Source organism: Pseudomonas paraveronii (assembly GCF_963681955.1).
In the GTDB taxonomy this organism is placed as follows: domain Bacteria; phylum Pseudomonadota; class Gammaproteobacteria; order Pseudomonadales; family Pseudomonadaceae; genus Aquipseudomonas; species Aquipseudomonas paraveronii.
The window spans coordinates 977,596-1,091,079 of sequence record NZ_OY817130.1 but is presented as its reverse complement, the minus strand read 5'-3'; the positions used below and the strand labels follow the sequence as shown (position 1 = coordinate 1,091,079).

The 113,484-nt window shown below is 60.1% G+C and carries 109 protein-coding genes, 1 other RNA gene and 1 riboswitch (2 of these 111 cut by a window edge); of the genes, 43 read left to right on the top strand and 67 right to left on the bottom strand.

What is annotated here, in order from left to right:
- The 6 genes from U5A08_RS04860 to rsmI form a co-directional block, all read right to left on the bottom strand.
- Window positions 1-1,413: the 5' portion of a peptidoglycan D,D-transpeptidase FtsI family protein gene (locus U5A08_RS04860; RefSeq protein ID WP_253400342.1), read on the bottom strand. 330 nt of this gene lie to the left of the window's left edge; 1,413 of the gene's 1,743 nt are visible here — the first part of the coding sequence; it begins with the start codon at window positions 1,411-1,413; the stop codon falls past the left edge of the window.
- Entirely contained in the window at window positions 1,413-1,706 is a 294-nt protein-coding gene (gene ftsL, locus U5A08_RS04855) for a cell division protein FtsL (protein WP_247403609.1), read from the bottom strand. Before ftsL ends, U5A08_RS04860 begins: the two co-directional genes overlap by 1 nt.
- Window positions 1,703-2,650 carry a 16S rRNA (cytosine(1402)-N(4))-methyltransferase RsmH gene (rsmH, locus tag U5A08_RS04850; RefSeq protein ID WP_373423731.1) on the bottom strand — a complete coding sequence of 316 codons (948 nt, stop codon included), beginning with the start codon at window positions 2,648-2,650 and terminating at the stop codon, window positions 1,703-1,705. The genes ftsL and rsmH overlap by 4 nt, the downstream gene beginning before the upstream one ends.
- Window positions 2,647-3,102: a division/cell wall cluster transcriptional repressor MraZ gene (gene mraZ, locus U5A08_RS04845; RefSeq protein WP_003171868.1), complete on the bottom strand. Its 456-nt coding sequence runs from the start codon at window positions 3,100-3,102 to the stop codon at window positions 2,647-2,649. The genes rsmH and mraZ overlap by 4 nt, the downstream gene beginning before the upstream one ends.
- A gap of 355 nt (window positions 3,103-3,457) precedes the next feature.
- An RNA gene (gene rnpB / locus U5A08_RS04840) (RNase P RNA component class A) lies at window positions 3,458-3,811 on the bottom strand.
- Window positions 3,812-3,907: 96 nt separating this feature from the next.
- Window positions 3,908-4,813, bottom strand: a complete 906-nt coding sequence (gene rsmI / locus U5A08_RS04835; RefSeq protein ID WP_321850564.1) for a 16S rRNA (cytidine(1402)-2'-O)-methyltransferase — start codon at window positions 4,811-4,813, stop codon at window positions 3,908-3,910.
- 187 nt (window positions 4,814-5,000) lie between these two features.
- Between rsmI and U5A08_RS04830 the strand changes: the two genes are divergently transcribed.
- From U5A08_RS04830 to U5A08_RS04815, 4 genes are all read left to right on the top strand, one after another.
- Entirely contained in the window at window positions 5,001-6,812 is a 1,812-nt protein-coding gene (locus U5A08_RS04830) for a penicillin-binding protein activator (protein ID WP_253393448.1), read from the top strand.
- A complete protein-coding gene (locus U5A08_RS04825) occupies window positions 6,812-7,183 on the top strand; it encodes a YraN family protein (RefSeq protein WP_247406349.1) in 372 nt (123 codons plus the stop codon). Before U5A08_RS04830 ends, U5A08_RS04825 begins: the two co-directional genes overlap by 1 nt.
- A 92-nt stretch (window positions 7,184-7,275) precedes the next feature.
- A complete protein-coding gene (locus tag U5A08_RS04820) occupies window positions 7,276-7,869 on the top strand; it encodes a phosphoheptose isomerase (RefSeq protein WP_003171862.1) in 594 nt (197 codons plus the stop codon).
- Entirely contained in the window at window positions 7,866-8,447 is a 582-nt protein-coding gene (locus tag U5A08_RS04815) for a BON domain-containing protein (RefSeq protein WP_247406343.1), read from the top strand. Before U5A08_RS04820 ends, U5A08_RS04815 begins: the two co-directional genes overlap by 4 nt.
- Before the next feature lie 68 nt (window positions 8,448-8,515).
- Here the strand turns inward: U5A08_RS04815 and U5A08_RS04810 are convergent, their stop codons facing one another.
- From U5A08_RS04810 to U5A08_RS04785, 6 genes are all read right to left on the bottom strand, one after another.
- Entirely contained in the window at window positions 8,516-9,289 is a 774-nt protein-coding gene (locus U5A08_RS04810) for a YiaD family glycine zipper/OmpA-like lipoprotein (RefSeq protein ID WP_321850559.1), read from the bottom strand.
- A gap of 211 nt (window positions 9,290-9,500) precedes the next feature.
- Window positions 9,501-10,145, bottom strand: a complete 645-nt coding sequence (locus U5A08_RS04805; protein WP_253393446.1) for an MBL fold metallo-hydrolase — start codon at window positions 10,143-10,145, stop codon at window positions 9,501-9,503.
- 129 nt (window positions 10,146-10,274) lie between these two features.
- The gene (locus U5A08_RS04800) at window positions 10,275-13,004 is read right to left on the bottom strand and encodes a winged helix-turn-helix domain-containing protein (RefSeq protein ID WP_321850555.1); all 2,730 of its coding nucleotides are present in this window, start codon (window positions 13,002-13,004) and stop codon (window positions 10,275-10,277) included.
- Between the two features lie 225 nt (window positions 13,005-13,229).
- Window positions 13,230-14,594, bottom strand: a complete 1,365-nt coding sequence (locus tag U5A08_RS04795; protein ID WP_253393444.1) for a DUF1329 domain-containing protein — start codon at window positions 14,592-14,594, stop codon at window positions 13,230-13,232.
- Window positions 14,595-14,623: 29 nt separating this feature from the next.
- A complete protein-coding gene (locus U5A08_RS04790; protein ID WP_253393443.1) occupies window positions 14,624-16,483 on the bottom strand; it encodes a DUF1302 domain-containing protein in 1,860 nt (619 codons plus the stop codon).
- A gap of 332 nt (window positions 16,484-16,815) precedes the next feature.
- Window positions 16,816-18,498, bottom strand: a complete 1,683-nt coding sequence (locus U5A08_RS04785; protein ID WP_321850552.1) for a fatty acid--CoA ligase — start codon at window positions 18,496-18,498, stop codon at window positions 16,816-16,818.
- 256 nt (window positions 18,499-18,754) lie between these two features.
- Between U5A08_RS04785 and U5A08_RS04780 the strand changes: the two genes are divergently transcribed.
- Both U5A08_RS04780 and U5A08_RS04775 read left to right on the top strand, forming a co-directional pair.
- Window positions 18,755-20,794, top strand: coding sequence for a lipase family protein (locus U5A08_RS04780; RefSeq protein WP_321850550.1), 2,040 nt, complete (start codon window positions 18,755-18,757; stop codon window positions 20,792-20,794).
- The gene (locus tag U5A08_RS04775) at window positions 20,787-21,857 is read left to right on the top strand and encodes a hypothetical protein (RefSeq protein ID WP_321850548.1); all 1,071 of its coding nucleotides are present in this window, start codon (window positions 20,787-20,789) and stop codon (window positions 21,855-21,857) included. The genes U5A08_RS04780 and U5A08_RS04775 overlap by 8 nt, the downstream gene beginning before the upstream one ends.
- 93 nt (window positions 21,858-21,950) lie before the next feature.
- On the opposite strand, the gene U5A08_RS04770 is transcribed toward U5A08_RS04775, so the two are convergent.
- On the bottom strand, window positions 21,951-22,583 hold the full coding sequence (locus U5A08_RS04770; RefSeq protein ID WP_253393439.1) for a LysE family translocator: 633 nt from the start codon (window positions 22,581-22,583) through the stop codon (window positions 21,951-21,953).
- A gap of 84 nt (window positions 22,584-22,667) precedes the next feature.
- Between U5A08_RS04770 and U5A08_RS04765 the strand changes: the two genes are divergently transcribed.
- The 3 genes from U5A08_RS04765 (at window position 22,668) to U5A08_RS04755 (ending at window position 25,507) form a co-directional block, all read left to right on the top strand.
- Window positions 22,668-23,633, top strand: a complete 966-nt coding sequence (locus tag U5A08_RS04765; protein WP_253393438.1) for a 2-hydroxyacid dehydrogenase — start codon at window positions 22,668-22,670, stop codon at window positions 23,631-23,633.
- A gap of 30 nt (window positions 23,634-23,663) precedes the next feature.
- On the top strand, window positions 23,664-24,662 hold the full coding sequence (locus U5A08_RS04760; protein WP_321850545.1) for a methyltransferase: 999 nt from the start codon (window positions 23,664-23,666) through the stop codon (window positions 24,660-24,662).
- 50 nt (window positions 24,663-24,712) lie between these two features.
- A riboswitch (yybP-ykoY riboswitch) is annotated at window positions 24,713-24,834 on the top strand.
- 88 nt (window positions 24,835-24,922) lie between these two features.
- The gene (locus U5A08_RS04755) at window positions 24,923-25,507 is read left to right on the top strand and encodes a TMEM165/GDT1 family protein (RefSeq protein ID WP_247396011.1); all 585 of its coding nucleotides are present in this window, start codon (window positions 24,923-24,925) and stop codon (window positions 25,505-25,507) included.
- Window positions 25,508-25,584: 77 nt separating this feature from the next.
- On the opposite strand, the gene U5A08_RS04750 is transcribed toward U5A08_RS04755, so the two are convergent.
- From U5A08_RS04750 to U5A08_RS04735, 4 genes are all read right to left on the bottom strand, one after another.
- A complete protein-coding gene (locus tag U5A08_RS04750) occupies window positions 25,585-26,403 on the bottom strand; it encodes a M48 family metallopeptidase (protein ID WP_247395959.1) in 819 nt (272 codons plus the stop codon).
- A 155-nt stretch (window positions 26,404-26,558) separates the two neighbouring features.
- Window positions 26,559-27,179, bottom strand: a complete 621-nt coding sequence (locus U5A08_RS04745; protein WP_247395962.1) for an SOS response-associated peptidase — start codon at window positions 27,177-27,179, stop codon at window positions 26,559-26,561.
- A 36-nt stretch (window positions 27,180-27,215) separates the two neighbouring features.
- Window positions 27,216-27,476: a putative signal transducing protein gene (locus U5A08_RS04740; protein WP_253393435.1), complete on the bottom strand. Its 261-nt coding sequence runs from the start codon at window positions 27,474-27,476 to the stop codon at window positions 27,216-27,218.
- Between the two features lie 11 nt (window positions 27,477-27,487).
- Window positions 27,488-27,670 carry a CPXCG motif-containing cysteine-rich protein gene (locus U5A08_RS04735; RefSeq protein WP_247395965.1) on the bottom strand — a complete coding sequence of 61 codons (183 nt, stop codon included), beginning with the start codon at window positions 27,668-27,670 and terminating at the stop codon, window positions 27,488-27,490.
- A gap of 133 nt (window positions 27,671-27,803) precedes the next feature.
- Here U5A08_RS04735 and U5A08_RS04730 point away from each other — a divergent pair, with 133 nt between their 5' ends.
- Window positions 27,804-28,967, top strand: a complete 1,164-nt coding sequence (locus tag U5A08_RS04730) for a 1-acyl-sn-glycerol-3-phosphate acyltransferase (RefSeq protein WP_321850542.1) — start codon at window positions 27,804-27,806, stop codon at window positions 28,965-28,967.
- Between the two features lie 121 nt (window positions 28,968-29,088).
- Here U5A08_RS04730 and U5A08_RS04725 read toward each other — a convergent pair whose 3' ends face one another.
- Window positions 29,089-29,346, bottom strand: a complete 258-nt coding sequence (locus U5A08_RS04725; RefSeq protein ID WP_253393433.1) for a hypothetical protein — start codon at window positions 29,344-29,346, stop codon at window positions 29,089-29,091.
- A 181-nt stretch (window positions 29,347-29,527) separates the two neighbouring features.
- Between U5A08_RS04725 and U5A08_RS04720 the strand changes: the two genes are divergently transcribed.
- Window positions 29,528-29,737, top strand: a complete 210-nt coding sequence (locus U5A08_RS04720; protein WP_253393432.1) for a hypothetical protein — start codon at window positions 29,528-29,530, stop codon at window positions 29,735-29,737.
- A gap of 54 nt (window positions 29,738-29,791) precedes the next feature.
- Here U5A08_RS04720 and U5A08_RS04715 read toward each other — a convergent pair whose 3' ends face one another.
- Window positions 29,792-30,376, bottom strand: coding sequence for a YajG family lipoprotein (locus U5A08_RS04715; RefSeq protein WP_247395969.1), 585 nt, complete (start codon window positions 30,374-30,376; stop codon window positions 29,792-29,794).
- A gap of 193 nt (window positions 30,377-30,569) precedes the next feature.
- On the opposite strand from U5A08_RS04715, the gene U5A08_RS04710 reads away from it, so the two are divergent.
- A complete protein-coding gene (locus U5A08_RS04710) occupies window positions 30,570-30,803 on the top strand; it encodes a hypothetical protein (protein WP_253393431.1) in 234 nt (77 codons plus the stop codon).
- Between the two features lie 727 nt (window positions 30,804-31,530).
- Window positions 31,531-33,039: a malate dehydrogenase (quinone) gene (gene mqo / locus U5A08_RS04705; RefSeq protein ID WP_253393430.1), complete on the top strand. Its 1,509-nt coding sequence runs from the start codon at window positions 31,531-31,533 to the stop codon at window positions 33,037-33,039.
- 62 nt (window positions 33,040-33,101) lie between these two features.
- Here mqo and U5A08_RS04700 read toward each other — a convergent pair whose 3' ends face one another.
- From U5A08_RS04700 to U5A08_RS04690, 3 genes are all read right to left on the bottom strand, one after another.
- On the bottom strand, window positions 33,102-33,389 hold the full coding sequence (locus U5A08_RS04700; RefSeq protein ID WP_321850538.1) for a PA4642 family protein: 288 nt from the start codon (window positions 33,387-33,389) through the stop codon (window positions 33,102-33,104).
- A gap of 192 nt (window positions 33,390-33,581) precedes the next feature.
- Window positions 33,582-34,067, bottom strand: a complete 486-nt coding sequence (locus U5A08_RS04695; protein ID WP_321850536.1) for a hypothetical protein — start codon at window positions 34,065-34,067, stop codon at window positions 33,582-33,584.
- Window positions 34,068-34,128: 61 nt separating this feature from the next.
- Window positions 34,129-34,686 carry a hypoxanthine-guanine phosphoribosyltransferase gene (locus U5A08_RS04690; protein WP_247395973.1) on the bottom strand — a complete coding sequence of 186 codons (558 nt, stop codon included), beginning with the start codon at window positions 34,684-34,686 and terminating at the stop codon, window positions 34,129-34,131.
- A gap of 163 nt (window positions 34,687-34,849) precedes the next feature.
- Between U5A08_RS04690 and upp the strand changes: the two genes are divergently transcribed.
- On the top strand, window positions 34,850-35,488 hold the full coding sequence (gene upp / locus U5A08_RS04685; protein WP_253393428.1) for a uracil phosphoribosyltransferase: 639 nt from the start codon (window positions 34,850-34,852) through the stop codon (window positions 35,486-35,488).
- Between the two features lie 2 nt (window positions 35,489-35,490).
- On the top strand, window positions 35,491-36,765 hold the full coding sequence (locus U5A08_RS04680; RefSeq protein ID WP_247395975.1) for a uracil-xanthine permease family protein: 1,275 nt from the start codon (window positions 35,491-35,493) through the stop codon (window positions 36,763-36,765).
- 70 nt (window positions 36,766-36,835) lie between these two features.
- On the opposite strand, the gene hisC is transcribed toward U5A08_RS04680, so the two are convergent.
- The 10 genes from hisC to U5A08_RS04630 form a co-directional block, all read right to left on the bottom strand.
- Window positions 36,836-37,888, bottom strand: a complete 1,053-nt coding sequence (gene hisC / locus U5A08_RS04675) for a histidinol-phosphate transaminase (protein WP_321850533.1) — start codon at window positions 37,886-37,888, stop codon at window positions 36,836-36,838.
- A 3-nt stretch (window positions 37,889-37,891) separates the two neighbouring features.
- A complete protein-coding gene (hisD, locus tag U5A08_RS04670) occupies window positions 37,892-39,217 on the bottom strand; it encodes a histidinol dehydrogenase (RefSeq protein ID WP_321850532.1) in 1,326 nt (441 codons plus the stop codon).
- Between the two features lie 378 nt (window positions 39,218-39,595).
- Window positions 39,596-40,231, bottom strand: coding sequence for an ATP phosphoribosyltransferase (gene hisG / locus U5A08_RS04665; RefSeq protein ID WP_010567704.1), 636 nt, complete (start codon window positions 40,229-40,231; stop codon window positions 39,596-39,598).
- A gap of 156 nt (window positions 40,232-40,387) precedes the next feature.
- On the bottom strand, window positions 40,388-41,653 hold the full coding sequence (murA, locus tag U5A08_RS04660) for a UDP-N-acetylglucosamine 1-carboxyvinyltransferase (RefSeq protein ID WP_247395978.1): 1,266 nt from the start codon (window positions 41,651-41,653) through the stop codon (window positions 40,388-40,390).
- Window positions 41,654-41,676: 23 nt separating this feature from the next.
- Complete coding sequence (locus U5A08_RS04655) at window positions 41,677-41,916, bottom strand: BolA family protein (RefSeq protein WP_247395979.1); 240 nt, start codon at window positions 41,914-41,916, stop codon at window positions 41,677-41,679.
- Window positions 41,917-42,030: 114 nt separating this feature from the next.
- On the bottom strand, window positions 42,031-42,336 hold the full coding sequence (locus U5A08_RS04650; RefSeq protein ID WP_247395980.1) for an STAS domain-containing protein: 306 nt from the start codon (window positions 42,334-42,336) through the stop codon (window positions 42,031-42,033).
- Window positions 42,333-42,980, bottom strand: coding sequence for an MlaC/ttg2D family ABC transporter substrate-binding protein (locus U5A08_RS04645; RefSeq protein ID WP_253393425.1), 648 nt, complete (start codon window positions 42,978-42,980; stop codon window positions 42,333-42,335). The genes U5A08_RS04650 and U5A08_RS04645 overlap by 4 nt, the downstream gene beginning before the upstream one ends.
- A gap of 11 nt (window positions 42,981-42,991) precedes the next feature.
- On the bottom strand, window positions 42,992-43,459 hold the full coding sequence (mlaD, locus tag U5A08_RS04640) for an outer membrane lipid asymmetry maintenance protein MlaD (protein ID WP_247395982.1): 468 nt from the start codon (window positions 43,457-43,459) through the stop codon (window positions 42,992-42,994).
- Entirely contained in the window at window positions 43,459-44,256 is a 798-nt protein-coding gene (gene mlaE / locus U5A08_RS04635) for a lipid asymmetry maintenance ABC transporter permease subunit MlaE (RefSeq protein WP_253393424.1), read from the bottom strand. Before mlaE ends, mlaD begins: the two co-directional genes overlap by 1 nt.
- Window positions 44,256-45,065, bottom strand: a complete 810-nt coding sequence (locus U5A08_RS04630) for an ATP-binding cassette domain-containing protein (protein WP_247395984.1) — start codon at window positions 45,063-45,065, stop codon at window positions 44,256-44,258. The genes mlaE and U5A08_RS04630 overlap by 1 nt, the downstream gene beginning before the upstream one ends.
- Window positions 45,066-45,378: 313 nt before the next feature.
- On the opposite strand from U5A08_RS04630, the gene U5A08_RS04625 reads away from it, so the two are divergent.
- From U5A08_RS04625 to U5A08_RS04580, 10 genes are all read left to right on the top strand, one after another.
- Window positions 45,379-46,353: a KpsF/GutQ family sugar-phosphate isomerase gene (locus U5A08_RS04625; RefSeq protein ID WP_247395985.1), complete on the top strand. Its 975-nt coding sequence runs from the start codon at window positions 45,379-45,381 to the stop codon at window positions 46,351-46,353.
- Window positions 46,354-46,878 carry a KdsC family phosphatase gene (locus U5A08_RS04620; protein WP_017738753.1) on the top strand — a complete coding sequence of 175 codons (525 nt, stop codon included), beginning with the start codon at window positions 46,354-46,356 and terminating at the stop codon, window positions 46,876-46,878. It begins immediately after the preceding gene.
- 8 nt (window positions 46,879-46,886) lie between these two features.
- The gene (gene lptC / locus U5A08_RS04615; protein ID WP_048723956.1) at window positions 46,887-47,459 is read left to right on the top strand and encodes an LPS export ABC transporter periplasmic protein LptC; all 573 of its coding nucleotides are present in this window, start codon (window positions 46,887-46,889) and stop codon (window positions 47,457-47,459) included.
- The gene (lptA, locus tag U5A08_RS04610; RefSeq protein ID WP_253393423.1) at window positions 47,446-47,979 is read left to right on the top strand and encodes a lipopolysaccharide transport periplasmic protein LptA; all 534 of its coding nucleotides are present in this window, start codon (window positions 47,446-47,448) and stop codon (window positions 47,977-47,979) included. The genes lptC and lptA overlap by 14 nt, the downstream gene beginning before the upstream one ends.
- Complete coding sequence (gene lptB / locus U5A08_RS04605) at window positions 47,979-48,704, top strand: LPS export ABC transporter ATP-binding protein (RefSeq protein WP_253393422.1); 726 nt, start codon at window positions 47,979-47,981, stop codon at window positions 48,702-48,704. The genes lptA and lptB overlap by 1 nt, the downstream gene beginning before the upstream one ends.
- A gap of 197 nt (window positions 48,705-48,901) precedes the next feature.
- On the top strand, window positions 48,902-50,395 hold the full coding sequence (locus U5A08_RS04600; RefSeq protein ID WP_247395989.1) for an RNA polymerase factor sigma-54: 1,494 nt from the start codon (window positions 48,902-48,904) through the stop codon (window positions 50,393-50,395).
- A 75-nt stretch (window positions 50,396-50,470) separates the two neighbouring features.
- Window positions 50,471-50,776, top strand: coding sequence for a ribosome hibernation-promoting factor, HPF/YfiA family (hpf, locus tag U5A08_RS04595; RefSeq protein ID WP_017845983.1), 306 nt, complete (start codon window positions 50,471-50,473; stop codon window positions 50,774-50,776).
- 12 nt (window positions 50,777-50,788) lie between these two features.
- Complete coding sequence (gene ptsN, locus U5A08_RS04590) at window positions 50,789-51,253, top strand: PTS IIA-like nitrogen regulatory protein PtsN (protein ID WP_253393421.1); 465 nt, start codon at window positions 50,789-50,791, stop codon at window positions 51,251-51,253.
- 2 nt (window positions 51,254-51,255) lie between these two features.
- Entirely contained in the window at window positions 51,256-52,113 is an 858-nt protein-coding gene (gene rapZ, locus U5A08_RS04585; RefSeq protein ID WP_253393420.1) for an RNase adapter RapZ, read from the top strand.
- Window positions 52,114-52,129: 16 nt separating this feature from the next.
- Window positions 52,130-52,402 carry an HPr family phosphocarrier protein gene (locus tag U5A08_RS04580; protein WP_247395996.1) on the top strand — a complete coding sequence of 91 codons (273 nt, stop codon included), beginning with the start codon at window positions 52,130-52,132 and terminating at the stop codon, window positions 52,400-52,402.
- 38 nt (window positions 52,403-52,440) lie between these two features.
- On the opposite strand, the gene U5A08_RS04575 is transcribed toward U5A08_RS04580, so the two are convergent.
- The 6 genes from U5A08_RS04575 to pmbA form a co-directional block, all read right to left on the bottom strand.
- A complete protein-coding gene (locus U5A08_RS04575; RefSeq protein WP_321850523.1) occupies window positions 52,441-53,334 on the bottom strand; it encodes a ZIP family metal transporter in 894 nt (297 codons plus the stop codon).
- 33 nt (window positions 53,335-53,367) lie between these two features.
- The gene (locus tag U5A08_RS04570; protein ID WP_321850522.1) at window positions 53,368-53,979 is read right to left on the bottom strand and encodes a superoxide dismutase; all 612 of its coding nucleotides are present in this window, start codon (window positions 53,977-53,979) and stop codon (window positions 53,368-53,370) included.
- Between the two features lies 1 nt (window position 53,980).
- On the bottom strand, window positions 53,981-54,409 hold the full coding sequence (locus U5A08_RS04565) for a DUF2753 family protein (RefSeq protein WP_247395999.1): 429 nt from the start codon (window positions 54,407-54,409) through the stop codon (window positions 53,981-53,983).
- A gap of 27 nt (window positions 54,410-54,436) precedes the next feature.
- Window positions 54,437-55,813, bottom strand: a complete 1,377-nt coding sequence (locus U5A08_RS04560; protein WP_321850521.1) for a class II fumarate hydratase — start codon at window positions 55,811-55,813, stop codon at window positions 54,437-54,439.
- Complete coding sequence (locus tag U5A08_RS04555) at window positions 55,806-56,201, bottom strand: FagA protein (RefSeq protein ID WP_253393416.1); 396 nt, start codon at window positions 56,199-56,201, stop codon at window positions 55,806-55,808. Before U5A08_RS04555 ends, U5A08_RS04560 begins: the two co-directional genes overlap by 8 nt.
- A gap of 147 nt (window positions 56,202-56,348) precedes the next feature.
- The gene (pmbA, locus tag U5A08_RS04550) at window positions 56,349-57,695 is read right to left on the bottom strand and encodes a metalloprotease PmbA (RefSeq protein WP_247396002.1); all 1,347 of its coding nucleotides are present in this window, start codon (window positions 57,693-57,695) and stop codon (window positions 56,349-56,351) included.
- 108 nt (window positions 57,696-57,803) lie between these two features.
- Here pmbA and yjgA point away from each other — a divergent pair, with 108 nt between their 5' ends.
- Complete coding sequence (yjgA, locus tag U5A08_RS04545) at window positions 57,804-58,325, top strand: ribosome biogenesis factor YjgA (protein ID WP_010567685.1); 522 nt, start codon at window positions 57,804-57,806, stop codon at window positions 58,323-58,325.
- A 45-nt stretch (window positions 58,326-58,370) separates the two neighbouring features.
- On the opposite strand, the gene tldD is transcribed toward yjgA, so the two are convergent.
- The 8 genes from tldD to mreB all read right to left on the bottom strand — a co-directional run bounded on the left by tldD (window position 58,371) and on the right by mreB (window position 69,575).
- A complete protein-coding gene (tldD, locus tag U5A08_RS04540; RefSeq protein ID WP_253393415.1) occupies window positions 58,371-59,813 on the bottom strand; it encodes a metalloprotease TldD in 1,443 nt (480 codons plus the stop codon).
- Between the two features lie 16 nt (window positions 59,814-59,829).
- Window positions 59,830-60,678 (bottom strand): carbon-nitrogen hydrolase family protein, encoded by an 849-nt coding sequence (locus tag U5A08_RS04535; RefSeq protein WP_321850518.1) that lies wholly within the window; start codon window positions 60,676-60,678, stop codon window positions 59,830-59,832.
- A gap of 48 nt (window positions 60,679-60,726) precedes the next feature.
- Complete coding sequence (locus U5A08_RS04530) at window positions 60,727-64,542, bottom strand: YhdP family protein (protein WP_321850516.1); 3,816 nt, start codon at window positions 64,540-64,542, stop codon at window positions 60,727-60,729.
- 76 nt (window positions 64,543-64,618) lie between these two features.
- Window positions 64,619-66,076, bottom strand: a complete 1,458-nt coding sequence (gene rng / locus U5A08_RS04525) for a ribonuclease G (RefSeq protein WP_010567681.1) — start codon at window positions 66,074-66,076, stop codon at window positions 64,619-64,621.
- Window positions 66,077-66,145: 69 nt separating this feature from the next.
- A complete protein-coding gene (locus U5A08_RS04520) occupies window positions 66,146-66,742 on the bottom strand; it encodes a Maf family protein (RefSeq protein ID WP_321850514.1) in 597 nt (198 codons plus the stop codon).
- Between the two features lie 51 nt (window positions 66,743-66,793).
- Window positions 66,794-67,282, bottom strand: coding sequence for a rod shape-determining protein MreD (mreD, locus tag U5A08_RS04515; protein WP_253393411.1), 489 nt, complete (start codon window positions 67,280-67,282; stop codon window positions 66,794-66,796).
- Window positions 67,282-68,397, bottom strand: a complete 1,116-nt coding sequence (gene mreC / locus U5A08_RS04510; RefSeq protein ID WP_307513648.1) for a rod shape-determining protein MreC — start codon at window positions 68,395-68,397, stop codon at window positions 67,282-67,284. Before mreC ends, mreD begins: the two co-directional genes overlap by 1 nt.
- Window positions 68,398-68,537: 140 nt before the next feature.
- Window positions 68,538-69,575: a rod shape-determining protein MreB gene (mreB, locus tag U5A08_RS04505; RefSeq protein ID WP_002555108.1), complete on the bottom strand. Its 1,038-nt coding sequence runs from the start codon at window positions 69,573-69,575 to the stop codon at window positions 68,538-68,540.
- Between the two features lie 210 nt (window positions 69,576-69,785).
- On the opposite strand from mreB, the gene gatC reads away from it, so the two are divergent.
- The 6 genes from gatC (at window position 69,786) to U5A08_RS04475 (ending at window position 75,013) form a co-directional block, all read left to right on the top strand.
- Complete coding sequence (gene gatC / locus U5A08_RS04500) at window positions 69,786-70,073, top strand: Asp-tRNA(Asn)/Glu-tRNA(Gln) amidotransferase subunit GatC (protein ID WP_253393409.1); 288 nt, start codon at window positions 69,786-69,788, stop codon at window positions 70,071-70,073.
- A gap of 16 nt (window positions 70,074-70,089) precedes the next feature.
- Window positions 70,090-71,541, top strand: a complete 1,452-nt coding sequence (gene gatA, locus U5A08_RS04495; RefSeq protein WP_321850511.1) for an Asp-tRNA(Asn)/Glu-tRNA(Gln) amidotransferase subunit GatA — start codon at window positions 70,090-70,092, stop codon at window positions 71,539-71,541.
- A gap of 10 nt (window positions 71,542-71,551) precedes the next feature.
- Window positions 71,552-72,997 carry an Asp-tRNA(Asn)/Glu-tRNA(Gln) amidotransferase subunit GatB gene (gene gatB / locus U5A08_RS04490; RefSeq protein WP_253393407.1) on the top strand — a complete coding sequence of 482 codons (1,446 nt, stop codon included), beginning with the start codon at window positions 71,552-71,554 and terminating at the stop codon, window positions 72,995-72,997.
- A gap of 159 nt (window positions 72,998-73,156) precedes the next feature.
- Window positions 73,157-73,528, top strand: coding sequence for a septal ring lytic transglycosylase RlpA family protein (locus U5A08_RS04485; RefSeq protein ID WP_253393406.1), 372 nt, complete (start codon window positions 73,157-73,159; stop codon window positions 73,526-73,528).
- 58 nt (window positions 73,529-73,586) lie between these two features.
- Window positions 73,587-74,633, top strand: coding sequence for a calcium/sodium antiporter (locus tag U5A08_RS04480; RefSeq protein ID WP_321850510.1), 1,047 nt, complete (start codon window positions 73,587-73,589; stop codon window positions 74,631-74,633).
- Window positions 74,630-75,013: a carboxymuconolactone decarboxylase family protein gene (locus tag U5A08_RS04475; protein ID WP_253393404.1), complete on the top strand. Its 384-nt coding sequence runs from the start codon at window positions 74,630-74,632 to the stop codon at window positions 75,011-75,013. The genes U5A08_RS04480 and U5A08_RS04475 overlap by 4 nt, the downstream gene beginning before the upstream one ends.
- 23 nt (window positions 75,014-75,036) lie before the next feature.
- Here the strand turns inward: U5A08_RS04475 and U5A08_RS04470 are convergent, their stop codons facing one another.
- From U5A08_RS04470 to kdgD, 5 genes are all read right to left on the bottom strand, one after another.
- Window positions 75,037-75,978, bottom strand: coding sequence for an AEC family transporter (locus tag U5A08_RS04470; protein WP_253393403.1), 942 nt, complete (start codon window positions 75,976-75,978; stop codon window positions 75,037-75,039).
- A 187-nt stretch (window positions 75,979-76,165) separates the two neighbouring features.
- Window positions 76,166-77,719 (bottom strand): galactarate dehydratase, encoded by a 1,554-nt coding sequence (gene garD, locus U5A08_RS04465; protein WP_321850506.1) that lies wholly within the window; start codon window positions 77,717-77,719, stop codon window positions 76,166-76,168.
- A gap of 12 nt (window positions 77,720-77,731) precedes the next feature.
- Complete coding sequence (locus U5A08_RS04460) at window positions 77,732-79,096, bottom strand: MFS transporter (RefSeq protein WP_253393401.1); 1,365 nt, start codon at window positions 79,094-79,096, stop codon at window positions 77,732-77,734.
- 169 nt (window positions 79,097-79,265) lie between these two features.
- Window positions 79,266-80,711: an aldehyde dehydrogenase family protein gene (locus U5A08_RS04455; RefSeq protein WP_253393400.1), complete on the bottom strand. Its 1,446-nt coding sequence runs from the start codon at window positions 80,709-80,711 to the stop codon at window positions 79,266-79,268.
- 54 nt (window positions 80,712-80,765) lie between these two features.
- Complete coding sequence (gene kdgD, locus U5A08_RS04450; RefSeq protein ID WP_017845414.1) at window positions 80,766-81,677, bottom strand: 5-dehydro-4-deoxyglucarate dehydratase; 912 nt, start codon at window positions 81,675-81,677, stop codon at window positions 80,766-80,768.
- 407 nt (window positions 81,678-82,084) lie between these two features.
- Between kdgD and U5A08_RS04445 the strand changes: the two genes are divergently transcribed.
- Both U5A08_RS04445 and U5A08_RS04440 read left to right on the top strand, forming a co-directional pair.
- Entirely contained in the window at window positions 82,085-82,447 is a 363-nt protein-coding gene (locus U5A08_RS04445) for a hypothetical protein (protein ID WP_253393399.1), read from the top strand.
- Between the two features lie 116 nt (window positions 82,448-82,563).
- Window positions 82,564-82,758: a hypothetical protein gene (locus tag U5A08_RS04440; RefSeq protein ID WP_253393398.1), complete on the top strand. Its 195-nt coding sequence runs from the start codon at window positions 82,564-82,566 to the stop codon at window positions 82,756-82,758.
- Here the strand turns inward: U5A08_RS04440 and U5A08_RS04435 are convergent.
- The 8 genes from U5A08_RS04435 to rplM all read right to left on the bottom strand — a co-directional run bounded on the left by U5A08_RS04435 (window position 82,755) and on the right by rplM (window position 88,549).
- On the bottom strand, window positions 82,755-83,504 hold the full coding sequence (locus U5A08_RS04435; protein ID WP_253393397.1) for a FadR/GntR family transcriptional regulator: 750 nt from the start codon (window positions 83,502-83,504) through the stop codon (window positions 82,755-82,757). The two genes, U5A08_RS04440 and U5A08_RS04435, sit on opposite strands and share 4 nt — an antisense overlap.
- Window positions 83,505-83,662: 158 nt before the next feature.
- Window positions 83,663-84,082 carry a ClpXP protease specificity-enhancing factor gene (locus tag U5A08_RS04430; protein WP_247395489.1) on the bottom strand — a complete coding sequence of 140 codons (420 nt, stop codon included), beginning with the start codon at window positions 84,080-84,082 and terminating at the stop codon, window positions 83,663-83,665.
- A 17-nt stretch (window positions 84,083-84,099) separates the two neighbouring features.
- A complete protein-coding gene (locus U5A08_RS04425) occupies window positions 84,100-84,717 on the bottom strand; it encodes a glutathione S-transferase N-terminal domain-containing protein (RefSeq protein WP_247395490.1) in 618 nt (205 codons plus the stop codon).
- A 146-nt stretch (window positions 84,718-84,863) separates the two neighbouring features.
- A complete protein-coding gene (locus U5A08_RS04420; RefSeq protein ID WP_253393396.1) occupies window positions 84,864-85,643 on the bottom strand; it encodes a cytochrome c1 in 780 nt (259 codons plus the stop codon).
- Complete coding sequence (locus U5A08_RS04415) at window positions 85,643-86,854, bottom strand: cytochrome b (RefSeq protein ID WP_017845421.1); 1,212 nt, start codon at window positions 86,852-86,854, stop codon at window positions 85,643-85,645. The genes U5A08_RS04420 and U5A08_RS04415 overlap by 1 nt, the downstream gene beginning before the upstream one ends.
- Entirely contained in the window at window positions 86,854-87,447 is a 594-nt protein-coding gene (gene petA, locus U5A08_RS04410; RefSeq protein ID WP_247395492.1) for a ubiquinol-cytochrome c reductase iron-sulfur subunit, read from the bottom strand. Before petA ends, U5A08_RS04415 begins: the two co-directional genes overlap by 1 nt.
- Window positions 87,448-87,713: 266 nt before the next feature.
- Entirely contained in the window at window positions 87,714-88,106 is a 393-nt protein-coding gene (gene rpsI / locus U5A08_RS04405; protein ID WP_003216038.1) for a 30S ribosomal protein S9, read from the bottom strand.
- Between the two features lie 14 nt (window positions 88,107-88,120).
- Window positions 88,121-88,549, bottom strand: coding sequence for a 50S ribosomal protein L13 (gene rplM, locus U5A08_RS04400; protein ID WP_010568039.1), 429 nt, complete (start codon window positions 88,547-88,549; stop codon window positions 88,121-88,123).
- Window positions 88,550-88,797: 248 nt separating this feature from the next.
- Between rplM and U5A08_RS04395 the strand changes: the two genes are divergently transcribed.
- Window positions 88,798-89,838, top strand: a complete 1,041-nt coding sequence (locus tag U5A08_RS04395) for an NADP(H)-dependent aldo-keto reductase (protein WP_321850501.1) — start codon at window positions 88,798-88,800, stop codon at window positions 89,836-89,838.
- Between the two features lie 216 nt (window positions 89,839-90,054).
- Here the strand turns inward: U5A08_RS04395 and U5A08_RS04390 are convergent, their stop codons facing one another.
- Window positions 90,055-91,191 carry an acyl-CoA dehydrogenase family protein gene (locus U5A08_RS04390; RefSeq protein ID WP_253393394.1) on the bottom strand — a complete coding sequence of 379 codons (1,137 nt, stop codon included), beginning with the start codon at window positions 91,189-91,191 and terminating at the stop codon, window positions 90,055-90,057.
- 219 nt (window positions 91,192-91,410) lie between these two features.
- Between U5A08_RS04390 and U5A08_RS04385 the strand changes: the two genes are divergently transcribed.
- On the top strand, window positions 91,411-92,331 hold the full coding sequence (locus tag U5A08_RS04385) for a GlxA family transcriptional regulator (protein ID WP_253400340.1): 921 nt from the start codon (window positions 91,411-91,413) through the stop codon (window positions 92,329-92,331).
- Window positions 92,332-92,460: 129 nt separating this feature from the next.
- On the opposite strand, the gene zapE is transcribed toward U5A08_RS04385, so the two are convergent.
- From zapE to U5A08_RS04370, 3 genes are all read right to left on the bottom strand, one after another.
- Entirely contained in the window at window positions 92,461-93,555 is a 1,095-nt protein-coding gene (gene zapE, locus U5A08_RS04380; RefSeq protein ID WP_253393393.1) for a cell division protein ZapE, read from the bottom strand.
- A 79-nt stretch (window positions 93,556-93,634) separates the two neighbouring features.
- Window positions 93,635-94,990, bottom strand: a complete 1,356-nt coding sequence (locus tag U5A08_RS04375; protein ID WP_321850499.1) for a tryptophan--tRNA ligase — start codon at window positions 94,988-94,990, stop codon at window positions 93,635-93,637.
- 24 nt (window positions 94,991-95,014) lie between these two features.
- Window positions 95,015-95,644 (bottom strand): alpha/beta hydrolase, encoded by a 630-nt coding sequence (locus U5A08_RS04370; protein WP_247395537.1) that lies wholly within the window; start codon window positions 95,642-95,644, stop codon window positions 95,015-95,017.
- A 147-nt stretch (window positions 95,645-95,791) separates the two neighbouring features.
- Between U5A08_RS04370 and U5A08_RS04365 the strand changes: the two genes are divergently transcribed.
- Window positions 95,792-96,229, top strand: coding sequence for a Z-ring associated ZapG family protein (locus U5A08_RS04365; protein WP_247395497.1), 438 nt, complete (start codon window positions 95,792-95,794; stop codon window positions 96,227-96,229).
- Between the two features lie 6 nt (window positions 96,230-96,235).
- Here U5A08_RS04365 and U5A08_RS04360 read toward each other — a convergent pair whose 3' ends face one another.
- Window positions 96,236-96,367 carry a hypothetical protein gene (locus tag U5A08_RS04360; RefSeq protein ID WP_276196507.1) on the bottom strand — a complete coding sequence of 44 codons (132 nt, stop codon included), beginning with the start codon at window positions 96,365-96,367 and terminating at the stop codon, window positions 96,236-96,238.
- A 60-nt stretch (window positions 96,368-96,427) separates the two neighbouring features.
- Window positions 96,428-98,152 carry an ABC transporter ATP-binding protein/permease gene (locus U5A08_RS04355; protein WP_321850495.1) on the bottom strand — a complete coding sequence of 575 codons (1,725 nt, stop codon included), beginning with the start codon at window positions 98,150-98,152 and terminating at the stop codon, window positions 96,428-96,430.
- Window positions 98,153-98,432: 280 nt separating this feature from the next.
- Here U5A08_RS04355 and U5A08_RS04350 point away from each other — a divergent pair, with 280 nt between their 5' ends.
- Window positions 98,433-101,120 carry a dermonecrotic toxin domain-containing protein gene (locus U5A08_RS04350; RefSeq protein ID WP_321850493.1) on the top strand — a complete coding sequence of 896 codons (2,688 nt, stop codon included), beginning with the start codon at window positions 98,433-98,435 and terminating at the stop codon, window positions 101,118-101,120.
- A 79-nt stretch (window positions 101,121-101,199) separates the two neighbouring features.
- Here U5A08_RS04350 and U5A08_RS04345 read toward each other — a convergent pair whose 3' ends face one another.
- Window positions 101,200-101,760, bottom strand: a complete 561-nt coding sequence (locus tag U5A08_RS04345; protein ID WP_004372278.1) for a response regulator transcription factor — start codon at window positions 101,758-101,760, stop codon at window positions 101,200-101,202.
- Window positions 101,753-103,015: an ATP-binding protein gene (locus tag U5A08_RS04340; protein WP_253393389.1), complete on the bottom strand. Its 1,263-nt coding sequence runs from the start codon at window positions 103,013-103,015 to the stop codon at window positions 101,753-101,755. Before U5A08_RS04340 ends, U5A08_RS04345 begins: the two co-directional genes overlap by 8 nt.
- Window positions 103,016-103,219: 204 nt before the next feature.
- Here U5A08_RS04340 and U5A08_RS04335 point away from each other — a divergent pair, with 204 nt between their 5' ends.
- The 5 genes from U5A08_RS04335 to U5A08_RS04315 form a co-directional block, all read left to right on the top strand.
- On the top strand, window positions 103,220-103,924 hold the full coding sequence (locus tag U5A08_RS04335; protein WP_321850490.1) for an SIMPL domain-containing protein: 705 nt from the start codon (window positions 103,220-103,222) through the stop codon (window positions 103,922-103,924).
- Window positions 103,925-104,116: 192 nt separating this feature from the next.
- Window positions 104,117-108,016: a dermonecrotic toxin domain-containing protein gene (locus U5A08_RS04330; protein WP_321850488.1), complete on the top strand. Its 3,900-nt coding sequence runs from the start codon at window positions 104,117-104,119 to the stop codon at window positions 108,014-108,016.
- Between the two features lie 105 nt (window positions 108,017-108,121).
- Window positions 108,122-109,723, top strand: coding sequence for an ABC transporter substrate-binding protein (locus U5A08_RS04325; protein ID WP_321850486.1), 1,602 nt, complete (start codon window positions 108,122-108,124; stop codon window positions 109,721-109,723).
- A gap of 258 nt (window positions 109,724-109,981) precedes the next feature.
- Window positions 109,982-111,610, top strand: a complete 1,629-nt coding sequence (locus tag U5A08_RS04320; protein ID WP_253393385.1) for an ABC transporter substrate-binding protein — start codon at window positions 109,982-109,984, stop codon at window positions 111,608-111,610.
- 303 nt (window positions 111,611-111,913) lie between these two features.
- Window positions 111,914-113,484, top strand: partial view of an ABC transporter substrate-binding protein gene (locus tag U5A08_RS04315; protein WP_321850485.1) — the 5' portion only. It continues 34 nt past the right edge of the window; the window shows 1,571 of its 1,605 coding nt (coding positions 1-1,571); it begins with the start codon at window positions 111,914-111,916; its stop codon lies off the right edge, out of view.

Genomic DNA, 113,484 nt, shown 5'->3' with positions numbered 1-113,484 from the left:
ACGGAATACGCCGCGCGGTGCTTCGATCACTTGTTGCAGCATGCCTTGCATGGTCTTGGCGACGTTTTCCGGAATCACCTGGGTCGCTTTCGGCGCTTCGTCGACGTGGATCAGGCTCAAAGGAACCATTCGACCGTTGTTGGCCAATACAGAGAAAGCGTGAGCCAGTTGGATCGCGGTCACCGACAGGCCATAGCCATAGGAGAGCGTGGCGGTCTCGGCCTTTTTCCAGTCGCGGTAGTTAGGCAGGTTGCCCACGCGCTCACCCGGAAAATCCAGGCCGGTGGGTTGGCCCAGGCCGATCTTTTGCGCCAGGTGGTAGATGGTTTCGCCGCCGATATCGAAGGCAACCTTACTCATGCCCACGTTACTGGAGTTGATCAGGATACCTGTCAGATCCAGCACCGGACCTTCGGTACGGGACACGTCACGAATGGTGTATTTGCCCAACTGCAGGGTGCCAGGGTAGACCTCGACCTTGTCGCTGGGCTTCCAGCGCCCGGTTTCCAGGGCGGCACTCATGGAGATGGCTTTCATGGTCGAACCCGGTTCGAACACGTCGATCATCGCGCGGTTACGCATCATCGCCGGTTGCAGGTTGCGACGGTTGTTCGGGTTATAGGTCGGCTGGTTGACCATGGCGAGAATCTCGCCGGTCTTCACGTCCATGATCACCAGGCTGCCAGCCTTGGCGCCGTTCTCGATGATCGCGTTACGCAGCTCGCGGTTGGCCAGGTATTGCAGGCGCAGGTCAATCGACAACGCCAAGGGCTTTCCGGCCTTGGCGTTTTTGGTGACCTGGACGTCTTTGATCAGTCTGCCGCGTCGATCCTTGATGACCTGTCGCTTGCCGGGCACGCCGGCCAGCCATTCATCGTAGGCCAGCTCGACGCCTTCGCGGCCATGGTCATCGATGTCGGTAAAGCCAACCATGTGCGCGGTGGTTTCACCGGCCGGATAGAAGCGGCGGAACTCCTCGATGCCGTAGACACCGGGGACTTTTAGGTCGAGCACTTGCTGGCCTTGTTCGGGGGTGAGGCCGCGAACCAGGTAGATGAATTCTTTATTGGCCTGAGCTTCCAGGCGCTCGGCCAAGGCTTTCGGGTCCTGACCCAACGCGGCAGCCAGTTGTGGCCACTTGTCCTTGGCCACCTGCAATTCCTTGGCGTTGGCCCACAGCGTGGTCACCGGTGTGCTGACGGCCAGGGGCTCACCGTTACGGTCGGTGATCAGGCCGCGGTGTGCAGGAATCGGAATATGTCGCAGGCTACGGGCATCGCCCTGGCCGATCAGGAAGTCGCGGTCGACTACCTGCAGATCGACGATCCGCCAGGCGATTGCGCCGACCATCAAGGCCAGCAAGCCGAGCATCAGGCGGAAGCGCCACGGGTAAAGTGCGCCTTCGAGTTTCATCATGGCGCCACCATTCGAACTTCGGCCGCGCTCGGGATGTGCATCTTCAGCTGTTCGGTGGCCAGTATTTCGATGCGGCTGTGGGCGGTCCAGGTGCTTTGCTCGAGGATCAACCGGCCCCACTCTGCCTGCGCTTTATCGCGCACGCTCAATTCCCCGTACAGGGTATTGAGCAGTTGGCGGTTGTAATGGGCGCTGTAGGACACCGCGATCGCGGACACCAACACGCCGATAAACAGCAGCAACATAAAGAAGCTACCGCCCGGGAGGGGCTTGGCGAAAAGCCTGCTCACCGCAACTTCTCCGCGACGCGCATGACGGCGCTACGGGAACGTGGGTTGGCCTTGAGTTCAGCTTCGGAAGCGAACTGCGGTTTGCCATGGACTTTGATTTTCGGCACGAAGGCTTCGAAACGTACCGGCAGGTTACGCGGCAGGTTGTCGGACTCACCCTTGACCAGGCGACGCATGAACAGCTTGACGATGCGATCTTCCAGGGAGTGGAAGCTGATCACCACCAGGCGCCCCCCCACTTCCAAGGCTTCCAGCGCGGCGTCGAGGCCTGCTTCCAGATCGCCCAATTCGTTGTTGACGTGAATGCGCAGGCCCTGGAACGCACGGGTGGCGGGGTTCTTACCCTTTTCCCAGGCAGGGTTGGCGACTTTCAGCACTTCGGCCAGGTCGGCGGTGCGCTCGAACGGCTGGATTTCCCGGCGCTCGACCACGGCACGCGCCATGCGGCCGGCGAAGCGCTCTTCACCGTATTCCTTGAACACACGGGCGATTTCTTCCACCGGTGCGGTAGCGATGAACTGCGCAGCACTGATACCACGGGTGGGGTCCATGCGCATATCGAGCGGGCCGTCGTTCATGAAACTGAAACCGCGCTCCGGGTCATCGAGCTGTGGCGAAGACACGCCCAGGTCGAGCAAAACCCCGGCCACCTTGCCTGCCATGCCGCGTTCGGCGACTTCGGCACCCAGCTCGGCAAAGCTGCGTTGTACAACGACAAAGCGGCCGTCTTCGGCCGCTAGCGCTTGCCCGGTGGCAATCGCTTGGGGGTCTTTGTCGAACCCGAGGAGTTTACCGTCGGACCCGAGTTGGCTGAGTATCAACCGACTGTGCCCGCCCCTGCCGAAGGTGCCATCCAAATAGCAGCCATCCGCGCGTACGGCGAGAGCCTCAACGGCTTCGTCAAGCAGTACGGTGATGTGGTTAAAGCCGCTATCAATAGTCACAGGATCAAATCACGCAGTTCATCAGGCATGGCGCCCGGTTGTTGAATAGCAGCCAGGTCAGCTGCAGAAACAGCATCCCAGGCATCTTCGTCCCACAATTGGAACTTGTTCAGTTGGCCCACCAGCATTGCGCGCTTGTCGAGTTTGGCGTACTCGCGCAGACGCGGTGGCACCAGGAAACGACCACTGCCATCGAGCTCGAGGTCGACGGCATTACCAATCAGCAAACGCTGCAGACGGCGGTTTTCTTCACGCAATGAAGGCAGGGCGCGCAGCTTGGTTTCAATCAACTCCCACTCATCGAGGGGGTAAACACACAAACAAGGGTCAACGGCATCGATAGTGATGATCAACTGTCCGGAACTTCGCGAAATGAGCTCGTCACGATACCGGCTCGGCATAGCGAGACGGCCTTTTGCATCGAGACTGATAGCGTTGGCTCCGCGAAACACAGATGCGTTTCTCCCAATTTTAGCGTTTTACGTTCAAAAAACCCACTTTGTGCCACTTTCCGCCACTTGCGCACACTATAGGAATGCGCCCACCACACCGTCAAGGCGCGGATTCAAGGAAAAGCCTTACAGAACGGAGATTTAGGAGCGTAAAAGGAGGAGAAACCAGAGTTCGGCGGTATTTTTGGCTCAATAAGCACTAATAGCTCAAAGAGCTATGGCTCAAAGTTAAAGTAATTTATTAAGAGTAAGATTTTTTTGGTATTACGAAGATGCATCTGCCAATCATTTGGCAGGGAGGGATTCTTGCGTTACTACCGGGTTTCTGTCCGAGATTCGGACAGAAGGAAAAAAGGTGGAGAGTCGATCTATAAGCCGGGTTCTGTCTTGAACAGTCATTCGTCTACGATGGCCATCACTGGACATCTTTAGCAACCTACCCGGTCCCAGCGCGGGCCACGCCTTGGGACCCTATTTGGTCTTGCTCCAAGTGGGGTTTACCTAGCCACGAACTGTTGCCAGACGTGCGGTGCGCTCTTACCGCACCTTTTCACCCTTACCGGCACCGAAGTGCTTAGGCGGTTATTTTCTGTGGCACTTTCCGTAGGCTCACGCCTCCCAGGCATTACCTGGCACTTCGCCCTATGGAGCCCGGACTTTCCTCCCCCCCCTAATTTTCATAGAAGGCAGCGACTGTCCAATCGACTCTCCGCCGCGAAGGTTAACGGCACGACGGGCTTAGGACAAGTATTAAAAGTGCAGCAATGCCATCACGTCCAGACGGAATACCGGTTTAACCCCGGAACTATTCGGCTTTCTGTTTATCCAGTGCGGCCTGATACAACACATTCTTGCGCACCCCGGTAATTTCCGCCGCCAGCGCTGCCGCTCGCTTAAGGGGCATCTCCTTGAGCAGCAGATCCAGGACACGCATGGCTTCGCCACCGACGGCGTCTTCATGTTCCGGCGCCGTCCAACCCGCCACCAGCACCACGCACTCGCCACGCTGTTGATTGCTGTCACCTTCGACAAACGCGCGCAGCGCTTCCAGCGGCAACCCCTTGAGTGTCTCGAAGGTCTTGGTCAGCTCGCGGGCCAGCAGCGCCAGGCGTTCGCCACCGAACACCAGCTCCATGTCCTGCAGGCATTCGAGGATACGATGCGGGGCTTCATAGAAGATCAGCGTGCGCGGCTCTTCTTTAAGCGCCTGAAGACGTGCGCGACGCCCCACCGCCTTGGCCGGCAGGAAACCCTCGAAGATAAAACGATCCGATGGCAACCCCGCCGCCGATAACGCCGCAATCAACGCGCATGCGCCCGGAACAGGCACTACATTGATTCCCGCGGCACGCGCCTGGCGCACCAGGTGGTAACCGGGGTCGGAAATCAGCGGGGTGCCAGCATCGGAGATCAGCGCCACATCGTCACCGGCCAGCAGGCGCGTGATAAAACGGCTGCCTTCTTCGCGCTCGTTATGCTCGTGGCAGGCGGCTAATGGCGTGCTGATCCCAAAATGCTGCATCAAACGCTGGGAGTGCCGAGTGTCTTCCGCCGCGATCAATTTAACGTCGCGCAACACTTTAAGCGCCCGGGCACTGATGTCGTCCAGGTTGCCAATGGGCGTCGCCACGACAAAAAGCGAGCCTGCAGTGGAATTCAAAGGACCTGGAGCAGTCAAAACGCACACCTCGATGGTTGGCAAAAGCCGCATTGTAGCGCGTAGGCGCCCTGGAAATATGCCATCGAGATGGATGCCGTTTCAGCCGTCGGTCGGCCGTAGCCACCCAAACGCAACATTTGCACCATCTAAATTGACGGTTTCACGCCAGTAACATCGCGCCTGGGCCAGTGCTTGGGTACAATTCCACGCTAATTTGATCGGTATCAGGAACATTTACATGATCCCTTGTCTGCGGCTGCTCTCCGCCCTCTGCCTCGCTGCCTTGCTGGGCGCCTGCGCCAGCTCGCCCTCGTCCAGCCTTGGCGACCTGCCACGGACCCCGGACGCCAGTATCGAACAACTGCTCGAACAGGCGACCACCGCCAACACCCCCGAAAAAGCTGCACTGCTGCGCTTGAGTGCGGCGGACATGGCCTACCACCAGAACAACGCTGGCCGCTCGTCGCAGATTCTTGCGCAGGTGCCACTGGATGCTCTCAAGCCCGCCGCGCAGATATTCGCCAGCACCCTGGCCGCCGAACTGGCCATGGCGCGCAACCAGCCCAAGGCCGCGCTGACGGCGTTGAACCACCCCAGCCTGCAAAACCTGAAGGAGCTGCCGGCCGAACAGCAGGTTCGCACCGGCACCGTACATGCGCGCGCTTATGAAGCCGACGGCCAGACCCTGGCCGCCGCTCGCGAGCGTGTGGCCATGGCGCCACTGCTGACCGGCGACGCCGCGAAGAGCAACCATGAAGCCATCTGGGCGTTGATTGCCGCGCTGCCGGCCGAACAGCTGCAAGCCAGCGGCAACCCAACGCTCGACGGCTGGATCACCTTGGCCCAGGCGGTCAAGGGCGCCGGCACACTGGAGCAACAGCAAGCCGCCATCGACACGTGGCGTGCGCAGAATCCAGGTCACCCGGCTGCCGTGCAACTGCCGGCGCCGTTGACCAAGCTCAAGGAGCTGGCGAGCCAGCCGCTGAACAAGATCGCCCTGCTGCTGCCGCAGGAAGGCCCACTGGCCGCCGTTGCCAAAGCGCTACGCGAAGGCTTCATGGCCGCGCACTACCAGGCTGAACAAGCCGGGCAGAAGCCGCCGGTCATCGAGTTCTATGACAGCTCGCGCCTGACGTCCCTCGACGATTTTTACGCCAAGGCCAAGGCCGCCGGCGTGCAACTGGTGGTCGGCCCGCTGGAAAAACCGCTGGTCAAACAGCTCAGCGCGCGCCCGCAATTGCCGATTACCACCCTGGCATTGAACTACAGCGAGGCCGATCAAAACCCGGCGCAACTGTTCCAGTTCGGCCTGGCGGCTGAAGACGAAGCTCGCGAAGTCTCGCGCCGCGCCCGTGCCGACGGCCTGCACCGCGCGGCCGCGATGGTGCCCCGTGGCGAATGGGGTGAGCGTGTCTACAAGGCCTTCCGTCAGGACTGGGAAGCCAACGGCGGCACCGTTGTCGGCGTCGAGTACGTCGACCAACCGGTCGCCCTCGCCCAGCAAATTGCCGATCTGTTCCAGCTGCGTAAAAGCGAAGGCCGTGCCAAGAGCCTGCAAAGCGCCGTCGGCACCGACGTCGCCGCACAGCCTTCGCGTCGCCAGGACATCGAGTTCATCTTCCTGGCCGTCACCCCGCAACTGGCCCAGCAGATCAAGCCGACCCTGAACTTCCAGTACGCCGGCGACGTGCCGGTGTATGCAACCTCCCACGTGTTCAGCGCCAGCGGCGACAAGAACCAGTACCTGGACATGACCAACGTCATGTTCTGCGAAACCCCTTGGCTGCTCAACACCACCGACCCGCTACGCAACCAGGTTGCCGCACAATGGCCGCAAGCCAATGGCAGCCTTGGCCGCCTGTACGCGATGGGCGTCGATGCCTACCGCCTGGCGCCACGCGTGGGCCAACTCAAGGCATTGCCGGACACACGCATTGACGGCCTCTCGGGCAGCCTGGGCATCAGCGCCAACCAGCGCGTTGACCGCCAGATGCCGTGGGCGAAGTTCGTCAGCGGCGAGGTCCAGCGTCTGCCCGATACCCCACGCTGATGCCCGAGAGGTCCAGCGCACAAAGCGGCAAGGATGCCGAACTCCAAGCACTTGAGTACCTTCGACAACAGGGTCTGCGCCTTCTGGCGCAGAACTGGTTGTGTAACCGCGGCGAGCTTGATCTGGTCATGCTTGACGGCGATACAGTAGTATTCGTCGAAGTCCGCTACAGAAAACACGCACAATGGGGTGGCGCGCTCGCCAGTATCGACGGGCGCAAGCGTCAGAAGCTGATACTCGCCGCGCAGTTTTTCCTGCTCAAGGAGCATCGCTGGGCCGATTCCCCCTGCCGTTTCGATGTGGTTGCCATTGAAAGCACACCGTCTGGCAAAGCTGATTTGAACTGGCTCAAAGATGCCTTCGACAGCTGATTCGCCGGACATCTTCACCACACACTTTTGCTCTTTGCTTTGCGGGCTGCACATTCCTGTGCCAAATAGCCGCGCTACTTAAGGTCACACAGATGGACATGCAATCCCGAATTCGCCAGCTTTTCCAGGCCAGCATCGACACCAAGCAACAGGCGATGGACGTACTTGCACCGCACATCGAGCAAGCCAGTCAGGTCATGGTCAACGCCTTGCTCAACGAGGGCAAAATGCTTTCGTGCGGCAACGGCGGCTCGGCCGGCGACGCCCAGCATTTCTCGTCCGAGCTGCTCAACCGCTTCGAGCGCGAGCGTCCGAGCCTGCCGGCCATTGCCTTGACCACCGATTCGTCGACGATCACCTCGATCGCCAACGACTACAGCTACAACGAAATCTTCTCCAAGCAGATCCGCGCCCTGGGCCAACCGGGCGACGTGCTGCTGGCGATTTCCACCAGCGGCAACTCGGCGAATATTATTCAGGCGATCCAGGCCGCACATGATCGCGAAATGATTGTCGTAGCATTGACCGGTCGCGACGGCGGCGGCATGGCCTCGCTGCTGCTGCCCGAGGACGTGGAGATTCGCGTCCCGGCCAATGTCACCGCACGTATTCAGGAAGTCCACCTGCTGACGATCCACTGCCTGTGTGATCTGATCGACAGCCAACTGTTCGGGAGTGAAGAATGACCGTTAAACGCCTCAGCCTATTGGCGATCGCGCTGTGCCTCGGCATCAGCGGCTGCAGCACGGCAATCACCGCGACACGTGACACCCCCATCCAGGACGACAAGGGCACCCGCACCTTCGGCAGCAAGATTGACGACTCGTTGATCGAAACCAAGGTCGAGGTCAACGTCGCCAAGGCCGCTACGGACCTGGGCAATGGCGCGTCGCGCATCGTCGTGACCAGCTTCAACGGCGTGGTACTGCTCGCCGGCCAAACGCCGCGTGCCGACCTCAAGGCCCAGGCCGAACAAGCCGCCTCGGCCGTGCAGCGGGTCAAGAAGGTCCACAACGAATTGCAGGTGATGGACCCGATCACCCTGCTGGCCATCAGCAACGACGCGCTGCTGACCACCAAGATCAAGGCGCAGATGCTGACCGATAACGCAATTCCCGGTTCGCGCATCAAAGTCGTCACCGACAACGGCATCGTTTACCTGATGGGCCTGCTGACCCAGGCGGAAGCGACCCGTGCGGCGAACCTGGTACAGGGTGTATCCGGCGTGCAGCGGATCGTGAAGGTGTTCGAGTACATCGATTGATGTAACCGACAGCCATAAAAAAGGGCGCCCTGCATTCACTGCAGGGCGCCCTTTTTATTAGCGGGTGATTACTGGTATTGCGAGTACGGGTTGCCCTGGAACTGGTTGTTCTGCTGCGGCGCCTGTTGCTGGGCACCTGGCTGGCCGTACTGCTGGCCCGGGATTGGGCCCAGGTTCACTTCTACACGCCGGTTCTGAGCGCGCCCGTTGACGTCGGCATTGCTGGCAATCGGATTATCCGGACCGGCACCGCGAGCGCTCAGGTTGGCAGCGCTGACGCCTTGGGATGTCAGGTAATTCGCCACACTCTGCGCACGACGCTGGGACAGGTCCATGTTCAGTTGGCGGCTGCCAGTGCTATCGGTGTAACCCACGATCTGGATGGTGTTCTGGCTGAACTGCTTGAGCGAGTTGGCCAGGTTGTTCAGCGGCATGTAGAAGCTGCTGGAGATCGCGTCCGAGTTGGTGGCGAAGGTGATGTTACCCGGCATGATCAGTTTGATCTGATCGCCCTGGCGCTGAACTTCAACCCCGGTATTGGCCATGCTTGCGCGCAGTTTCTTTTCCTGCTGGTCGGCGTAGTAGCCATAACCCGCTGCGCCTGCCCCCGCGACGACCGCACCGATCAGCGCGCCCTTGCCACGGTTGTTATGGTCGATGGCCGCACCGGCCAACGCACCGGCCAGGGCACCGAGGCCGCCGTACTTGGCGGTCTTGCTCATGCCACCGGATTCATTACCCGCCTGTCCCTGGCTGCTACCGTCATACGGATTAGGTGAAGCACAGCCAGATAACAAGGCTACGGCAGTAGCGACAACTAGCAGACGACGCGGAGTGAACATGGAGAAGCTCCTACTTTTGCACTCTGGGTGCAGAGGACATGGACAATGGATCTTTGCCGAGCTTTGAACGCGACAAACGGTAAAAATTCCGTAGACGTATCCCGACCTGTAACAAAAGATTCAGGACTACCGTCGCTGCACAAACCGTAGCAGACCCACGCTGAACACAAGCTGAGTTTTTTGCTACAGGCCTTGACCGCTTGCGCTGCAGTCACGCGCGCACAAAGGGGTTCTCACGCATTTCATCACCCAGTCGCGTATCCGGCCCGTGACCGGTCACCACCGTCGCGGCCTCATCCAACGTATACAACCGCTGCTTGATCGACCGCACGATCGCCGCCTGGTCCCCGCCCCACAAATCCGTGCGGCCCACGCCCCGGCGAAACAGCGTATCCCCGGCAATCAGCAGCTTGGCGTCGGCAAACCAGAAACTCATCGACCCCGGCGTGTGCCCCGGCGTATGCAATGCTACGCCGCAACCGCAGGCCAGTTCTTCATCGTCGGCCAGCCAACGGTCCGGGGGCGGCACCGGCGTATACGGCACGCCAAACATCTGGCACTGCATCTCCAGGTTGTCCCAGAGAAACTGGTCGGCCTTGTGCAAGTGCAGGGTCGCGCCGGTCTTCTCCTTCAACTGGCCGGAAGCCAGGAAGTGATCCAGGTGGGCATGGGTGTGAATGATGCTTACTACCTTGAGACCCAGCGCATCGAGCCGCGCCAGGATCAGTTCGTGATTGCCGCCGGGATCGACCACGATGGCTTTTTTACTGATGGGATCGCCGATGATGGTGCAGTTGCACTGCAACGGGCCGACGGGGAAGGTTTCGCGGATGAGGGTCGGCTTTGCGGTGTCCATGAACGGGCCTCGGGTGCAAATGAAGGGTAGTTTCGGGCGAATCTCGCCAGAATAATTGCACTATTAAACCAGACTGGAGTGGCTTCGCAGCCCACCGCGAGCAAGCTCGCTCGTCACGGCGTTCACTCTTTAACCAATCAACCGCAGCTCCTGCGCCCGCGCCACCGCCTGGGTGCGCCGCTCCACCCCCAGTTTGCTGTTGATATGGCTGGCGTGGGTCTTGACCGTGTGCAGGGAAATGAAGAGTCGCTTACTGATTTCCTGGTTCGAACAGCCTTGGGCGATCAGTTGCAGTACCGCCAGCTCGCGGACGCTCAGGGTTTGATGGTTGGGCGCCGGCTCGCTGACCGCGACGGCCGGCAGCAACGCCAACAGGCACTGGTTCAATACCCCATGGGGATCTTGGCCAAGTTGATCGCGCATCCAGTCGGGATACCCTTCAAGCAATCGCTGGAAAGGTTGCAGCGCCCCCCCGGCCCCGGCTTCAAGTGCGCGGACCAATACCTCTCGCGCTTTGGCCTCCAGGCCGTTCTCCAGCAGCAACTGCGCCTGCTGGGTCAGCGCCATCAGGGCAATCATCTGGCGCCCGCTGCTGTGGGCGTGTTGCGCCAGGTCTTCGAGCCGCTGGAGTGCCGCCGCCGGTTGATGGCGGATGGCATCCAGCGCGGCCTGCTGCAGCTCGATATGCTGTGGCAGATGCGGATGAAACTCCGGGGCGGCCGCCGCGTGTTCACCGTTGTAGGTTTGCCCCAGGCGGGTCAGCCAGGCGTCGGCCAGGTCGGTACGCCCCTGGGCTAGCCAGAGCTCGCATTTGATCAGGGTGATCATTGCCAGGTAGTAAATCGGCGGCACGTCCCAGATGTGCATCAGACGTTCGGCCTCGGCCAGTTCGGCGAAGGCTTTGGCGAAGTCGCCGCGGCGCCCTTCGAAGTTGGCAATCACGCAATGCCCGATCAGCACGCTGATATCCCGGCAGGCGCGGGCTTCGGCCAGGCCGGCGCGCAGGCGGTCCAGGCCGGCTTCCGGCTGATAACGCGTCAGCAGCAGGTAGCCTTCGTAAAGCGCTAATCGGGCGCGCACGGCGTATAGCCGCTGGGGCGACAGGTCGTGCAAGCGCTGCAGGCCTTGGCGCACTTCATCCAGCGAGCGCAGGATTTCGCCGCGCGCCTGCAAGACCCGCGCTCGGTCGTAATGGGCCAGGGCCTCGAACAGGGGGTTGCCGACGCGCTGCGCCAATTCGAGGGATTCGCGGTTCAAGCCACGGGCGCGCCACAGGTCGGCGTCGACGATCGCCAGGTTGGAGAGGGTCGACAGGCACATCAGGCGCTGACCATAACGGCGCTGCGGCAGGCTTTCCAAGGCTTCGCTGCAATAGCGCTGGGTCAGCTCGCGGTCGCCTCGGCCCCGGGCGATGATCCCGCTCAGCGCCAGCCACTGCGCCAGCATCGACTTCTGCGCGGTGACCGATGGCGCCGGCAGGAAGCGGCTGAGGTAGCCCGAGAGTTCTTCCGCCGCATCCAGCTGACAGGCCAGGCCCAAGGCCCAGCTGTACAGCACGATCAACCGGGGCGTGCTGATCAGCAGGCTGTCGGGCAGGTCCATTTTCCAGCGTAGGAGCATGCCGACGTTCTGCTCGGCCAGCAGTTGCTCCTCGGAGAGGTTCTGCACCAGGTTCGCCGCCACATCCAGATGACCGGCGCGCAACGCCTGCTCGACCGCTTCATCGATCAGCCCCTGGGCGTTGAACCAGCGACAGGCGCGCAGGTGCAGGCTGGCGGGCGGCAGCACGGCGCTGCTCGCGCGCCGGGTGCGCAGCAGGTCGGAAAACAAATGGTGGTAACGGAACCAGTGCCCCTGCTCGTCCAGCGGCACCAGAAATACCTGGTGAGCCTGCAAGTAACGCAGGATTTCCGCGCTGTCATGGGCATCGCGTATGGCGTCGCACAGTTCACTGCAAAAGCGTTCCTGCGAAGCGGTTTCATAGAGGAATGCCTGGACTTCCGCCGGCAGGCAATCGATCACTTCTTCCAGCAAATAGTCGCGTATCAAGCCTTCGCCGCCGTGCAGACTCTGCGGTAAGGCGCCTTCATTCCCCGCTTCGGAGGCCGCCAACAGCCAGAAACGCAAGCCGGCGACCCAGCCTTCACTGCGCCGGATCAAATTATCCAGCGCCTCGCCGCGCAGCGAACTGCTGTGGCGATCCAGCACCGCCAGGGATTCGGCGTGGGTCAGGCGCAGGTCTTGCTCATGCAACTCCAGCAGGTGCCGAGACAGGCGCAAGCGCGCCAGGTGCCAGTCTGGGCGCTGGCGACTGGTAACCAGCACCAGCAGGCCATCGGGCAAATGATTGAGGAAAAATTGCAGGCAGCGATCAAGCACAGGGCCCTGGGCCAAATGGTAGTCATCCAGCACCAGCAACAAAGGCGCACGCGTGGACAAATGCACCGCCAGCTCATCGAGCAAGCCATCGAGCCATTCTTCAAAGGCAAACGGCTGGTGACGCTGACGCATTTTCAGCAGGCCCAAGGATTGGGCACCCAATTGCGGGAAGTATTGTTGCAAGCCGTCGAGCAGCCGCTCGAGGAAACGACCGGGGTCGTTATCCCGTGGGCTCAGGCCCAACCAAAGACTTTGCCAATGGGCCGGCAGACTCTGACAGAACTCGACCGCCAGCGAACTCTTGCCGAACCCCGCGGGGGCGCAGACCAGTAGCAATCGCCCTTCCAGGCCGGCGCTCAGCCGTTCGCACAGGCGCGGTCGCAGCACGTAGCCGTCAGGCAACGGAGGCCTGTAGAAGCGACCTTCCAGGGTCGGGATTACCGCGCTGGCAGGCCCGTGGATTCGGGACAGATCAGTCATCGCCGGGCTCTTGTAGAAGGCTGTTGTCGGCATTGCAGATGTCCGCAGACTAGCGGTAAAAACGGCGGGTTTGTAGATCTTTGCAACATTTGCCTGAAAAAGAACTGCGACAAAAAATGTGGGAGGGAGCTTGCTCCCGATTGCGCTGGGTCAGCCAATAGATTTATTGGCAGTCAGACCGCTATCGGGGGCAAGCCCCCTCCCACATTTGGCTACGCGTGCAGCTTAGCGAACACCGTCCTGGCGCAGGGCCGCCGGGCTGAAGTCGCTGATGCCGGAGATGAAGCCAAAGTCATACGCCTGCTTCTCTTCGTTCTTCATGCCCAGGGCCAGGTAACGGCCGGACTGCAGGTCGTAGAGGGTTTCCAGGGCGTACCACGGCACTTGCTTGTCGTAGTAGTTCTCGGCATGGGCTTCGGCGACGCGCCACAGTTGGCCGCGACCGTCGTAGTGATCGATCACCGCCGCTTGCCAGGTGTCTTCGTCGATGAAGAAATCACGCTTGGCGTAGATGTGGCGCTGGCCTTCCTTCAGGGTCGCGACCACGTGCCACACGCGGCGCAGCTCGTAGCGTGCGAGGTCCTGGTTGATGTGGCCGGCCTTGATGATGTCGACGTACTTGAGTTTCGGATCGTCGATCTTGTAGCTGTTGGAGGCGATGTAGATTTCTTTCTTGCCTTCCAGTTTCCAGTCGTAGCGGTCCGGCGCACCGTTGTACATGTCGAGGTTGTCGGAGGTACGCAGGCCGTCGGCGGCGGTGCCCGGCCCGTCATAAGACACTTGCGGCGCCCGGCGCACACGACGCTGGCCGGCGTTGTAGACCCACGCCGAGCGCGGTTCCTTCACCTGGTCGAGGGTTTCGTGGACCAGCAGCACACCACCGGCCAGACGCGCCGGCGCGGTCACTTGCTGCTTGAAGTAGAACAGCACGTTGCCGGGGTTTTTCGGGTCGAAGTCTTTCATCTTGTCGCGAAACACGAACTGGTCTTTGAAATACACCAGGCTGAACGAACCGTTGGTCTGCGGCGTGGCCTGAGTCACCAGGCGGGTCACGCTGCCGCCACGGTAGCGGGTGATGTGGTTCCAGATGACTTCAACGCCGCTTTTCGGAATCGGGAACGGCACGGCGGTTTCGAAGTTTTCCAGGCCGTTACCGCCGGACACTAGGTTGGTGGTGGTGGCGTTCTTCTTGATCGAGGCAAACACCTCGGCCGGTACGGTGGCGCCGCGATGGGTCGGGTAGACCGGCATCTTGAAGGTTTCCGGGTAGCGCTTGAACATCGCGTACTGCCCCGGCGCCAGCTTGTCTTTGTATTGCTCGACGTTTTGCGCGGTGATGGTGAATTGCGGTTGCTCACTGGCGTAAGGGTTGGCCAGGAAGCCACGGGCGTCGACGGCGCCAGCATTCGTCGGCAACGGCGACCACTTAGGAATGGTGCCTGCGGCGTTACCGGCCATTTCGGCGCCCATCGGGGTCAGGGTCGTGCCCAACTTGGCGGCCTCATCCGCCGATACCGCCGCCATGACGTTACTCGCCAGGATCGACAGCCCAAGCACACCGACGTGCAACAGACTTTTAGTTATTTTCATGTTCTGGTTCTTCCTGAAATGCAGTGTGCTTAGAAGTTGGCGCCGAAGCTCAGGGCAACGAAGTCGCGGTCATCCACCGTACTGAACTTGCCACCAAAGAAGTTGGTGTAAGCCAGGCTCGCGGTATAGGTGTTCTGGTATTCAGCATCCAGCCCCAGGCTGACCGCTTTGCGACCCTCTTCAAAGTTACCGCCAGGGCCTGGAGAATAACCTTTTACGTCGTGGGACCAGGCCACGTTAGGCTTGAGGTTGACCCCGGCGAAGACGTCCGGATATTCCCAGATGGCGCGTGCGCGGTAGCCCCAGGACGTCGCGGTAGTGAAGCCATCGTTGTTGCAGTTGGTGTTTAGGTTAGCCGCGTTGGCTAGGCCCCCGCCTTGCGCCGTCGAGTTGTTGAGTGCATTACAGAAGCCGCCTGGCAGCTCCCCCGGACCAAAGACCGGGTCACGGCCATAGCGCGCTTCTGATCTGCTTTCCAGGCCACCCACATGGGTCACACCAATTTCACCCACGGTGGTCAGGCGACTTGCACCCATGACTTGGTCGAAGAAGTGCGTGAAGGTGGTCTGGAACTGGGTCACTTCCTTACGGTTATAGCCATGCAGATCCTGGCCTGGACTCCCCTTCAACACCGATGCATTGCCGTAGCCTGGGAGTGGGGTGACACCCGCGTAGAGGATGTCGGTGGTGCTCAGTTGAACAGGGGCGTTAGGGCGATAGCTCAACTCACCACTCCACGCGGTGCCTGTAGGCAAGGTGGTGGAGAAGCTCAGACCATACAGACGAATGTCTTCAGGGTATTCGACGAAATAGTTGGAGTTGCCCGCGACCACCAGTGGGCGCAACGACCCCGGCAGGCCGGTTGGCCCCGTATAAGCAGATTGCGGTGCGCCCTGGGCGCTGAAAATAGGCGCACGGCTGTGGTAATTCATGAAGTAAGCGCCGAACTCCGTGTCCAGCGGCTCGAAGTTGTAATGGAATGCAACACCAAATTGACCACTATCGCGAGCGTCGCGATCCGCACCACGGCGAACGAGAACACCCTCGTTATTGACGTCCACACCATTGGCAGCAAGACCGGGGAGGACTGCACCAGGCAGGAAACGGCGGCTGTTAAGCACCCGCAGGTTGTCGCTGCAACCGTCGGATATCACGTCCGGCTGCGAAAAAAACGTTCCACAGTTATCCGTGACGGTCTGGTCCCATTCCAACTGATAAAACGCCTCGGCCGACAGATTATCGGTCAAGGTTTGCGACATATAGAACATGTTGACCGGAATCAAGCCCTCCTTGATCTCAGCCCCCGGGCGACGGAACGCCGACACGTCGATCGGGTTGATGGAGTTGATGCCGCCACCGATAAAGGTACTTTCACCCCAGCTCACTACCTGCTTGCCAAACCGCACGTTGCCTGGCTGATCGGCAATGGCGTAGTTGTGGTAGATAAACGCGTCGAGAATCTGCCCGCCGGAGGACTTGGCGCCTTCCTTGCGGTTGTTGTCGCTGATGTCCTTGAATAGGCGGCTTTCATCTTTCAACTCAAAGTCATACCAGTACTTGCCCCGCACAAACACACCGGTGTCGCCGTATTTCAGCTCCAGGTCATGGATACCCTTGAAGATCTTCGAGAACGTCTCGCCGCGCTTGAAGTTCAAGTGGCCGTCATCGGAGGTCTGGGACAAGCCCTTGCCACCATTGTTGACGCCGATCAGGTCGCGGTTGGCCTTGGCTGTCGACCAGCTGGCCCCCACCGAAAGCGACGAATCGAAGCTACCTTCGATTTCACCAATGTTGAAACTGACGCCGAATGCCGGCCCGGCGAGCGTAGAGGCGAGACTGACAGCCAGGGGCAATCTTGCCCGGCGCCAGAACTGGTTTACTGAGGTCATCGACGCTACTCCATGTGCATTATTGTTATGGCAGTGAGTTCTTTCTGTGATGCATGTAACGGCCGGAATACAACGATTCCAATGCCGCCCCGGCAACCGAGCCCCCGTGGCTCGAAGCGCAACATCCTTGAAAAACTCTGAGAGGGACTATAGCCAGCAGGGGGTACCGCTTGATCCCTCTAAAGTGTGATTTGCATCACCGACCCGTCTGCCACAGCCCTTTCGCCACGTCGACGAAGGCCGACGCGGCAAGGATGGCTGAAAATCGGAAAATCACAAGTGAAGCCGCGAGATAGAGCATTGCCGTGCCCGAACGGGCACGGCGAAGGGCATCAAAGGGTGGACAGGAACGTACTGTTGTTGGCCTGCCATTCAATGATGTCGATGCGGATACGTTTTTTGTCGAGCTTGCCGACACTGGTCTTGGGAATTTCAGTAACAATGGCGATCTGGCTTGGAATCGCCCACTTGCTCAAGTGGCCCAATTCCACGAACGGCTTGAGGTGTTCCTTGAGCTCGCGAGCCCCTATCACATGGCCATCACGCACCACCAGCAAGGCAAACGGGCGCTCGCCCCACTGCGGGTCGGCGATGCCCACCACCGCTACTTCGCGTACCGCCGGGTGGCGGCTGACCAGGTCTTCAAGGGCCAGGGACGAGACCCACTCGCCGCCGGTCTTGATCACGTCCTTGATGCGGTCGCGGATATCGATCACCCCAAACGCGTCGAGGGTCGCCACGTCGCCGGTGTGCATCCAGCCACCTTCCCACAGCTCGGCGCCCTTTTGCGGCTCGTTGTAGTAGCCCTCGGTCAGCCACGGCGCACGCAACACCAACTCGCCCTGAGACTCGCCATCGGCAGGCAGGAAATGGCCGTCGCTGTCGATGATCGCCGCTTCCACCAAGGGCCCGGGCACACCGGCCTTGATGCGGTAACTGGTGCGCTCGTCTTCGGTGCCGGCCATCAGCTCATCGTTAAGATGGGCGCAGGACACCAGCGGCCCGGTCTCGGACATGCCATACGCAGCGGTCAGCTGAATCCCACGGACCTTGGCCGCTTCATACAGCGTGCGGTTGAGGGCGCTGCCGCCAATGACGATTTTCCAGCCGCCAAAGTCCACACCCTGGGCGGCCTTGGCGTTGAGCACCATTTGCAGGATGGTCGGCACACAGTGGGAGAAGGTGACCTTCTCCTTGCGCCACAGCTCCACCAGGTATTCCGGATCGTAACGGCCGGGGTAGACCTGTTTCAGGCCCAGCATGGTGGCCACATACGGCAGGCCCCAGGCATGCACATGGAACATCGGCGTGATCGGCATGTACACGTCGTTGGTGCCCAGCAGGCGCACGCTGTCGACACTGCCCATGATGGTCGCCACGCCAATGGTGTGCAGCACCAATTGGCGATGGGTGAAGTACACGCCCTTGGGGTTGCCGGTGGTGCCGGTGGTATAGAAGGTGGTGGCGACAGAATTTTCGTCAAAATCCTCGAAATCGTATTTTGGGCTGGCGGCGGCCAGCAGGGTTTCGTACTCCCCCACCAGATTGGGCAACTCGGCGGTTTTCTCGGCAGCATCGGTCAGCAATAACGTCTTATCGACAGTGGCGAGCTGCCCCGCGATGGCCTGGTAGAGCCCCACGAACTCGCTGTTGACCAGCACAAAGCGGTCCTCGGCGTGGTTCATGGTGTAGAGAATCTGTTCCGGCGACAGGCGCACGTTGATGGTGTGGATCACCGCGCCGATCATCGGGATCGCGAACATGCATTCCAGGTAACGGTGGCTGTCCCAGTCCATCACAGCGACGGTATCACCGGCCTTGACCCCGGCGTCAGTGAGCACATTGGCCAGGCGCGCGACCCGCTCGATCAGGGTCGGATAGGTGTAGCGCAGCTTGTCGCGGTAGATGATTTCCCGGGTCTTCTCGTAACGGGCCCCGGACATCAGCAGGCGTTTGATCAACAGCGGATATTGGTACGCACCTTCGGCGGGCGGGATAACACGGGTCTGCAACATACGAATCCCTTTTTATGACTGCACGGTCTTGGCTTGAAGACCTGCACTGTAGAGACGTTAGGTGCCGGCCAAATCAGCCAAAGGAATGATTTGCAGCCTCCTGTGAATGCTAGCTTTGCGCCAGTATCCGCTTCGGGACATAAGCAAATAAGATCAGGAAGCACCCTTCGCTGAAAGGCGAACCTTCCGACATTCGTCACGGATAGCAACTCTTTACGCTTTGGACTTTCGTCGCACCCATCGCTAAAGGACCGCTATGCACAACGATCCCATGCACCGCACGGACACACTCAACCCGAACAAGGATTTCATCGGCGGCAAACAGAAACGGCATTGGATAGAGTTCCAATTGCTGGATGAGCAGGGCGAGCCCCTGGCGAACCTGCCTTACCGTGCGGTGAATGAGGCCACTCGTGAGCGTGTTGTGCCGGAGTTTCTTGGCCAAAGCGATGCCGAGGGTGTGATTCGCATCGAGGGCTTGCATCCGCTGCCTATCACGTTGTTGATGGAGGCCAACCCTTTGGCCGATCAACTGCAAACGCGTCGTTTGCGTGCTGAGCGCGCGGAGCCGCCTCGACCGGTTATCGGGGATCGTACACCGCTGTATGGCCCGCAACGCTCAGGCTTTTCGCCGATTGAGAAGCAGGCGCTGGCTGCGGGGCGCTGTTACCACTATCTACGAATCGGTCAATTATGTGACCGACAACCAACATTCCAGCCCCCCTTGAATGATTCGAATCAGCTACCGGCGTTTCATTTCCCGGAACGAAAGTTCAACGGCTTCACCGTCAGTGGCGATGAACTGGACCGTCGTCATGTGCTGGAAGTCTGCCCATTTCGCGCCTGGTCTCTGATGTTGCATCACCAGTCTGGGTACAGCCTGGTCAATGCCTACAACCTGGGGTTGATGAGTATTCTGGCGTATAGCACGCGGGATGAACGCGAACTGGGTTCCGTCAACGAGTTTTTCGAGCAGCAATGCCTGGATTTGTCACGTACACCTCGGGTTTGGGATAACGGCCAGGCATGGCCATGTGTGGTGGTTGATGTGCCTTTTAGTGATCGTTATTTGACGATCAAAGCCTTGGATACCGCTAAGGCAGACGTGCCGGAAGGTCATACCCAGTTGTTTTACGCTATCAGTGTTTCCCAAGTGTTGGTGGCTTGGCGTGGCACTGAGATGGAAGGGCTTGCTGACCTCATCACCGATGCGACCTTTCGTCCTGTGAAACCGGAGATCGCTGCGGTTTGCGAGCCTAAGGTTCCTTGCCCTGACCTTACTGCTGTGGGCAGTGTGCACCTTGGCTTTCGCGATGCATTTGAGGTAGCGAGAAGAGTTTTTGATACTGATTTTGGCAAGACGATTCTTGGTGGTGTTCGCGATAAAAAATTGTTCATCTGCGGCCATAGCCTGGGCGGCGCCCTCGGCCTCATCCACGCGGCCTCGCTGAAAAACCATAACCCCCTGCTCTACACCTACGGCATGCCCCGCACCTTCACCCTCCATGCCGTACAGTTTTTGGGCGACTTATGGCACTTTCGCCATGTCAATGACATGGACGCCATTCCTCGCGTCCCCCCCGAGGCCGCGTTGGACAATTACCTATATGACGCCTATGGCCCTGTCGGCCTGCTCGCTGGGTTTAGTTGGTCGCTACGTCAAGCCGTCTCCAGCGCAGTATTCAAACATGAAGACCCGTTCAGCCATCACGGTGAGATCGCCATGTTTTTCCGGGCTGAGCAACACCAGCAACAGGAGATCACACCATACCCCGCTTACCGCAAACCCGATGGCACGCCCTATCGCAGCACTATCGCCTACGAACTGCCGGAAAAAGCCAAGCTGTATTTGGTCCCCAGCCTGAGCGAGGACGGTGACCAGCAAGTCGAGCAGGCCACGCAGTGCCTGAACACGTCGCTGAACGCCGAAAGTCGTGCCCGGTTCTTCCCTCGCTACAGCAACCCGACGACGGGGCGAATGCCGCGTATTGGCGATCACTTCATGTCGCAATACCAACCCTATATCCATAACCAATTACTGGAATCGATTGACGCCGAGCGCGATCCATTGCTGGAGCGACAGGTCCAACGGCGCAAGTTCGAACAACAGCTAAAGGATTACTACGGGAGCATTCACGAGGACGAACTGGCCCGCAATCGCGTGTTCCTCGACTTACAGCGTCTGGTAGACCAAGCCCTGCATATCACCCAGCAAGTAGCAGGTGGCGCCGAGGCGCTGCAGCGCTTTAACGCCATTGCCGACCCAAAAGCTTATTACGAGAAAACCTATGGTTAAGCCTATTCACACGCGAAAGGACGAAATCCGGCTCCTCCGCCTGCTCACGGTTGTGTGCGCGATGTTTTTCAGTCTCAGTGGATGCCGTCAGGACCACAGCCTGGCCCCGCCTGCTAACAGCGAAAAAATAACCGTCACCGTGAAACTGCCCAAGGAGCTGAAAACCGAAACTATGTGGGTGATGTATCGCTCACCCATTTGTAAGCGTGTCGACTACGGCGCCAGCGGCCAGCGCACTGAACGGGATGGTCATCACTCGGTTTACAAGGAACTGGAGCGCCAGGGGCAGAGTGATCTCTACCAAGTAGAACTGCCGAAAGATGGCGGTGGCGCGTGCCGCTGGCATTTGGCGAATGTGACCTTTGGCGTGGTTTATGCCGATCCGACGCGTTTTGGCGAGAATGTGACCTCTGGGGGAGGCGGGGGCGTGGTTGTGATATTTGACTACAACGACTCGCCACGGGGTGGGGCTGATATCAAGGTTGAAGGCGATCTGACGATCAAGAAGGATTACTACCCTTGGGTCGATGAAGAGTTTTTGGGGCCTTACAAAAAAACTGTGGGCTTGGCCGGCGAGGGCAGCATTTACCTCAGTTACCAAGCATTACAGGCGCGGCAGGTATATTTCGAACCAGTCATACATTCCGATTTCATAGTTTATTCGGCGGGGCCAAAGGAAAAAAAGGAGGGAAACCACACCGCTTTCACCTATCCCGATGGTAGTGTCGTGGCAGATGGTCAATCGACGCCAGACTTCTGGAAACTACAAAGCCTGCGCACAGGACGCGCGCCCGAGTGTTTTTCACGCTGGCGTTATGCCGATTGTCTGGACCCCCGCCCGCAGCTGTTACCCGACTGGCTCCCAGAACCGGATAAGCCCGGGTTTGGGCGCTACCTCATTGTGGACGAATGGGGGAAAAGACTGCCTTCGTATAGCTATAGGCTGGTCGGTAACAACGGTCAAATATTCGAGGAGAAGACAGATGTCGAGGGGCTTACCGACCCCTTACCGGAAAGCGCCCATCCAGTACGTGAAGTCGATTTCCCCAACAGGAGATGGTGATGCCGCCTATACAAAAAATGGCTTTCGAACCCGCTGGTTCCGCCAAGGACAAAACCATATTCCATCTTGGTGCCGGTCGTAAGAGAGTTCGACTCATTTCATACTGGTAAACGCCAACTTCACCCCAATCGCAATCAACACCGCCCCCATCGTCCGATCAAACCAATGCCCCATCCGCGCAAACCCTGCACGCACCCGCTGCTGGCTGAACAACATCGCCACCAGGCAGAACCACAGCGCCGTGGCCACCGCCAGGTACACGCCATAACCCGCCTGCACCGCCAGCGGTGTGTGCGGGTTGATCACCACGGTAAACAGCGACAGGAAGAACAACGTGGCCTTGGGGTTCAAACCGTTAGTCACAAAGCCTGCGGTAAATGCCCCGCGTGGGGTGCGTTCGCCGACTTCGCGGTGCAGTTCGCCTTCAGCGGCAGGCTTGGCCGGCTGTGCGCGCAGGGCCTTGAAGCCGATGTACAGCAGGTAAGCCGCCGCCGCCCATTTCAGCGCGTTGAACAGCACGATGGACTGGGACACGATCAAGCCGATGCCGAGCAACGAGTACCCCACGTGCAGGAAAATCGCCGAACCCACGCCCAATGCGGTCCAGGTCCCGGCGCGGCGGCCGTGGGTGACACTTTCGCGGACCACCACCGCGAAATCCGGGCCGGGGCTGGCTACCGCCAACAGGTGAATCAGGGCCACGGTCAAAAACTCGGCGACGTACATACTCACTCCATTAAGTAACAGATTATTTCATCTGATAGGCTCGGTAGATTACGCCTTCGAACCCTGTCACAAAAGGTACAGTTGATGACGAACAATCGCCGCGCCGTCTTCCTCGATCACCCATCCCTCGACTTGGGGGACCTCGACCTCAGCGAGTTGCGAAACTGCTTCAGCGACCTGCAGCTGTTTGAGCAGACCACGCCGCAGAATGTGCTCGAACGCCTGCAAGGCGCCCAAGTCGCCATCAGCAACAAGATTGCGCTCAACAGCGAAACCTTGGCGGCCTGCCCCGAGCTCAAGCTGATCCTGGTGTCAGCCACCGGCACCAATAACGTCGACCTTGAAGCCGCCCGCACCCATGGTGTCACCGTGAGTAACTGCCAGGGCTACGGCACACCGTCGGTGGCGCAGCATACGATCATGCTGCTGCTGAACCTGGCGACGCGTTTGAACGACTATCAGCGGGACGTGAAGGCCAGCAAATGGCAACAGGCCAAGCAGTTCTGCCTGCTGGATCACCCCATCGTCGAACTCGAAGGCAAAACCCTCGGCCTGCTGGGCCATGGCGAACTGGGCAGCGCCGTCGCGCGGCTGGCCGAAGCCTTCGGCATGCGCGTCATACTCGGCGCTATTCCCGGGCGCCCTGCCCGCGCCGATCGCGTGCCGCTGGATGAACTGCTGGCGCAGGTCGACGCGTTGACGCTGCACTGCCCGCTCAACGAACACACCCGCGACTTGATCGGCGCCCGCGAGCTGGCGCTACTCAAGCCCGGCGCGTTTATCGTCAACACCGCGCGCGGTGGCTTGATCAACGAACAGGCCCTGGCCGATGCCTTGCGCAATGGGCACCTGGGCGGCGCGGCGACCGATGTGCTGAGCGTCGAACCCCCGGTGCATGGCAACCCGCTGCTGGCCGACGACATCCCGCGCTTGATCGTTACGCCCCACAATGCCTGGGGCAGTCGCGAAGCGCGACAGCGGATCGTCGGTCAACTGGCGGAAAACGCCCGCGGCTTTTTCAGCGGCGCCCCGCTGCGCGTCGTCAGTTGATAAACTGCGCCCCTTTTCAAGGAGCAGACCATGGATCCGCGCAGTGAAGTACTGCTTCGTCAGGCCGAACTTTTTCAAGGCAACCTGCTGCTCGTGGGGTTACCCGCCGACGATTTGCTCGGCCGCCTGCCCAATGCGCATGGCTGGTGCTGGCATGCCGGTGACCAGGCGGCGCTCGACGCACGTTTCCCCGAGCGCAGCCAGTTCGGCGTGAATGTGCCGCAGCGCGCGTTTGATGCGGCAGTGATCTTCCTGCCCAAGTCCAAGGACTTGACCGACTACCTGCTCAACGCCGTGGCCGCGCGCCTGCCCGACGCCGAGCTGTTTCTGGTGGGGGAGAAAAAAGGCGGTATCGAAAGCGCCGCCAAGCAGATGATCCCCTTCGGCAAACCGCGCAAACTCGATAACGCACGCCACTGCCAGTTGTGGCAGGTCACCGTGGCCAACGCGCCGCAAGCGGTGGAGCTGGAGAGCCTGGCGCAGGTTTTCGAAGTGCCGCTGGCCGAAGGGCCGCTGAAGGTGGTGAGCTTGCCGGGCGTATTCAGCCATGGCCGCCTGGATCGCGGCACCGAATTGTTGCTGGAACACTTGGACAAACTGCCCAGTGGCCACCTGCTGGACTTCGGTTGCGGCGCTGGAGTGTTGGGCGCGGCGGTCAAACGTCGCTACCCGCACAATGCGGTGACGATGCTGGATGTGGACGCCTTCGCCACCGCCAGCAGCCGCCTGACCCTGGCGGCCAACGGTCTGGAAGCCGAGGTGCTGACGGCGGATGGCATCGACGCCGCGCCGATGGGCTTGAACGCGATCCTGAGCAACCCGCCGTTCCATGTGGGAGTCCACACCGACTACTTCGCCACGGAGAACTTGCTGAGAAAAGCCGCGAAACACCTGGCAAAAGGCGGCGAACTTCGGCTGGTTGCCAACAGTTTCCTGAAGTACCAGCCACTGATCGAAGAGCACTTGGGCGTGTGTGCGATCAAGGCCGAAGGCAATGGTTTTCGCATCTATCGCGCCAAGCGCGGCTGACCGGCGTTTGCAAAAGAACACTTGCCGAATGGATTTCGCCTAGGCAGAATCCGCTCCGTCCTAGGGGAGTAGTCTCCCACGAGCGCCACGCTCGTCCGGCATACGTCAACATACTTGGTCAACAGACCATGGCGTATGCGACCCAGGAGTCCGCTCAGACGGACCGGGGTTTGACAAGACCTATGACACGCACACCTTACCCGGGGCGGGAAGGCTGTACGTGTCATAGCCGTGTCGACCCGCCCCTGGAAACCAACCTGATGCTCGATTCACTGCTCGTCCCTACCGCAATCGTTGCCTTGGCCGAAATCGGCGACAAGACCCAACTGCTCGCGCTCATCCTTGCCGCACGCTTTCGCAAACCCTGGCCGATCATCGCCGGCATCATCGCCGCGACCCTGGCTAACCATGCCGCCGCCGGTGCCGTGGGTGCCTGGTTCGGTAGTTTCTTCTCGACAGCGGTGCTGCACTGGATTCTCGCGGCGAGCTTCTGCGCCACGGCGCTGTGGACCCTGGTGCCGGACAAACTCGACGATGACGAAGCCAGTACCTCGCGCAAGTTCGGGCCGTTCCTGACCACCCTGATTGCGTTCTTCCTCGCCGAAATCGGCGACAAGACGCAGATCGCCACGGTGATGCTGGCGGCGCAATACCCTGAGCTGTGGCTGGTGATTATCGGCACCACCCTGGGCATGTTGATTGCCAACGTACCGGTGGTTCTGGCGGGGAATTTTGCCGCGGAGAAATTGCCACTGACCTTGATTCGTCGACTGGCGGCTACGGCGTTTTTCGTCCTGGCGATCGTGGCGGTGTACAAGGCTATGCAGAGCAGCGGCTGGATCTAAGGATCTAAGCCTGCAAACCCAAATGTGGGAGGGGGCAAGCCCCCTCCCACATTTGGGTCTTCATAAGCGTTGGAATATCAGGACTTCTTGGCCTGTTGGTAGAGCGGCATCACCTTCGGAATCGCCGCCTGCAACGAGGCGATCCGACTGTCGGAGGCCGGGTGAGTGCTCATGAACTCCGGTGGCGAGCCTTCCGAAGCCTTGGCCATTTTGTTCCACAACGTGATGGCGGCGTTCGGGTTGTAACCGGCACGGGCCGCCAGCTCCAGGCCGATCAGGTCCGCTTCGTTTTCATTGCTGCGGCTGTTGGGCAAGGTCATGCCGTAGTTGGCCACGGTATCGGCCAGCGCCAGGCTGTCCTGGCCCAGGCCGAACAACGCGCCGGCGCCTTGCTTGGCCATCTCGATGCCGTAGGCTTTGGACATGGCTTCACGGCCATGTTCACGCAAGGCGTGGGCGATTTCATGGCCCATCACCGCCGCCAGTTCGTCATCGGTGAGCTTGAGGTTGTCGATCAACGCGCTGTACACGAAGATCTTGCCGCCCGGCCCGCAGTTGGCGTTCATCTCATCGCTCTTGATCAGGTTCACTTCCCACTTCCATTGCGCCGCATCCGGACGGAAGGTGGGCGCCTGGGCGATCAGGCGGTTGGCGATGGCCTGCACGCGCTTGGCGTTGGCGCTGGTCTTGTCGACCAGGCCTTTGCCGCCGGCCTCACCCAGGGTCTGCTGGTAGGACTGCGCATACATCTGGTCGACTTCCTGGCTCGACAGCATGCTGAACATGTACTGCTTGCGCTCCACCCCAACGGCACCGCCGCTGGTGGTGTTGACCGACTGACACCCGGCCAGCAGCACCGCCGCCGCCAATACACTTACGGCCAATGATTTTTTCATCAACACACTCTCCCTGAAAGACGCCCTGAAAACATGGCGCGTATCCTAGGCGGTGATTTGTATCGGCGCCAGATACATCAGACGTGTAGACGCTAAATTTCGGATACATCCCACATTCCCGCCACAGCAACAGGCTGGATCAATCCGATCAAAATTCAAGCCGGGGTCAGGCACTCCGGCCCATTGAGTTTGGGATCGTTGACCATGTTGGCCAAAACCCGCTCGCGCAAAGGGACGGGCTCACTGGCCAGCAACCCCTGTAATACGTGCAAGGGCGTTTCGGGATTCAGCCACGCCTCCTGCCCCGCCGCGTCCAGAATCAACGGCCGCCGCTGACTCTGCGCCGCCTGCGTCACCACCGCCGTGCTCAACCACACCTGCTCCTGCACTGGATACGCTTCCCAGATAGCCGCGAAAAACAGCGTCGAACCTTCCCCTGGCGTCAGCCAGTACGGCCGCTTGCGCTGAGTGCCACGCCATTCGTAGAAACCGTTGGCCGGCAGCAGGCAACGGCGTTGACGAAACGCTTCGCGAAACATCGGTTGCTCAGCCAGGGTTTCGGCGCGGGCATGCGCCGGGGTGCGGGAAAGGTCCGTCAGCCATGGCGGTGTCAGGCCCCAACGGGCACGCGCCAGGGTGCGCTGGCCGTCGGCGGCGCGCTGGATCAGCACCGAATCATTCGGAGAAATATTCCACTGGGCCTGCTGATCCGCCGGAAAGCCCGGCAAGGCAGCAAACGTGGGATTCCAGCGAAACAGGGCATAACGTCCACACATGGGGCAACACGACTCTTGGGTAAACCGACCGACAGCCTAACAGACCAATACATCAGGGAAGTTGTCGGGTTCATCACCGGGCAACGGTTGCGCGCCGTTATAGATGGTGATCAGCTCGCGGGCGGAGGCGGCCTGGTCATTGTCCACCTCCAGCCCCAGCAGCCCGAAAATCGGCAACTCGCCCGTACCACCGAGCAAATGGGCCCCCACCAAATGCGCCTCGATCCCTTCGCTGGCGAGCATCTGCTGCAGTAACTCGCCTTCCATCAGGTTTTCCGGTTCATAGATTCGCTGCATGGGCGCACCTGCTATTCGTTTTCGCTGCGAGTTTCGAGCATCCACTCTTCACCATGGACCTGCAGGCTGAAAATGATCGGTCGGCAACACACCTGGCAGTCTTCTATATAGGTCTGGTCACCGCCGGATAAATCCACCGTGGTCTCCACCACCTCGCCACAATAAGGACAATCGTACAGCGCAGTTTCCAGCATCGCAGTCTCCCAAGTGACTTGTGCGTATAATCGCCGGTCTATTTACAGGGTTATATTTCGGCCGAGCCCATTACTCAGGCCGCACCCTGGTATTTCCTCTACTTACCCTAGCCGTTTCTAACAAGAGAGCATGATGGGCGAATTCGATACCATCCGACCTTACAACGACAGCGAAGTCTCGGCAGTGCTGGAGCGGCTGTTCAGTGACAAGGCCTTTCTGGACATCCTGACCCACTTCCGCTTCCCGCGCTTTGCCGGCGCCTTGGGCTGGCTGCTCAAGCCAATGATCGCCCGCAAGCTGCGCCGTGAATTCGCCGGTGTCACCACCGTGGCTACGCTGCAGGACAAAGTCGAGTATTACGTCGACCACACCATTGATCGAGCGACCGACGGCGTGACCTATACCGGCGTAGAACAGCTCAAATCGGGCACCGCCTACGTCTTTTTGGCTAACCATCGCGATATCGTGATGGACCCGGCCTTCGTCAACTATGCCGTGTATCACGCCGGCCTGCCGACGCCGCGTATCGCGATTGGCGACAACCTGCTGCAAAAACCGTTTGTCAGCGACCTGATGCGCCTGAACAAGAGTTTCATCGTGCACCGCTCGATTACCGGGCGAAAGGAGAAAATGGCGGCGTACCAACTGCTGTCGGCTTACATCAACCATTCGATCCGCCACGACTGCCAGTCGATCTGGATCGCCCAGGCCGAAGGGCGCGCCAAGGATGGGGATGACCGTACCGAATCGGCGATCCTCAAGATGTTTCACGTCAGCCGCAAGGACGAGCCGTTTGCCGAGGTGATCCAGTCGCTGAACCTGACGCCAGTGTCCATCAGCTACGAGTACGACCCATGCGATGCCGCCAAGGCCCGCGAGTTGTACATCCGCGCCACCACCGGCACCTACACCAAGGCCCAGGGCGAAGACGATGTGAGCATTGCCCTGGGCATTACCGGCTACAAGGGCCGGGTGCATGTGAACTTTGCGCCGCCGATCACCGAGCGTTTCGAGGACACCAAACTGCTCGCCGTGGAAATGGACCGGCAGATTCTCGGGGGTTATCGCTTATTCCCGGTTCACTACCTGGCATATGCCCAGTGGACTGACGCCGACCCGCAATTGCAGGTGCCCAAGGCAGCGGATATCTTCCCGGCCGACGAGCTGGCCAAGGCCAAGGCGGAGTGGGAGCGGCGCTTGAACGAGTGCCCGATCGAACACCGGCCGTTTCTGGTGGTGCAATATGCAACACCAGTACGCAATCAATATCGGGTCAAGGCGGGCATCCCGCTGTAATACACCTATCCAAACCTGTGGGAGCGGGCTTGCCTGCGATGCGGTGGTTCAGTCACAGATGTACCGACTGTTACTCCGCTATCGCGAGCAAGCCCGCTCCCACAGTCGTTTCAGGGCGCAACTAAAAACGCGTACTGATCCATGAGCTCAGCAGCGCGAGCCCCAGGCAGGCGAAACCAACACGATAAGCCAGGCGATGCGCCCGTTCGGTGCGCACATCCAGAAACAGCATGGGCTGGTCGATGGCGCGCTCTTCGCTTTGCGCGGCGAGCCTGGCCATGGCGCGCTGTTCCTTCAAACGGGTAATGAATAGCAGCGCAGCCCCAGGGCAAGCCACTAATAGAGCAACAACATTGATCAGCAGTCCGGGCAGCGCCATCACAAACCTCGTTGAAACAGTGCCTTGGTATCAGTTCAGATACAAACCTGAACGATAGTCGCCTCCTGCGCCTAAAGCTCCCTCCCCCATTGACGGCTAATGTATCCAGTAATTTCCGGCGTCACCTGAACGTCACCTTAACCGTTCACTCTATGGCCCTTCGAACACTCGGGAGCTTGTCATGTTGCACGCGCAAAACCAGGATCGGCTGTATTTGATTGCCCCAAGCGATGAGCAAGAGGCGCTGATCGGCGGCCTCGCGTTCAACGTCCAGGACCGCCACTGGCTGGTGTATTGCGCCCTTGGCGGGCACCAGCATGCGGACCTGCCGGAGACAGATCTGCTGACCGGAGTGAGCATGCTCGACTTCGGTATCGACACCGCGGCATGAAACGCCAGGCAAAAAAAACCGGGCTCAGCGCTGAGCCCGGTTTTTTATCAACCGTTATTGCGAGCTGAGCAGTTGGCCGATGCTCGGGTCCTTGAACAACCGGGTCAGGGCGTCGCTCAAGACATCGCTGACGAGCTTGGTGTTGGTTTCCTGGTTCGGTGACATGCCGAAGCGCTGGTTGAGGGACGCACCGTAACGGCCGCTGTAGCGACGGGTGCCGGCGCTGACGTCGGACTTGAACGTCGCACCGATAGAGGCCTCAGTCACGTACAGGCCTTCTTTGGGCGACTGGTATTTCAGCTCGGCCAGGGTGATGGTCAACTGCGGAGCGCCCGGCGAGTTCGCCGGGGTAAAGCCGAGCAGACGCACCGCTGCTTCAGCCTGGGCTTGCAGTTTGGGGAGCACGTCGGCGGCGCTTACCGACACCAGCGCGGTCTCCGGATACAGGCCACCACGGGAGCCCAGGGTCGGCGAAGGACGACCATCCACCACACGCACCGATACCGGCTGACCGTGACCCACCGGAGCCAACTGCGTGGTGAGCTTCGGTTGCGGGCTGAGTTGTTGCGGGCTATTGGCGCAGCCAACCAGGGCCAAACTGGTCACAGTGATCAAACCGAACAACAGGCGTTGCAACATGCTCTTCTCTCCAGAAATCGAGTACCGACAGGCCAGCAGTATAGCGGGCGGCCCTCGCCGGGAACTAGCGTCAGTTACAACCTATGACTTGTGGGCACTGTAGGGGTTCGATGTCACCTCTATGTCACAGTCGATACACGGACTCGTCATCCCCCGCAGGCATGCTTGGTCTCAATCTCAGGAGGCCGATCCCATGTCTTTTCTCTGGTCGCTGTTTACACGCAAGCCCGCCCTTCGCCAATTTGCCCTGCTCGATGCGCAAGGTCGTTGCCAGGCCTTCAAAGAGTGCAGCCAGCCTCCGGTCGGCGATGACTGGGTGGAAATCGAAGAAATTCGCTTGAGCTGGATGCACCACCCACTGCCCGCCAGCGCCCGCATCAGCGCGCGCTCGGCACAGCCGGCGCATCACCAGCCGTTGACCGCCTGACCAAACGCCTAATAAAAGTCATAAAACACGCCCATTTCCTTAGCGTTCTTCGCTACAATCTCCCCCCGATTATAAGGACGTCTCCTGATCGGGCCTCGCAACATCGTTAATGCCTCGGCATTAGCCCCCCAGATCGCCCACAGAGAGCCGCCCACACAGATCGTGTGAAGCTGGCGCGCTTGCTGTTTTCTTTGCAATCCACCCGCCTTTACCGAATCTGCCAGAGCTGCCATTGCGCTCGGCCACTTGAGTTGTTTGCCCGTTTTGCCGCATGCCGGCAAGGTTTTCCGGGCCAGGTGCCAGGCTGGGCAGCCCTTTTTTGAGGTTCACGTCTTCAAAAGAGCGTGAAAAAAACGGGTTTTCACAACTTCACAAGAGTGTGGCGAGCAAATGAATAGTTTGGCGTTTGTACAAGCACCATCAGCGTCTGGAACAGCCCAATCACACAGGACCGAGTACTCCTTAAAAACCGGAGCTTGAGCCTGTCCGCTACGGATTGATTGCACTAATCGCACGCCGTTGACCATAAGTCGAATTGCCACAGTCGCCCATGAATGCGTTCATAGGCAGATTAGCCCGGCAGGAAGCGTGCGCTGAAGTTGCAAAGAATTGCGAAACGGACATGGCGATCCTGGCCATGGGTAACCTGGGGCAACACGTGAACCGCCCCGTCACTCCTGGCAGCCATGCCGTCAATTTGGTGCTGCAGATTTTGGAGACGCGTTAAATGGCGCATAACGAAGCAGTCGACGTAGTACTGGTAGGGGCCGGCATCATGAGTGCCACCCTGGCCGTACTGCTCAAAGAGCTCGACCCCGGCCTCAAGCTGGAAGTCGTTGAGCTGATGGACTCGGGTGCCGCGGAGAGTTCCAACCCGTGGAACAACGCCGGTACCGGCCACGCCGGGCTGTGTGAGCTGAATTACACACCCCAGGCCGCCGATGGTTCCATCGACATCAAGAAAGCCGTCCACATCAACACCCAGTTCGAGGTGTCGAAGCAGTTCTGGGCGTACCTGACCAAAAAAGGCACCTTTGGCTCGTCCAAGTCCTTTATCACCCCAGTGCCGCACCTGAGCTTCGTGCAGGGCGACAAAGGCGTGGCATTCCTCAGAAAACGCTTTGAAACCCTCAGCAAGCACCACGCATTTTCGGATATGCGCTATACCGAAGACCGCAACGATATGGCTGCGTGGATGCCACTGATGATGCCGGGCCGCCCGCTCGACGAAAAAATCGCCGCGACCCGCGTGCAGAACGGCACCGACGTCAACTTCGGCGCCCTGACCAACCAGTTGCTGAGCCACCTGACCAGCTCGCCCGATGCGCAGGTCAAGTACAGCAAACGCGTGACCGGCCTCAAGCGCAATGGCGCGGGCTGGACCGTGAGCATCAAGGACGTCAACAGCGGCAACAGCCGCGACGTGGACGCCAAGTTCGTGTTCCTCGGCGCCGGCGGTGCGGCCCTGCCGCTGCTACAAGCCTCGGGTATCGAAGAAAGCAAAGGCTTCGGCGGCTTCCCGGTCAGTGGCCAGTGGCTGCGCTGCGATAACCCGGAAGTGGTCAAGCACCACCAGGCCAAGGTCTACAGCCAGGCCGCCGTGGGTTCGCCACCGATGTCCGTGCCGCACCTGGACACCCGCGTGGTCGACGGCAAGAAGTCCCTGCTGTTCGGGCCTTACGCCGGTTTCACCACCAAGTTCCTCAAGCACGGCTCGTTCCTTGACCTGCCGATGTCGGTACGCGCCGGCAACATCGGCCCGATGCTGGCCGTGGCCCGGGACAACATGGACCTGACCAAGTACCTGGTCAGCGAAGTGATGCAGTCCATGGAGCAGCGCCTGGAATCCCTGCGCCGCTTCTACCCGGAAGCAAAAGCCGAAGACTGGCGCCTGGAAGTGGCCGGCCAACGGGTGCAGATCATCAAGAAAGACCCGAAAAAAGGCGGCGTGCTGCAATTCGGCACCGAGTTGGTCGCGGCCAAAGACGGCTCGCTGGCGGCGCTGCTGGGCGCGTCCCCGGGCGCGTCGGTGACGGTGTCGATCATGCTCGAACTGATCGAGCGTTGCTTCCCGGCCAAGACTGCGGGCGAGTGGGCGGCCAAGCTGCACGAGATCTTCCCGGCCCGTGAAAAGGTCCTGGAGACCGACGCCGAGCTGTACCGCAAGATCAACGCGCAGAACAACATCAGCCTGGAACTGGTTGAGCACAACAACGAAGCTGAAAGCTACGCTTAAGGCCTCGAGATAAAAAAGCCCCGCTTCTCGATCTGAGAAGCGGGGCTTTTTTTCGCCTGCGATCAGCCGCGGGCGTTATCGATCAGCTCAATGTACTCGGCGGCGTTGCGCTGGTCCTTGATCAGGTCGACGAAGGTCTGGCCATGCTCGTCCTCGCCGTCGAGGTCCAGGCCGGCTTGCTTGAAGAAGCCCAGGAAGCGCTCGAAGTCGTCGATACGCAGGCCACGGTAGGCCTTGATCAGCTTGTGCAGGGACGGTGAAGTCGCGTCGACCGGCTCGAAGTCCAGGAACAACTTGATTTGATCGTCGCCGATCTCGTCACCAATCACCTGTTTCTTATCTTTACGCATTACCGACTCCAGCCTGCAGACATTTACACGGGGGGTTGAAGTCTACCTGCGAGGCGCCGGCTTCGAAAGCACTGAGAACCACTGCGGGAGGGGGCTTGCTCCCGATTGCGGGGTGTCAGTCGACATCTAATCGACTGATCTACCGCAATCGGGGGCAAGCCCCCTCCCACATTTGGTTCTTCAGCGTTCTCGCTACTTGGAGCGAACGGTGCCGGTGTGCAAATCCGCCCAGATATGCCCGTTGGCATAACTGAGGAACTGCACATACACCGTGTCATTGCGCAGCAGGTCGACGATCACGCGGTATTGGGCCGCGGGGTAGGACAGGGTCAGGGTTCTGGTCTTGTCGTCGAACACCGGTTTTTTCAGGCTTTTGCTTTCGGCGTCGAAATTGAGGATCACCTGAGCGATGGTCGCGCCTTTGTTCAAGGACTTGCCCTTGAGGCGAATCATCAACGGCGACGTCACGGGGATCGGCTGTTGCGTGGATTGACGCTGGTTACCCACCACCACCGCGTACTCGGTGACTTGCAACAATTGCTGCTGATCGGGCGCTGCGGCGCGCAGGGCCAGGTCGTCCGGCGGCAGGAATTGGCTATGCATCGGCGCCGGGGCGGCGGCCAGCGGCAGACTGAGGCTCAGCGCCAGGGCGGCGCAGGTGCGAATCAACAGGCTCATGAACAACTCCAGACGCAGAGGCTAGGCACGATAGCATGCCAACCCTGCGCCGATGCCTTGATTACATCCCTTTAACGGCGTAAATCCCATTGGCATTACGCCAGTAACCTTTGTAGTCCATGCCGTAACCGAAAATGTAGCGGTCGATGCACGGCAGGCCGACGAAATCGGCTTTCATTTCAGGGCGTGCCTTGCGGTCGTGGTCTTTGTCGATCAGCACGGCGGTGTGGACTTTGCGGGCGCCGGAGTGTTTGCAGAAGTCGATGATCGCGCCCAGGGTATGCCCTTCATCGAGGATGTCATCGATGATCAGCACGTCGCGGTCCATGAACGAGACTTCCGGTTTGGCTTTCCAGAACAGGTCGCCGCCGCTGGTTTCGTTGCGATAACGTGTGGCGTGCAAGTAGGACGCTTCCAGCGGGAAGTGCAGATGGGTCAGCAATTTTCCAGCGAAAATCAGACCACCATTCATCACGCAGAAGACCACCGGGTTGGTGTCGGCCATTTCGCGGGTGATCTGTGCGCCGACCTTGGCGATCGCCTCTTCGACTTGCGCTTCGGTGTACAGGCAGTCAGCCTCGCGCATGATTTGACGGATATGCTCGAGATCAGCGGACATGGCGCTCTCCAGGGGGTGCTGTGGCAAGAAAAGCGGGCAAAGGTACGCATGTGAAGCGCAACGTTCAAGCCTTAATGGACTAACGTGCTAGATGTCTATAGGACAACACCCTCGGATAGATTAATCTAGGCCGGTTTTTTTGCCCGCCGCCGGAGCCTTTCCCATGCCCACTCGCGAGATCCGCCATCCGCTGATCCGACACAAGCTCGGCCTTATGCGCCGCGCCGACATTAGCACGAAGAACTTCCGTGAGCTTGCTCAGGAAGTCGGAGCGTTGCTCACCTACGAAGCCACCAAAGACCTGCCCCTGGAAAGCTATGAGATCTGCGGTTGGGCCGGTCCCGTCCAGGTCGAGAAAATCGCCGGCAAGAAAATCACCGTGGTGCCGATCCTGCGCGCCGGCATCGGTATGCTCGAAGGCGTACTCAGCCTGATCCCGGGCGCAAAAGTCAGCGCCGTGGGCGTGGCCCGCAATGAAGAAACACTGCAGGCCCACACCTACCTGGAAAAACTCGTACCGGAAATCAACGAGCGCCTGGCGATGATCATCGACCCGATGCTCGCCACCGGCAGCTCCATGGTTGCCACCATCGACCTGCTGAAGAAGGCCGGTTGCAAGGACATCCGCGCCATGGTGCTGGTCGCCGCGCCCGAAGGTATCGCCGCCGTCGAGAAGGCTCATCCGGACGTGCAGATCTACACCGCGTCCATCGATGAGCGCTTGAACGAACACGGCTACATCATCCCAGGCCTGGGCGACGCCGGTGACAAGATCTTCGGTACCAAGCAGAAGGACGCGTGAGCATGCAGGATGAATTCAACGACCCGCTTTGGCGCCAGATCCTGTCTGGCGCACAAATGCTCTTCGTAGCATTTGGCGCGTTGGTGTTGATGCCGCTGATCACCGGTCTTGATCCAAACGTCGCACTGTTCACCGCAGGCCTGGGCACATTGCTGTTCCAGGTGGTGACCGGACGGCAGGTGCCGGTGTTTCTGGCGTCGAGCTTTGCCTTTATCACCCCGATCATTCTCGCCAAGGGCCAGTTCGGCCTGGCGGCGACCATGGGTGGGGTGATGGCGGCCGGTTTCGTTTATACCTTCATGGGCCTCGCGGTGAAGATCAAGGGCACCGGTTTCATTGACCGGCTGCTGCCGCCGGTGGTGATCGGGCCGGTGATCATTTCCATTGGCCTGGCCATGGCACCGATTGCCGCCAATATGGCGATGGGTAAATCCGGCGACGGCGCCGAGTTGATCCATTACCAGACGGCGATGCTGATCTCGATGCCGGCGTTGCTGACCACAGTGATCGTGGCCGTGTTCGGCAAGGGCATTTTCCGCCTGGTGCCGATCATCTCCGGGGTGCTGGTGGGCTTTGCCATGGCGTTCTACTTTGGCGTGGTCGATACGGCCAAAATTGCCGCCGCACCGTGGTTCGCCCTGCCCCACTTCACCGCGCCGGAGTTCAACTGGCAGGCGATTCTGTTTATCGTCCCGGTGGCCCTGGCCCCGGCGATCGAGCATATCGGCGGTGTGATCGCGGTGGGCAGCGTGACCGGTCGCGACTATCTGAAGAAGCCCGGCCTGCACCGCACCCTGCTGGGTGACGGGATTGCCACCACGGCCGCCGGCCTGTTTGGCGGCCCGCCGAACACCACCTACGCCGAAGTGACCGGCGCAGTGATGCTGACCAAGAACTACAACCCGAAAATCATGACCTGGGCGGCGGTGTTTGCCATCAGCCTGGCGTTTATCGGCAAGTTCGGCGCACTGCTGCAGAGCATTCCGGTGCCGGTGATGGGCGGGATTCTGTGCCTGCTGTTCGGCTCGATTGCTGCCGTGGGCATGAACACGTTGATTCGCCACAAGATCGACCTGGGCGAAGCGCGCAATCTGGTGATTGTGTCGGTGACCCTGGTGTTCGGGATTGGCGGTGTGCTGGTCGGCACCGGCAACGGCCCGGACGATTTCGGCCTGAAGGGCATCGCCCTGTGTGCGGTGGTGGCGATTGGTTTGAACCTGCTGCTGCCGGGCAATGATGGCTGGAAGCACAAGAAGCCGGATGACCCGCTGATCTAACCAGCACTGCAAAACTGAATGTGGGAGGGGGCTTGAGCCCCCTACCACATGTTTAGATCTTCAGTGTGACTTAGAGCTCGCCTAGGCCATCGATCAGCGCCTGGTTCTGCTCCGGCGTACCGATGCTGATCCGCAGGAACTGGTCAATCCGCGCCTGCTTGAAGTGCCGCACAATCACCCCTTGCTCACGCAACTTGGCCGCCAGGCCGGCGGCGTCGTGCCGTGGGTGACGAGCAAAGATGAAGTTGGCCGCCGACGGCAGCACGTCAAAACCTTTCTCCTCCAACTGCGCGACAACCTTTTCGCGGCTGTCGATCACCCAGCGGCACGTCTTCTCGAAGTACGCACGGTCATCGAACGCCGCCGCCGCGCCGACAATCGCCAGGCGATCGAGCGGATAGGAGTTGAAGCTGTTCTTGACCCGCTCCAGCGCCTCGATCAGGTCCGGGTGGCCCACGGCCAGGCCCACGCGCAAACCGGCCAGTGAGCGCGATTTGGACAAGGTCTGGGTGACCAGCAGGTTCGGGTAGCGATCCACCAGACCGATGGCAGTTTCACCGCCGAAGTCGACGTAGGCTTCATCCACCACCACCACCGAATCCGGGCTGGCCTTGAGGATCTGCTCCACCGCATCCAGCGCCAGCACGCAGCCGGTCGGCGCATTCGGGTTGGGGAAAATGATCCCGCCGTTCGGCCTGGCGTAGTCCGCCGCGCGGATCTGGAACTGCTCATCCAGCGGCACCGGGTCGGACTTGATGCCGTAGAGGCCGCAGTACACCGGATAGAAGCTGTAGCTGATATCCGGGAACAACAGCGGCAGGTCGTGCTGGAACAGCGCGTGGAAGATGTGTGCCAGGACTTCATCGGAACCGTTGCCGAGGAACACTTTACCGGCGTCGATCCCGTAAAAGCGGGCCACGGCCTGCTTGAGCAGGTCGCTGTTGGGGTCCGGGTACAGGCGTAGGTTGTCGCTCAACTCGACCTGCATGGCCGCCAGCGCCTTGGGCGACGGACCGTAGGGGTTTTCATTGGTGTTGAGCTTGACCAGTTTGCTCAGCTTGGGCTGCTCACCGGGCACGTAAGGCACGAGGTCCTTGACGAAGGGGCTCCAGAATTTGCTCATGTCTCAGTTCCCCTTATTGTCTTCAAGGATGCGGTATTCGGCGCTACGTGCGTGGGCGCTCAAGGATTCGCCACGGGCCAGTACCGAGGCGGTCTTGCCCAGCTCGGAAGCGCCTTGTGGCGAGCAGAAGATGATCGACGAACGCTTCTGGAAGTCATACACCCCCAGTGGCGACGAGAAACGCGCGGTGCCAGAGGTTGGCAATACGTGGTTGGGGCCTGCGCAGTAGTCGCCCAGGGCTTCGCTGGTGTGGCGGCCCATGAAGATCGCGCCGGCGTGACGAATCGACGGCAGCCAGGCTTGCGGGTCGGCCACGGACAATTCCAGGTGCTCCGGTGCGATGCGGTTGGCCACTTCGATGGCCTGCTCCATGTCGCGCACCAGGATCAGCGCACCACGGCCATTGATCGACTTCTCGATGATCTCGGCGCGGTCCATGCTCGGCAGCAGCTTGTTGATGCTGGCGGCGACTTTGTCGAGGAACTCGGCGTCTGGGCTGACCAGAATCGCCTGGGCGTCTTCGTCATGTTCGGCTTGGGAGAACAGGTCCATGGCGATCCAGTCCGGGTCGGTCAGGCCGTCACACACCACGAGGATTTCCGAAGGGCCGGCGATCATGTCGATACCGACCTGACCAAACACGTGGCGCTTGGCGGTGGCGACATAGATGTTGCCGGGCCCGACCACTTTGTCGACCTTCGGCACGCTTTCGGTGCCGTAGGCCAACGCCGCGACAGCCTGGGCGCCGCCGATGGTGAACACCCGGTCGACACCGGCGATGCAGGCTGCCGCGAGGACCAGTTCGTTGATTTCACCGCGCGGCGTCGGCACCACCATGACCACTTCGGTCACCCCGGCGACCTTGGCCGGAATCGCATTCATCAAAACCGACGACGGGTACGAGGCCTTACCGCCCGGCACGTACAGCCCGGCGCGATCCAGCGGCGTGACCTTCTGGCCCAGCACGGTGCCGTCGGCCTCGGTGTAGCTCCAGGAATCCTGTTTCTGCTTCTCGTGGTAACTGCGCACCCGCGCCGCCGCGAGTTCCAGGGCTTCGCGCTGCGGCACGGTAATCCGCGTCAGGGCCAGCTCCAGGCGTTCACGGGGCAGGATCAGGTCCGACATGGACTTGACGTCCAAACCGTCGAACTGGCGGGTGAAGTCCACCAACGCGGCGTCACCGCGCTCGCGCACGGCCTTGATGATGTCGAGCACCCGCTGGTTGACCGAGTCGTCGGACACACTTTCCCAACTCAGCAGATGATCCAGATGATGGGCGAAATCCGGGTCGGCAGCGTTGAGTCGGGCAATTGCAGTGGACGTGGTCATAGCGAGGGCCTCATAGGATTGGCAAAAACTCAGGCGCCCGAAGGTGCGCTGACATTCAATAACGAATCGCGTTGGTGCTGCGGTCGTGCCAGGCAAGGCGCGGGACGCCGGTAAGGGTTGTTTCCTTACCAAGTCCCGCAACGCAGCATGGCGCGGCCACAGTACCAACCCGTAGGGCCTTGCCTCAAAAGGCAGGCGGCTACGCGTCGCTAGGTATTGAAAAAGAATCTTCTACTAACATAACTTGCCTTTTGGGGTAAGGCGCGATTCGTTATTGAACGTCAGCGCACCTTCCCCGCAGTCGTTTCCGCTTGGGCACCTGAGAATTCTGGCTATGAGGCGGATAGACGGGCGCAGCCGTTTGGCTACGCGGGTTGGTCAACCGCGGTGTCGCGACTCCACTGCGTTGCGCAGGGTATCGATCAACGCCTGGATACGCGCGTGTTGCATCTTCATCGATGCCTTGTTGACGATCAGGCGAGAGCTGATGTCAGCAATGAAATCCTGGGGCTCCAGGCCGTTGGCGCGCAGGGTGTTGCCGGTGTCGACCACGTCGATGATCTTGTCGGCCAGGCCGATCAGCGGTGCCAGCTCCATCGAGCCGTACAGCTTGATGATATCGACTTGACGGCCTTGCTCGGCGTAGTAACGCTTGGCGACATTGACGAACTTGGTGGCCACCCGCAGGCGCCCCTTGGGCTCGACGTCACCGACCCGGCCAGCGGTCATCAGCTTGCACAGGGCAATACGCAGGTCCAGTGGCTCGTACAGGCCCTGGCCACCGTATTCCATCAATACGTCTTTACCGGCGACACCCAGGTCGGCGGCACCGTGTTCAACGTAGGTCGGCACATCGGTAGCCCGCACGATCAGCAGGCGAACGTCGTCCTGGGTCGTAGGGATGATCAACTTGCGGCTCTTGTCCGGATTCTCGGTCGGCACGATGCCCGCTTCAGCCAGAAGCGGCAAAGTGTCGTCAAGGATGCGGCCCTTGGACAGTGCGATGGTCAACATGGGAAACGTCAGTCCTTCATCAGGCTATTGCGGTCTGGTCGCAAACGGCGCCAGACACAGATCGAGGCCATTACAGCCTCGATTTGAAACACATTCAGCCGGGATACGCAATTGCATACCCCGAGCGGGCGCTTCCCTGCGCCCGTGCAGCAGGGACTAGCCCGGTACGCGGCGGATCTTCGCGCCGAGCATCTGCAGTTTTTCTTCGATGCACTCGTAGCCACGGTCAATGTGGTAGATGCGGTCGATCAGCGTGTCACCCTCTGCGCACAGCGCGGAGATCACCAGGCTGGCCGAGGCTCGCAGGTCGGTGGCCATGACGGGCGCGCCCTTGAGCTTGTCGATGCCGGTCACAATGGCCGTGTTGCCTTCGACCTGGATCTTCGCGCCCATGCGGTGCAGTTCGTACACGTGCATGAAGCGGTTTTCAAAGATGGTCTCGATCACGGCACCGGTGCCTTCGGCAATCGCGTTCAGGGAGATGAACTGCGCTTGCATGTCGGTCGGGAACGCCGGGTACGGGGCGGTCCGCACGTTGACGGCTTTTGGCCGCTTGCCGTGCATGTTCAGCTCGATCCAATCTTCACCGGTGGTGATTTCAGCGCCGGCTTCCTTGAGTTTTTCCAGCACGGACTCAAGGATGGTCGGATCAGTGTCCTTGACCTTGACGCGGCCACCGGTGACGGCGGCGGCAACCAGGTAGGTCCCGGTCTCGATGCGGTCCGGCATCACCTTGTAGGTGGCCGAATGCAGGCGCTTTACACCCTCAATGGTGATGGTGTCGGTGCCGGCGCCGCGGATGTTGGCGCCCATGGCGATCAGGAAGTTGGCCAGGTCGACCACTTCCGGTTCGCGCGCGGCGTTTTGCAACACACTGCGACCGTTAGCCAGGGCCGCGGCCATCATGATGTTCTCGGTACCGGTCACGCTCACGGTATCAAAGAAGAAGCTGGCGCCACGCAGGCCGCCTTCCGGCGCCTTGGCCTTGATGTAGCCGCCTTCGACGTCAATGGTGGCGCCCATGGCTTCAAGACCGCGGATGTGCAGGTCCACCGGACGCGAACCGATCGCGCAACCGCCAGGCAGGGCGACTTCGGCTTCGCCGAAACGGGCGACCATCGGGCCAAGCACCAGGATCGACGCACGCATGGTTTTCACCAGCTCATACGGGGCGATCAGGGTCTTGATGGTGCGCGGGTCGATTTCAACCGACAGTTTTTCGTCGATCACCGGCTCAATGCCCATGCGACCGAACAACTCGATCATGGTGGTGATGTCGTGCAGGTGCGGCAGGTTGGCCACGGTCACAGGGCCATCGCACAGCAGGGTCGCTGCCAGGATCGGCAAGGCGGAGTTTTTCGCACCGGAAATGCGGATCTCGCCATCAAGGCGGGCACCGCCGGTAATAATCAATTTATCCATAAGAATCTCGACGCCTTGGGGGCTCAGGTGCGCTCGGCCCAGGCCGCGCGGCTGAAAAATTTCATAGTGACCGCATGGATGCTGCCATCGGTGATCCACGGGTTCAAATGGGCATAGACCTGCTGTTGACGCTTGACCGGGCTCAGTGCCGCCAGTTCATCGCTAATCAAATTCAGCTGGAAGTTGCAGCCTTCGCCTTCAACTTCTACGTTCGTTTCCGGCAGCTTTCCTTCAAGGAAGCTCTTAACTTCTAGGGCCTGCATGCTCAACCTCTATCGGCGCCCAGTGCGCACGGGTCGCACATCATACAAAAAAGCCCCGCGCCTGCGAACCCCGCATAGCAGGACTCTGACGGGGGGCTTCCTTGAAAATGTGTATTAAGGATGCGCCAACAGCTCGGTCAGACCGTAAACCTCGGCAATTTCACGCATGTCATCGGGCAGCGCACTTATGCTGACCGGTTTTTTGGCTGCCTCGGCATCACGTATGAAGCACAGCAGTAACGACAAACCGACGCTGCTGGACTTGCTCACCGCCGAGCAATCGAGCACCAGCGACGGCGCGGTGCTCGCCTTGATCAGCGCCTGCCCCTGCTTGCGCAAGTCCGGCCCGGAGCGGTAATCCAGCACACCGCTGAGGAACAACTCGCCAGCGTCGCCGATACGAACAGCCGCCTCGGTCATTGCGCGGGCTTCCCAGCGGCTTTATCGGTTTCTTCCTTGGCCTTGGCCACTTCACCGGCCCAACCATTGATGGTCTTGTCCAGGTCGTTGCCATTGCGCTGCATGGCGTCAGCGAACTGATCACGGAACAGCTTGCCAATGTTGATGCCGTTGATGATCACGTTACGCAGTTTCCACTCGCCGCTGATCTTCTCCAGCGTGTACTGCACAGGATAGACCGCGCCATTGGTGCCCTTGACGACCATGCCGACGCTGGTGCGATCGCCCGACTCATCCTTGGCGGCGTCGACAGTGATCCCCTGGTTGTTGTATTCGAGCAGGGCGTTACCGTAGAACTGGAACAGGCCCTTTTTGAAGTTCTCCTGGAATGTCTGCATCTGCGCGGGCGTGGCCTTGCGCGAATACTTGACCGTCATGATGCTGCGCGAAATGCCTTCGGCGTCCACGACCGGGCCGACAATGGTATTAAGCGAGTCGTAAAACTTAGTCGGGTCTTGCTTGTACTGTTCTTTATTGGCGGTCAGGTCAGCCAACATTTTGCTGGTCGTGTCCTGCACCAGTTCGTGCGCAGAACCCGCCGCGTTGGCCATCAACGGCAGTGCTGCAAGCAGTACCAGCAGACCACGTCGCAAGGTAGAGATCATGAACAGAGTCCTCATTTGGCGTCTTTATTGACCGTATTGAGCAGAAATTTACCGATCAGGTCCTCAAGCACCAGCGACGACTGTGTGTCGTGGATGGTGGAACCATCCTTGAGCAGAGCTGTTTCGCCACCCACGCTGATCCCGATGTACTTCTCGCCCAGCAAGCCCGCGGTGAGGATAGACGCGGTGGAGTCGGTTGGTAGGTTATCTACCTTTTTGTCCAACTGCATCGTCACTCGCCCGGTGAAGCTGTCGCGATCCAGATCGATTGCCGAGACCTTGCCGATGGTCACACCGGCCATGGTCACTTTAGCTCTGACAGTCAAACCGGCGATATTGTCGAAGTACGCGTAAAGTTTATAAGTATCGGCGGTGGGGCTGGCCGAAAGGCCACTGACTCGCAGGGCCAGCAACAGTAAAGCCAGGATGCCAGCCAGCAAGAAAAGGCCGACACCGATTTCCACAGTGCGGTTTTGCATCAGAAATCTCCAAACATCAAGGCGGTCAAAATAAAGTCAAGGCCCAGTACCGCCAGCGAGGCGTACACAACGGTCTTGGTGGTGGCGCGACTGATCCCTTCTGAAGTGGGCTCACAGTCATAGCCTTGGAATACGGCGATCCAGGTCACGACAAAGGCGAAGACAATGCTCTTAATGATGCCATTGAACACATCGCCGCTGAAGTTCACGCTGTTTTGCATGTTGGACCAGTAGGAGCCTTCATAGACCCCCAGCCAGTCCACCGCCACCCACGAACCGCCCCAGATACCCACCACGCTGAAGATCATCGCCAGCAGCGGCAGGGAAATGAAGCCGGCCCACAGGCGCGGGGCAACAATGTACTTGAGCGGGTCCACGCCGATCATCTCGAGGCTGGACAACTGCTCGGTGGACTTCATGTTGCCGATTTCGGCGGTCAGCGCGGAACCGGCACGCCCGGCGAACAACAGGGCCGTGACGACCGGGCCGAGTTCACGCAACAGCGTCAGGGCGACCATCTGCCCCACCGCCTGCTCCGAGCCGTAGCTGGACAGGATATTGAAGCCTTGCAACGCCAGCACCATGCCGATGAAGAGCCCGGAGACCACGATGATCACCAGGGACATCACACCAACGGAGTGCAGTTGCTTGATCAGCAGGCCGAAGCTGCCGCCAATGCCACCACGGCCGAGCAAGGCGTGGAACAGGAAAATCGTCGAGCGGCCGAGCACTTCGATGATGTCGATGCCGGAACGACCGAAAAGGCGCACCTTCTCGATAAGAGATGTCTTGCGCATCAGCGCTTCCCCAGAAGATCTGAGCGGTAGTCCGCTGCCGGAAAATGAAAAGGCACCGGGCCATCGGGATCGCCGGTCATGAATTGGCGAATGCGCGGGTTGTCAGCGTTCATCAGTTCTTCCGGTGTTCCCTGCCCCAGCACCTGGCCATCACCGACCACATAGAGGTAGTCGGCAATGCTCGCAGTTTCGGCCAGGTCGTGGGAGACCACGATACTGGTGATCCCCAGCGCATCGTTGAGCAGGCGGATCAGGCGCACCAGCACGCCCATGGCGATCGGGTCCTGTCCCACGAAGGGCTCGTCATACATGAGAATCTGCGGATCGAGGGCAATGGCACGCGCCAGGGCGACACGACGTTTCATACCGCCAGACAGTTCGTCCGGCATCAGGTCGATGGCACCGCGAAGGCCCACGGCCTGCAGTTTCAGCAGCACGATGTCACGAATCATTTCATCGGACAGCTGGGTATGCACCCGCAGCGGAAACGCTACGTTTTCGAACACATCGAGGTCGGTGAACAGCGCACCGCTTTGGAACAGGACCCCCATGTGCTTGCGCGCATCGAACAGATCGCTGCGCGACAGCGTCGGCAGGTTCTGGCCGTTGACCCATACTTCGCCGGCGTTGGGCCGCAATTGCATGCCCATCAGGCGCAACAGGGTGGTCTTGCCGCAACCGGAAGGTCCCATGATGCCCGTGACCTTGCCACGGGGAATGCGAATATCGACGTTATTGAAGATGCTGCGCGTCCCGCGCTTGAAGGTAAGGCCCTTCAGCTCGACCGCGTAGGCGTTATCGGCACTCATCTAAACTCCTTGGAATGCAGCCTTTCACTCAGACACCACGTTTGCGACAAACGTTTGCAACGGTCGCGCAATATAGTTAGCCACATGGGCTGGGTGGACCGAACTGGCGGCGAACTATATCACTGCTGGTGCAGAGCCCCCAAGGCCGGAACAGCGCTTGTTCAGATTGGGGACAGGGAAAAACCGTTGCCGGCTATGTTACCGAGGAAGGAGTCTGAAGCGCCTGACGACTAAAGACTGACGAACTTGCGTGAGCGAATTGATCATTACCGTTATAATCGTCGACTTTTCGTCAGGCTATACGATTTCAGACATGAGCCAATCCAGCGACCTTATCCAATCCGCACAACGCACCATCCGCCTCGAGCTTGAAGCCGTAGAAGGCTTGTTGGCCCATATCGACGCAGATTTCGTGCGTGCCTGCGAGATGATTCTGGCCAGCAAAGGCCGCGTTGTCGTGGTCGGCATGGGCAAGTCCGGTCATGTCGGCAGCAAGATCGCCGCTACCCTGGCAAGCACCGGGACCACAGCGTTTTTCGTCCACCCGGCCGAAGCCAGCCATGGCGACATGGGCATGATCACCAAGGATGACATCATCCTTGCACTGTCCAACTCCGGCACCACCAACGAAATCGTGACCCTGCTGCCGCTGATCAAACGCCTGGGCATCCAGATGATCAGCATCACCGGCAACCCGGAGTCGACGCTGGCCAAGGCCGCCGAAGTAAACCTGAATGTTCACGTGACCGCTGAGGCCTGCCCGCTGAACCTGGCACCGACCTCCTCCACCACCGCCGCGCTGGTCATGGGCGATGCCTTGGCCGTGGCGCTGCTGGAAGCACGCGGGTTTACGGCGGAAGACTTCGCATTTTCCCATCCGGGCGGCGCACTGGGCCGACGCCTGCTGTTGAAAGTGGAAAACGTCATGCATTCCGGCGATGAGCTGCCCCAGGTACAGCGCGGCACACTGCTGAAGGACGCGCTCATGGAGATGACCCGCAAGGGCCTGGGCATGACCGTGATCCTGGAAGCCGACGGACGCCTGGCCGGCGTCTTCACCGACGGAGACCTGCGCCGCACCCTGGACCGCACTATCGATATCCACACCGCCACCATCGATGCCGTGATGACCCCCCACGGCAAGACTGCACGCGCGGAAATGCTCGCGGCCGAAGCCCTGAAGATCATGGAAGACCATAAGATCGGCGCGCTGGTGGTGGTCGATGGCGACGACCGCCCGATTGGCGCCCTGAACATGCACGACTTGCTGCGTGCGGGAGTGATGTAAATGACCAGCGACCTGTTGCAACGCGGCAAACACATCAAGTTGGCGATTTTCGACGTTGACGGTGTGCTGACTGATGGCCGCCTGTACTTCCTCGAAGACGGCAGCGAATTCAAGACATTCAACACCCTCGACGGCCAGGGCATCAAGATGCTCATGGCGGCGGGCGTGCAAACCGCGATTATCAGCGGTCGAAAAACCCCCGTTGTGGAACGCCGCGCACAAAACCTGGGGATTCCTCACCTGTATCAGGGCCGGGAGGATAAACTAGTCGTCCTGGACGAGCTGCTTGGCCAACTCAACCTAAGCTATGAGCAGGTTGCCTATCTGGGCGACGATCTGCCCGACCTGCCGGTGATCCGCCGGGTGGGCTTGGGCATGGCTGTCGCCAATGCGGCGGCATTTGTTCGCGAGCATGCCCACGGCATCACCACCGCCCGTGGTGGCGAAGGCGCCGCACGCGAGTTCTGCGAGCTGATCCTGCGTGCCCAGGGCAGCCTTGAAGCGGCCCACGCCGCCTACCTATAGAGCGTTTTATGCTGAGCAAAAAGATTCGCAACTTCCTGCTATTCGGGGTCATCGCCGCGCTGTTCCTGGCGGTTGGCTACTGGAATATCAGCCCGGAGCGCTTTCTCGACCAGCCTGTTGCGCAGGTTGACCAAGGCGCTATCGACTATTACGCCACCAATGCCTACAGCGTGCAGTTCCTACCTGACGGCAAAGTGCAGTACGAAATGACATCGGACAAAGTCGAACACTTGAAGGCATCCGAAGTCACCCTGCTGACCAACCCCGACCTGAATCTGTACCGCGGCACCGAATTCCCCTGGCACGTCACCAGCAAGCGTGGCGAAGTCAACCCGGACGGCACCGAAGTGGAACTGATCGACTCGGTGCGCGTCGCACGGACTGACGCGCAGAACCGCGACACCATCATTACCAGCAGTCGCATGACCGTATTCCCACAGAAGCAATATGCGCAGACCGAGCAAGACGTTAGAATCGACGGCGCTGGCGGCGTATCGACTGGCAAGGGAATGAAAGCGTATTTGAAAGAAAGCAGGATACACCTGCTATCGAACGTAAGAGGACAGTATGAGGCTCGTTAAAACCCTCCCTATTTTGCTCGGTCTGGGCGCAGCACTGGGAAGCGTGAGCGCCTGGGCTCTGCCGAACGATAGCCAGCAACCGATCCACATTTCGGCCGACGATGCACAGCTCGACGACAAGCAAGGCGTCGCGACCTACACCGGCGGTGTGATCATTACCCAGGGCTCGATGAAGATCACCGGCAACACGGTGACGCTGACTCGCACCCCCGCTGGCGACATCGACGTCGTGACTTCCGTGGGCAACCTGGCTTACTTCGAACAGAAGCAGGCGCCCGCCGATACCGCACCAATGAAGGGCTACGGTAAAACCATCCAGTATCACGCCCAGCAAAACCGCATCGTGCTGCTCGACCAGGCCAAGGTACTGAGCCCCGACGGCAACTCCACGGAAGGTGAGAAAATCACCTATGACACCGTGAAGCAGGTCGCCAACGCCGGTCGTGCCAACGGCACCAAGGTCACCGCACCACGCCCACGTATCGACATGGTTATCCAGCCGAAGAAGAAGGCCGAGTAATGGCAACCCTGAAAGCCCAGCATCTGGCCAAGGCCTATAAAGGCCGTCAGGTCGTGCGCGACGTCAGCCTGTCGATCGAGAGCGGCCAGATCGTCGGCCTGCTTGGCCCCAACGGTGCCGGCAAGACCACTTGCTTCTATATGATCGTCGGCCTGGTTCAGGCAGACCAGGGTCGCGTGTTGATCGACGACCTGGACGTCAGCCACCAGCCGATGCACGGCCGTGCGCGCGCCGGTATCGGCTATCTCCCCCAGGAGGCGTCGATCTTCCGCAAACTGTCGGTCGCCGATAACATCATGGCGATCCTCGAGACCCGTAAGGAACTCGACCGCGACGGCCGCCGCAAGGAGCTGGAAAGCCTGCTGCAGGAGTTCCACATCAACCACATTCGCGACAACCTCGGCATGAGTTTGTCCGGTGGTGAACGTCGCCGCGTGGAGATTGCCCGCGCACTGGCCACTGCGCCGAAGTTCATCCTGCTGGACGAACCTTTTGCCGGTGTCGACCCGATCTCGGTTGGCGACATCAAGCAGATCATCCATCACCTCAAGGCCAAGGGCATCGGTGTACTGATCACCGACCACAATGTCCGCGAGACCCTCGATATCTGCGAAACTGCATATATCGTCAACGATGGGCAACTGATCGCAGAAGGCGATTCGGCCACTATCCTGGCCAACGAACTGGTCAAGGAAGTGTATCTGGGCCACGAGTTCCGCCTGTAAGCCTGCCTTTAGAAAATGGCGGTGGCAGGCCGTTCGCCAAGGTGCGCGGGAGTCAATGAAAACCTCCGGATTTTTATTGTTACCGCGCTCTAGGCAAAGCCCCCGATATCAGGCATATAATTTGCTTATGTTTGGCGCTCACGCGCCCTGTCGTGGATGGCGCATTGCGCCGGCGAATAAGGTGTTAAGCCCCTGCCATGAAACCATCGCTAGTCCTGAGAATGGGCCAGCAGCTGACGATGACACCGCAGCTGCAACAGGCCATCCGCCTGCTCCAATTGTCGACACTGGACCTGCAACAGGAAATCCAGGAAGCCCTGGAGTCCAATCCGATGCTCGAACGCCAGGAAGAAGGCGACGACTTCGATAATGCAGACCCACTGGCCGACAACGTCGAGCAAAAACCCAATTCCGACGTGCAGGAACCCTCTTACCAGGAAACCGCCCCTACGGTGGATAACCTGGAGGAAGGCGAATGGAACGAACGCATTCCCAACGAACTTCCCGTGGACACCGCCTGGGAGGACGTCTACCAGACCAGCGCCAGCAGCCTGCCGAGCAATGATGACGACGAGTGGGATTTCACCACCCGCACCTCTGCCGGCGAGAGCCTGCAGAGCCACTTGCTGTGGCAATTGAACCTGGCACCGATGTCCGACACCGATCGCCTGATCGCCGTGACCCTGATCGACTGCATCAATAACCAGGGTTATCTGGACGAGACGCTCGAAGAGATTCTCGAAGCCTTCGATCCGGAACTGGACATCGAGCTGGACGAAATCGAAGCCGTCCTGCACCGCATCCAACAGTTCGAGCCCGCCGGCATTGGCGCACGCAACCTCAGCGAGTGCCTGTTGCTGCAATTGCGCCAACTGCCCGCCAAGACCCCTTGGCTCGCTGAAGCCCAACGCCTGGTCACCGACTACATCGACCTGCTGGGCAGCCGCGACTACAGCCAACTGATGCGCCGCATGAAGCTCAAGGAAGACGACCTGCGCCACGTCATCGAGCTGGTGCAAAGCCTCAACCCGCGTCCGGGCTCGCAGATCGAGTCCAGTGAAGCCGAATACGTCGTCCCCGATGTGATCGTGCGCAAGGACAACGAGCGCTGGCTGGTGGAACTGAACCAGGAATCGGTGCCGCGCCTGCGGGTCAACCCGCAATATGCCGGTTTCGTGCGTCGTGCCGACACCAGTGCCGACAACACCTTCATGCGCAACCAATTGCAGGAAGCGCGCTGGTTCATCAAGAGCCTGCAAAGCCGCAACGAAACCCTGATGAAAGTCGCCACCCAGATCGTCGAGCACCAGCGCGGCTTCCTCGAATACGGCGACGAAGCGATGAAACCCCTGGTTCTGCACGACATCGCAGAAGCGGTGGGCATGCACGAATCGACGATTTCCCGGGTGACGACGCAAAAATTCATGCATACCCCACGGGGTATATATGAGTTGAAGTACTTTTTCTCCAGCCACGTCAGCACCTCCGAAGGCGGCGAATGCTCGTCCACGGCGATCCGCGCGATCATCAAAAAACTGGTTGCCGCGGAAAATCAGAAAAAGCCGTTGAGTGACAGCAAGATCGCTGGTTTACTGGAGGCACAAGGCATTCAGGTCGCCCGTCGAACCGTCGCCAAGTACCGCGAGTCCCTTGGGATCGCGCCTTCCAGCGAGCGTAAGCGTTTGATGTGACGGGCAGGCCATAGCGTTCCAGTGGCGGGTATTCCGACCCGCCGCTTTATGCACTGGCAACGAAGGAGAAGCTGTATGCAAGTCAATATCAGTGGACACCAGCTGGAAGTGACCGACGCGCTGCGCACCTATATCGGCGAAAAACTCAAACGAATTGAGGGGCATTTCGACAAGATCACCAACGTGCAAGTGATTATGACCGTCGAAAAGCTGAAGCAGAAAATCGAAGCCACCTTGCGTATACCCGGCGGAGAAGTCGTCGCCAATGCTGAGCATTCTGATATGTATGCCGCCATTGACGATCTGACCGACAAGCTGGATCGCCAAATCAAAAAGCATAAGGAAAAGCAGCAGAGCCTTCTTCAGGGCACCGGCCGCTAACACTCCCCACCCATGATCCGACTTGAAACCATCCTGACCCCCCGCCGTTCCCTTGTGAACGCGCTGGGGGGCAGCAAGAAGAAAACCCTCGAAGAGATTGCCGACCTAATCAGCCGAGAAGTGCCTGGACTGGTGAAGCAAGACGTCTACGAGGCACTGATTGCCCGTGAAAAACTCGGTTCGACCGGTTTTGGTAACGGCATCGCCATTCCCCACTGCCGTCTCAAAGGCTGCGAGACACCTGTCAGCGCCCTGCTGCACCTGAAAGCTCCCATCGATTTCGACGCCATCGACGGTGCCCCGGTCGACCTGCTGTTTGTGTTGCTGGTCCCGCAAGCCGCCACCGATGCACACCTGGAACTGCTCCGGCAGATTGCCAGCATGCTCGACCGCAAGGAAGTACGCGACAAACTGCGCAGCGCCAGCAGCAATGAGGCGTTGTATCAGGTTGTCCTGGATGAACAAAACGGGCATTAATCATGCGTTTGATCATCGTCAGCGGCCGTTCCGGCTCAGGTAAAAGCACCGCCCTCAATGTTCTTGAGGACAACGGTTTCTATTGCATCGACAACCTGCCCGCCGGCCTGCTGCCGGAGTTGGCGGAGCGCGCGCTGATCCACACCGAACTGGCACAGCCGCTGGTCGCCGTGTCGATCGACGCCCGCAACCTGCCCAGCCACCTCTCGCGCTTCCCGGCACTGCTCGAGGAAGTACGCGCCAAGCACATTCATTGCGATGTGCTGTACCTGGACGCAGACGAAGAAACCCTGCTCAAACGCTTCTCCGAGACCCGTCGACGCCACCCCCTCAGCAGCCCGCATCGTTCGCTGGCCGAAGCCATCGAGGACGAGACCAAGCTGCTGGGGCCGATCATTGACCTCGCCGACCTCAAGATCAACACCACCAGCCTCAACCTGTACCAACTACGCGATGCCATCAAGCTACGCCTGCTGAACCAGCCCGAACCCGGCACGGCCTTTCTGGTCGAGTCGTTTGGCTTCAAGCGCGGAATGCCGGTGGATGCCGACTTGGTATTCGATGTGCGCTGCCTGCCCAATCCCTACTGGAAGCCGGAGTTGCGTGATCAATCAGGGCTGGATCAGCCTGTGGCGGACTATCTGGCCGCGCAACCGGATGTCGAGGAAATGTTCCAGGACATCTCCAGCTACCTGCTCAAATGGTTGCCGCGCTTTGCCGCGAGCAACCGGGCCTATGTCACCATTGCCATCGGCTGCACCGGCGGCCACCACCGTTCCGTCTATCTGACCGAACGCCTGGGCCAGACGCTGCAACAAACCCTCAAGAACGTCCAGGTTCGCCACCGCGACCTTAGCTGAAAGGAACACCCCCGCGATGCCCGCTCTGGAAATTGAAATCATCAACAAGCTGGGCCTGCACGCCCGGGCCTCGGCCAAGTTCGTCGGCATCGCCGGGCAGTTCCCCTGCCAGGTCCGCGCTGGGCGCACCCCAGAGTCCATGGTCGACGGCAAAAGCATCATGGCGATGATGATGCTGGCCGCCGGCAAGGGCACCAAGATTCATTTGAGGACCGAAGGCGAGCAAGAGCAGGAGGCGATGGACGCCCTGGTCAAGCTGATCAATAACTTCTTTGATGAGGGTGAATAAGCCCACCCTTTGAGCCAGCGGCTGAAGCCGCAACAGCTTCAGCCTAACGCGGTATCCATCACCATCATCAAACAGAACCCGATGCACAGCCCCAGGCTGGCGAGCTGTTCATGGCCATTGCGCCGCGATTCGGGGATCACCTCGTGAGTGACCACCAGCAGCATCGCGCCGGCGGCCAACGCCAAGCCTAGCGGCAGCAACACCTCTGCCAGGCTCACCAACCAGGCACAGAGCACGGCAAATATCGGCTCGACCAGTCCCGAGGCTGCACCGATCAGGAACGCCTTGACCCGCGACATCCCTGCCCCGGCCAACACCAACGCAATCACCAGGCCTTCGGGCACATCCTGCAAGGCAATGCCCATGGCCAGGCTGTCGGCATCCGGCATACCGCCGCCCGCCGAAACGCCCACGGCCATACCCTCCGGGATGTTGTGCGCAATGATGGCAAATACGAACAGCCAGATGCGTGGCGGGATCACCGGGTGTTCCGGCGTGCCTACCAGCATTTCCGGGCTGGCACCGGAGACCTTGCGGTCGACCAGGTACAATCCGAACGCCCCCAGCAGGATGCCAACGCTGATCAAGCCACTCGCGCCCCACGGGGTGAGTCCCAGGCCTTCAGCCGCCGCAATGCCCGGTACGATCAGCGAAAACGCCGTCGCCGCGAGCATCACTCCGGCACCAAAACCCAGCAAGGTATCGCTCAACGCCGCCGGCATGCGCCGGATAACCAACACAGGCACGGCGCCCAACGCGGTGCCGAGCGCGCAGATCGCCCCGCCCTGCAAGGCCCGCAGGATACGCGGCTCCAAGTCCAGCCAGGCGAATCCTTGAGCCACCAGCAATGCAGTACCTGCCAATAGCAGCAGCGAGCCAAACGCATAACGAAACATTCGCCCGCTGCTGATCGCCAGTGTTTCAGTGCCCATAGTCAGCCTTAAGTCTTGGTAGAGAGGGTGATATCAGGCCAGGGCGGCCTGGTAGCGGGCGGCAACTTCCGGCCAGTTGATAACCCTGTAGAAAGCATTGATGTATTCAGGCCGACGGTTCTGGTACAGCAGGTAGTAGGCGTGTTCCCACACATCCAGGCCGAGGATCGGGGTGTTGCCGTTCATGAGCGGGCTGTCCTGGTTGCCGCTGCTCTCCACCACTAAGGTCTTTTGCGGGGTGACGCAAAGCCAGGCCCAACCGCTGCCGAAGCGCGTCAACGCGGCTTTGGTGAAGGCGTCCTTGAAACTGTCGAAGCCGTCCAGTTGCTCATCGATCGCCTGGCCCAGCGCGCCCTCGGGTTTGCCGCCACCTTTGGGCGACATTACCGCCCAGAACAACGAGTGGTTGGCATGACCACCACCTTGATTGATCACCGCAGCGCGCAGTTTTTCGGGCAGTTGCTGGACGCTCGATACCAGCTTCTCTACCGGCCAGCTCGCAAACTCGGTGCCCTCCACGGCGGCATTGAGGTTGTTGATATAAGTCTGGTGATGCTTGGTGTAGTGAATTTCCATGGTTTGCGCATCGATATGCGGCTCCAGGGCATCGTAGGCGTAAGGCAAGGCAGGCAAGGTGTAGGACATATCAGTGTGCTCCGTATTGAGGAGGGGTCGGTTGCGCCGCAGTACCGCCCAGCAAGCGATGGGTACGGGGGTATTCGCCGTAATCGCTGATGAAGTTCAACAGTTCGACGTAGGTTTTGCTGCTCTGGCGCAGCGCCGCGTCACGTAGTTGCGGGCTCAGGCGCCGGTCCTGCAGGGTCTGTAACAGGCGCTGGTGGATGGCGCAGAGGTATTCCGCGCTTTCTTCCGGCTGGTTCAGGCGCAAGTGCAGGTCCGCCAGGTTGTGATGGGAAATGACACAGGCGGCGACTGCTTCGTCGGCGTTCGCCCAGCGTTCGAACAACACTTGAGCCAGGGCCAGGGCTTGTAAATAGGCTTCGCGAGCGTCGACCAGTTCGCCCTGCATAAAGCAGCGATTGGCCCGTTCGATCGTGCGTTTCCAATGCTCCATGGTGAGCCTCCAAAGCAGGGTCGATGATTACACGCCGCCGGCTGTGAGCTTTTCCGGGTCCAGCAGGACCTCCAGTTGGCTGCGCGGCAAGTTCGTGTGTTCGAGGGCGACATCCATCACCGGACGACCTTGCTGATAGGCTTGCTTGGCGATTTCAGCGGCCTTTTGGTAACCAATGATCGGGTTGAGTGCGGTGACCAGAATCGGGTTGCGCGACAGCGCCTCCTTGAGTTTTGCCTCATTGACCTTGAAGCTGGCGATGGCCTTGTCCGCCAGCAGGCGGCTGGAATTGGCCAGCAGTTCGAGGCTGTTGAGCAGGTTCTGGGCGATGATCGGCAGCATCACGTTCAGTTCGAAGTTGCCGGATTGGCCGGCAATGGTGATCACCGTGTCATTGCCGATGACTTGCGCGGCGACCATCGCCGTCGCTTCCGGAATCACCGGGTTGACCTTGCCGGGCATGATCGAAGAACCGGGCTGCAGCCCTTCCAGTTCGATTTCACCCAGGCCTGCCAGCGGGCCGGAGTTCATCCAGCGCAAGTCGTTGGCGATTTTCATCAACGACACCGCGATAGCTTTCAACTGGCCGGAGACGGCGACGGCGGTGTCCTGGGAGCCGATCAACGCGAACAGGTTCTTGCCCGGGGTGAATTGCACGCCGGTCAAGCTGCTCAGTTGCTGGCTGAAACGCGCCGCGAACTCCGGGTGCGCGTTGATCCCAGTGCCGACAGCCGTACCGCCCTGGGCCAGAGCTTGCAGGCTCGGCAGCAGGTCCTGCAGGTGAGCGATATTGGCCTTGAGCTGCTGCGCCCAACCATTGAGCACCTGGCTCATGCGCACCGGCATAGCGTCCATCAGGTGCGTGCGGCCGGTCTTGATGAACGGGCGGACCTCTTCGGCCTTCTGTTCGATGACCTGCACCAGGTGCTGCAACGCCGGCAACGTTTGCTCATGCAGCACCAGCGCCGCACTGACGTGGATAGTGGTTGGGATGACGTCGTTGCTGCTTTGGCCGCAGTTCACGTGATCGTTGGGGTTGACCGCCTCGCCGAGCAAACGGCTGGCCAGGGTCGCGATCACTTCGTTGGCGTTCATATTGGAACTGGTGCCGGAACCGGTCTGGAAAATATCCACCGGGAAGTGCGGCATGAAATCGCCTTCCAGCAAGCCTTGAGCGGCATCGACGATAGCCTTGCCCTGCCCTTCGCTGATTTGCTTGAGGTCGACGTTGACCTTGGCCGCTGCCACTTTGGCCAGGATCAGCGCACGAATGAATGGCGCCGGCATGCGCTGGTGACTGATCGGAAAGTTGTTCACCGCGCGCTGGGTTTGCGCGCCGTACAAGGCCTCGGCGGGGACTTGCAGTTCGCCCATGCTGTCACGTTCGATACGGCTATTACTCATCGGAAGATCCTTGCACCCAGTCAGAAACGGAAATCGAAGGCAGCAATTCGCACGTCGCCAATTGCCAGGCAAAGCTCTGCCAGCGCTTGAGGCGGCAGGCACAGCGGGAGAGTTTTTCCAGGTCGCGCAGCGGGCGCCAGGCCTGGTCCAGGCACTGGGATCGCCAGTGCCACGGCAAGGCGATGTCGGTGGCGGTGTCGATCAGCAGGCGGAAGGCCGTTTCAGCGATCGTCCACGGATGGGTCGCGGTGCAACACGCGAGGTATCGACCTTCATTGAGGTAGTGTTCGATCAGGCGCGGCTCATTGGGATCGAGGCAGCAGCGAATCTGACGACTCATCCAACGCCAGCTTTCCAGGTAGGGGTCCTCATGCAGGACAGCACTCATGATCCGCACTCACTTGATAATGATATTTATTATTAATTGATATTGAGAATCAAAACAAGAGAGCCAAGCCAATCAACCTGAAATGCAGCCACAAAAAAGGCGCGCCATCTGCGGAATGGCGCGCCTTTTGGTGAAGCGTCGGAAGGATTAGCTACCGGCGACCGTCATCCGCTCGATCAGGACCGAACCTGTACGGATGTTGCTGCGCAGCTCCAGGTCGTTACCCACGGCAACGATCTGCTTGAACATGTCGCGCATATTGCCGGCGATGGTCACTTCCTGGACGGCAAACTGGATCTCACCGTTTTCTACCCAGAAACCCGCCGCGCCGCGGGAATAATCCCCGGTGACCATATTCAAGCCCTGGCCCATCAATTCGGTCACCAGCAGGCCGCGCCCCATGCGCCGCAACAGCGCCGCCTGGTCTTCTTCGCCGTGGGTCACGAACAGGTTGTGCACACCGCCGGAGTTCGCAGTGCTCGGCAGGCCCAGTTTTCGCCCGGCATAAGTGCCCAGCACGTAGGAGACCAACTCACCGTTTTCGACGAACGGCTTGGCATAGGTCGCCAGGCCATCGCCGTCGAACGACGAGCTGCCCATGGCACGCATCAGGTGCGGACGTTCATCGATGGTCAGCCACTCCGGAAACAGCTTCTGGCCAATCGCACCTTCGAGGAACGACGATTTGCGGTACAGGTTGCCGCCGGAAATCGCCCCCAGGAAACTGCCGAACAGGCCACCGGCCAGTTCGGCCGAGAACAGCACTGGCACTTCACAGGTCGGCACCGGGCGTGCGCCCAGGCGGCTCGCGGCACGTTGCGCGGCACGCCGGCCGATGCTGACCGGGTCGGCCAGCAAGTCACCCTGGCGGTTCACGTCGTACCAGTAATCGCGCTGCATCTGGCCGTTGGCTTCGGCGATCATCACGCAGCTCAGGCTGTGGCGCGTCGAGGCATAACCGCCGATAAAACCATGGCTGTTGCCGTACACGCGGCAGCCCTGATGGGTGCTCAAGGTGGTACCGTCGGCGTTCTTGATCCGGGGATCGGCATCAAACGCCGCCGCTTCGCAGGTCAGCGCCTGTTCGATGGCTTGTTCCGGGGTGATGTCCCAGGCATGGAACAGGTCGAAATCCTGCAGGTCCTTGGCCATCAACGCCTTGTCGGCCAGACCCGAGCTTTCATCCTCGGACGTGTGCTTGGCAATCGCCAAGGCGGCGGCCACCGTCTCGCGAATTGCCTCCGGCCCACTCGCCGACGTGCTGGCCGAGCCTTTGCGCTGGCCTACATACAAGGTGATGCCAAACCCCTGGTCACGGTTGAATTCGACGGTTTCGACTTCCCGCTGACGCACCGACGTCGACAGCCCCTGCTCCAGGGACACAGCCACCTCGCAGGCACTGGCCCCCTGGCGCTTGGCCTCGGCAAGGATCTGCTCGACTTGTTCCTGCAGTGCCGGTAACGCTTGCGGACCGACGCTTTGGGCTGCACTCATGGTTTTCTCCACTCAAATTCTGCTTTCGGTTAAGGCCATCGAGCGACCGGGCCGGACAAGCGGCCCCCGACTGGTTATCATGGCGGCGTTTCTTTGCGGACTGCCACCATGGTTGATTCTTACGACGACTCCCTCGATGGGGAGAAAAGCAAAACCCAGGTCAAACGCGAGCTGCATGCTCTGGTTGACCTCGGCGAGCGCCTTACAACGCTCAAGCCTGACTTGATTGCAAAACTGCCGCTGACCGACGAAATGCGCCGGGCTCTGGCAGATGCACCCAAGCACACCGCGAATATCGCGCGTAAACGGCACATCATGTTTATCGGCAAGCTGATGCGCGATCAGGACACTGACGCGATTCTGACCCTGCTCGATCAACTCGATGCCTCCACTCGCCAGTACAACGAACGCTTCCATAACCTGGAACGTTGGCGTGACCGCCTGATCTCGGGCGATGACGCGGTGCTGGAGAAATTCGTACTGGACTACCCGGACGCGGACCGCCAGCAACTGCGCTCCCTGATCCGTCAGGCCCAGCACGAACTGGCGCAAAACAAGGCGCCGGCCACCAGCCGTAAAATCTTCAAGTACATCCGTGAGCTGGACGAGACTCAACGCGGCCTGCGTTGATCCTCTTCCCCGGGTGGCGGTCTTCGCCACCCGAAGCTCCCGCTCTTACGACCCCGTGCCACCCACGGTGATCGCATCAATTTTCAAGGTTGGCTGACCCACGCCCACCGGCACCGACTGCCCATCCTTACCGCACGTGCCCACGCCGCTGTCCAGCGACAGGTCGTTACCGACCATCGACACCTTGCTCATGGCTTCCGGCCCGTTACCAATCAACGTCGCCCCTTTGACCGGCGCGGTAATCTTGCCGTCTTCGATCAGGTACGCCTCGCTGGTGGAGAACACGAACTTGCCGCTGGTGATGTCGACCTGGCCGCCACCGAGGTTGGCGCAGTAGATCCCGCGTTTGACCGAGGCGATGATTTCCGCCGGGTCGCTTTCGCCCGCGAGCATGTAAGTGTTGGTCATGCGCGGCATCGGCAGGTGCGCGTAGGATTCGCGGCGGCCGTTACCGGTACGCGCGACGCCCATCAGGCGGGCGTTGAGCTTGTCTTGCATGTAGCCCTTGAGCACACCGTTTTCGATCAGTGTGGTGCATTCGGTCGGGGTGCCTTCGTCGTCGATGCTCAACGATCCACGGCGACCGGCCAGGGTGCCGTCATCGACAATGGTGCATAGCTTGGAGGCGACCATCTCGCCCATGCGCCCGCTGTAGGCCGAACTGCCCTTGCGGTTGAAGTCGCCTTCCAGGCCATGGCCCACGGCTTCGTGGAGCAGTACGCCGGACCAGCCCGAACCCAACACCACCGGCAAGGTGCCGGCCGGTGCGGGGATGGCTTCCAGGTTGACCAACGCCTGGCGCAGCGCTTCGCGGGCATAGCCCATGGCGCGGTCTTCGGCGAGGAAATAACGGTAGTCGGTACGCCCGCCGCCGCCGTGCCCTCCGCGCTCGCGGCGGCCGTTCTGTTCGACGATCACGCTGACGTTGAAACGCACCAGCGGCCGTACATCCGCCGCCAGGCCGCCGTCGGTGGACGCCACCAGGATGCGTTCCCACACCCCGGCCATGCTCACGGTGACTTGCTGGATACGCGGGTCGAGGGCACGGGTCGCGGCGTCGATACGCTTGAGCAGATCGACCTTTTCCGCGCGGCTGATCACTTCCAGGGGGTTATCCGGCGCGTACAACTGGGCCACGTCCTGGGTGCTGAATGCCTGCACCGTGCCGTTCTGGCCGGCGCGGGAAATCGAACGGGCGGCACGGGCGGCCAGGCCCAGGGCTTCCAGGGTGATCGCGTTGCTGTAGGCGAAACCGGTTTTTTCACCGGATTGCGCACGCACGCCGACGCCCTGGTCGAGGTTGAAACTGCCTTCCTTGACGATCCCGTCTTCCAGGGCCCACGACTCGGAAATCTGCCCCTGGAAATACAGGTCGGCCGCGTCGATGCCCGGCCCGGCGAGATCGCCCAGCACGGTTTGCAAGCTTTCGATGGTCACGCCACCGGGTGCCAGGAGGTGTTCACTGACTGAGGACAACAACTCGCTCATAGGTTTGGCCTTAAATTCATCGTTCTGAAGCAGGCCGCTGCGCGCCCTGCGAGAAAAAACGCCGGTGGTTGACCACCGGCATGCGCGCCCGTATCGACGCCTGTTCACTGCTGTCGCGCTCGGCCAGCAACACCGCTTCGCCTTGATCCTGTTGCGTCAACACGCGGCCCCATGGATCGACAATCGCCGCATGGCCATAGGTTTCCCGTGGCCCCGGATGAACCCCGCCCTGGGCGGCCGCCAGCAGATAGCACTGGGTCTCGATGGCCCGCGCACGAATCAGCACATCCCAATGGGCGGCGCCGGTCACCGCGGTGAAGGCCGAGGGCGCGGTAATCAGTTCAGCCCCCGCTGCGCGCAGCTCGCTGTACAACTCCGGGAAGCGCAGGTCGTAACACACCGTCAGGCCCAAGCGGCCGACCGGTGTATCCGCCACGACGACGTTGCTCCCGAAAGCATAGTCATCGGATTCACGATAGCGACCGCGCGCATCCGCCACGTCGACATCGAACAAATGCAGCTTGTCGTAGCGGGCGACGATCTCGCCATGCTCATCGATCAACAACGAGCAGGCGTTGGCCTTGGCGTTCGGTTGGTCCTTGGGCGGCAGCGGCAAAGTGCCGGCGACTATCCATAAGGTGAGGTCGCGGGCGGTCTGTTTCAACCATGGCAGGATCGGCCCTTCGCCCAGCGCCTCGGCGCGACCGATGTCAGCCACATCACGGCGGCCCATGGCGGCGAAGTTCTCCGGCAGCACCGCCAACCGCGCGCCCTCGGCCGCCGCTTGCTCCAGCAGGCGCCGGGCCTGGGCCAGGTTGGCCAGCACATCGCTCTGGCTGACCATTTGAATTACCGCAAAGGACATGGGCCGACACTCCATAAATGGCATGCGGCCATGCTACTCCACAGGCTCTCAGTTTGGCTTTTCAAATGGCTTGTCGAAGCTGATTTTCGGGTCTTTCCATGGCCCTTCCACTTTGTACTGCACGCTGGCAAAACGCGAAACACGGTCGCCGATCAGCTTGTCGATCAGGAACAGCGCGCCACCAATGGCCGGCGCGCCGACAATCAGCGCGGCGATCGGCAGGTTATTGGTCACCGGCAATGTCACCAGCAGTTTGGCATCTACGCGATCAGCCGCCAGGTCCAAGGTGCCATTGAGTTCCAGGTTGCTCGACGGCCCCGTCAGGGTGATCGGCTCGCGCGTCACGAACACCCCGTTGCTGGCCGCGAGCAACCCTTTGACCCGGTCATAGCTCAAGCCTTTGCCGAGTAGGTCGGAGAAGTCCAGGCGCAGCCGGCGGCCGATCGAGTTGAAGTTAAGCAGGCCGAACACCCGCAACGCCTGGGCGCCACCTTCCACTTCAACGAACTGACCTTTGCGGAACGTTGCATCCAGGCTGCCGGAAAAACGCTTGGGTCCGACCCACGCGGGCGAGCCCGCCCAACGGCCGTCCACATCCAGGTGAAAGTCTTCACTGGTCACGGTAGGTGCATAGCCCCACCCTTTGAGGACATCGGCAATGTTCTTGCCATCCAGGCGCCCTTTGTACCAACTACTGCTGTCACCCGCAGCCCCCTCCCAACCGCCTGCCCCCTTGAGCTGCATGCCCTTGAGGCCCAGGTCCAGGTTGTTGAAGGCCAGGCCCTTGGCAGTCGGCCGGGTCTTCAGCGACCAGGCGCCGATCAAGTCCGGCCCCTGGAACAGTTGATCGATGCTGATGTCCAGCGCTGGAATATCCTTGGGATCGATGTCGGCCAATGGGTCCGGCGCATTCTCGTCCGCCTGTACCGTCGGGTCCACAGCCGGCAATTTCACGTACTGCAGGTTGACCGCAATCGGCGCGCCTTTGGCGTCCAACAGGTTGACCGTGCCCTTGGCCTGCTGGCTGTCAAACTGCAGGCCCCAGGCCGCGGGTTTGCGGTCCAGCTGGAGGTTGACCTGGTCGAACTGCTGCCCAAAGCCGGTCAACTTGCCCACCTTGAAGTCGGCACCGCTCAATAGCTGTTTCGCGCTGCCTCCCGGGTCGTTGCCCGCGTAGCGATCGACGAGTTTCTTCCACGGATCGATGTCCAGTTCCGACAGCACACCGCGAATGCGCAGGCCTTTGCCACCGGGCAGCAGCGCATCGCCATCACCCAGAAACAACTCGCCGCGACCTTCGCTGAACTTGTCCGGCGGCGCCGCAAAGGTGAAGTTCGCCAGATCGCCGTAATCGAACCAGTAGCGGCGTTCGGCGCCCTGCAAGGTCATGCGGAACACGCTGTCACGGCCCTGGCTGGCCGGAATGCCAAACGGCGCAGGCAGGTCCACCGCCACACCTTTGAGGTTGGAGCTGACCATCAACTGGCTGTCAGCACCGTCCAGATTGAGCTGCAACTGGTACGGAATATCGCCGGACACCGGCAGTGGCTGGCTGACTTTCAACCAGTCCGTCAGGCGCTTGACCGTGACCTGGCCTCTGGCGGTGACGCGGGTACTGATCTTGCCCGGCTTGCCATCCGCAAAGATCTGCGCGCTGATCGGCCGATCGAAGGCTTGCGCCGTGATGTTCTGCCCGCTCAGGCCCTTGGCGCTGTCGAAGCGGAAATCGCCCTTGAGCTGGTTCAGGTCCAGGGTCGGTTCGGCCAATTGCAGACGCGCCTTGTCGGTCTGGAAATCCACCACGATCTTCGGCTCGGTGCCCTTGGCCAACGGGACATCCAGATCCAGCTTGCCCTGCAGATCGCCCTCGCCTTTCCAACCGGCAAAGGTCGAAGCGGTGCCTATCGGTGCTTCCTGGAGGATTTTCAGGCCATCACCCAGGCCACCGGCAAACTCACCGGTGAGCAGTAAGTGGCTGTCCTTGCCCGCGGGCGCGTGGGGGATATTGACGTAGATGTCCTTGACGCCGGTATCGAGCAGTTGGCCCTTGCTGGCCAGGATGCGGACACCGCTCTCCTCGACAAACACCTCGCCGTTGACCTTGCTCACATGGGGCCAACCCGGCTGGAACGCCAATTCAGCATCATGCACTTTGAAAAACAGGCTGATATTGCGCGAGGCGGGCAACGCGTCGTGATTCAACGAACCTTGATACTGGAAGAAGCCTTCATCGACCGCGCCCTTGAGAATCGCGGTACGCAGCCATTCATCCAGCGCCGGGCTCAGCACCGCCGGCAAGTATTTAGGCGTGAAACGCCCGTCGCCATCGACCATGCCGACCCGCAGGTCCATGTAGTCTTCCTGGCTATGGTCGAAATGCAGGCGAATCAGGAAGTCGGCGGCGACCTTGCCTTCCTCGCCCAGCACCCTGATATATGGCGCGATCAAGGTGAAGCCTTGCTGGTCGAGCTTCCAGGTCAGGCGCGCATTGGCCTGGATGTACTGCCAGGGCTTGGCGAAGATCGGGTCGAGATGCAGGGAAAAATCCTTGCTGTCCATGCGCAACTCGCCCTGCCCCAGGTCGCCGCTGATGCTGCCGGAAATGTTACGTGCAGCGGGGGCACCGAAGTAGGCGTCAAAGCCCACTCGCTGGAGGTTGGCGGCAAAGCTGACTTTCTGATCGGTCGTGTCCTGTGGGCGAAAATCCACCAACACATTGCGCAGCACGCCGGTGGCTTTTAGGTGTTCGATCGTCTTGGCGAATCCTTCCGGCAATGGCGCCAGGGCATTCAGCAGCGGGGTGAGCGGGGTCAGGTCGAGGCGGTCGGCCTGCAGCTTCCAGACTTCCTGCTCCTTGTCGGTGGCCAGGCGTTGCTGCAATTGCAGGCGCGATTCCCAGCGGGTATCACCGAGGTTCATTGCCAACGAATCGAACAGCACCTTGAGGCCGCTCTCACTGCGTTGCAGGTAAGCGGTCAGGGCGAGGTTTTCAATGTGTACCGGCTTGCGATCCGCGTAGCTGCCCGTCACTTGCGGCGAGTTGAGCCGCACCACCGCGCTTTGCACGGTGCCGTTGGCCCAGGTCAGCCAGAATTCACCGCCTGCCTTGAACTGCGTGAGTTTCCATTGCTGGGTCAACCTGGCCGGAACCCATTTGGCCCAATCGCTCTGGGGCAGGCTCAGGTAGGCCTGAACCTCAGCGTCTTTCCAGGCGCTGGCGCGGATCTGCGTGCGCAGGCTCAGGGCCAGGGGCTGGCCGTCCGGCAGGGTCAGGCGGGCGTCCAGGCGTTGGCGGGTGGTGCCGGTTTGCAGGCTCAGGCCCACATACGTGAGGGTCAGCGGCGTCTGGTCGAATGGCTGCAACGTGACCTGGCTATCCAGCAACGAGACCCGCTGAACGCTCTGCATGCGTTTGAGCAACTGCTCCGGGTCCAGCGGCTGGTCGTCCTGCACCGGCAGGCCTTGCAGCGCCCAGTGGCCGTCCTTGTCCTCCTTGGCGCTCAGTTGCAGGCCGCTGACTTCCAGGTGGGCGATGCGCACGTCGCGCGCCATCAGGCTGGCCCAGATGTCCGGTACCACTTGGACCTGGTCCAGGCGCAAGGCATTGCTGCCCTCGCCCACCATCACGTCGTGGGCCAGCAACACAGGCGCGAAACCGCTCCAGCGGCCTTCAAGACGACCGATCTGCAGCGGCATGTCCACCGCAGCCTGGGCCTTGGCTTCGATTTCGGCCCGGTATTCGGCGACCAACGGGGTCAATTCACGCCCAAGGCTCACGTACACCGCCGCCAATACCAGCAGCAAGGCGCACAGGCCCAGGCCCCAGCGGGTCAAAGCGGCAAAAAAGCGTATCAGACGCTCCATGTCAGGCGACCCTCAAGGCAGTAGTCGGACCGCAGATCAAGGTCTGTCGGAATCAGGGAAAACAAATGAATGAGGATCAGAGCAGCACCACGTCGTATTGTTCCTGGGAATACATGGTTTCCACCTGGAACCGAATAGTGCGACCGATAAACCCCTCCAGTTCGGCCACGTTACCGGACTCTTCATCCAGCAGACGGTCGACCACTTTCTGGTTGGCAAGCACTCTATAACCTTCAGCCTGGTAGGCTCGCGCCTCTCGTAGGATTTCCCGGAAAATCTCGTAGCAAACCGTTTCAGGCGTCTTCAATTTACCGCGTCCCTGGCAACTGCTGCACGGCTCGCACAGCACTTGCTCCAGACTTTCGCGGGTGCGCTTGCGGGTCATTTGCACCAGGCCCAACTCGGTGATGCCGATGATGTTGGTCTTGGCGTGATCACGCTCCAGTTGTTTCTCGAGGGTGCGCAGCACCTGACGCTGGTGCTCTTCATCTTCCATGTCGATGAAGTCGATGATGATGATCCCGCCCAGGTTGCGCAGGCGCAATTGGCGTGCAATCGCAGTGGCCGCTTCGAGGTTGGTCTTGAAGATGGTCTCTTCAAGGTTGCGATGCCCCACGAACGCACCGGTGTTGACGTCGATGGTGGTCATGGCTTCGGCCGGGTCCACCACCAGGTAGCCACCGGACTTGAGCGGCACCTTGCGTTCGAGGGCTTTCTGGATTTCGTCTTCGACGCCATACAGGTCGAAGATCGGCCGCTCGCCTGGGTAATGCTCCAGACGGTCAGCAATTTCCGGCATCAGTTCGGCAACAAACTGCGTGGTGCGTTGGAAGGTTTCCCGCGAGTCGATGCGAATCTTCTCGATTTTGGGGCTGACCAGGTCACGCAAGGTACGCAAGGCAAGGCCCAGGTCTTCATAGATGACACTGGGGGCGCCGACGGTCTTGATCTGTGCGCCGATCTGGTCCCACAACCGCCGCAGGTAGCGGATATCCATGAGGATTTCATCGGCACCGGCGCCTTCGGCGGCGGTGCGCAGGATAAACCCACCCGCTTCCTTGATGCCCTCGGCGGCAACGCAGTCGCTGACCACCTTTTTCAGACGCTCGCGCTCGGCTTCGTCCTCAATCTTCAGCGAAATGCCGACATGCGCGGTGCGCGGCATGTACACCAGGTAGCGCGAAGGAATCGACAGCTGGGTGGTCAGCCGCGCACCTTTGGAGCCGATGGGGTCCTTGGTGACTTGCACCACCAGGCTCTGCCCTTCATGCACCAGGGCGCTGATGCTTTCCACCGCCGGGCCTTCACGCAAGGAAATTTCCGAAGCATGGATAAACGCGGCACGGTCCAGGCCGATGTCGACGAAGGCGGCCTGCATGCCCGGCAATACACGCACGACCTTGCCTTTATAGATGTTGCCGACGATCCCGCGTTTCTGGGTGCGCTCGACGTGAACTTCCTGCAGAACACCGTTCTCTACCACCGCCACGCGCGATTCCATCGGCGTGATATTGATCAGAATCTCTTCACTCATGGCTGGGTCTCGTTCAGGCGTTTTCACAATAGTGACCGGTCGCTTAGGGCTGGGCGCTGTGTATGGCGCTCAGCGCACGGTAAGGTTTTGCCAACAGGGTATGCCGAATTGGCCAAGCAACTGCGCGGTTTCGCACACCGGTAGGCCTACCACGGCGGAATAACTGCCATTGAGCCCGGCCACGAACACCGAGCCCAGCCCCTGGATAGCATAGCCCCCGGCCTTGTCCTGGGGTTCTCCACTGTGCCAGTAGGTTGTAGCCTCCTCGACAGAAATCCCCCGAAAAAGTACCCGACTGCTTACGCATCGGGTTGCACAGCGCTGACCGTCCGTGAGGGCAATGGCCGTCAGCACTTCATGTTCACGCCCTGCCAGAGCCAGCAACATGGCCAGGCCGTTGGCCTGATCCAGCAGCTTGCCAAGGATCTGGCCATCAACGATCACCGCCGTGTCGGCGCCCAGCACACAGGCCGCCGAGGTTTCCCCGAGGGCAGCAAAACCCGCCGCTGCCTTGGCACGCGCCAGGCGCTCGACGTAGGAAACAGGAGATTCGTTTGTAAGAGGCGTTTCATCAATCGCGGCACTGACCACGGTGAAGGGCACACCGATCTGGGTCAGCAGTTCACGCCGCCTTGGGGAGCCTGAGGCCAGATAAAGCGAATTCATTGCAGACTCTCCCTGTGGGGTTCGATAACCAGGCAGAGCCTCGCAATCCATTCAATTGATTTTATAGCGACGACGTAACCCACGCAGACCGAAACTGACCCACGGCCACAGCAACGCACTGACCAGGGCCGGCAACACCAGCGCCAAGGTCGGCTGTCGGTTACCGGTCAAGGCACTGAGCCACAGCTGCACCAACTGCGCCAAGCCGAAGATCACCAGGATCACCAGGCACTGTTGCCACATGGGGAACATGCGCAGACGCTGCTGCAACGAGAGCACCAGGAAAGTGATCAGGGTCAGGATCAACGCGTTCTGCCCCAGCAAGGTGCCATAGAGCACATCTTCCGCCAAGCCCAGAAACATCGCCGTGACCATGCCCACTTGATGCGGCAGGTTCAGCGACCAGAATGCCAGCAGCAAAGCCAGCCAGAGCGGGCGCAGGATTTCCATGAACTGCGGCAGCGGCGAAACGCTGAGCAGCAAGCCGAGGGCAAAGGTCAGCCAGACGATCCAGCCATTGTGCGAATGAGTACCGGCCATTATTCCTCCCTCTGCCGCGTGGTTGCCGGGGCGGCGGCCGGCGGCTTCGCTGCGGGCGGCGTGGTAGCAGGCTGGGCGGCCGGCGGTTTGGTCGCAGCCGGTTTCACCGGGCGAGTGCTGTGAGCGACCGGCTTGGCTGGCGTGGCCACGGGCGCAGCCGCCGCCGGCGCAGTTGCAGGCGGTGTAGCCGGCGCAGGTTTTGGCACGGTCGCCGGGATGATCGGCGCGGTGCCGTTACGCTTGTCTTCCGCTTCCTGAGCCTGAGCGGCGTCGTTGGCACGTTCTTCCGGGGTGCGGTTGTCGCTGAACACCAGCAGCAGGTAGCGGCTACGGTTCAGCGCGGCAGTCGGCACGGCGCGGACGATAGCGAAGGGCTGGCCGGAGTCGTGGATCACTTCCTTGACCGTCGCCACCGGATAACCCGCCGGGAAGCGTTGGCCCAGGCCGGAACTGACCAGCAGGTCGCCTTCCTTGATATCCGCCGTGTCGGCCACATGCCGCAGTTCGAGACGCTCCGGATTACCCGTACCGCTGGCAATCGCACGCAGGCCGTTGCGGTTGACCTGCACCGGAATGCTGTGGGTGGTGTCCGTCAGCAGCAATACCCGCGAGGTGTAGGGCATCAACTCGACCACCTGGCCCATCAGGCCACGGGCGTCGAGTACCGGCTGCCCAAGGACCACACCGTCGCGTTCACCCTTGTTGATGATGATGCGATGGGTAAAGGGGTTGGGGTCCATGCCGATCAACTCGGCGACTTCGACCTTCTCGTTGACCAGCGCGGAGGAGTTGAGCAACTCGCGCAGCCGAACGTTCTGCTCGGTGAGGGCCGCCAGCTTTTGCATGCGCCCCTGCAGCAGCAGGTTTTCAGTCTTGAGTTTTTCGTTCTCGGCGACCAGCTCGGTGCGGCTGCCGAATTGGCTGGCCACGCCCTGGTAGAGACGTTGCGGCAGGTCGGTGATCCAGTAAGTCTGCATCAACACCAGCGACATCTGGCTACGCACGGGCTTGAGCAGTGCAAAGCGGGCATCGACCACCATCAGCGCGACCGAAAGCACGACCAGCACCAATAAGCGCACGCCCAATGAGGGGCCTTTGGCGAAAAGCGGTTTAATAGGCCGCTCCTCCCAGGCAAATGTTCTCTCTATTCATACGGCATCTAACCGGCCTGGATGCAGATTGAAGAAGATAAACGCCAACAGGCAGCACTGCAAAGTGCTGCCTGCGGGCGAAACATGGGCTTACCAGCAACCACTTATTCGCTGGAGAGCAGGTCCATGGTGTGTTTATCCATCATTTCCAGTGCACGGCCACCGCCACGGGCGACGCAGGTCAGCGGGTCTTCGGCGACGATCACCGGCAGACCGGTTTCCTGGGCCAGCAACTTGTCGAGGTCGCGCAGCAAGGCGCCACCACCGGTCAGTACCAGGCCACGCTCGGCGATATCGGAAGCCAGCTCCGGCGGCGATTGCTCCAGGGCGCTCTTCACCGCCTGAACGATGGTGGCCAGGGACTCTTGCAGAGCTTCCAGCACTTCATTGGAGTTCAGGGTGAAAGCACGTGGCACGCCTTCGGCCAGGTTGCGACCGCGAACATCGACTTCGCGCACTTCGCCGCCCGGATAAGCGGTGCCGATTTCCTGCTTGATGCGTTCGGCGGTGGATTCGCCGATCAGGCTGCCGTAGTTGCGACGCACATAAGTGATGATCGCTTCGTCGAAGCGGTCGCCGCCAACACGGACGGATTCGGCATACACCACACCGTTCAGGGAAATCAGGGCGATTTCAGTGGTACCACCACCGATATCCACCACCATCGAACCGCGCGCTTCTTCAACCGGCAGGCCGGCACCGATCGCAGCAGCCATTGGCTCTTCGATCAGGAACACTTCACGGGCACCGGCACCAAGCGCCGATTCACGGATGGCACGACGCTCCACCTGGGTGGACTTGCACGGAACGCAGATCAGCACACGAGGGCTGGGCTGCAGAAAGCTGTTTTCGTGAACCTTGTTGATGAAGTACTGCAGCATCTTCTCGCAGACACTGAAGTCGGCGATCACGCCGTCTTTCATCGGACGAATGGCAGCGATATTGCCTGGTGTTCGGCCGAGCATGCGCTTGGCCTCGGTGCCAACGGCAACGACACTTTTCTGATTACCATGGGTCCGAATAGCCACAACCGATGGCTCATTCAGGACGATACCGCGCTCGCGCACGTAAATAAGGGTGTTGGCAGTGCCCAGGTCAATGGAAAGATCGCTGGAAAACATGCCACGCAGTTTCTTGAACATGGGGAAAGGACCCTAGGCAACGCGTGGGTAAAAAAGTGCGGCAAACTCTAACAACGACAGGGATTTTGGGCAAGGCGCCAATGTGCTAAATTGGCCGACTTTCTACGCACCAACCCCCACAATCGCGGCCATATGACCGTAGAAATGCGGTAGTGTTCCGACAATCTAACACACGGACGCCCTCCGTTCTGTTTTCCACTGGAGAATCCCATGGCGCTTGAACGCTCCGACGTGGAAAAAATCGCACATCTGGCCTCGCTTGGCCTGAATGATGCCGATCTTCCACAGACCACCGCAGCCCTGAACAGCATTCTCGGGCTGGTTGACCAAATGCAGGCCGTAAATACCGACGGCATCGAGCCCCTGGCTCACCCGCTGGAAGCCAGCCAGCGCCTGCGCGCAGACGTCGTGACCGAAGTCAATCATCGCGAGGCCTACCAGTCCATCGCGCCAGCGGTCGAAAACGGCCTGTATCTGGTTCCGAAAGTCATCGACTAAAGGGAAAGAGCCTTTCATGCATCACATGACTCTGGCCGAGATCGCCCGCGGTCTCGCCGACAAAAAGTTTTCATCCGAAGAGCTGACCAAGACCTTGCTCGCGCGCATCACCGCGCTCGACCCCAAGGTCAACAGCTTCATCAGCCTCACCGAGGAGCTGGCCTTGAGCCAGGCCAAGGCCGCCGACGCACGTCGCGCCAACGGTGAGAACGGCGCGCTGCTGGGCGTACCGATCGCCCACAAGGACTTGTTCTGCACCCAGGGCATTCGCACCAGTTGCGGCTCGAAGATGCTCGACAACTTCAAGGCGCCCTACGACGCCACCGTGGTGTCCAAGCTGGCCGCCGCCGGGGCCGTGACCCTGGGCAAGACCAACATGGACGAATTCGCCATGGGCTCGGCCAACGAGTCGAGCTACTACGGCGCGGTGAAAAACCCGTGGAACCTGGACTGCGTGCCAGGCGGTTCATCCGGCGGTTCGGCGGCGGCGGTTGCCGCGCGCTTCCTGCCGGCGGCCACGGCCACCGATACCGGCGGCTCGATCCGCCAGCCCGCCGCGTTCACCAACCTCACCGGGCTGAAGCCGACCTACGGTCGCGTGTCCCGCTGGGGCATGATCGCCTATGCCTCCAGCCTTGATCAGGGCGGCACACTGGCACGCACCGCCGAAGACTGCGCAATATTGTTACAAGGTATGGCAGGCTTCGACGCAAAGGACTCCACCTGCATCGATGAGCCGGTGCCGGACTACAGCGCCAGCCTCAACACCTCGCTCAAAGGCCTGCGCATCGGCGTGCCAAAAGAATATTTCAGCGCCGGCCTCGACCCGCGTATCGCCGAACTGGTCCACAACAGCGTCAAGGAGCTGGAAAAGCTCGGCGCCGTGATCAAGCCCATCAGCCTGCCGAACAACCAGCACGCGATTCCGGCGTACTACGTGATCGCCCCGGCCGAAGCGTCCTCCAACCTGTCGCGGTTCGACGGTGTGCGTTTCGGTTACCGCTGCGAAAACCCGAAAGACCTCAACGACCTGTACAAACGCTCCCGTGGCGAAGGCTTCGGTGTCGAAGTGCAGCGCCGGATCATGGTCGGTGCCTACGCCCTGTCGGCCGGTTACTACGACGCGTACTACCTCAAGGCGCAAAAAATCCGTCGCCTGATCAAGAACGACTTCATGGCGGCCTTTGAAGAAGTCGACGTGATCCTCGGCCCGACCACGCCGAACCCGGCCTGGAAGATCGGCGCCAAGACCGGCGACCCGATCGCCGAGTACCTGGAAGACCTGTACACCATCACCGCCAACCTCGCGGGCTTGCCGGGCTTGTCCATGCCCGCCGGTTTCGTCGATGGCCTGCCGGTCGGCGTGCAATTGCTTGCCCCGTATTTCCAGGAAGGCCGCCTGCTCAATGTGGCGCACCAGTACCAGTTGAACACTGACTGGCACACTCGCACCCCTACCGGCTTCTGAGGAGAACACTATGCAATGGGAAGTTGTGATCGGGCTGGAGATTCATACCCAGCTCGCCACCCAATCGAAGATTTTCTCCGGTAGTGCCACCACGTTCGGCGCAGAACCCAACACCCAGGCGAGCCTGGTAGACCTGGGCATGCCCGGTGTGTTGCCGGTGCTGAACCAGGAAGCGGTGCGCATGGCGGTGATGTTCGGCCTGGCGATTGACGCCGAGATCGGCCAGCATAACGTGTTCGCACGCAAGAACTACTTCTACCCGGACCTGCCCAAGGGCTACCAGATCAGCCAGATGGAATTGCCGATTGTCGGCAAGGGCTACCTGGACATCCCGCTGGAAGACGGCACCATCAAGCGTGTCGGTGTGACCCGCGCGCACTTGGAAGAGGACGCCGGCAAGAGCCTGCATGAAGAGTTCAACGGTGCCACCGGTATCGACCTGAACCGCGCCGGCACGCCGCTGCTGGAGATCGTGTCCGAGCCGGACATGCGCAACGCCAAGGAAGCCGTGGCCTACGTCAAGACGATCCACGCGCTGGTGCGTTACCTGGGCATTTGCGACGGCAACATGGCCGAAGGCTCGCTGCGCTGCGACTGCAACGTGTCGGTCCGGCCAAAGGGCCAGGTCGAGTACGGCACCCGCTGCGAGATCAAGAACGTCAACTCGTTCCGTTTCATCGAGAAGGCGATCAACACCGAAGTGCGTCGCCAGATCGAACTGATCGAAGACGGCGGCAAGGTGATCCAGCAAACCCGCCTGTACGACCCGAACAAAGACGAAACCCGCGCCATGCGCAGCAAAGAGGAAGCCAACGACTACCGTTACTTCCCCGACCCGGACCTGTTGCCGGTGGTCATCGAGGATTCGTTCCTCGATGACGTGCGCGCCACCCTGCCGGAGTTGCCGCCGCAGAAACGCGAGCGCTTCCAGGCGCAGTTCGGCCTGTCGGTCTACGACGCCAGCGTCTTGGCTTCGAGCCGTGAGCAAGCCGACTACTTCGAAAAAGTCGTGAGCATCGCCGGTGACGCCAAGCTGGCGGCCAACTGGGTGATGGTGGAGCTGGGCAGCCTGTTGAACAAACAGGGCCTGGAAATCGACGAAGCGCCAGTCTCGGCCGAGCAGTTGGGCGGCATGCTGCTGCGCATCAAAGACAACACCATCTCTGGCAAAATTGCCAAGACCGTGTTCGAAGCCATGGCCGGCGGTGAAGGCAATGCCGATGAGATCATCGACAAGCGCGGCCTCAAGCAAGTCACCGACAGCGGCGCCATCTCGGCCGTGCTCGATGAAATGCTCGCGGCCAACGCGGAACAGGTCGAACAATACCGCGCGGCAGACGAAGCCAAGCGCGGCAAGATGTTCGGCTTCTTTGTCGGCCAGGCCATGAAAGCCTCCAAGGGCAAGGCCAACCCGCAACAGGTGAACGAACTGCTGAAAAGCAAGCTCGAAGGCTGATAGCGATGAGCGGTCCGAGTGAGATTTCATGCTCGACTCGGACCTCCTGTGGGAGGGGGCTTGTCTCCGATAGCGGTGATTCAGTCAAAACAGTAGTGACTGACACTCCGCTATCGGGGGCAAGCCCCCTCCCACATTTGTGATGAGGGCACCTTGATAATGAAGCGCTTACTTGGCCTTTTAGCCCTGTTCTCTTTGCTGGCCGGTTGCGCCAGCGGCCTCATCGACCCCAACGGCTACGACGAAACCGGCACCGCCTCCTATTACGGCGCCAAACACCATGGCAAAAAAACCGCCAGCGGTGAACCCTTCAACCAGAACGCCCTGACCGCCGCCCATCGGCGCCTGCCTTTCGGCACGCAGGTCAAGGTGACCAATCTCGATACCGACAAATCCGTGGTGGTGCGCATCAATGATCGCGGCCCGCACACCCGTGGGCGACTGATCGATCTGTCACGCCAGGCCGCCGCGCAACTGGGCATGCTGAGCAGCGGCACCGCACGGGTGCGCGTGCAAGCCCTGAGCAATTGAAGACGGAGCCCTGGCCATTTACGGATTAACCGCCCTCTCGCCCTGGAGCCTGATCGAATTGATCAGCGGCCTGGTGTTGCTGATCGTCGGCGCCGAAATCCTGGTGCGCGCCGCCGTGCGCCTGGCTGCCAGCCTCAAGGTCCGGCCGTTGATCATTGGCCTGACGATCGTCGCCTTCGGCAGCAGTGCGCCGCAGATGACCGTCAGCCTGCAAGCCACCCTGGCCGGCAACACCGACATTGCGGTGGGCAGCGTGATCGGCAGCAGCATTTTCAACATCCTCGTCACCCTGGGCCTGTCGGCGCTGATCGTTCCGCTGCGGGTCTCGCGGCAACTGGTGCGCCTGGATATCCCGGTGATGATCCTCGCCGGCCTGCTGGTATTTACCCTGGCGGCCAATGAAGAACTGACGCCGCTCGACGGTTCGCTGCTGCTGGTGGCCTTGCTGGCCTACCTCGGCGTGCTGCACTATCAGACCCGCCATTCACGTCGCCCGCGCACGCTGGACACCGTGGCCAAGGCGCCCTGGTTGAGCAGCGTATTGCTGATGTTCGGCGGATTGCTGGTGCTGGTGCTGGCCGGGCATTTGTTGCTGGGTGCGGCGGTGGATGTGGCGGGCGATCTGGGCCTGTCGGAGCGCATCATCGGCTTGACGCTGATTGGCGTCGGCACTTCGCTGCCGTGCCTGGCCACCTCGCTGATCGCAGCCCTGCGCGGCCAGCGGGAAATCGCCGTGGGTAACGTGATCGGCAGCAACCTGTTCAACCTGCTGGGCGTCCTGGGGCTGACCGCACTGCTCGCGCCCTCGCCGCTGTCGGTGTCGCCCAATGCCCTGGATTTCGACCTGCCGGTGATGCTCGGCGTGGTAGTGCTGTGCCTGCCGGTGTTTTATTCCGGCTACCGCGTGACCCGTGCCGAAGGCCTGGTGCTGCTGGGGCTGTACCTCGCGTATGGGCTGCATGTGATGGCATTCACCACCGGCATGCCGTTGGCCAACAAACTCGAACAACTGATGCTGTATTACGTCCTGCCAGTGCTGGTGGCTTTCCTGTTGTTCAGCACGCTGCGAGCCTGGCGCCGCCAACACAAGAGGGAATCGCAATGACCGATCAGAAAAAGCCAGGGGTAGAAATGCGTCGTCAGGTGATGGGCGATGCGTTCGTCGACCGCGCCTTGGGCAACGCTACCGAATTCACCCAGCCGCTGCAGGACTTCGTCAACGAACATGCCTGGGGCAGCGTGTGGAACCGCGACGGCTTGCCGCTGAAGACACGCAGCCTGATCACCCTCGCCGCCCTCACCGCGCTCAAGTGCCCGCAGGAACTCAAAGGCCACGTGCGCGGCGCGCTGAACAATGGCTGCACCGTGGAGGAAATCCGCGAGGCGCTGCTGCATTGCGCGGTGTATGCCGGCGTGCCGGCGGCAATCGAGGCGTTTCGCGCGGCGCAGGAAGTGATTGAGGCGTATCAGGCAGACAAGCCGTGACGCTCAGATAGCGATCACAAGATTCAGATCCAGCCACCCGCCTGCAACACGAAGATCCCGATATTCGTGGTCACCGCCGCCATCAAGGTGGTGATCACGATAATCGCCGCCGCCAGCTCATGATTGCCCTCGGCCGCCCTGGCCATCACAAAGCTCGCGGCCGCGGTCGGTGCGCCGAAGTACAGGAACAGAATCCCCAATTCCGGCCCACGAAACCCGAGCAACCACGCCCCCAGCGTGGCGACCACCGGCAGCCAGATCATCTTCATCAAGCTCGCACTCAACGCCATGTTGCCGCTCTTGCGCAACGCCGCCAGCGACAAGGTGCCGCCGATGCAGATCAGCGCCAACGGTAAAGTCATGTCGGCCAGGTACTGCGCGGATTTTTCCAGCCAGCCCGGCAAGCCGATCTGGAAATAGGCGAACGGCGCGGCCGCAATCACGCTGATGATCAGCGGGTTGGCCAGCACACTTTTGCAGATGCTCCACGGGTCGGACTTGATCACCGGGCTGTACACCGCCAGCACAATGGTCGACAGCGTGTTGTAGAACAGGATCACCAACGCCGCGAGGATCGCGCCGAGGGAGATGCCGTAATCACCGTACATACTGGCCGCCAGTGCCAGGCCGATCACCCCGTTGTTACCGCGAAACGCGCCTTGGGTGTAGATGCCCCGGTCTTCACGCTTGCAGCGGAAAATCGCCCAGCCCCAGGCCAGCGCAAAGCTCAACAGCGTGGCGACGGCGAAATAGATCAGCAAACCCGGCTTGAGCGCCGAATGCAGGTCGGCATGCAGAATGCCGAGAAACAGCAGCGCCGGCATGGTGACGTTGAACACCAGGGACGATGCGGTGTGGATAAAGCTGTCGTTGATCCAGTTGATGCGCTTGAGCAGCACACCGAGGAACAACATGGCAAACACCGGCGCGGTGATGGTGAGGGTGGTGAGGAAGATAGCCAGCATGCCGGGGAGAACCTTGGTGGGCGTCGTTAGGGGGCTAATGATAAGCCATACGGCCCAATGGCGCCTGATAGACCGCTATCGGGGGCAAGCCCCCTCCCACATATCATTCGTTGTGTGTCTGACGCAGACTCAGTGTGGGAGGGGCGGTGCGACGATTCGACTTGCCCCCGATGAAGGCGACTCGGTCTCAGGTAATCGGCGCCGGATTGAACAACGTAATGTCGTTATGCAGCTTGTGCTGCTCCGCCCACGTCTGCTTCCTGCCGCTGGCCACATCCAGGTAGAAGTGAAACAACTCCCACCCCAACTCCTCAATGGTCGCGCGCCCGGTGGCGATGCGCCCGGCGTCGATATCGATCAGGTCCGGCCAGCGCTGCGCCAGCTCCGTGCGGGTCGAGACCTTCACCACCGGCGCCATCGCCAGCCCGTAAGGCGTGCCGCGCCCGGTGGTGAACACATGCAGGTTCATCCCCGCCGCCAGTTGCAAGGTGCCGCACACGAAGTCGCTGGCGGGCGTGGCGCAAAAGATCAGGCCTTTGCCCTTGAAGCGCTCACCCGGGCCGAGCACCCCGTTGATCGCGCTGCTGCCGGACTTGACGATGGAGCCCAGAGACTTCTCGACAATATTCGACAACCCGCCCTTCTTGTTCCCCGGCGTGGTGTTGGCACTGCGATCCGCCTCGCCCTTGGCCAGATAACGGTCGTACCAGTCCATTTCCCGTACCAGTTCCTCGGCGACTTCCTTGGTTTGCGCACGAGAAGTCAGCAGGTAGATGGCATCACGCACCTCGGTGACTTCGGAAAACATCACCGTCGCCCCCGCTCGCAGCAACAAGTCCGAAGCGAACCCCAGCGCCGGGTTGGCGGTGATGCCGGAAAACGCATCACTGCCGCCGCACTGCATGCCCAGGATCAGCTCGGACGCCGGCACGGTTTCCCGGCGGCGCTGGTCGAGTTTCTTCAGGCGCACCTCGGCCAGGGCCATGATCTGCTCGATCATCTCGCTAAACCCGTGGCTGGAATCCTGCAGCCGATACAGCCACGGCTCGCTCAGGTCGACGGAGCTGTCGTTGTCGTGCATCACCTGCCCGGCCTGCAATTTCTCGCAGCCCAGGCTGATCACCAGGGCTTCGCCTCCCAGGTTCGGGTTGCGCGCCAGGTTGCGCACGGTGCGGATCGGGATATACGCATCCGTCGCGGTGATCGCCACCCCGCAGCCGTAGCTGTGGGTCAGCGCCACCACGTCATCGACATGCGGGTACTTGGGCAGCAATTCGTCCTTGATGCGCTTGACCGCATGGTCCAGCACACCGGTGACGCACTGCACCGTGGTGGTGATGCCGAGGATATTGCGCGTGCCGACCGTACCGTCGGCATTGCGATAGCCCTCGAAGGTAAACCCTTCCAGCGGCGCCTGGGCCTCAGGCACCTCGGTAGACAGCGGCAAGCTGTCCAACGGCGGCGCGGTGGGCATGCGCAGTTGATCTTCCTGCACCCAACTGCCGCGTGGAATCGGCGCCAGGGCGTAACCGATGGTTTGGCCGTAGCGAATAATCCGGCCGCCTACAGGGATATCTTCAAGGGTCACTTTGTGGCTTTGTGGAATGAAATCCACGGTCACCAGACCGTCCGGGAACTCGGTCCCGGCCGGTACACCCTGGTCATTGACCACGATCACCACGTTGTCGCGCTCGTGCAAGCGAATCGAGCGCGGCGAGTCGGCATGTTCAATCAACTGCATCACACGGCCCCTTCAGGAATGCGCTTGGGTAAGGTGGGTCAACTCAGGCCCTTGGCTTGGCGGCTCTTTGAGCACCACGCGTTTGATCGGGCCGACAATCACCAGGTAACTGAACACCGCCACCAGCGCATTCGCGCCGACAAACACCAGCGCCCATTTGAACGAACCGGTGGTGCTGATGATGTAGCCGATGACAATCGGCGTGGTGATCGACGCCAGGTTACCGAAGGTGTTGAACAGGCCGCCACTGAGGCCAGCGATTTGTTTCGGCGACGTGTCGGACACCACCGCCCAACCCAGTGCGCCAACGCCTTTGCCGAAGAAGGCCAAGGCCATGAAGCCCACCACCATCCACTCGATATCCACATAGTTGCAGGCCACGATGCTGCTGGAGATCAGCAGGCCGCCAATGATCGGCGCCTTGCGGGCGAAGGTCAGGGAATGGCCTTTGCGCAGCAGGTAGTCGGATATCACCCCGCCCAACACACCGCCGATAAACCCGCAGATCGCTGGCAACGAGGCAATGAAACCGGCCTTGAGAATGGTCATGCCACGGTCCTGCACCAGGTACACCGGGAACCAGGTCAGGAAGAAGTACGTGATGCCGTTGATGCAGTACTGGCCCAGGTACACGCCGAGCATCATGCGGTTGGTCAGCAACTGGCGGATGTAATCCCACTTCGGGCCGTCGGTTTTCTTACCCTTGCCCTTGTCCTGATCCATATCGACCAACGCACCGTTGGCCGCGATGTGATTGAACTCGGCTTCGTTGATCATCGGGTGCTGGCGCGGGCTGTGGATAACTTTCAGCCAGATCAGTGAGAAAACAACGCCGATCACGCCCATCACGATAAACACGTGCTGCCAGCCGAAGCTGTAGACGATCCAGCCCATCAGCGGCGCGAACAGCACCGTGGCGAAGTACTGCGCCGAGTTGAAGATCGCCGAGGCCGTACCGCGTTCGGCGGTGGGGAACCAGGCGGCCACAATCCGTGCATTGCCCGGGAAGGACGGCGCTTCGGCCAGGCCGACCATAAAGCGCAGCATAAACAGCGCCACGACCGCCGTGGAGATACCGAACTCACCGACGTAGCCTTGCAGCACGGTGAACAGTGACCAGGTGAAAATGCTCAGGGCATAGATTTTTTTCGAGCCGAACCGATCGAGCAGCCAGCCGCCGGGAATTTGCCCGGCCACGTAGGCCCAACCGAATGCAGAGAAGATGTAACCGAGGGTGACCGCGTCGATGCCGAGGTCTTTTTGCAGGCTGGAACCCGCGATCGCGATGGTGGCCCGGTCGGCGTAATTGATCGTAGTCACCAGGAACAGCATGAGCAGGATCAAATAGCGGACATGGGTCGGCTTGGTCGCTTGCATGTAGAAGTACTCCCACTAATTATTTTTTTTTGCGGGTGATATTTATGTGTTGCCGGACGCCGCCCCTGTAGGAGCGAGCTTGCTCGCGAAAAACTCAAAGGCACCGCGCGCGCCCTGAATGCCTGCGTATTCGTTGAGATTTTTCGCGAGCAAGCTCGCTCCTACAGTGTTACGAGCCGATGTAGCTGGTTTTCACCACGGTGTAGAACTCTTGCGCATAGCGACCTTGCTCACGCGAACCATAGGACGAGCCCTTACGGCCGCCGAACGGAACGTGATAGTCCACACCAGCCGTCGGCAGGTTGACCATCACCATCCCGGCCTGGGAGTGGCGCTTGAAGTGGTTGGCGTATTTCAGCGAGGTGGTGGCGATGCCCGCCGACAAACCGAACTCGGTGTCGTTGGCCATGGCCAGCGCCGCCTCGTAGTCCGCCACGCGCACCACGTTGGCCACCGGGCCGAAGATCTCTTCGCGGCTGATCCGCATGGCGGCTTCGCTGTCGGCAAACAGCGTCGGCGCCAGGTAGTAGCCCTCGGTGTCGCAGGTCACCAGGCCGCCGCCACTCACCAGCCGCGCACCTTCACTCTGGCCGATGTCGATGTATTTCAAATCCTGATCCAACTGGGCTTGGGAGACGACCGGGCCGATGTCGGTGCCGCTTTTCAACGCGTGGCCGACCTTGATCGACTGCATGCGCTCGGCCATGGCCGCGACGAACTGGTCATGAATGCCGGCCGTCACGATCAAGCGGCTGGAGGCGGTGCAACGTTGGCCGGTGGAATAGAACGCGCTCTGCACCGATAACTCGACGGCCTGTTTGAGGTCGGCGTCATCGAGAATGATCTGCGGGTTCTTGCCGCCCATTTCCAACTGCACCTTGGCTTGGCGCGAGACACAGCTGACCGCGATCTGACGCCCCACACCGACCGAGCCGGTGAAGCTGATGCCGTCGACTTTCGGGCTGTTGACCAACACCTCGCCGACCACACGCCCGCTGCCCATCACCAGGTTGAACACACCGGCGGGGAAACCGGCGCGGGAGATGATTTCCGCCAGGGCCCAGGCGCAGCCCGGCACCAGCTCCGCCGGCTTGATCACCACGCAGTTGCCGTAGGCCAGGGCCGGGGCGATTTTCCACGCGGGGATGGCAATCGGGAAGTTCCACGGGGTGATCAGGCCGACCACGCCGAGGGCTTCGCGGGTGACTTCGACATTGACGCCCGGTCGCACCGACGGCACGTAGTCGCCGGACAGGCGCAGGCACTCACCGGCGAAGAACTTGAAAATATTCCCGGCGCGGGTCACTTCGCCAATGGCTTCAGGCAGGGTCTTGCCCTCTTCCCGAGCCAGCAGCGTGCCAAGCTCTTCGCGGCGGGCGAGGATTTCGCTGCCGACTTTATCCAGCGCGTCGTGGCGGGCCTGGATGCCGGAAGTCGACCAGGCCGGGAACGCGGCGCGGGCGGCATCGATAGCGGCGTTGACCTGGGCGACATCCGCCTTGGCATATTCGCCGACGACATCGGACAACTCCGACGGGTTGAGGTTGACGCAATAATCAGCGCCGGCCACCCATTGGCCGTTGATGTAGTTCTCAAAACGTTTGGCTTGGGACACGAATCTTCTCCTGACGCAAAAGGCCGCTGATTGCTCAGCGGCCTTATAGATAAGTTATTGCGGACCTTGCTTGTCGATCAGCGCGGCCAGGGCTTCATATTCTTCCGGCAGCAGGTCGGTCAGAGGCGTGCGTACCGGGCCTGCGTCGTAGCCGACGATTTTGGCGCCGGCCTTGACGATGCTCACCGCATAGCCGGCCTTGCGGTTGCGGATGTCCAGGTACGGCAGGAAGAAGTCATCGATGATCTTGCCAACAGTGGCGTGATCGTCACGGGCGATGGCGTGATAGAAGTCCATCGCGGTTTTCGGGATGAAGTTGAACACCGCCGAGGAGTACACCGGCACGCCCAGGGCCTTGTAGGCAGCGGCGTAAACCTCTGCAGTCGGCAAGCCACCCAGGTAGCTGAAACGGTCGCCCAGACGACGGCGGATCGACACCATCAATTCGATGTCACCCAGGCCGTCCTTGTAGCCGATCAGGTTCGGGCAACGTTCGGCCAGGCGCTCCAGCAAGGGTGCAGTCAGGCGGCAGACGTTGCGGTTGTAGACAACCACGCCGATCTTGACCGACTTGCACACCGCTTCCACGTGGGCGGCAACCCCGTCCTGGCTGGCTTCGGTCAGGTAGTGCGGCAGCAGCAGCAAGCCTTTGGCACCGAGGCGCTCGGCTTCCTGAGCGTATTCGATGGCCTGACGGGTCGAACCGCCGACACCGGCGAGGATCGGCACGCTGGTGGCGCAGGTATCCACCGCCGTTTTCACAACCTGGGAATATTCGCTGGCCGCGAGGGAGAAAAACTCACCGGTGCCGCCGGCAGCGAACAGCGCCGTGGCACCGTAGGGGGCCAGCCACTCCAGACGTTTGATATAGCCGGCCTGGTGAAAATCACCCTGGGCGTTGAAATCGGTCACGGGGAAAGACAGCAGACCGTGGGAGAGGATGGACTTCAGTTCTTGTGGATTCATTATTCGAACACCCTGGGCAAAGACTTTCTGGCGAAAGGTTGTTGTTGGTTTTGCTTATGTCATACGTCATCGTACAACTATAAAATATTTCGTCAACTGCAATTCATCGGCCATCAGCACACTGGATGCGGCGCACCTGTGCCGTGCGGGCCTTGGCCACCCTCAAGGCGCGGTTGTAGGTGCCGGATCTGAAGGCGACACAAGGACGTAAATGACCAGTACTGGACAAGTGATTGGCGGGGGGGCGTTCGGACTTGCTGCTGAAGGATCACAAACCCAATACGCCCGCGTGAGCCGTACCGTTTATCGTGACTGTTATTTTTAACAGTTATGCCGATGCTCAACGAAGGGGATAACGCTGCAAAGGAGCCAGGCTCTCTGGTTTCCGTGCAAAGGAGCACTCAATCATGACCATTGAAGCCCCGAGCCTTGCCGGCGGCGCCTCTTCTAGCACCGCTCAAGTCAGCCTGGCAAGCGGCGCACGAATAGAGTTTTCCATCCCCGAACTCAATGAGGTTCCCGCAAGCGCTCAGGTATCTATCATCGTCGGACCGGACCCCGAGTCCCCGGAAGCCGAAGGCAAGAAAAAGAACGCCGGACAGTACGACCCCGACACGGAAGACTACGTGAAAGAACGAAATCTCACGGTCGATATTTCTTCCGACAGCTTGAAGACATTCATCAACCAAACGGTGGAGGTGCGATACGCGATAAGCGGCGAATCGGGGAGATCCTATTCTGAGCCGCTCAGCATAAAAGTCTTGCCGTGACGCAGGCTGCATCGCTCTCGTCGTGGGCACAAAACACGCCGCTCACGGCAGTTTCCGTATGACGGTCAAAGCGGATCAATCAGAACGCCAACTTCCAACACTGAGGTGTAAAGGCCATGAAATACGACCTCAACATGCCGGACGGCCAAAAAAAGCAGATCACCTTCGATGGCGTGATTTACAAGGGAGATATTCTCAAATTTGAAGGTGCCGATACCCAATACGAGGTGATTAACCGCTTTCTCAGCGTCCCGTTCGATCTTGACGAACCCATCACCGATGTGGTGCTCGAGGTCGAGATCTACTCTTAACCCCGCTGCGCCTCTGCTTCTTCGTGAGCATGGCGCAGCCGCTCGCGACTGTTGGTCAGATGCAAGCGCATCGCCGCCCGCGCCGCATCCGAATCCTGGCGCGCGATCGCTTCATAGATTTCTTCGTGTTCGCGGCTCAAGCGCTTCATGTAGTGCTGCTGGTCGTCATGGGCCAGGCGCGCCGAGTTCAGGCGGGTTCGCGGAATGATGCTGGTGCCCAGGTGCGTCATGATGTCGGTGAAGTAGCGGTTGCCGGTGGACAGGGCAATCTGCAGGTGGAACTGGAAGTCCGACGCTACCGCATCGCCAGCATGGGCGGCGCTTTCATTCAAGGCGTCGAGGGCGGCTCGCATGCCGGCCAGTTGTTCGTCGCTGCGGCGCAACGCGGCCAGGCCCGCAGACTCCACTTCCAGGCTGATACGCAGTTCCAGGATCGCCAGCACGTCACGCAGGGTCACGACGGTGGCCGGGTCGATGCGAAAGCCGCTGGGGCTTGGCGTATCCAACACAAAGGTGCCGATACCGTGGCGGGTTTCCACCTGCCCCGCCGCCTGCAAGCGCGAGATGGCTTCACGCACCACCGTGCGGCTGACGCCATGGGCCTCCATGATCGCCGATTCGGTGGGCAATTTGTCGCCACGCTTGAGTTGGCCGTCGCGGATCTGCTCGGACAACACCGTGACCAATTCCTGGGCAAGGCTGCGGCGCTTGCGGGGAAAACGCGGGGCGGTGTTGGTGTTTTCCATGTTGGGTCATCTTTCTCGGTGAACTGAACACGCATCATAGCCCATGGCGGTTGTACGATCACCGTCCCCGGCATGTCTTTCATCTACGACGACCAGGCAAAAAAATGCCCCGGCAACCGCCGAGGCATTTTTCAGGCTCGCCCGAAGGCAACAGCCGCTTACTTCACCACTTTCAGACTGGGCCGGCCGCTTGGACGCGGTGGCTCGGTATCCGGTGGTGGCACTTCATCGTCGTCTTCCCCTTCGATCGCGTCGTCATCCTCGAAAGGCGACTCCAGATCGAACACCATGCCTTGACCATTTTCCCGGGCGTAAATCCCGAGGATGGCGCCAATCGGCACGTACAGCGTATGCGGCACACCGCCGAAACGCCCTTCGAAGCTGACGGCTTCGTTGTCCATGTGCAGGTGGCGCACCGCACTCGGCGATACGTTCAGCACAATCTGCCCGTCACTGGCAAAACCCTGCGGAACCTGAACCGCAGGAAACTCGGAATTGACCAGCATGTGCGGGGTGCAATCGTTGTCCACAATCCACTCATAGAGCGCGCGAACCAGGTAGGGTCGACTGGAGTTCATCAACGGCTCCTTAAGCCTTAGCGCATATCGCGCTCGACACCAGACAGACTCGTCTGGAAAGCCTCACGCGCAAACTGGCGCTCCATGTAATCAAGCAGCGGCTTGGCCGGCCGCGGCAGTTCAATGCCCAAAATCGGCAAGCGCCAGAGTATGGGTAATAGGCAGCAATCCACCAAGCTTTGTTCCTCGCTGAGGAAAAAAGGCTTGTCGGCGAACAGTGGCGAAACACCCGTCAGGCTCTCGCGCAATTCCTTGCGCGCCACGACACGGGCCGCCTCTTTGCTGCGCGAATCCAGAATCAAATCCACCAGCCCACACCAGTCGCGCTGAATCCGATGGATCAGCAGGCGGCTGTTGGCACGCGCCACCGGGTACACCGGCAGCAAAGGCGGATGCGGGTAACGCTCATCCAGATATTCCATCACCACGGTTGACTCCCACAACGCCAGGTCACGATCGACCAGGGTGGGCAAGCTGCCGTAAGGGTTCACTTCGATCAGTTTCGGCGGGTGACGACCCACCTCCACACTGATGATCTCGGCGCTGACACCCTTCTCTGCGAGCACGATGCGTACTCGGTGGGAATAGTGGTCGGCGGGGTCGGAGTAACAGGCCAACCGATTGGTCACGCCCATGGCGGTCCTCCTCGCTTGTTGAAATTATCGAAAGCTCAAAAACGAGCGCGCCCAGAGAGCATCTCAGTAGTACCTGATGACCAGGTCGCTACGGGTTAGAGATGCCGCTGGGCGCGCAAGATTAACAGCAATTGCTTACGGTTGGATCAATGCACATCCTTCCAGTATTCGCGCTTGAGCAGATAAGCGAATACGAAGAAGAAAGCCAGGTACAGCAAGACATACGTACCAATGCGCTGGTGCTGCAGTTTGACCGGGTTGGCCGAGTAGGCCAGGAAGGTCACGAGATTCTTGACCTTCTCGTCGAACTGCTCTTCGTTCAGCGCGCCGGACTTGGGCACGATGGTCAGTTGATCGCACGCTTCATGTGTCAGCGGCGTGCCGGTCAACGGGTCAAATTGCTTCTTGCCGCCATCGACTACCTGAACCTGCTTGCATCCTATCACTTGGCGGCCCTGCAGGCCGACCAGAACGTTAGGCATACCGACGTTCGGGAACACCACGTTGTTCACGCCCCATGGACGTGCAGGGTCTTCATAGAAGGATTTCAGATAGCCGTAGAGCCAATCGGTGCCGCGAACCCGCGCCACCAGGGTCAGGTCGGGCGGCGCAGCGCCGAACCAGGCCTTGGCGTCCGCCGTTTGCATGCCGATGTTCATGTGGTCGCCAATCTTGGCGCCGGTGAACACCAGCTTGTCGAGCATCACCTCGTGCGGGATGCCCAGGTCATCGGCAACACGCTCGTAACGCTGGAACTTGGCGCTGTGGCAACCCATGCAATAGTTGGCAAACGTGCGAGCGCCGTCCTGCATGGCCGCTTTGTCAGACACGTCGATAGCGACTTTTTCCAACTCGGGGCCTTGCTCGGAAGCGAAGGACAGTAGCGGCAGCGCCGCAAGCATCAATGCAACGAATAATTTTTTCATCAGCCAGTCACCCTTTCCGGAACCGGTTTGGTCTTCTCAAGCCGGGTATAGAACGGCATCAGAATGAAGTAGGCGAAGTACAGGAAGGTGCAGACCTGCGACAGCAACGTGCGCTCAGGAGTCGGCGCCAGTACACCCAGTACACCCAGGATCACGAACGCAATGCAGAACACCCACAGCCAGATCTTGCTCAGCCAGCCCTTGTAGCGCATGGACTTGACCGGGCTTCGGTCGAGCCACGGCAGCACGAACAGCACCGCGATGGCCGCGCCCATGGCGATCACGCCCATGAGCTTGTCGGGGATCGCCCGCAAGATCGCGTAGAACGGCGTGAAGTACCAGACCGGGGCAATATGCACAGGCGTCTTGAAGGCGTTGGCCTGCTCAAAGTTAGGTTTTTCCAGGAAATAACCACCCATCTCCGGGAAAAAGAACACGATCGAGCAGAACACGAACAGGAACACGACGACACCGACAATATCTTTTACGGTGTAGTACGGGTGGAACGGAATGCCATCCAGCGGGATGCCGTTCTCGTCCTTGTGCTTCTTGATGTCCACACCATCGGGGTTGTTCGAACCCACTTCGTGCAGCGCCAGGATGTGCAGCACCACCAAACCGAGAATCACGATCGGCAAGGCCACCACGTGCAAGGCGAAGAAGCGGTTCAGGGTGATGCCCGAAATCAGGTAGTCACCACGAATCCACTGGGTCAGGTCGTTGCCGATCACCGGGATCGCGCCGAACAGCGAGATGATCACCTGGGCGCCCCAGTACGACATCTGGCCCCAAGGCAGCAGGTAGCCCATGAAGGCTTCAGCCATCAGCGCCAGGTAGATCAGCATGCCGAACACCCACACCAGCTCACGCGGCTTCTGGTACGAACCGTAGAGCAAACCACGGAACATATGCAGGTAGACCACGATGAAGAACGCCGAGGCGCCGGTGGAGTGCAGCAGGCGCAGGATCGAGCCGTACTCGACGTCACGCATGATGTATTCGACGGAAGCGAACGCCTCCTCCGCCGACGGGGTGTAGCTCATGGTCAGCCAGACGCCGGTGACGATCTGATTGACCAGCACCAGCAGTGCCAGGGAGCCGAAGAAGTAGAAGAAGTTGAAGTTTTTTGGCGCGTAATACTTGCTGAGATGGTCTTCCCACATTTTGGTGGCGGGGAAGCGCGCATCGACCCAATCCATGAACTTACTCATCACGCGTTCTCCTTATCGAGGCCAATGACAATGATGTCGTCAGATTCGTAGTTATGCGGAGGCACGGGCAGGTTCAGTGGAGCAGGTTGCGATTTGTAGACGCGGCCGGCCAGGTCGTAGTGCGAACCGTGGCAGGGGCAGAAATAGCCGCCGACCCAATCCTTGCCCAGGTCGACTGGCGCCACTTCGGGGCGGAAAGTAGGTGAGCATCCCAAGTGGGTACACAGACCGACCAGCAGCAGAATCTCTGGCTTGATCGAACGTGCTTCGTTTTTGGCGTAGGCGGGTTGGTCGGAAAACTCAGATTTTGGGTCAGACAACTGGCCTTCGATCTTTTTCAGATTTCCCAGGATTTCCTCCGTTCGACGAACAATGAAGACCGGCTGACCGCGCCACTCAGCAATCATCTGCTGGCCTGGCTCAATCTTGCCAATATTCACTTTCACCGGTGCACCTGCGGCTTTCGCCTTGGCACTGGGAAACCATGACCCCACGAACGGGACCGCAGCCCCCACCGCTCCTGCAGCACCCACCACGGATGTGGCTGCTACCAAGAAGCGACGCCGGCCTGCATTCACGCCGTCATTGCTCATTCAGTCCTCTCCCATCAGCTTTTTGGCCTGTTAAATCAGGCGTCTACTAAGTATTAAATCTGAACTTATAAAAATTTTGCCGAATGGTAATGAAAAGCCCCACCCCTGACAAGGGAATTACCCGGAGCTCTAGCTCCAAGCCTTGTAGTATAGGGGGTCTACGGCTGTGGCAAGTTGTCACGCCGAAATTTATACATAAATCGCAGGCAATAAAAAACGCCCAGCTCCGTGAGGAGGCTGGGCGTTTTTGTGGAACGTAAAGCGAATTAACGCTTCGAGTACTGCGGACGCTTACGCGCTTTACGCAGACCGACTTTCTTACGTTCAACTTCACGGGCATCACGAGTCACGAAGCCAGCTTTGCGCAGAGCGCCACGCAGGGTTTCGTCGTACTGCATCAGAGCGCGAGTGATACCGTGGCGGATTGCGCCAGCTTGACCACTTACACCGCCACCGATAACGGTGACGTAGATGTCGAACTTTTCAACGGTCTCGGTCAGTTCCAGCGGCTGACGAACTACCATGCGGGCAGTTTCGCGGCCGAAGAAATTTTCCAGAGTGCGGTTGTTGATCGAGATGTTACCAGTGCCCGGACGCAGGAAAACGCGTGCGGTTGCGGTTTTGCGACGGCCAGTGCCGTAATTTTGAGTCGCCGACATAATGAACTATTCCGTTAAAACTTCAGTTCTTGGGGCTGCTGAGCAGCATGAGGGTGAGCAGCGCCCGCATAGACTTTCAGCTTGCGAAACATATCGCGACCCAGTGGGCCCTTCGGCAGCATGCCTTTAACCGCGATTTCAATCGGGGCCTCAGGCTTCTTGGCGATCAGACCTTCGAAATTAGAAGACTTGATGCCGCCTGGGAAACCGGAGTGACGGTAGTACATTTTGTCTTGCGCTTTGTTGCCGGTAACACGTACCTGCTCAGCGTTGATGATCACGATGTAGTCACCGGTGTCAACGTGAGGGGTGTATTCAGGCTTGTGCTTGCCACGCAGACGGCTGGCGACTTCAGTGGCCAGACGACCCAGAGTCTGACCAGCGGCGTCGACGACAAACCAGTCGCGCTGAACTGTTTCCGGTTTTGCAGTAAAAGTTGTCATTCTTTAATAGCCTCAGGGGCCGCCCTGTAAATTAGACGGCGGATCTTACTGAATAGTGCGTACTTTGACAAGTCAAAGGCAGCCGGATACAGACGCTATCGGGGGCTCGGGTCGGCGCGTCCGTTCAACGGCAAGATTCTTCGGCAGGCGGCGCATCACTTCCACTGCAGAAAGAGGTGGGCAATTATGCAGATTGCGAAAAAAAATTCAACCTGCTTTTATGATTGTTTTCCCCAAAGGAGCATCCGATGGATTATCGACAGCTGGGCCGTACCGATCTGAACGTAAGCGCGATAGCCTTGGGCACCATGACCTGGGGCGAGCAGAACAGCGAGGCAGAGGCCTTCGCACAGATCGAACGGGCCAAGGCCGCGGGGATCAACTTCCTCGACACGGCAGAAATGTATCCGGTGCCGCCCAAGGCCGATACCTATGCCACCACCGAGCGTTACATCGGTAATTACTTCAAAAGCCACGGCGACCGGGCCGACTGGATTCTCGCCAGCAAGATCGCCGGCCCCGGCAATACCATCGATTACATCCGCGGCGGCCACCCGCGCCACAACCACAAGCACATCGTCGACGCCCTGGATGCCAGCCTCAAGCGCCTGCAGACCGACTGGATCGACCTCTACCAGTTGCATTGGCCGGAGCGCAGCACCAACTTCTTCGGCCAGTTGGGCTACAAGCACAAGGACGAAGACGACCTGACGCCGCTGGAGGAAACCCTCGAAGCGCTCGACGCGCAAGTGAAGGCCGGCAAGATCCGCCACATCGGCCTGTCCAACGAAACACCATGGGGCACCATGAAATTCCTCGCCCTGGCCGAAGCCCGTGGCTGGACCCGCGCAGTGTCGATCCAGAACCCCTACAACCTGCTCAACCGCAGCTTTGAAGTGGGCCTGGCGGAAATCGCGATTCGCGAACAGTGTGGCTTGCTGGCTTATTCGCCCCTGGCGTTCGGCATGCTCAGCGGCAAATACGAAGGCGGCGCACGCCCGGCAAAAGCCCGCCTGACGGAATACAGCCGCTTCAGCCGCTACTTCAACCCGCAGTCGGAAGCGGCGTGCAGCCGTTATGTGGCACTGGCCCGCGAACACGGCCTGGACCCGGCGCAGATGGCGTTGGCGTTCGTTACGCAGCAGCCGTTCGTGACCAGCAACATCATTGGTGCGACGACGCTTGAGCAACTGGACAGCAACCTTGCCAGCGCTGACCTGAAACTGTCGAAAGAGGTGCTGGAGGGGATTGAGGCGATTCAGAAGGATCATCCTAATCCAGCACCTTGATTGATCTCTAGACCGCTATCGGGGGCAAGCCCCCTCCCACAGTTGACCGAGCTCACAAGTCTAAGTGTGGAAGGGGGCTTGCCCCCCCACAGTTGACCGAGCTCACAAGTCTAAGTGTGGAAGGGGGCTTGCCCCCTCCCACAGTTGACCGAGTTAACAAGTCTAAGTGTGGGAGGGGGCTTGCCCCCGATGAGGCCCTCAGCCACACCACCGAAATCAAAGCGCCCGCGCAATAATCTCCTTCATGATCTCGTTGGTCCCCGCATAAATCCGCTGCACCCGCGCATCCGCCCAGGCGCGGGCGATCGGGTATTCCCACATGAAGCCGTAGCCGCCATGCAATTGCACGCACTCGTCGAGCACCTTGCATTGCAGGTCCGTGGCCCAGTACTTGGCCATCGCGGCGGTGGGCACGTCGAGCTTGCCCTCCAGGTGCAACGCCAGGCATTTGTCGACGAACACGCGGCCGATCTGGATCTCGGTGGCCATCTCCGCCAATTTGAAGCGGGTGTTCTGGAAATCGGCAATCGCCTTGCCAAACGCCTTGCGCTCACGGGTGTAGTCGAGCGTCCATTGCAACGCCGCTTCGGCTGACGACAGCGCACCAATCGCCACGGTCAGGCGCTCCTGGGGCAACTCCTGCATCAAATAAGCAAAGCCCATGCCCGCCTGGCCCAGCAGGTTTTCCTTGGGTACACGGACATCCTGGAAGAACAACTCAGAGGTGTCCTGGGCCTTCATGCCAACTTTCTCCAGGCGCTTGCCCTTGTCGAAGCCCGGCGTGGCGGCCTCCACCAGGAACAGGCTGGTGCCCTTGGCGCCGGCCTTGGGGTCGGTCTTGGCGACCACGATCACCAGATCGGCGAGAAAGCCGTTGGTGATGAAGGTCTTGGAGCCGTTGATCACATACTCATCGCCGTCCAGCACCGCAGTGGTCTTGACCCCTTGCAGGTCGGAACCGGCGCCCGGCTCGGTCATGGCGATGGCCGTGACCTTCTCGCCGGAGATCAATTGGGGCAGGTATTTGTGCTTCAACGCCTCACTGCCGTAATGCAGGATGTACGGCGCGACAATGTCCGAATGCAGGGAGAAACCGATGCCGGTCAGGCCCAGGCGGCTGATTTCTTCGATCACCACCGCGCTGTAGAGAAAGTCCGCGCCCAGGCCGCCGTACTCCTCCGGCAGATGGGAACACAACATCCCCGCCTCGCCGGCTTTGTTCCACAGCGCGCGGTCGATATAGCCCTGCTTCTCCCATTGCGCATGGAACGGCGCGGCATCTTTTTCAAGGAAGGTGCGCACGCTTTGGCGGAAGAGCTCGTGTTCCGGGCTGAACAAGGTTCTGGGGATCATGGGTCACCTGCGTGGATTGTCGGACAAAGACTAACCACAGAGCCTATGCCCCGACGACGTCACGGGACACTGGACACATGCGACAAAAAATAAGACGATCCAGCCGTCTGGTGACCACTTTCCCCTATAAGAATAAATGAAATTATGTCTAACCAAATCTCCACGCCCCTGCGGCGCGTCAGCATTTTGGCCATTGATCGGGTGTTCGCGTCCACCCTCATGCAAGCCAAGGATTTCTTCCATCTCGCCAGCCTGCGTTACGGCAAACAACAAGGCCTGGGCCTGACCCCCGCGTTCGAAACCCGCCTGGTCAGCCCCGACGGGCAATCGGCGCACAGCTTCAGTGACGTGATCATACCGATGGACGGCGGGCTGGAAGACGCCGACATCATCGTGCTACCGGCTTTCTGGGATGACTTCGACGCCCTGTGTACGCGTTACCCGCAAGTGCTGCCGTGGCTGCGTGAACAGCACGCCCGCGGCGCCGTAGTCTGCGGCGTAGCCAACGGGGTGTTCTGGCTGGCCGAAGCCGGGCTGCTCGATGGGAAGGAGGCGACGACCTACTGGCGCTTCTTCAATGCTTTCAGCGAGCGCTTCCCCAAGGTCCAACTTAACCAGGACAAGCACCTCACCGACGCCGACAACCTGTACTGCGCCGGCGGTACCACCTCCGCCTGCGACCTCTACATTTATTTGATCGAACGCTTCTGCGGCGCCAATATCGCCCAGGCCGTGGCCCGCGACATTCTTTACGAAGTGCAGCGTAGCTATTCGCCGGGACGGATCGGTTTCGGTGGGCAGAAGCTGCACCAGGACGTGATCATCCTGCAAATCCAACACTGGCTCGAAGAGCATTTCGCCGACAAGTTCCGCTTCGAGGACGTCGCCCGGGAACACGGCATGAGCATCCGCAACTTCATGCGCCGCTTCCAGACCGCCACCGGCGACAAACCGCTGCATTACCTGCAACGGCTGCGGATCGAGACGGCAAAAGGACTGCTTTCGGGCAGCCGCAAGAGCATCAAGACCATCAGTTATGAGGTGGGCTACGACGATGCGAGCTTCTTTGCGCGGCTGTTCAGGCAGCACACCGAGCTATCGCCGAACCAGTACCGCCAGCAGTTCCAGCAAGCCGCGTAATCAGGGCTGTACTAGGACCAAATGTGGGAGGGAGCTTGCTCCCGATAGCCGTGTATCAGTCAGTACATCTGGCACTGATACACCGCTATCGGGGGCAAGCCCCCTCCCACACTTTTTACTGCGTCATGCTTAGGGCTTGTGCGCCCGCGACAGGAACTCGTGGGATTGCATTTCCAGCAAGCGGCTCAGGGTGCGCTGGAATTCGAAGTTCAAGCGACCGCCGGTGTAGAGGTCCTTGAGCTCGACTTCCGCCGAGATGATCAACTTGACGTTGCGGTCATAGAACTCGTCGACCATGTTGATAAAGCGGCGCGCGATGTCGTCGGTGGTGACGCTCATCTGCTCCACGCCACTGAGGATCACGGCGTGGAAGATCTTGCCCAGTTCGATGTAGTCGTTCTGGCTGCGCGGGCCGTCGCACAGTTCACGGAAGTCGAACCACGCCACGTCATCGCAGGTGCGCAAGGCGATGATTTCGCGGTTTTCGATGATCAACTTGTCGTTTTCCACCGCCTGGGTACATTCCGGCGTGAGGGCGCGGAAGCTTTTGCGCAGGCTTTCTTGCGCCGCGTCGTTGAGCGGGAAGTGGAACAACTCCGCTTGCTCCAGGTGCCGCAGGCGGTAATCGACGCCACTGTCGACGTTGACGATCTCGGTGTTCTGCTTGATCAGCGCAATGGCCGGCAGGAAGCGCGCGCGTTGCAGGCCATCCTTGTACAGGCCATCGGGCACGATGTTCGAGGTGGCAACCAGGGTCACGCCATTCTTGAACAGCTCTTCCATCAGGGTGCCGAGGATCATGGCGTCGGTGATGTCGGAGACGAAGAACTCATCGAAACAGATCACCCGCGCTTCTGCGGAGAACCGCTTGGCGATGATGGTCAGCGGGTTTTTCTCGCCCGGCAGGGTTTTCATCTCTTCGTGGACGCGCTTCATGAAGCGGTGGAAGTGCGTGCGGACCTTTTCCTTGAACGGCAGCGCTTCGAAGAAGGTGTCCACCAGGTAGGTCTTGCCGCGACCGACGCCGCCCCAGAAATACAGGCCCTTGACCGGCGTGTAGCCTTTCTTGCCAAACAACTTGCCGAACACCCCGGGTTTGCTCTGCGAGGCCGCGACCAGGTCTTCGTACAGGCGTTGCAAATGACGCACCGCCGTTTCCTGGGCCGCATCGTGGAAGAATTCAGGGCGTTTCAGATCAGCTTGATATCGTTCTAGGGGCGTCATAATTTCGTTAGCAAGGCAACAAAAACGGGCCGTCACTGTAACGACGGCCCCGGATAATGGCAATCAACCCTTGGTCGGGTTAATCCTCGAGGGGGGTCAACGCGACGCGCAGGGCTTCAATGGCGGCATCACGCGACGCGGCATCGGCGAACGTAGCGCTGTCGGCCACTGCGGCGGCGTCCAGCCATACACTGAAGCTCAGGGCTTCAGTGCGCACGTCCAGCGCGGCGCCGCTTTGCAATTGCTTGGTCACCGCGCCAGCCGCTTTGCCGTCGGCAAAATTGCGCGACAACAGCAGTTGCTCGCCATCGGCCGCCAACAGGCGGAAGCGGAAGCTGCCGTCGTCTTCGCGAAAGCTCACGAAGCGCGCAGCTTTGGCGGCCTTTTTCTTGGTGCTGACTGGCGCTGCAGCCTGGTTGACGAACGAACGCAGGCCCACCGCCTCACGCAGTTCGGCGAGGAACGGCGCGGCCACGGCGCGGGCTTTCTTGGCGCCGATCAGCAGCAGGTCTTCCATGTCCGCCGGGCGCGACATCAATTGGTGATAGCGCTCGCGGGCTTCACCCAGTTGCCCGTCCAGCAGTTGGAACAGACGGTTCTTCGCCTCGCCCCAGCCCAGGCCTTGCAACAACTCGGCGCGGAATTCCTGTTCCTGGGCCTTGCTGGCAAACGCCTGGTACAGGGTGAACAGGTGCGAATTGTCCGGGTCCTTGGCTTCACCGGGCGCGCGGGAGTCGGTGACGATCCGCGAGATCGCGTCTTTCATGTCCTTGGCGCTGCTGAACAACGGGATGGTGTTGTCGTAGCTCTTCGACATCTTGCGACCGTCCAGGCCCGGCAAGGTGGCGACGCTTTCTTCGATCAACGCCTCGGGCATGGTGAAGAATTCTTTACCGTTGCCGAACAGGTGGTTGAAGCGCTGGCCGATGTCGCGGGCCATTTCCACGTGCTGGATCTGGTCGCGACCCACCGGCACCTTGTGCGCGTTGAACATCAAAATGTCCGCTGCCATCAGCACCGGGTAGCTGTACAGGCCCATGGTGATGCCGGCATCCGGGTCTTCGCCGTTTTCCACGTTCTTGTCCACCGACGCCTTGTAGGCATGGGCGCGGTTGAGCAGGCCCTTGGCGGCGACGCAAGTCAGCAGCCAGGTCAGCTCGGGGATCTCGGGGATGTCGGACTGGCGATAGAACGTCACCCGATTCACATCCAGGCCACCGGCCAGCCAGGTCGCGGCGATTTCCATGCGCGAGCGCTGGATGCGCTGCGGGTCATCGCACTTGATCAGGGCGTGGTAGTCGGCCAGGAAGTAGAAGGAGTCGGCATTGGCGTCCTGACTGGCCAGGATCGCCGGGCGGATCGCCCCGGCGTAGTTGCCCAGGTGCGGCGTGCCGGTGGTGGTGATGCCGGTGAGGATACGGGTACGAGTCGTCATGGGTAATCGCTTATCAGACTGCTATCAATTCGAGAGGCGCGGCAGCACCAGATCCTTCAGATCGGTCAGCTTGCCATGAAAAAAGTGTCCGCATTCTGCCACTTTCAGCAGCTCATGGGGGCGTTTCAGGGCGGCGGACCAGTCATAGACCCGTTGCGGGTCGACGACTTCGTCGGTTTCCGGCTGGATCAGGGTCAGCGGGCAGTTCTGGGGCAGCACGTCGGTATCGCCCAGACGCATCACCGCAGCGGCGACCATGAACAGGTGCGCGAGCTTTTCGCCCTTGGCTTCCAGACGGCCGCCGAGGCTGGCGGCAACATAGCCACCAAAGGAAAAACCGAGCAAGGTGATGGGCAGGTCGGGGTGTTTTTTGCGCAGCCAGGTGGCGGCCGCTTCGGCATCGTCCACTTCACCGCTGGCCATATCATGGGTGCCAGCGCTGGCACCGACGCCACGGTAATTGAAACGCAGCGTGATCAAACCGGCATCGCGCGCGGTGCGTTGCAGGGTCGAAACGACTTTATTGAGCATCGTCCCACCCTGCACCGGATTCGGATGGCAGATCAGCGCCAGCCCACGTGGTTCGGGGTTATCGAGGTACAGGGCTTCCAATTGGCCTACCGGGCCATCGATCAAAACAGGGGTTTCACGCATGAGCAAGGAATGAACTCCGTGACCTCTCAAAGGGTCGACTCGTCTAGCTAAAAGTCTGTGCATGGCATCATTGCGAGCTTAATCGCGGTATACAGCGCAGGTCCGAGCCGTTAACGTAAAGCAAAGCCGTTTATAGAGGAAGGACTCGTGGAACACTCGCTCTTAGTTTGGTTGTTGCCGACTCTTGCCCTGGTTGCCGGTGTCGCCATTGGATTCCTGGTTGCTCGCTTGCTGCCGAATGCCGCGCCTAACCGCACGCAGCGTCAGTTGGATGACATTCAGGAACGTTTTGACAGTTATCAGAACGAGGTTGTTACCCACTTCAACAGCACCGCGACCCTGGTCAAGAAGCTCACCCAGAGCTACCAGGAAGTACAGGATCACCTCGCCGATGGCGCCAACCGCCTGGCGCTCGACGACATCACCCGTCAGCGCCTGCTGGCCGCGCTGCATTCCGATGCACCGCAAACCCCACGGGATCGCCTGACCCCGCCACGGGAAAACCAGGAGCCGCCACGGGACTACGCGCCAAAAACGCCGAACGCCCCAGGCATGCTGGATGAGCATTACGGCTTGAAGAAGTAAGTCTTTTCAGGCGCTGTAAAAAAAGCCCGGCTGATCGATGATCAGCCGGGCTTTTTGTTGGGCCTCAATCTCCAGACCAGCGGGGATGCCATTGTGGGAGGGGGCTTGCTCCCGATAGCGGCGGATCAGTTGATACATAGGCTGACTGACACACTGCTATCGGGAGCAAGCTCCCTCCCACACTGACCGAGTCCGGCCTCAGGAGACGGGTTGTTCTTGCAGGCGACCGCTTTCGATCCGCACATGCCGCCCATGGAAGCGCTTGAGGCTGCTGCGATGGCCGACGCTGACGATGCTCAGCCCCGGCAGTTCGTCGATCAACGCCTGGTACAACGTCGCCTCATCCTCTTCGTCCATGGCCGAGGTCGCTTCGTCCATGTACAGCCACTGCGGCGCGAATAGCAGCGCGCGGGCAAACGCCAGGCGCTGCTGCTCGCCCGGCGAGAGCATGCGTTGCCAGTGGTTGGCTTCCTCCAGCCGAGCGACCAAGTGCGGCAAACGGCAGGTTTGCAGGACCTGTGCATAACGTTCGTCCAGGTACACGCCGTCGTCCTGTGGATAACTCAACACGGCCTTCAACGTGCCAATCGGCAGATACGGCTTCTGCGGCAAGAACAGGTAACGCGCCGCCGGCAGGCGAATGCTGCCATGGCCCGCCGGCCACAGTTGGCCCATGGCACGCAGCAACGTACTTTTACCGCTGCCGGAACGCCCGCTGAGCATCAGGCGCTGGCCCGGCTCGACGACCATGTCGGCGCCGGCGAGCAAGTGGCGGCCATCGGCCAGATCCATGCCGAGCTTCTCTACCACCAGGCGCTCGCCTTCCGGGCGCACGTCGATGGCTGCGGGGCGCTGCTCGTTATCGCTCATGGCCTGCTGGAAACTCAGTAGACGATCACTGGTCGCACGCCAACTGGCCAGCTCCGTGTAAGCGCTGATAAACCAGCTGAAGTTCTCCTGGACGTTGCCGAACGCCGAGTTGATTTGCATCAGCTCGCCCAGCTCGATCTTGCCGGTGAAGTAGCGCGGCGCGGCGACGATGAACGGGAAGATGATTGCGATCTGGCTGTAGCCGGCGGTGAAGAAGGTCAGGCGCTTGGACACTTTCATGATGTCCCAGAAGTTATGCCAGACCCGGCCGAAGCGTTGGCTCAAACGGCGATTTTCGTTGGGCTCGCCGTTGTACAAGGCGATGCTCTCGGCATTCTCGCGCACCCGGACCATCGAGAAGCGCAAATCCGCCTCGAAGCGTTGTTGTTGATTGCTCAGCCCGATCAAGCGACGCCCGATCAGGTGCGTCAGCCAACTGCCCACGGCGGCATAAAGCAAAGCACACCAGAACATGTAGCCGGGGATGGTGATACCGAACACTTCGATGCTGCCCGACACGCCCCACAGGATGATCGAAAACGACACCAGGCTGACCACATTACGCAGCAGGCCCAGGCCGAGGCTCAAACTGCTGGAGGTGAAGTTATTGAGGTCTTCGGAGATCCGCTGGTCCGGGTTATCGGTATAACCGCCCTGCTCCAGTTGGTAGTAGTTTTTGTCGCTGAGCCAGCGCGCAAAGTATTTTTCGGTCAACCAGGCCCGCCAACGGATGGTCAGCATCTGGGTCAGGTACAAGCGATAAACCGCACCGAGGATTGCCACCGCAGCGATACCGCCGAAATAGCCGATCAGTTGCCAGAAGGCCGCTGTGTCTTTATGTTCCAGGGCGTTGTAGAAATCCTTGTACCAGTGGTTGATCCACACGGAGATCGCGACGCTGAACAGCGACAAACCAATCACCGCCAACAACAGCAACCATGCCTTGCCCTTTTCTTCACTGCGCCAATAGGGCGTGATCATCGCCCAGGTGCGGCGAAAAAAGTGCCCACGCACCGCGTCGTTGACCGCGGAATACTCAGCGTTCTGGTTCATCGTTCAGGCTCGATAGGAAATAGGTGACACGCGTTTGAACCGATCATAGAGCATCGGTTCAAGGCCCCATAGAGGCTGAGTCGCTTGTTCAGTCAGCGTTCAGTATCCACGCGCCAGTTTTTCGGCGGGATCAAAAACGTTGCCACCGCGCAGCCATGCACGTGCCTGACCCGACCGACAATGCACGACATACATCATTCGGAACTGGAAATTACAAACCCACCAACGTGCTCTCAACTAATCAAACAGCCAGGACGGCTATCGAGAGCGATGAAAAAACATGCCAGCACTCACTTCCGTACAATTCGTTCGGCTCCCTCCCTCCTCGCCACGCATTGAAGGCCCCACCACTCAAGAACAACCCGTCGAGGCACAACACTTGGCACTCGCTTCACCGGGCAGGCCCACTGAGTTTTATACGACGGTGGCCGCCCCTCACAACAGCCAGGACGTCGAACACTATATAAAAAACAATACCCGGACCCTGCTGACGCCCGCCCAGGAAACTTCAAAAATAATTGCACAAGCGCTGCATAAACAATTCAACCTGACGGTCGACCCCGACACGACTTATATCGTGACCACCAACTACGACACGTCCAAACCGACGCCTCGATACGGCAAGATCCTTAACAAAATCAGCCTGACCCACGCCGCGCTGAGCAACATGCGTGCTCTCAACACAAAAGATGACACGCCCAACGCAGACAGCGATATCGAACTGGCACTTCCCGAACTGAAAAAACTCTTTCAACTGACGCATAGCCTCAACCACTTGCAGCTGTATCGCGCAATCAGACAAACCCTCTACCCCGCCCCGGCGTTCGAATATGTAGTCCACGGCACGCCCCACGCGAAGCCAGCCACGCCGGATTTATCGTCGAGCGTCCCGCTCACCCCGCAACAGTTCCGCGACCTTGTCTGGAACACACCACTGGTTGCGCCGTACAAAACGTATCTGGATAACTTTTGGGCAGCCAACGAACACCGCTATAAACAACTGAGCAAGATAGCGTTTGCCCAGGCGGCCTATACACAAACCCAGGAGGGCAGCCTGAGCGAAGAAGATGCCCGGTTGGTCATGCGGGCAACGGGGCTGCCGCCGGGCAAACCCTGGCTGGAGACGCACGTAGCAAACCTGCAAGCGGCCTATGCCAACGACCCAAGCCTTGAAGTTGGCCTGCTGTCTGTCACCGGCAACACTTCCTCTGACCTGATGTACGTCATCGACAAGCAACCCCGACGTGATACCAACGGTCAGAAAATACACACCACCCTGCTGCATATCCCCGGCAACTCGTCACCGATCCATCGGTTCGACAGCCCTGAAGCCATGAAGACATGGGTGGCGGATCAGGCGGCAGACCCGGTCAAGCGAGCCGCCTTAGTCACGCATTTCAAGAAAAACGATCAGGACGACACGTTTTTTTTCGATGGCGTGGCGCACTCCCTGAAAGGCCTGGGAGGCTGGACAGCGTCACAAACGCCCAACGCCCTGGGTTTCACCTCGTTCAGTGCGTGGGACCCGCAACGTTACATCACCCTGGAGGCGGTCGCCGGCGACCCATTCCAGACCATCACCCAACGTCAGAAAGAACGCGCGTATGCCGACGCCGATCACGACATCACCACCGACGGCGACGTCACCAAAGCCGCAGTGCTCAAACTGGCCGAGACTGCAACGGCGGCAGCACTGATGATGACGCCCCTGGCGTTTGTAATGCCGGAGGTTGGCTTGGCACTGGATGTCATTTACGTGGGAGCGGGTCTGACAGAGGCCGGTATCGGCATTGACGATCTGACCCACGGCAAGTCGAGCGGGACCGACCGAATCGTGTTTGGCGTACTCAATGCCGCACCGGGGATCGCCGGCGCGGCCTCGAAGCTGAGCAAAGGCGTGGAAAGCCTCGATGCGCCCATTCCGGCAGAAACCGCCCGCGAAATCGAAACCCCAACGCCGCAGGACACGCCCGAAGCCGCCAATCGCTTGCGCCCTGGCGAGTCGAGCAATATCAGCGCCTATGCCGTTGCCGATGGCGAACAACTCATCGGACGCGCCCCAGGCAACGCGAAAAATATTTATCAGCTCACCGACGCGAACCACATCGACCGATGGTTTATCCGGTACACCGACAGTACCGCTGTCGAAAGAACGTATGAAATCAAAGCCAACTTCAAGTTGAGCGATGATTACGTTGAGATCATCGATCCTGTCTCCAGAAAGCCGGTGATGACCGTACATTCCACCGCGCACGGCGATTGGGTACAGAACAATGGAGCGGGAGGCATATCACTCCCATGGGGACGCAACGGACCTTCCGCCAAAAGACAACTCCAGGACGCTATCGACAATATAAACAAAGATAAGCGCGTATTGTCCCCTGAAGAGCGCGAGCGCGCCCTCGATGAGATGACACGCTTGATCCGGGCGTCCAAGGCCGAGAACTATGCGAGCATCGAGGAATATACCGAAGCCGGATCGGATGAAATAAACAGCGAACTGCGCAGCCCGAAGGACCCGAGCAAATACTCGTCCAACACCCAAGGGTTCCTGGCGGACCTCGATGCACAAGCCGACTACAGCGGTAAGGGCTACCGCTATGCGTTCGTCACTTCGCGAGGCGCTGACACACTAAAAGCCGGTGTGGGTAAGGTGTTCAGAGACGCGGGTGTTCAGTCGGCCTCCACCCAGCCGTTCAACGCGAAGGAATGGGAAACCTGGGCCAAAAAAACCTTGCCGACCCAAAACAAGCAACCGGTTATTTATGTGTTCGACGAGTCGATTCCGAAGAAAAACCTGTCCACCGATACACTGCCTGACCATATCGCCGTCGAGCCGAATACATCGTTGGAAGTCCGCGCGGCGAAAGAACTCGATGGTGTGTTGTATGTCTACCTTGACGCTCCGACAAAAACACCGAAGCTGCGCTACAACCTGTTCGACGGCACTGTCGCCCGGCCGTTTTGAGCCGCCATTGCGCTCATCGACAGGATCGGGCGCAGCCAGCTGAGCCGGCCGCCCCTAAGGGACATCGATCCGACAGCGCTCAGCGCCGTACCGGGCGTTTTTGCAACTTGCGTTGCAGGGTGCGACGGTGCATGCCCAGGGCGCGGGCGGTAGCGGAGATGTTGCCTTCGTGCTCGGTCAGCACGCGCTGGATGTGTTCCCACTGCAGGCGGTCCACCGACATCGGGTTTTCCGGCACCAGGGTGTCGAGGTCGGCATGCTCGGAGAGCAAGGCGGCCAGCACGTCGTCGGCGTCCGCCGGTTTGCACAGGTAGTTGCAGGCGCCGCGCTTGATGGCTTCGACGGCGGTGGCGATGCTGGAATAACCGGTGAGGATTACCACGCGCATTTCCGGATCGAGTTCGAGCAGCTTGGGCAGCAGCACCAGGCCGGAGTCGCCGTCCATTTTCAAGTCGAGCGCGGCGTAGTCCGGCAAGTCGGCCTGGGCGATGCTCAGGCCTTCTTCTGCGGAACCTGCCGTGCTGACGCGGAAACCGCGACGGCTCATGGCACGCGCCATGACGCGGGTAAAGGTAGCGTCATCATCTACCAGCAACAGGTGCGGCAGTTCTTCGCCTTCGACTTGGATCTCGTCACTCATCGATATCTCCTCGTGCGACACGGGGTAGGCGCAGCTCAGTGAGCGTGCCGCCTTCCTCATGACTATAGAGCTTCACTGAGCCGCCCGCGCGGGTCACGCTGGCCTTGCTCAAAAACAGGCCGAGGCCGAAGCCTTTGCCCTTGGTGGTAAAGAACGGTTTGCCGATCTGCTCGGCGATGGCCAGCGGCACGCCGGCGCCGTGGTCGCGAATGCTGATGGTCAGGTCTTCGGTATTCCAGTCCAACTGCACTTCGAGGCCTTCGGGGCAGGCATCGGCGGCATTGTTCAGCAGGTTGAGCAGGGCCTGGGTCAGGTCCGGCGGCGGCGCCATGCGCGGCACGTTGCCCTGCCCCAGCAGGTGGAAACGGTAACTGGCTTCGGGGCGCATCAGGTGCCAGCGGTTCAGGGCTTCATCGAGCCACTGGGTCACGTCCTGCATCTCCACCGCCAGGCGGCGATTGGCTTCGGCGGCGCGCACCAGTTGCTGCAAGGTTTGCTTGCACTGCTTGACCTGTTCGCGCAGCACGCCGAGATCTTCTTGCAGCGCCGGGTCGTGATGGTCCTGGGTCATTTCGTTGAGCAGTACGCTCATGGTCGCCAGGGGTGTGCCCAACTCATGGGCCGCACCGGCGGCCTGGGTGGCGACGGCCAGCAGTTGCTGGTCGCGCAGGCCCTCTTCGCGGCGAATGGCACGCAACTCTTCCTGGCGGCGCAGTTCTTCGGCCATACGGGCGGCAAAAAAGGTGATGACCGCAGCGGACAGCGCGAAGCTCAGCCACATCCCGTAGATCTGCAGGTTTTCCCGGGCGATGGGGAACGTCTGCAACGGGTAGAACTGCGCCAACAACAAGGTGTAAAGGGTCAGGGCGATGCCGGAAAGCACCACCGAGTAGCGCCACGGCAAGGTCACGGCCGCGATGGTCAGGGGCACCAGGTAATACGAAACAAACGGATTGGTGGAACCGCCGGAGAAATACAGCAACACACTGTGGATAAACAGGTCGCAGGCCAACTGCAGGGCGTACTCCAGCTCGGTCACCGGCCAGGTAGTGCGCAACCGGATGGCGGTAAACACACACAGCACGGTGGAAAAGCCCAGGGTCACGCTCAGTTGCAGCCATGGCAGCGGCAGCAGGTCGAACCAATAGGCAAGCCCGACCGAACCGGCCTGCGCGGCCAGCACCAGGGTGCGAATGAACGTCAGGCGCCAGAGGTTCTGGCGGGTGGCGGAAGTCAGTTTTACGACGGCGAGCATGAGCTCTCCCGGTGAGCGCTGCAGGCGGATCGGCAGGAGTATAAACGAAGCAGACACGCTGACACGGCGTGTGTGGCTCTTTGACGCAGGCGCGGTAAATTACCGTTCGTCGGCGCCACGACAATGTGTAGCGAATGTGTAAACCCGAAGAACCCGACACCACCGTCTACAGTCATATCGACACGAACATCCCAAGGAGCTTCCATGTCCCGTTTCATTCGCAATGCTGCCGTTCTCACCCTCAGCGCCGGGGTCCTGGCCAGCCTTCCGGCCGTCGCCGCCGATGAGCTGCATTACAACCAGATTTCCCTGCGGGCCGAGGTCAGCCAGGAAGTGGCCCGCGACCAGATGATCGTCACCCTCTACACCGAATCCCAAAACACCGACCCGGGCAAGCTCGACGCGGAAATCACCACCACCATGAACAAGGCCCTGGCCCAGGCTCGCGAAGTCAAAAGCGTGACCCTGCGCCAGGGTAGCCGCAACAGCTACCCGATCTACGACAACAAGAACCAGAAAATCACCGGCTGGCGCGAACGTGCCGAACTGCGCATGGAAAGCTCGGACTTTGCCGCTCTGTCCAAGCTCACTGGCGAAATGCTGACCAACCTGAAGATGAACAGCATGGACTTCGCCATCGCCAACCCGACCCGCAAGGCCAGCGAGGATGCGCTGCTCAAGGACGCCGTCAGCGCGTTCAAGGCGCGTGCGCAACTGGCCACCGATGCGTTGGGCGGCAAGGGTTACAAGATCGTCAACCTGAACTTCAACACCAATGGTTATCCACAGCCTTATGCGCGCGGCGCCATGATGATGAAAGCCGCAGAGATGGATTCGACGCCGGAAGTGGAAGCGGGCACCAGCCAGGTCAGTATGTCGGCGGACGGGGTCATCGAAGTGCTTCAATAACCCTCCCACGAACCCAAAAAAACGGCGCGGCCTCAGGCTCGCGCCGTTTTTTTATCGATGGCAATCAGCAGTAACCCTCGTAGACATCTAGGGTGGAATCGTTTTCTCGAATTTCGGCACACATCAATACCCTCAGACAAACAAGGAGTGATCTGCGGGCGTGTATCCAAATCACTATCGAGAACTCCAACGATGACACTTTCCGTCGTAAACCCAGCGTCGACCCAAACCTTCACCCCCAGCCCGTCAGCCGCCTCGGGTACTTCATCCGACTCCGCTACGCCCTCTACCCCGCGCGCCCCTGGCGATAGCCAATTGGTGCAAAACTTCCTCAGTGCGCTCAACAGCACAAGAGGCGAATACGCCGCCCCGATTCAAATCCCGCCAAACTCCACACTGGGACAGTGGCGAACCCAATTGGCCATCGCGCTAAACAACCCCGACTTTCAAAGCTGGATAAAGAGCAAAGGCATTGCGCCCGCAAGCATCGTCATTCTTCCCGACAGTGGTGCAATTTCGGCCGCCATTCACGGCCAGCGCCGCACGTTCAGCCTGACCGATAACTCCGGCTGGTCAACGGTTGCAGGCCCCATATTGTCGGCGAGCACGGTTATCGCCAGTGGCGGCGCGGCCCCCGTTCACTATAACGATGCCCTGCGCGATACGTTCGAGCTGGGCAAAGTCGCGCATTTCTATGGTTTGCCAGACCTGACAAAGGCCACGACAGACACGCTTGAACGAACCCACGCCTTTGCCGCGCCCGCGCCAACCGACACTTACCGCTCCCCCTCCATACGCGGGGACCAGGCGCTATCAGAGCAGCAACGCACAGTTGCCGACATTTACAAACGCCATGAGGCCACTGCCAACCCTGCCGCACCGGGTGACGCCGCACTGGTGGAAGGTTTCACCCGCGAATGGCAGAAAAAGATCGATGGCCTCCCGGTGGGGCCGATTGCGGTGCCGCCCCAGACGGTTCTAGGGCAATGGCTGGGGCACTATCGCAACGTGTTCGAAGGCCCGGTGGTGCAGAACTGGTTACACGAACAGAAAATCGATCCTGCCACGGTGAAAATCATTCCATCCACCGGCGCCATGTCGGCCAAGGTCGACGGGGTTGAAAAGCAGTTTTCGCTCAACGACACCTCGGGCTGGAGACAAGTCGCCGGGCCTTTGCTCGACGCCGCCAGCGTCATTGCGCCGGCCCCCAAACAATCCCTGAGACTGAGCTTCGGCGCAGGGTCTATCGGCGCGTCAATGAAGACGATCGCGACGTTTTATGGCGAACCCAATACCGCCAACGTCGGCCAGAGCCAGCAGCGCGTGCTCCAGTTAAATCGCCAGAAAACCTTCGACGCCCCGCCAAACGAAAAGCAATCCATAGGCGCGCTTGAAACACAGCGCGCCGCTGCCGAGCAGTTTTATACCCAGGCGCCTCAAAAACTGGCCTACACCAAGCTCGCCACAGGCGTGGCGCAAGCGATGCCAAACCTGCGCGCGCAGGCCAAACAACTGGCGGAGAACATCCTCCGGGAGCATTTGCCCAAGGACCAACTGGCCAAACTGGAACCGTTGGACGCCGACAAACTGTACCTGCATCGCTTTCATGGCGGCGTGACGGAAGCGCGCGCACGGTCAGGTTGGGAGCACCCCGGTGAGGAGCCTCACAACTCGAAAACCCTGACGGAGGCGGTACTGAGTAACTTCTCCGAACAGGATTGGGACCCCGGCGAGCTGGATAGCAACGGCGGCATCTATACCGAAGGTCCAGGGCAGAGCAAGAAAAACGGCTACGGCGCGCACAACGAATTCCCCTTCTCCCCTTCCGTCTTCATGCGCGGCGTATGGAGTGCCAACTTCCAGGATATCGCCACGAAAAAAATCGACGAGTTCTGGAACACTCACGAAAGCGATTTTCGTGCGGTGGCAAAAGGCGAATTCGTCAATCAGGCCCGCCAGCAGTTGAAGGCCTTTGAGGCCAAGTCCCCGACCGAACAGGCGCTGTTGGCCGACGAACATAAATTCAGCCGTGATGACTATAAATTGGTGATGGGGGCGGTCTCTAATGTTGCCGTTGATGAAAACACTCCCATCACCGTTGACCAACTACGCGCTGAGGCACCGGCAAAAGGCAAACTCCGGGCACATGCTTTCGATATAAACGGTTATCCCAGCAACATCATTCGATTTGCCGATCTGGATGACGGCCAATACAACTACGAGAACAACCGGCGAGACGGCAGGCAAATACTCTGGCTTGCGGGCGCCACCCCAGCGTTTTTACGCTTCGACTCGCTGAAGAAAATGGACGACTGGGTGGTCGATCAAGCCAAGGACCCGCAAAAACGTGCAGCTCTGGCCTCACACTTTTCCGCCTATAACCGTCAGGACGGCGGTGCTTTCGGCAAGTACGGCGTGGACTCTTCACTGGCCCATCTCGCCAGCGGCGACTGGGAGAACTGGGAAGGCAAAACCATCGACCGCGGCGATATTAAAATCGAGAACGACGTCTTTACGCACCTCAAGGACGAGGCGAAAGCGCGCATGACCAGCGACGCCGATACGGCAATCAAATCCAACAAAGAGGTCAACCGGGATACCTGGCTTCATGACATTTCGGTGGGCGCGCAACTCTTTGCCAAACTGGCGCCCCTTGGCTGGCCGCTCGCCGCTGCTGCGGTCGGCACCGGCATTACGGAAGTCGCGCTGGGCGCAGAAAAAGCCGGGTCGGGCGATACCCAGGCAGAACGCAAAGATGGCGCCTGGAAAACCTTCGACGGCACACTTAACACGCTGTTTTCGGTGGGCGCCAGCGGGGCGGCGAAAGATCCGTTTGAACTGCCGCCAGAAAAACTCCCGACGCCAGAGGCACCGGTCCCGCCCATTGATGAAAACCCAATCCAGGTACCGCAGGCGGGTGGATCCGGCATCCCACCCACCCTGAATGCAGCGCCTTTTACGGCCAACCGCTTCCAGACGCCTTCATCCGGCCTCGTGAAAATGAGTGAGCATGCCGTGCCTAATGGCGAGCAATTCATCGCCAATACCACGCCCGATGCGCTGGGTGTTTATCGAGTGACCGACAGCGAGGGCAAGCGCTGGAATTTTGTCCGCCATACTGATGAAACCGGTAGCAGCAAGGTATTCGAGATCGAAAGCCGCTACCGGATGGGGGATAGCGCAACGTCGATTATCAGCCCCGCGACCGGCAGGGCGGTGATGCGCGTCCATCCTGGTCGTGACGGCGAATGGGTAAGGGCGCCGGCAGATGGCGGCGTGAAATGGCCATGGCAACGCTCGGTTTCGCCGACGCCAAGTTCCGAAACCAAGTTCTCGCCAGTGATTTCAGACCAGTTCCTGGAACTGGACGGCTCGAAAATGAAGGGGGCCGACATACTGGACAGATACTTCAATCTTAATGAACACGGTTATACCTACGGCATTGTCGTGAACGATGAAGGTAACACCCTACCGCAAATCTCCTGGACAACCGAGGAGAACCCAGCCAAGGCCACACGGCCCCCAAAAGCCAGCGCTTCGACGTTAGGCACAAGCGATTACAGTGAGCAGTTCATTAAAGATATCAATCGCAGCAAGTTCACAATACAAACACCGGATGGCATCGCACTGGAAATTGACATCGCCAAGCAGCAGCAGGAAGCAGGCAAGAAATTCTCAACCGACGAACTCAATGAAGTCATACAAAAAAATGTCGAGGCCCTTGAAAGAGTCATTCCTGATCCCGCACTAAGAGCACGAGTGTCTGAAGTTGCCAATCAATGGCTGCTAGGCGCTGCCCCGGATGAATTTCAGAGTTCTCGATTCAAAGGCACCGTCTTTGGTAGCGGACGTGATCCACATTACTACATCCACTATGACCCGGCAGAAGGTGTCACCACCGTCACCGCAAAATCCGATTTCATCGTTACCAAACTAGACGAACAGGATGGTGAACTCGAACCTATTACTGACATCCATGCAAAAGCCTCAAGGACAATAACGATACGAGCCAGCAATGAAATTGGCAGCGACGGTTATGTCATAGAACCCTCGGCGCCTACACGTATAGAAATCACACCGACGCTGAACTGATAAGCACCCGTCCACTATCTGCTCCCCCCTGAACGGCGGTAACCTCGGTGACCGCCGTTTTTTCGTTCGGGCAGCGTTATATGCCAGCCATCTCAGGGGTCTTCCATGGACAGAATCACCTTCAAACCGCTGCTCCTCGCCGCCGGCCTGCTGGCCTTTATGCCAATGGCCCAGGCCGCCAGCACCCTGGTCTACTGCTCCGAAGCCAGCCCCGCCGGTTTCGACCCCAGCCAGTACACCAGCGGCACCGATTTTGATGCCTCTGCCGAAACCGTGTTCAACCGTTTGACCCAGTTCAAGCGCGGCGGCACCGAAGTCGAGCCCGGCCTGGCGACCAGTTGGGAGGTCTCCAAGGACGGCCTGGCGTACACCTTCCACCTGCGTGACGGCGTCAAGTTCCACACCACCGACTTCTTCACGCCCACCCGCGACTTCAACGCGGATGACGTGCTGTTCACCTTCAACCGCCTGCTGGATGCCCAAAGCCCGTTTCGCAAGGCCTATCCGTCCGAGTCGCCCTACTTCACCGACATGGGTTTGAACACCACGATCAAAAGCGTCGACAAACTGGACGAGCACACCGTGCGTTTCAGCCTGAACAACGTCGATGCCTCGTTCGTACAGAACCTGGCAATGAGCTTCGCCTCGGTGCAATCCGCCGAATACGCAGCCCAACTATTAAAGGAAGGCCGGGCCGAAGAGATCAACCAGAAACCGGTGGGCACCGGGCCGTTTGTATTCAAGCGCTACCAAAAGGACTCGCAGATTCGCTATGTCGCCAATAAACAGTATTGGAAACCCGAGGATGTGAAGCTCGACAACCTGGTATTCGCGATCACCCCGGACGCCGCGTCGCGCCTGCAGAAACTCAAGGCCGGCGAATGCCAGGTCAGCGGTTACCCGCGCCCCGCCGATATCGAAGTGATGAAACAAGACCCCAACCTGCGTGTGCTGCAACAAGCGGGGTTCAACCTCGGCTTTCTGGCCTACAACGTGACGCATCCACCGCTGGATCAACTCAAGGTGCGCCAGGCCTTGGACATGGCCATCGATAAACCCGCGATCATCAAGGCCGTGTACCAGAGCGCCGGACAATTGGCGCAGAACGCATTGCCTCCCGCGCAGTGGTCTTATGACCCGACGATCAAGGATGCCCCCTTTGACCCGGCCAGGGCGCGGGCGCTACTAAAAGAAGCAGGGGTTGCACCCGGTACTACCATCAATTTGTGGGCGATGACCGTACAGCGCGCCTCCAATCCGAATGCGCGAATGTCGGCACAAATGATCCAGCAGGATTGGGCAAAGATCGGCATCAACGCCAACATCGTCAGCTATGAGTGGGGCGAGTACATCAAGCGCGCCAAGAATGGCGAGCACGATGCGATGATTTACGGCTGGACCGGCGATAACGGCGACCCGGATAACTGGCTCGGCGTGCTCTACAGTTGTGCCGCAGTGAAGGGCAGCAACTACGCCAAATGGTGTAACCCCGCCTACGACAAACTGGTGCAGCAGGCCAAGGTCAGCAGCGACCGCGAGCAGCGTATCGAGTGGTATCAGCAGGCGCAGAAAATACTTAAAGAACAGGTACCTATAACGCCTATTGCGAACTCGACGGTGTTCCAGCCGCTTCGAAAGGAAGTGCAGGACTTCAAGATCAGCCCCTTTGGCCTGACCCCGTTCTACGGCGTGAGTCTAGATAAGTAACAGCAGCGCCCCAACTGAGTGCGCCAGACGTCTCAGTTGGGCCTTTTTGGTGCCCCTTCCGCCCCTAAAAAACCCTCAAAATGTGCGCATTTGTGTCGGAAGTTTCATATTTGCGACATTCTTGTACGTTCGTACCACTCTTTCACCCTTGCAACCGTTCAGCATCTTGCAATGGGTATGGCCCCTGCATAAGTATCCGCAGGTCGACTCACGAGGTCGCCCTCACTACCAAAAATGACAACAAATCATGAGGCCAACATGCTTAAACACGCAGTCATTCCGTTACTTGTTAGCGCTGGCCTTATGGCCGCGGCGCCTTTCGCCCAAGCGGCGACTAACCTGGTGTTCTGCTCCGAAGGGAGCCCGGCCGGTTTTGATCCAGGCCAGTACACCACCGGAACAGACTTCGATGCTTCGGCCGAAACCATGTTCAACCGCCTGAGCCAGTTCGAACGTGGCGGCACCGCCGTTGTTCCTGGCCTGGCCACCCGCTGGGACGTGTCCCCGGATGGCCTGACGTACACCTTCCACCTGCGCGAAGGCGTCAAGTTCCACACCACCCCGTACTTCAAGCCCACTCGTGAATTCTCGGCTGACGACGTACTGTTCACCTTCAACCGGATGATCAACAAAGACGATCCATTCCGTAAGGCCTACCCCACCGAGTTCCCGTACTTCACGGACATGGGGATGGACACCAACATCAAGAACATCGAGAAAGTCGATGCCCACACGGTCAAGTTCACCCTTGGCACCGTGGACGCCGCCTTCATCCAGAACCTGGCGATGAGCTTCGCGTCGATCCAGTCGGCCGAATACGCCGCCCAACTGCTGAAAAACGGTACGCCACAGGACATCAACCAGAAGCCTGTCGGCACCGGCCCGTTCGTGTTCAAGAGCTACCAGAAAGACTCGAACATTCGCTACACCGGCAACAAGGACTACTGGAAACCTGAAGACGTGAAGATCGACAACCTGATCTTCGCCATCACCACCGACCCGTCGGTACGTATCCAGAAGCTCAAGAAAAACGAATGCCAGATCACCCTGTTCCCCCGTCCGGCCGACCTCAAGGCACTGGGCGACGACAAGGATTTGAAACTGCCGCACCAGGCCGGTTTCAACCTGGGCTACATCGCCTACAACGTCATGCCGGTGCTCAAGGGCCAGACCGCGCCTAACCCACTGTCCGACCTGCGCGTGCGCCAGGCGCTGGACATGGCGGTGAACAAGCAGCAGATCATCGACTCGGTGTACCAGGGCGCTGGCCAATTGGCGGTCAACGCCATGCCGCCGACCCAGTGGTCCTACGACACCACCATCAAAGATGCCCCGCACGACGTGGCCAAAGCCAAGGAACTGCTCAAGGAAGCCGGGATCAAGGACGGCACCGAGATCACCCTGTGGGCCATGCCGGTACAACGTCCGTACAACCCGAACGCCAAGCTGATGGCCGAGATGCTGCAGAACGACTGGAAACAGATCGGCCTGAAGGTCAACATCGTCAGTTACGAATGGGGCGAGTACATCAAGCGCTCCAAAGGCGGCGAGAACCAGGCCATGATCATTGGCTGGAGCGGCGACAATGGGGACCCGGACAACTGGCTGAACGTGCTGTTCGGCTGCGACTCGCTGTCGGGTAACAACTTCTCCAAGTGGTGCGACAAGAAATTCGACGGCATCGTGAAAGAAGCCAAGGCCACATCGGATGTCGCCAAACGCACAGAGCTGTATAAGCAGGCGCAACATCTCCTCAAAGATGCAGTCCCGATGACACCTATCGCGCACTCGACGGTGTATCAACCCATGCGCAACACCGTACAGGACTTCAAGATCAGCCCGTTTGGTCTGAACTCCTTCTACGGCGTGGGCGTAAGCGGCAAGTAAGGACCGATAGCGGCGACGCTTCAAAACGTCGCCGTTATTGCATCCGCCAAGCCAGTAGGAAACAGACCACATTCGCGCTCGCTGCCGTCCTACGGCAATGAACTTCGATTCGCGGCTCCGTTGCCTACAAGGTTAGTCAGATTTTGCGCATTTACTGCGAAGTCCTCGACCCCTAACGTCGTAGGACAGCAGAGGCTCCAATCTGATGGACACTTGCTGTGTGTGGGATCAGTGATGTCCCCCTGGCCGTATGCCGGGGTGATTGCTCGCTGATGACAACTACAAACAAGGATCGGGATCGTCATGCGCCATACCACCGTTCTATCCGCAATTTTTGGCACCAGCCTGCTGGCTGTGGCCACGCTGGGCCACGCCGCCGAAAAAAAGAGCCTGGTGTTTTGCTCTGAAGGCAGCCCGGCAGGCTTTGACACCGCGCAGTACACCACCGCCACCGACAACGATGCGGCCGAGCCGCTGTACAACCGCCTGGTTGAGTTTGAAAAGGGCGAGACCAACGTCGTACCGGGGCTGGCAACCAAGTGGGATATTTCGCCAGATGGCCTGACCTACACCTTCCACCTGCGTGAAGGGGTGAAATTCCACAGCAATAAAGAGTTCAAGCCCACGCGGGACTTCAACGCCGACGACGTGCTGTTCACCTTCAACCGCATGCTTGACCCCGAGTATCCGTTTCGCAAGGCCTACCCCACCGAGTTTCCGTACTTCAACGGGATGAGCCTGAACAAGAACATCGCCAAGGTCGAGAAAACCGGCCCGTACACCGTGGTGATGACCCTGAACACGGTCGACGCGGCGTTCGTGCAAAATATCGCCATGAGCTTTGCCTCGATTCTGTCGGCCGAATACGCCGAGCAGTTGCTCAAGCAAGGCAAGCCCAGCGACATCAACCAGAAGCCGATCGGCACCGGCCCGTTCGTCTTCCAGCGCTACCAGAAAGACTCGCAGATCCGCTACGCAGGCAACCCACAGTACTGGGACCCGAGCCGGGTCAAGCTCGACCAACTGATCTTCGCCATCAACACCGACGCTTCGGTGCGGGTGCAAAAGCTCAAGGCCGGCGAATGCCAGATCACCCTGCATCCACGCCCGGCGGATGTCGACGCCCTCAAGGCCGACCCGAACCTGCAACTGTTGACCAAGCCAGGCTTCAACCTCGGCTATATCGCCTACAACGTGCGCCATAAACCATTCGACCAGCTCGAAGTGCGCCAGGCGCTGGACATGGCGGTGAACAAGCAGAGCATCCTGAACGCCGTGTACCAGGGCGCGGGACAACTGGCGGTCAACGCCATGCCACCGACCCAGTGGTCTTATGACGACAGCATCAAAGACGCCGCCTACAACCCGGAAAAAGCCAAGGAACTGCTCAAGGCCGCCGGCGTGAAGGAAGGCACCGAGATCACCCTGTGGGCGATGCCGGTGCAACGGCCGTACAACCCCAATGCCAAGCTGATGGCCGAGATGCTGCAGAACGACTGGGCCAAGATCGGCCTCAAGGTCAAGATCGTCAGCTACGAGTGGGGCGAGTACATCAAGCGCACCAAGAACGGTGAGCACGACATCAGCCTGATCGGCTGGACCGGCGACAACGGCGACCCGGACAACTGGTTGGGCACCCTCTACAGCTGCGACGCCATCGGCGGGAACAACTACTCCATGTGGTGTGACCCGGCATACGACAAGCTGATCAAGCAAGCCAAGGTCGTCACCGACCGCGAACAACGGACTGTTCTGTACAAACAGGCACAGCAACTGCTCAAAGCGCAGGTGCCGATCACGCCCGTCGCCCACTCGACGGTCAACCAGCCGTTAAGCGCCAAAGTCGAAGGTTTCAAAGTGAGCCCCTTCGGCCG

Bases quoted from the DNA above. Each gene is read 5' to 3' on its own strand.
- rsmI (WP_321850564.1), bottom strand. From the start codon at position 4,813: ATGCGGCTTTTGCCAACCATCGAGGTGTGCGTTTTGACTGCTCCAGGT.
- U5A08_RS04830 (WP_253393448.1), top strand. From the start codon at position 5,001: ATGATCCCTTGTCTGCGGCTGCTCTCCGCCCTCTGCCTCGCTGCCTTG.
- U5A08_RS04825 (WP_247406349.1), top strand. From the start codon at position 6,812: ATGCCCGAGAGGTCCAGCGCACAAAGCGGCAAGGATGCCGAACTCCAA.
- U5A08_RS04820 (WP_003171862.1), top strand. From the start codon at position 7,276: ATGGACATGCAATCCCGAATTCGCCAGCTTTTCCAGGCCAGCATCGAC.
- U5A08_RS04815 (WP_247406343.1), top strand. From the start codon at position 7,866: ATGACCGTTAAACGCCTCAGCCTATTGGCGATCGCGCTGTGCCTCGGC.
- U5A08_RS04810 (WP_321850559.1), bottom strand. From the start codon at position 9,289: ATGTTCACTCCGCGTCGTCTGCTAGTTGTCGCTACTGCCGTAGCCTTG.
- U5A08_RS04805 (WP_253393446.1), bottom strand. From the start codon at position 10,145: ATGGACACCGCAAAGCCGACCCTCATCCGCGAAACCTTCCCCGTCGGC.
- U5A08_RS04800 (WP_321850555.1), bottom strand. From the start codon at position 13,004: ATGACTGATCTGTCCCGAATCCACGGGCCTGCCAGCGCGGTAATCCCG.
- U5A08_RS04795 (WP_253393444.1), bottom strand. From the start codon at position 14,594: ATGAAAATAACTAAAAGTCTGTTGCACGTCGGTGTGCTTGGGCTGTCG.
- U5A08_RS04790 (WP_253393443.1), bottom strand. From the start codon at position 16,483: ATGACCTCAGTAAACCAGTTCTGGCGCCGGGCAAGATTGCCCCTGGCT.
- U5A08_RS04785 (WP_321850552.1), bottom strand. From the start codon at position 18,498: ATGTTGCAGACCCGTGTTATCCCGCCCGCCGAAGGTGCGTACCAATAT.
- U5A08_RS04780 (WP_321850550.1), top strand. From the start codon at position 18,755: ATGCACAACGATCCCATGCACCGCACGGACACACTCAACCCGAACAAG.
- U5A08_RS04775 (WP_321850548.1), top strand. From the start codon at position 20,787: ATGGTTAAGCCTATTCACACGCGAAAGGACGAAATCCGGCTCCTCCGC.
- U5A08_RS04770 (WP_253393439.1), bottom strand. From the start codon at position 22,583: ATGTACGTCGCCGAGTTTTTGACCGTGGCCCTGATTCACCTGTTGGCG.
- U5A08_RS04765 (WP_253393438.1), top strand. From the start codon at position 22,668: ATGACGAACAATCGCCGCGCCGTCTTCCTCGATCACCCATCCCTCGAC.
- U5A08_RS04760 (WP_321850545.1), top strand. From the start codon at position 23,664: ATGGATCCGCGCAGTGAAGTACTGCTTCGTCAGGCCGAACTTTTTCAA.
- U5A08_RS04755 (WP_247396011.1), top strand. From the start codon at position 24,923: ATGCTCGATTCACTGCTCGTCCCTACCGCAATCGTTGCCTTGGCCGAA.
- U5A08_RS04750 (WP_247395959.1), bottom strand. From the start codon at position 26,403: ATGAAAAAATCATTGGCCGTAAGTGTATTGGCGGCGGCGGTGCTGCTG.
- U5A08_RS04745 (WP_247395962.1), bottom strand. From the start codon at position 27,179: ATGTGTGGACGTTATGCCCTGTTTCGCTGGAATCCCACGTTTGCTGCC.
- U5A08_RS04740 (WP_253393435.1), bottom strand. From the start codon at position 27,476: ATGCAGCGAATCTATGAACCGGAAAACCTGATGGAAGGCGAGTTACTG.
- U5A08_RS04735 (WP_247395965.1), bottom strand. From the start codon at position 27,670: ATGCTGGAAACTGCGCTGTACGATTGTCCTTATTGTGGCGAGGTGGTG.
- U5A08_RS04730 (WP_321850542.1), top strand. From the start codon at position 27,804: ATGGGCGAATTCGATACCATCCGACCTTACAACGACAGCGAAGTCTCG.
- U5A08_RS04725 (WP_253393433.1), bottom strand. From the start codon at position 29,346: ATGGCGCTGCCCGGACTGCTGATCAATGTTGTTGCTCTATTAGTGGCT.
- U5A08_RS04720 (WP_253393432.1), top strand. From the start codon at position 29,528: ATGTTGCACGCGCAAAACCAGGATCGGCTGTATTTGATTGCCCCAAGC.
- U5A08_RS04715 (WP_247395969.1), bottom strand. From the start codon at position 30,376: ATGTTGCAACGCCTGTTGTTCGGTTTGATCACTGTGACCAGTTTGGCC.
- U5A08_RS04710 (WP_253393431.1), top strand. From the start codon at position 30,570: ATGTCTTTTCTCTGGTCGCTGTTTACACGCAAGCCCGCCCTTCGCCAA.
- mqo (WP_253393430.1), top strand. From the start codon at position 31,531: ATGGCGCATAACGAAGCAGTCGACGTAGTACTGGTAGGGGCCGGCATC.
- U5A08_RS04700 (WP_321850538.1), bottom strand. From the start codon at position 33,389: ATGCGTAAAGATAAGAAACAGGTGATTGGTGACGAGATCGGCGACGAT.
- U5A08_RS04695 (WP_321850536.1), bottom strand. From the start codon at position 34,067: ATGAGCCTGTTGATTCGCACCTGCGCCGCCCTGGCGCTGAGCCTCAGT.
- U5A08_RS04690 (WP_247395973.1), bottom strand. From the start codon at position 34,686: ATGTCCGCTGATCTCGAGCATATCCGTCAAATCATGCGCGAGGCTGAC.
- upp (WP_253393428.1), top strand. From the start codon at position 34,850: ATGCCCACTCGCGAGATCCGCCATCCGCTGATCCGACACAAGCTCGGC.
- U5A08_RS04680 (WP_247395975.1), top strand. From the start codon at position 35,491: ATGCAGGATGAATTCAACGACCCGCTTTGGCGCCAGATCCTGTCTGGC.
- hisC (WP_321850533.1), bottom strand. From the start codon at position 37,888: ATGAGCAAATTCTGGAGCCCCTTCGTCAAGGACCTCGTGCCTTACGTG.
- hisD (WP_321850532.1), bottom strand. From the start codon at position 39,217: ATGACCACGTCCACTGCAATTGCCCGACTCAACGCTGCCGACCCGGAT.
- hisG (WP_010567704.1), bottom strand. From the start codon at position 40,231: ATGTTGACCATCGCACTGTCCAAGGGCCGCATCCTTGACGACACTTTG.
- murA (WP_247395978.1), bottom strand. From the start codon at position 41,653: ATGGATAAATTGATTATTACCGGCGGTGCCCGCCTTGATGGCGAGATC.
- U5A08_RS04655 (WP_247395979.1), bottom strand. From the start codon at position 41,916: ATGCAGGCCCTAGAAGTTAAGAGCTTCCTTGAAGGAAAGCTGCCGGAA.
- U5A08_RS04650 (WP_247395980.1), bottom strand. From the start codon at position 42,336: ATGACCGAGGCGGCTGTTCGTATCGGCGACGCTGGCGAGTTGTTCCTC.
- U5A08_RS04645 (WP_253393425.1), bottom strand. From the start codon at position 42,980: ATGATCTCTACCTTGCGACGTGGTCTGCTGGTACTGCTTGCAGCACTG.
- mlaD (WP_247395982.1), bottom strand. From the start codon at position 43,459: ATGCAAAACCGCACTGTGGAAATCGGTGTCGGCCTTTTCTTGCTGGCT.
- mlaE (WP_253393424.1), bottom strand. From the start codon at position 44,256: ATGCGCAAGACATCTCTTATCGAGAAGGTGCGCCTTTTCGGTCGTTCC.
- U5A08_RS04630 (WP_247395984.1), bottom strand. From the start codon at position 45,065: ATGAGTGCCGATAACGCCTACGCGGTCGAGCTGAAGGGCCTTACCTTC.
- U5A08_RS04625 (WP_247395985.1), top strand. From the start codon at position 45,379: ATGAGCCAATCCAGCGACCTTATCCAATCCGCACAACGCACCATCCGC.
- U5A08_RS04620 (WP_017738753.1), top strand. From the start codon at position 46,354: ATGACCAGCGACCTGTTGCAACGCGGCAAACACATCAAGTTGGCGATT.
- lptC (WP_048723956.1), top strand. From the start codon at position 46,887: ATGCTGAGCAAAAAGATTCGCAACTTCCTGCTATTCGGGGTCATCGCC.
- lptA (WP_253393423.1), top strand. From the start codon at position 47,446: ATGAGGCTCGTTAAAACCCTCCCTATTTTGCTCGGTCTGGGCGCAGCA.
- lptB (WP_253393422.1), top strand. From the start codon at position 47,979: ATGGCAACCCTGAAAGCCCAGCATCTGGCCAAGGCCTATAAAGGCCGT.
- U5A08_RS04600 (WP_247395989.1), top strand. From the start codon at position 48,902: ATGAAACCATCGCTAGTCCTGAGAATGGGCCAGCAGCTGACGATGACA.
- hpf (WP_017845983.1), top strand. From the start codon at position 50,471: ATGCAAGTCAATATCAGTGGACACCAGCTGGAAGTGACCGACGCGCTG.
- ptsN (WP_253393421.1), top strand. From the start codon at position 50,789: ATGATCCGACTTGAAACCATCCTGACCCCCCGCCGTTCCCTTGTGAAC.
- rapZ (WP_253393420.1), top strand. From the start codon at position 51,256: ATGCGTTTGATCATCGTCAGCGGCCGTTCCGGCTCAGGTAAAAGCACC.
- U5A08_RS04580 (WP_247395996.1), top strand. From the start codon at position 52,130: ATGCCCGCTCTGGAAATTGAAATCATCAACAAGCTGGGCCTGCACGCC.
- U5A08_RS04575 (WP_321850523.1), bottom strand. From the start codon at position 53,334: ATGGGCACTGAAACACTGGCGATCAGCAGCGGGCGAATGTTTCGTTAT.
- U5A08_RS04570 (WP_321850522.1), bottom strand. From the start codon at position 53,979: ATGTCCTACACCTTGCCTGCCTTGCCTTACGCCTACGATGCCCTGGAG.
- U5A08_RS04565 (WP_247395999.1), bottom strand. From the start codon at position 54,409: ATGGAGCATTGGAAACGCACGATCGAACGGGCCAATCGCTGCTTTATG.
- U5A08_RS04560 (WP_321850521.1), bottom strand. From the start codon at position 55,813: ATGAGTAATAGCCGTATCGAACGTGACAGCATGGGCGAACTGCAAGTC.
- U5A08_RS04555 (WP_253393416.1), bottom strand. From the start codon at position 56,201: ATGAGTGCTGTCCTGCATGAGGACCCCTACCTGGAAAGCTGGCGTTGG.
- pmbA (WP_247396002.1), bottom strand. From the start codon at position 57,695: ATGAGTGCAGCCCAAAGCGTCGGTCCGCAAGCGTTACCGGCACTGCAG.
- yjgA (WP_010567685.1), top strand. From the start codon at position 57,804: ATGGTTGATTCTTACGACGACTCCCTCGATGGGGAGAAAAGCAAAACC.
- tldD (WP_253393415.1), bottom strand. From the start codon at position 59,813: ATGAGCGAGTTGTTGTCCTCAGTCAGTGAACACCTCCTGGCACCCGGT.
- U5A08_RS04535 (WP_321850518.1), bottom strand. From the start codon at position 60,678: ATGTCCTTTGCGGTAATTCAAATGGTCAGCCAGAGCGATGTGCTGGCC.
- U5A08_RS04530 (WP_321850516.1), bottom strand. From the start codon at position 64,542: ATGGAGCGTCTGATACGCTTTTTTGCCGCTTTGACCCGCTGGGGCCTG.
- rng (WP_010567681.1), bottom strand. From the start codon at position 66,076: ATGAGTGAAGAGATTCTGATCAATATCACGCCGATGGAATCGCGCGTG.
- U5A08_RS04520 (WP_321850514.1), bottom strand. From the start codon at position 66,742: ATGAATTCGCTTTATCTGGCCTCAGGCTCCCCAAGGCGGCGTGAACTG.
- mreD (WP_253393411.1), bottom strand. From the start codon at position 67,282: ATGGCCGGTACTCATTCGCACAATGGCTGGATCGTCTGGCTGACCTTT.
- mreB (WP_002555108.1), bottom strand. From the start codon at position 69,575: ATGTTCAAGAAACTGCGTGGCATGTTTTCCAGCGATCTTTCCATTGAC.
- gatC (WP_253393409.1), top strand. From the start codon at position 69,786: ATGGCGCTTGAACGCTCCGACGTGGAAAAAATCGCACATCTGGCCTCG.
- gatA (WP_321850511.1), top strand. From the start codon at position 70,090: ATGCATCACATGACTCTGGCCGAGATCGCCCGCGGTCTCGCCGACAAA.
- gatB (WP_253393407.1), top strand. From the start codon at position 71,552: ATGCAATGGGAAGTTGTGATCGGGCTGGAGATTCATACCCAGCTCGCC.
- U5A08_RS04485 (WP_253393406.1), top strand. From the start codon at position 73,157: ATGAAGCGCTTACTTGGCCTTTTAGCCCTGTTCTCTTTGCTGGCCGGT.
- U5A08_RS04475 (WP_253393404.1), top strand. From the start codon at position 74,630: ATGACCGATCAGAAAAAGCCAGGGGTAGAAATGCGTCGTCAGGTGATG.
- U5A08_RS04470 (WP_253393403.1), bottom strand. From the start codon at position 75,978: ATGCTGGCTATCTTCCTCACCACCCTCACCATCACCGCGCCGGTGTTT.
- garD (WP_321850506.1), bottom strand. From the start codon at position 77,719: ATGCAGTTGATTGAACATGCCGACTCGCCGCGCTCGATTCGCTTGCAC.
- U5A08_RS04460 (WP_253393401.1), bottom strand. From the start codon at position 79,096: ATGCAAGCGACCAAGCCGACCCATGTCCGCTATTTGATCCTGCTCATG.
- kdgD (WP_017845414.1), bottom strand. From the start codon at position 81,677: ATGAATCCACAAGAACTGAAGTCCATCCTCTCCCACGGTCTGCTGTCT.
- U5A08_RS04445 (WP_253393399.1), top strand. From the start codon at position 82,085: ATGACCATTGAAGCCCCGAGCCTTGCCGGCGGCGCCTCTTCTAGCACC.
- U5A08_RS04440 (WP_253393398.1), top strand. From the start codon at position 82,564: ATGAAATACGACCTCAACATGCCGGACGGCCAAAAAAAGCAGATCACC.
- U5A08_RS04435 (WP_253393397.1), bottom strand. From the start codon at position 83,504: ATGGAAAACACCAACACCGCCCCGCGTTTTCCCCGCAAGCGCCGCAGC.
- U5A08_RS04430 (WP_247395489.1), bottom strand. From the start codon at position 84,082: ATGAACTCCAGTCGACCCTACCTGGTTCGCGCGCTCTATGAGTGGATT.
- U5A08_RS04425 (WP_247395490.1), bottom strand. From the start codon at position 84,717: ATGGGCGTGACCAATCGGTTGGCCTGTTACTCCGACCCCGCCGACCAC.
- U5A08_RS04420 (WP_253393396.1), bottom strand. From the start codon at position 85,643: ATGAAAAAATTATTCGTTGCATTGATGCTTGCGGCGCTGCCGCTACTG.
- U5A08_RS04415 (WP_017845421.1), bottom strand. From the start codon at position 86,854: ATGAGTAAGTTCATGGATTGGGTCGATGCGCGCTTCCCCGCCACCAAA.
- petA (WP_247395492.1), bottom strand. From the start codon at position 87,447: ATGAGCAATGACGGCGTGAATGCAGGCCGGCGTCGCTTCTTGGTAGCA.
- rpsI (WP_003216038.1), bottom strand. From the start codon at position 88,106: ATGTCGGCGACTCAAAATTACGGCACTGGCCGTCGCAAAACCGCAACC.
- rplM (WP_010568039.1), bottom strand. From the start codon at position 88,549: ATGACAACTTTTACTGCAAAACCGGAAACAGTTCAGCGCGACTGGTTT.
- U5A08_RS04395 (WP_321850501.1), top strand. From the start codon at position 88,798: ATGGATTATCGACAGCTGGGCCGTACCGATCTGAACGTAAGCGCGATA.
- U5A08_RS04390 (WP_253393394.1), bottom strand. From the start codon at position 91,191: ATGATCCCCAGAACCTTGTTCAGCCCGGAACACGAGCTCTTCCGCCAA.
- U5A08_RS04385 (WP_253400340.1), top strand. From the start codon at position 91,411: ATGCAAGCCAAGGATTTCTTCCATCTCGCCAGCCTGCGTTACGGCAAA.
- zapE (WP_253393393.1), bottom strand. From the start codon at position 93,555: ATGACGCCCCTAGAACGATATCAAGCTGATCTGAAACGCCCTGAATTC.
- U5A08_RS04375 (WP_321850499.1), bottom strand. From the start codon at position 94,990: ATGACGACTCGTACCCGTATCCTCACCGGCATCACCACCACCGGCACG.
- U5A08_RS04370 (WP_247395537.1), bottom strand. From the start codon at position 95,644: ATGCGTGAAACCCCTGTTTTGATCGATGGCCCGGTAGGCCAATTGGAA.
- U5A08_RS04360 (WP_276196507.1), bottom strand. From the start codon at position 96,367: ATGTATCAACTGATCCGCCGCTATCGGGAGCAAGCCCCCTCCCACAAT.
- U5A08_RS04355 (WP_321850495.1), bottom strand. From the start codon at position 98,152: ATGAACCAGAACGCTGAGTATTCCGCGGTCAACGACGCGGTGCGTGGG.
- U5A08_RS04350 (WP_321850493.1), top strand. From the start codon at position 98,433: ATGCCAGCACTCACTTCCGTACAATTCGTTCGGCTCCCTCCCTCCTCG.
- U5A08_RS04345 (WP_004372278.1), bottom strand. From the start codon at position 101,760: ATGAGTGACGAGATCCAAGTCGAAGGCGAAGAACTGCCGCACCTGTTG.
- U5A08_RS04340 (WP_253393389.1), bottom strand. From the start codon at position 103,015: ATGCTCGCCGTCGTAAAACTGACTTCCGCCACCCGCCAGAACCTCTGG.
- U5A08_RS04335 (WP_321850490.1), top strand. From the start codon at position 103,220: ATGTCCCGTTTCATTCGCAATGCTGCCGTTCTCACCCTCAGCGCCGGG.
- U5A08_RS04330 (WP_321850488.1), top strand. From the start codon at position 104,117: ATGACACTTTCCGTCGTAAACCCAGCGTCGACCCAAACCTTCACCCCC.
- U5A08_RS04325 (WP_321850486.1), top strand. From the start codon at position 108,122: ATGGACAGAATCACCTTCAAACCGCTGCTCCTCGCCGCCGGCCTGCTG.
- U5A08_RS04320 (WP_253393385.1), top strand. From the start codon at position 109,982: ATGCTTAAACACGCAGTCATTCCGTTACTTGTTAGCGCTGGCCTTATG.